Annotated in this window: 91 protein-coding genes (1 of these 91 running past the window's edge); 55 read left to right on the forward strand and 36 right to left on the reverse strand. The window is 71.9% G+C overall.

What is annotated here, in order from left to right; all coding sequences use genetic code 11:
- Positions 1-12: 12 nt before the first annotated feature.
- The 6 genes from ABZ808_RS25765 (at position 13) to ABZ808_RS25790 (ending at position 16,033) form a co-directional block, all read left to right on the forward strand.
- Positions 13-8,973 carry an amino acid adenylation domain-containing protein gene (locus ABZ808_RS25765; RefSeq protein ID WP_357011247.1) on the forward strand — a complete coding sequence of 2,987 codons (8,961 nt, stop codon included), beginning with the start codon at positions 13-15 and terminating at the stop codon, positions 8,971-8,973.
- Positions 8,970-9,953, forward strand: a complete 984-nt coding sequence (locus ABZ808_RS25770) for an ornithine carbamoyltransferase (RefSeq protein WP_357011249.1) — start codon at positions 8,970-8,972, stop codon at positions 9,951-9,953. Before ABZ808_RS25765 ends, ABZ808_RS25770 begins: the two co-directional genes overlap by 4 nt.
- Positions 9,950-11,299: an MFS transporter gene (locus ABZ808_RS25775; protein WP_357011251.1), complete on the forward strand. Its 1,350-nt coding sequence runs from the start codon at positions 9,950-9,952 to the stop codon at positions 11,297-11,299. Before ABZ808_RS25770 ends, ABZ808_RS25775 begins: the two co-directional genes overlap by 4 nt.
- Before the next feature lie 83 nt (positions 11,300-11,382).
- Positions 11,383-12,318: a TauD/TfdA family dioxygenase gene (locus ABZ808_RS25780; RefSeq protein WP_357011253.1), complete on the forward strand. Its 936-nt coding sequence runs from the start codon at positions 11,383-11,385 to the stop codon at positions 12,316-12,318.
- Between the two features lie 35 nt (positions 12,319-12,353).
- Positions 12,354-13,103 (forward strand): alpha/beta fold hydrolase, encoded by a 750-nt coding sequence (locus tag ABZ808_RS25785; RefSeq protein ID WP_357011605.1) that lies wholly within the window; start codon positions 12,354-12,356, stop codon positions 13,101-13,103.
- Between the two features lie 425 nt (positions 13,104-13,528).
- The gene (locus ABZ808_RS25790) at positions 13,529-16,033 is read left to right on the forward strand and encodes a M14 family metallopeptidase (RefSeq protein ID WP_357011255.1); all 2,505 of its coding nucleotides are present in this window, start codon (positions 13,529-13,531) and stop codon (positions 16,031-16,033) included.
- 95 nt (positions 16,034-16,128) lie between these two features.
- Here the strand turns inward: ABZ808_RS25790 and ABZ808_RS25795 are convergent, their stop codons facing one another.
- Both ABZ808_RS25795 and ABZ808_RS25800 read right to left on the reverse strand, forming a co-directional pair.
- Positions 16,129-16,629, reverse strand: a complete 501-nt coding sequence (locus tag ABZ808_RS25795; RefSeq protein ID WP_357011257.1) for a polyketide cyclase — start codon at positions 16,627-16,629, stop codon at positions 16,129-16,131.
- A gap of 118 nt (positions 16,630-16,747) precedes the next feature.
- Positions 16,748-18,409, reverse strand: a complete 1,662-nt coding sequence (locus ABZ808_RS25800) for a Na+/H+ antiporter (RefSeq protein WP_357011607.1) — start codon at positions 18,407-18,409, stop codon at positions 16,748-16,750.
- 344 nt (positions 18,410-18,753) lie between these two features.
- On the opposite strand from ABZ808_RS25800, the gene ABZ808_RS25805 reads away from it, so the two are divergent.
- The 3 genes from ABZ808_RS25805 to ABZ808_RS25815 all read left to right on the forward strand — a co-directional run bounded on the left by ABZ808_RS25805 (position 18,754) and on the right by ABZ808_RS25815 (position 24,068).
- On the forward strand, positions 18,754-20,181 hold the full coding sequence (locus ABZ808_RS25805; RefSeq protein WP_357011259.1) for a non-reducing end alpha-L-arabinofuranosidase family hydrolase: 1,428 nt from the start codon (positions 18,754-18,756) through the stop codon (positions 20,179-20,181).
- Positions 20,182-20,512: 331 nt separating this feature from the next.
- Positions 20,513-22,735: a choice-of-anchor J domain-containing protein gene (locus ABZ808_RS25810; protein WP_357011261.1), complete on the forward strand. Its 2,223-nt coding sequence runs from the start codon at positions 20,513-20,515 to the stop codon at positions 22,733-22,735.
- Between the two features lie 118 nt (positions 22,736-22,853).
- Positions 22,854-24,068, forward strand: a complete 1,215-nt coding sequence (locus ABZ808_RS25815) for an FUSC family protein (RefSeq protein ID WP_357011263.1) — start codon at positions 22,854-22,856, stop codon at positions 24,066-24,068.
- Positions 24,069-24,087: 19 nt separating this feature from the next.
- Here ABZ808_RS25815 and ABZ808_RS25820 read toward each other — a convergent pair whose 3' ends face one another.
- Entirely contained in the window at positions 24,088-24,513 is a 426-nt protein-coding gene (locus ABZ808_RS25820) for a VOC family protein (protein ID WP_357011265.1), read from the reverse strand.
- A gap of 135 nt (positions 24,514-24,648) precedes the next feature.
- On the opposite strand from ABZ808_RS25820, the gene ABZ808_RS25825 reads away from it, so the two are divergent.
- Positions 24,649-26,481, forward strand: a complete 1,833-nt coding sequence (locus ABZ808_RS25825) for a glycoside hydrolase family 15 protein (protein ID WP_357011267.1) — start codon at positions 24,649-24,651, stop codon at positions 26,479-26,481.
- 9 nt (positions 26,482-26,490) lie between these two features.
- Here the strand turns inward: ABZ808_RS25825 and ABZ808_RS25830 are convergent, their stop codons facing one another.
- Together ABZ808_RS25830 and ABZ808_RS25835 are read right to left on the reverse strand one after the other, a co-directional pair.
- On the reverse strand, positions 26,491-27,306 hold the full coding sequence (locus ABZ808_RS25830; RefSeq protein WP_357011609.1) for a DUF72 domain-containing protein: 816 nt from the start codon (positions 27,304-27,306) through the stop codon (positions 26,491-26,493).
- Positions 27,307-27,517: 211 nt separating this feature from the next.
- The gene (locus ABZ808_RS25835) at positions 27,518-28,381 is read right to left on the reverse strand and encodes a sigma-70 family RNA polymerase sigma factor (RefSeq protein ID WP_357011269.1); all 864 of its coding nucleotides are present in this window, start codon (positions 28,379-28,381) and stop codon (positions 27,518-27,520) included.
- 152 nt (positions 28,382-28,533) lie between these two features.
- Here ABZ808_RS25835 and ABZ808_RS25840 point away from each other — a divergent pair, with 152 nt between their 5' ends.
- Positions 28,534-28,998, forward strand: a complete 465-nt coding sequence (locus tag ABZ808_RS25840) for a carboxymuconolactone decarboxylase family protein (protein ID WP_357011271.1) — start codon at positions 28,534-28,536, stop codon at positions 28,996-28,998.
- 88 nt (positions 28,999-29,086) lie between these two features.
- Positions 29,087-29,830, forward strand: coding sequence for a Clp protease N-terminal domain-containing protein (locus ABZ808_RS25845; protein ID WP_357011273.1), 744 nt, complete (start codon positions 29,087-29,089; stop codon positions 29,828-29,830).
- Positions 29,831-29,938: 108 nt separating this feature from the next.
- Here ABZ808_RS25845 and ABZ808_RS25850 read toward each other — a convergent pair whose 3' ends face one another.
- Both ABZ808_RS25850 and ABZ808_RS25855 read right to left on the reverse strand, forming a co-directional pair.
- Positions 29,939-30,457: a hypothetical protein gene (locus tag ABZ808_RS25850; RefSeq protein ID WP_357011276.1), complete on the reverse strand. Its 519-nt coding sequence runs from the start codon at positions 30,455-30,457 to the stop codon at positions 29,939-29,941.
- A 114-nt stretch (positions 30,458-30,571) separates the two neighbouring features.
- A complete protein-coding gene (locus ABZ808_RS25855; RefSeq protein WP_357011278.1) occupies positions 30,572-30,760 on the reverse strand; it encodes a DNA repair protein in 189 nt (62 codons plus the stop codon).
- Positions 30,761-30,934: 174 nt separating this feature from the next.
- On the opposite strand from ABZ808_RS25855, the gene ABZ808_RS25860 reads away from it, so the two are divergent.
- Positions 30,935-31,597 (forward strand): GNAT family N-acetyltransferase, encoded by a 663-nt coding sequence (locus ABZ808_RS25860; protein ID WP_357011280.1) that lies wholly within the window; start codon positions 30,935-30,937, stop codon positions 31,595-31,597.
- A gap of 266 nt (positions 31,598-31,863) precedes the next feature.
- Here ABZ808_RS25860 and ABZ808_RS25865 read toward each other — a convergent pair whose 3' ends face one another.
- A complete protein-coding gene (locus ABZ808_RS25865; RefSeq protein WP_357011282.1) occupies positions 31,864-33,318 on the reverse strand; it encodes a glycoside hydrolase family 3 N-terminal domain-containing protein in 1,455 nt (484 codons plus the stop codon).
- Positions 33,319-33,486: 168 nt separating this feature from the next.
- Between ABZ808_RS25865 and ABZ808_RS25870 the strand changes: the two genes are divergently transcribed.
- Complete coding sequence (locus ABZ808_RS25870) at positions 33,487-34,662, forward strand: ROK family transcriptional regulator (protein WP_357011284.1); 1,176 nt, start codon at positions 33,487-33,489, stop codon at positions 34,660-34,662.
- A 114-nt stretch (positions 34,663-34,776) separates the two neighbouring features.
- Here the strand turns inward: ABZ808_RS25870 and ABZ808_RS25875 are convergent, their stop codons facing one another.
- Together ABZ808_RS25875 and ABZ808_RS25880 are read right to left on the reverse strand one after the other, a co-directional pair.
- Positions 34,777-35,793: an ABC transporter permease subunit gene (locus ABZ808_RS25875; RefSeq protein WP_357011286.1), complete on the reverse strand. Its 1,017-nt coding sequence runs from the start codon at positions 35,791-35,793 to the stop codon at positions 34,777-34,779.
- Positions 35,790-36,797, reverse strand: coding sequence for an ABC transporter ATP-binding protein (locus tag ABZ808_RS25880; protein ID WP_357011288.1), 1,008 nt, complete (start codon positions 36,795-36,797; stop codon positions 35,790-35,792). The genes ABZ808_RS25875 and ABZ808_RS25880 overlap by 4 nt, the downstream gene beginning before the upstream one ends.
- 130 nt (positions 36,798-36,927) lie before the next feature.
- Here ABZ808_RS25880 and ABZ808_RS25885 point away from each other — a divergent pair, with 130 nt between their 5' ends.
- Both ABZ808_RS25885 and ABZ808_RS25890 read left to right on the forward strand, forming a co-directional pair.
- The gene (locus tag ABZ808_RS25885; RefSeq protein WP_357011290.1) at positions 36,928-37,770 is read left to right on the forward strand and encodes an ABC transporter ATP-binding protein; all 843 of its coding nucleotides are present in this window, start codon (positions 36,928-36,930) and stop codon (positions 37,768-37,770) included.
- A gap of 23 nt (positions 37,771-37,793) precedes the next feature.
- Positions 37,794-38,690 carry a ribokinase gene (locus tag ABZ808_RS25890; RefSeq protein WP_357011292.1) on the forward strand — a complete coding sequence of 299 codons (897 nt, stop codon included), beginning with the start codon at positions 37,794-37,796 and terminating at the stop codon, positions 38,688-38,690.
- Between the two features lie 8 nt (positions 38,691-38,698).
- On the opposite strand, the gene ABZ808_RS25895 is transcribed toward ABZ808_RS25890, so the two are convergent.
- Positions 38,699-39,427: a hypothetical protein gene (locus ABZ808_RS25895; protein ID WP_357011294.1), complete on the reverse strand. Its 729-nt coding sequence runs from the start codon at positions 39,425-39,427 to the stop codon at positions 38,699-38,701.
- Positions 39,428-39,508: 81 nt separating this feature from the next.
- Between ABZ808_RS25895 and ABZ808_RS25900 the strand changes: the two genes are divergently transcribed.
- Positions 39,509-40,873, forward strand: coding sequence for an alpha/beta fold hydrolase (locus ABZ808_RS25900; RefSeq protein WP_357011296.1), 1,365 nt, complete (start codon positions 39,509-39,511; stop codon positions 40,871-40,873).
- 16 nt (positions 40,874-40,889) lie between these two features.
- On the opposite strand, the gene ABZ808_RS25905 is transcribed toward ABZ808_RS25900, so the two are convergent.
- Both ABZ808_RS25905 and ABZ808_RS25910 read right to left on the reverse strand, forming a co-directional pair.
- The gene (locus ABZ808_RS25905; protein ID WP_355593503.1) at positions 40,890-41,372 is read right to left on the reverse strand and encodes a DUF6232 family protein; all 483 of its coding nucleotides are present in this window, start codon (positions 41,370-41,372) and stop codon (positions 40,890-40,892) included.
- Between the two features lie 329 nt (positions 41,373-41,701).
- On the reverse strand, positions 41,702-42,184 hold the full coding sequence (locus ABZ808_RS25910) for a DUF6232 family protein (protein ID WP_357011298.1): 483 nt from the start codon (positions 42,182-42,184) through the stop codon (positions 41,702-41,704).
- Between the two features lie 98 nt (positions 42,185-42,282).
- Between ABZ808_RS25910 and ABZ808_RS25915 the strand changes: the two genes are divergently transcribed.
- Together ABZ808_RS25915 and ABZ808_RS25920 are read left to right on the forward strand one after the other, a co-directional pair.
- On the forward strand, positions 42,283-43,056 hold the full coding sequence (locus ABZ808_RS25915) for an enoyl-CoA hydratase-related protein (RefSeq protein WP_357011300.1): 774 nt from the start codon (positions 42,283-42,285) through the stop codon (positions 43,054-43,056).
- A gap of 91 nt (positions 43,057-43,147) precedes the next feature.
- Positions 43,148-44,770: an acetolactate synthase gene (locus ABZ808_RS25920; RefSeq protein WP_357011302.1), complete on the forward strand. Its 1,623-nt coding sequence runs from the start codon at positions 43,148-43,150 to the stop codon at positions 44,768-44,770.
- Between the two features lie 49 nt (positions 44,771-44,819).
- On the opposite strand, the gene ABZ808_RS25925 is transcribed toward ABZ808_RS25920, so the two are convergent.
- The 3 genes from ABZ808_RS25925 to ABZ808_RS25935 are packed head-to-tail and all read right to left on the reverse strand — an operon-like array spanning position 44,820 to position 45,961.
- The gene (locus ABZ808_RS25925; RefSeq protein ID WP_357011304.1) at positions 44,820-45,239 is read right to left on the reverse strand and encodes a PLD nuclease N-terminal domain-containing protein; all 420 of its coding nucleotides are present in this window, start codon (positions 45,237-45,239) and stop codon (positions 44,820-44,822) included.
- Between the two features lie 27 nt (positions 45,240-45,266).
- On the reverse strand, positions 45,267-45,572 hold the full coding sequence (locus ABZ808_RS25930) for a DUF202 domain-containing protein (protein ID WP_357011306.1): 306 nt from the start codon (positions 45,570-45,572) through the stop codon (positions 45,267-45,269).
- The gene (locus tag ABZ808_RS25935; protein ID WP_357011308.1) at positions 45,569-45,961 is read right to left on the reverse strand and encodes a DUF202 domain-containing protein; all 393 of its coding nucleotides are present in this window, start codon (positions 45,959-45,961) and stop codon (positions 45,569-45,571) included. The genes ABZ808_RS25930 and ABZ808_RS25935 overlap by 4 nt, the downstream gene beginning before the upstream one ends.
- A 41-nt stretch (positions 45,962-46,002) precedes the next feature.
- On the opposite strand from ABZ808_RS25935, the gene ABZ808_RS25940 reads away from it, so the two are divergent.
- The 4 genes from ABZ808_RS25940 to ABZ808_RS25955 all read left to right on the forward strand — a co-directional run bounded on the left by ABZ808_RS25940 (position 46,003) and on the right by ABZ808_RS25955 (position 49,151).
- The gene (locus tag ABZ808_RS25940; protein WP_357011310.1) at positions 46,003-46,800 is read left to right on the forward strand and encodes a GNAT family N-acetyltransferase; all 798 of its coding nucleotides are present in this window, start codon (positions 46,003-46,005) and stop codon (positions 46,798-46,800) included.
- Positions 46,797-47,210 carry a hypothetical protein gene (locus ABZ808_RS25945; RefSeq protein WP_357011313.1) on the forward strand — a complete coding sequence of 138 codons (414 nt, stop codon included), beginning with the start codon at positions 46,797-46,799 and terminating at the stop codon, positions 47,208-47,210. Before ABZ808_RS25940 ends, ABZ808_RS25945 begins: the two co-directional genes overlap by 4 nt.
- Positions 47,211-47,397: 187 nt before the next feature.
- Positions 47,398-48,177 carry an electron transfer flavoprotein subunit beta/FixA family protein gene (locus ABZ808_RS25950; protein ID WP_357011315.1) on the forward strand — a complete coding sequence of 260 codons (780 nt, stop codon included), beginning with the start codon at positions 47,398-47,400 and terminating at the stop codon, positions 48,175-48,177.
- Between the two features lie 14 nt (positions 48,178-48,191).
- Positions 48,192-49,151, forward strand: coding sequence for an electron transfer flavoprotein subunit alpha/FixB family protein (locus tag ABZ808_RS25955; RefSeq protein ID WP_357011317.1), 960 nt, complete (start codon positions 48,192-48,194; stop codon positions 49,149-49,151).
- A 96-nt stretch (positions 49,152-49,247) separates the two neighbouring features.
- On the opposite strand, the gene ABZ808_RS25960 is transcribed toward ABZ808_RS25955, so the two are convergent.
- Both ABZ808_RS25960 and ABZ808_RS25965 read right to left on the reverse strand, forming a co-directional pair.
- Positions 49,248-50,075 (reverse strand): anti-sigma factor, encoded by an 828-nt coding sequence (locus tag ABZ808_RS25960; protein ID WP_357011319.1) that lies wholly within the window; start codon positions 50,073-50,075, stop codon positions 49,248-49,250.
- Complete coding sequence (locus ABZ808_RS25965) at positions 50,029-50,631, reverse strand: sigma-70 family RNA polymerase sigma factor (protein ID WP_357011321.1); 603 nt, start codon at positions 50,629-50,631, stop codon at positions 50,029-50,031. Before ABZ808_RS25965 ends, ABZ808_RS25960 begins: the two co-directional genes overlap by 47 nt.
- 232 nt (positions 50,632-50,863) lie before the next feature.
- Here ABZ808_RS25965 and ABZ808_RS25970 point away from each other — a divergent pair, with 232 nt between their 5' ends.
- The 7 genes from ABZ808_RS25970 to ABZ808_RS26000 all read left to right on the forward strand — a co-directional run bounded on the left by ABZ808_RS25970 (position 50,864) and on the right by ABZ808_RS26000 (position 57,958).
- Entirely contained in the window at positions 50,864-51,694 is an 831-nt protein-coding gene (locus ABZ808_RS25970; protein ID WP_357011323.1) for a DUF4397 domain-containing protein, read from the forward strand.
- On the forward strand, positions 51,691-52,344 hold the full coding sequence (locus ABZ808_RS25975; protein ID WP_357011325.1) for a class F sortase: 654 nt from the start codon (positions 51,691-51,693) through the stop codon (positions 52,342-52,344). Before ABZ808_RS25970 ends, ABZ808_RS25975 begins: the two co-directional genes overlap by 4 nt.
- A 113-nt stretch (positions 52,345-52,457) precedes the next feature.
- On the forward strand, positions 52,458-53,633 hold the full coding sequence (locus tag ABZ808_RS25980; protein WP_357011326.1) for a cysteine desulfurase family protein: 1,176 nt from the start codon (positions 52,458-52,460) through the stop codon (positions 53,631-53,633).
- Positions 53,634-54,379: 746 nt separating this feature from the next.
- A complete protein-coding gene (mnmA, locus tag ABZ808_RS25985; RefSeq protein ID WP_357011328.1) occupies positions 54,380-55,453 on the forward strand; it encodes a tRNA 2-thiouridine(34) synthase MnmA in 1,074 nt (357 codons plus the stop codon).
- 53 nt (positions 55,454-55,506) lie between these two features.
- A complete protein-coding gene (locus ABZ808_RS25990; RefSeq protein WP_357011330.1) occupies positions 55,507-56,511 on the forward strand; it encodes a methionine synthase in 1,005 nt (334 codons plus the stop codon).
- 36 nt (positions 56,512-56,547) lie between these two features.
- Positions 56,548-56,916 carry a VOC family protein gene (locus tag ABZ808_RS25995; RefSeq protein ID WP_357011332.1) on the forward strand — a complete coding sequence of 123 codons (369 nt, stop codon included), beginning with the start codon at positions 56,548-56,550 and terminating at the stop codon, positions 56,914-56,916.
- A gap of 31 nt (positions 56,917-56,947) precedes the next feature.
- On the forward strand, positions 56,948-57,958 hold the full coding sequence (locus ABZ808_RS26000; protein ID WP_357011334.1) for an ADP-ribosylglycohydrolase family protein: 1,011 nt from the start codon (positions 56,948-56,950) through the stop codon (positions 57,956-57,958).
- A gap of 139 nt (positions 57,959-58,097) precedes the next feature.
- On the opposite strand, the gene ABZ808_RS26005 is transcribed toward ABZ808_RS26000, so the two are convergent.
- On the reverse strand, positions 58,098-58,640 hold the full coding sequence (locus tag ABZ808_RS26005) for a type II toxin-antitoxin system PemK/MazF family toxin (RefSeq protein ID WP_357011336.1): 543 nt from the start codon (positions 58,638-58,640) through the stop codon (positions 58,098-58,100).
- A 187-nt stretch (positions 58,641-58,827) separates the two neighbouring features.
- Here ABZ808_RS26005 and ligA point away from each other — a divergent pair, with 187 nt between their 5' ends.
- The 6 genes from ligA to ABZ808_RS26035 all read left to right on the forward strand — a co-directional run bounded on the left by ligA (position 58,828) and on the right by ABZ808_RS26035 (position 69,870).
- Positions 58,828-60,963, forward strand: coding sequence for an NAD-dependent DNA ligase LigA (gene ligA / locus ABZ808_RS26010; RefSeq protein WP_357011339.1), 2,136 nt, complete (start codon positions 58,828-58,830; stop codon positions 60,961-60,963).
- A 146-nt stretch (positions 60,964-61,109) separates the two neighbouring features.
- Positions 61,110-63,842: a bifunctional diguanylate cyclase/phosphodiesterase gene (locus tag ABZ808_RS26015; protein WP_357011341.1), complete on the forward strand. Its 2,733-nt coding sequence runs from the start codon at positions 61,110-61,112 to the stop codon at positions 63,840-63,842.
- Positions 63,843-63,999: 157 nt separating this feature from the next.
- Positions 64,000-64,305 (forward strand): Asp-tRNA(Asn)/Glu-tRNA(Gln) amidotransferase subunit GatC, encoded by a 306-nt coding sequence (gene gatC / locus ABZ808_RS26020; RefSeq protein ID WP_088991147.1) that lies wholly within the window; start codon positions 64,000-64,002, stop codon positions 64,303-64,305.
- 76 nt (positions 64,306-64,381) lie between these two features.
- The gene (gatA, locus tag ABZ808_RS26025; RefSeq protein WP_357011344.1) at positions 64,382-65,857 is read left to right on the forward strand and encodes an Asp-tRNA(Asn)/Glu-tRNA(Gln) amidotransferase subunit GatA; all 1,476 of its coding nucleotides are present in this window, start codon (positions 64,382-64,384) and stop codon (positions 65,855-65,857) included.
- Positions 65,858-65,870: 13 nt separating this feature from the next.
- On the forward strand, positions 65,871-67,370 hold the full coding sequence (gatB, locus tag ABZ808_RS26030) for an Asp-tRNA(Asn)/Glu-tRNA(Gln) amidotransferase subunit GatB (RefSeq protein WP_357011346.1): 1,500 nt from the start codon (positions 65,871-65,873) through the stop codon (positions 67,368-67,370).
- Between the two features lie 142 nt (positions 67,371-67,512).
- Positions 67,513-69,870, forward strand: coding sequence for a pyruvate dehydrogenase (locus ABZ808_RS26035; RefSeq protein ID WP_357011348.1), 2,358 nt, complete (start codon positions 67,513-67,515; stop codon positions 69,868-69,870).
- A gap of 25 nt (positions 69,871-69,895) precedes the next feature.
- On the opposite strand, the gene ABZ808_RS26040 is transcribed toward ABZ808_RS26035, so the two are convergent.
- The 3 genes from ABZ808_RS26040 to ABZ808_RS26050 all read right to left on the reverse strand — a co-directional run bounded on the left by ABZ808_RS26040 (position 69,896) and on the right by ABZ808_RS26050 (position 74,602).
- Positions 69,896-71,470, reverse strand: a complete 1,575-nt coding sequence (locus ABZ808_RS26040) for a metallophosphoesterase (protein ID WP_357011350.1) — start codon at positions 71,468-71,470, stop codon at positions 69,896-69,898.
- Between the two features lie 61 nt (positions 71,471-71,531).
- On the reverse strand, positions 71,532-72,704 hold the full coding sequence (locus tag ABZ808_RS26045; RefSeq protein ID WP_357011352.1) for a PQQ-dependent sugar dehydrogenase: 1,173 nt from the start codon (positions 72,702-72,704) through the stop codon (positions 71,532-71,534).
- A gap of 80 nt (positions 72,705-72,784) precedes the next feature.
- On the reverse strand, positions 72,785-74,602 hold the full coding sequence (locus ABZ808_RS26050) for a SpoIIE family protein phosphatase (protein ID WP_357011354.1): 1,818 nt from the start codon (positions 74,600-74,602) through the stop codon (positions 72,785-72,787).
- 185 nt (positions 74,603-74,787) lie between these two features.
- On the opposite strand from ABZ808_RS26050, the gene ABZ808_RS26055 reads away from it, so the two are divergent.
- Positions 74,788-75,714 carry a 2-hydroxyacid dehydrogenase gene (locus ABZ808_RS26055; protein ID WP_357011356.1) on the forward strand — a complete coding sequence of 309 codons (927 nt, stop codon included), beginning with the start codon at positions 74,788-74,790 and terminating at the stop codon, positions 75,712-75,714.
- Between the two features lie 12 nt (positions 75,715-75,726).
- Here the strand turns inward: ABZ808_RS26055 and ABZ808_RS26060 are convergent, their stop codons facing one another.
- A complete protein-coding gene (locus tag ABZ808_RS26060) occupies positions 75,727-76,119 on the reverse strand; it encodes a PH domain-containing protein (RefSeq protein ID WP_357011358.1) in 393 nt (130 codons plus the stop codon).
- Between the two features lie 217 nt (positions 76,120-76,336).
- Between ABZ808_RS26060 and ABZ808_RS26065 the strand changes: the two genes are divergently transcribed.
- Complete coding sequence (locus tag ABZ808_RS26065) at positions 76,337-78,820, forward strand: GGDEF domain-containing phosphodiesterase (protein ID WP_357011360.1); 2,484 nt, start codon at positions 76,337-76,339, stop codon at positions 78,818-78,820.
- Between the two features lie 19 nt (positions 78,821-78,839).
- Here ABZ808_RS26065 and ABZ808_RS26070 read toward each other — a convergent pair whose 3' ends face one another.
- Entirely contained in the window at positions 78,840-79,859 is a 1,020-nt protein-coding gene (locus ABZ808_RS26070) for a LacI family DNA-binding transcriptional regulator (RefSeq protein WP_357011362.1), read from the reverse strand.
- Between the two features lie 380 nt (positions 79,860-80,239).
- Between ABZ808_RS26070 and ABZ808_RS26075 the strand changes: the two genes are divergently transcribed.
- The 6 genes from ABZ808_RS26075 (at position 80,240) to ABZ808_RS26100 (ending at position 88,131) form a co-directional block, all read left to right on the forward strand.
- The gene (locus ABZ808_RS26075; RefSeq protein WP_357011364.1) at positions 80,240-81,520 is read left to right on the forward strand and encodes an extracellular solute-binding protein; all 1,281 of its coding nucleotides are present in this window, start codon (positions 80,240-80,242) and stop codon (positions 81,518-81,520) included.
- Positions 81,521-81,607: 87 nt separating this feature from the next.
- Positions 81,608-82,627, forward strand: a complete 1,020-nt coding sequence (locus ABZ808_RS26080) for a sugar ABC transporter permease (protein WP_357011366.1) — start codon at positions 81,608-81,610, stop codon at positions 82,625-82,627.
- A gap of 53 nt (positions 82,628-82,680) precedes the next feature.
- Positions 82,681-83,523, forward strand: a complete 843-nt coding sequence (locus ABZ808_RS26085) for a carbohydrate ABC transporter permease (protein WP_357011611.1) — start codon at positions 82,681-82,683, stop codon at positions 83,521-83,523.
- Positions 83,520-85,961 carry a glycoside hydrolase family 2 protein gene (locus ABZ808_RS26090; protein WP_357011369.1) on the forward strand — a complete coding sequence of 814 codons (2,442 nt, stop codon included), beginning with the start codon at positions 83,520-83,522 and terminating at the stop codon, positions 85,959-85,961. Before ABZ808_RS26085 ends, ABZ808_RS26090 begins: the two co-directional genes overlap by 4 nt.
- A gap of 149 nt (positions 85,962-86,110) precedes the next feature.
- Entirely contained in the window at positions 86,111-86,449 is a 339-nt protein-coding gene (locus tag ABZ808_RS26095; RefSeq protein WP_357011371.1) for a metalloregulator ArsR/SmtB family transcription factor, read from the forward strand.
- On the forward strand, positions 86,446-88,131 hold the full coding sequence (locus ABZ808_RS26100) for a SulP family inorganic anion transporter (RefSeq protein ID WP_357011373.1): 1,686 nt from the start codon (positions 86,446-86,448) through the stop codon (positions 88,129-88,131). The genes ABZ808_RS26095 and ABZ808_RS26100 overlap by 4 nt, the downstream gene beginning before the upstream one ends.
- Positions 88,132-88,212: 81 nt before the next feature.
- Here the strand turns inward: ABZ808_RS26100 and ABZ808_RS26105 are convergent, their stop codons facing one another.
- The 6 genes from ABZ808_RS26105 to ABZ808_RS26130 are packed head-to-tail and all read right to left on the reverse strand — an operon-like array spanning position 88,213 to position 93,221.
- Complete coding sequence (locus ABZ808_RS26105) at positions 88,213-88,956, reverse strand: copper homeostasis protein CutC (RefSeq protein WP_357011375.1); 744 nt, start codon at positions 88,954-88,956, stop codon at positions 88,213-88,215.
- Positions 88,957-89,006: 50 nt separating this feature from the next.
- Positions 89,007-89,981, reverse strand: a complete 975-nt coding sequence (locus ABZ808_RS26110; RefSeq protein WP_357011378.1) for an asparaginase — start codon at positions 89,979-89,981, stop codon at positions 89,007-89,009.
- A complete protein-coding gene (locus ABZ808_RS26115; protein WP_357011380.1) occupies positions 89,978-90,847 on the reverse strand; it encodes an amino acid ABC transporter permease in 870 nt (289 codons plus the stop codon). Before ABZ808_RS26115 ends, ABZ808_RS26110 begins: the two co-directional genes overlap by 4 nt.
- Positions 90,844-91,488: an amino acid ABC transporter permease gene (locus ABZ808_RS26120; RefSeq protein WP_357011382.1), complete on the reverse strand. Its 645-nt coding sequence runs from the start codon at positions 91,486-91,488 to the stop codon at positions 90,844-90,846. Before ABZ808_RS26120 ends, ABZ808_RS26115 begins: the two co-directional genes overlap by 4 nt.
- Positions 91,489-91,504: 16 nt before the next feature.
- Positions 91,505-92,473 carry a glutamate ABC transporter substrate-binding protein gene (locus ABZ808_RS26125; protein ID WP_357011384.1) on the reverse strand — a complete coding sequence of 323 codons (969 nt, stop codon included), beginning with the start codon at positions 92,471-92,473 and terminating at the stop codon, positions 91,505-91,507.
- 19 nt (positions 92,474-92,492) lie between these two features.
- Complete coding sequence (locus ABZ808_RS26130) at positions 92,493-93,221, reverse strand: amino acid ABC transporter ATP-binding protein (protein WP_357011386.1); 729 nt, start codon at positions 93,219-93,221, stop codon at positions 92,493-92,495.
- Between the two features lie 163 nt (positions 93,222-93,384).
- Here ABZ808_RS26130 and ABZ808_RS26135 point away from each other — a divergent pair, with 163 nt between their 5' ends.
- Positions 93,385-94,566 carry an ROK family transcriptional regulator gene (locus ABZ808_RS26135; protein WP_357011388.1) on the forward strand — a complete coding sequence of 394 codons (1,182 nt, stop codon included), beginning with the start codon at positions 93,385-93,387 and terminating at the stop codon, positions 94,564-94,566.
- Positions 94,567-94,681: 115 nt separating this feature from the next.
- Here ABZ808_RS26135 and ilvD read toward each other — a convergent pair whose 3' ends face one another.
- Positions 94,682-96,529: a dihydroxy-acid dehydratase gene (gene ilvD, locus ABZ808_RS26140; RefSeq protein WP_357011390.1), complete on the reverse strand. Its 1,848-nt coding sequence runs from the start codon at positions 96,527-96,529 to the stop codon at positions 94,682-94,684.
- A 110-nt stretch (positions 96,530-96,639) separates the two neighbouring features.
- Between ilvD and ABZ808_RS26145 the strand changes: the two genes are divergently transcribed.
- From ABZ808_RS26145 to serA, 5 genes are all read left to right on the forward strand, one after another.
- Positions 96,640-99,012 carry a bifunctional diguanylate cyclase/phosphodiesterase gene (locus ABZ808_RS26145; protein WP_357011392.1) on the forward strand — a complete coding sequence of 791 codons (2,373 nt, stop codon included), beginning with the start codon at positions 96,640-96,642 and terminating at the stop codon, positions 99,010-99,012.
- A 185-nt stretch (positions 99,013-99,197) separates the two neighbouring features.
- Complete coding sequence (locus ABZ808_RS26150; protein ID WP_357011394.1) at positions 99,198-101,075, forward strand: acetolactate synthase large subunit; 1,878 nt, start codon at positions 99,198-99,200, stop codon at positions 101,073-101,075.
- Between the two features lie 58 nt (positions 101,076-101,133).
- Positions 101,134-101,649: an acetolactate synthase small subunit gene (gene ilvN / locus ABZ808_RS26155; RefSeq protein ID WP_089017348.1), complete on the forward strand. Its 516-nt coding sequence runs from the start codon at positions 101,134-101,136 to the stop codon at positions 101,647-101,649.
- A gap of 96 nt (positions 101,650-101,745) precedes the next feature.
- The gene (ilvC, locus tag ABZ808_RS26160) at positions 101,746-102,759 is read left to right on the forward strand and encodes a ketol-acid reductoisomerase (protein WP_357011396.1); all 1,014 of its coding nucleotides are present in this window, start codon (positions 101,746-101,748) and stop codon (positions 102,757-102,759) included.
- A gap of 472 nt (positions 102,760-103,231) precedes the next feature.
- The gene (gene serA, locus ABZ808_RS26165; protein ID WP_357011398.1) at positions 103,232-104,830 is read left to right on the forward strand and encodes a phosphoglycerate dehydrogenase; all 1,599 of its coding nucleotides are present in this window, start codon (positions 103,232-103,234) and stop codon (positions 104,828-104,830) included.
- Positions 104,831-104,915: 85 nt separating this feature from the next.
- On the opposite strand, the gene ABZ808_RS26170 is transcribed toward serA, so the two are convergent.
- Together ABZ808_RS26170 and ABZ808_RS26175 are read right to left on the reverse strand one after the other, a co-directional pair.
- Entirely contained in the window at positions 104,916-105,272 is a 357-nt protein-coding gene (locus tag ABZ808_RS26170) for a hypothetical protein (protein ID WP_357011400.1), read from the reverse strand.
- 378 nt (positions 105,273-105,650) lie between these two features.
- The gene (locus tag ABZ808_RS26175) at positions 105,651-106,493 is read right to left on the reverse strand and encodes an FAD:protein FMN transferase (protein ID WP_357011401.1); all 843 of its coding nucleotides are present in this window, start codon (positions 106,491-106,493) and stop codon (positions 105,651-105,653) included.
- A gap of 212 nt (positions 106,494-106,705) precedes the next feature.
- Here ABZ808_RS26175 and ABZ808_RS26180 point away from each other — a divergent pair, with 212 nt between their 5' ends.
- On the forward strand, positions 106,706-107,740 hold the full coding sequence (locus tag ABZ808_RS26180) for a 3-isopropylmalate dehydrogenase (RefSeq protein WP_357011403.1): 1,035 nt from the start codon (positions 106,706-106,708) through the stop codon (positions 107,738-107,740).
- 162 nt (positions 107,741-107,902) lie between these two features.
- A complete protein-coding gene (locus tag ABZ808_RS26185; protein WP_357011405.1) occupies positions 107,903-109,000 on the forward strand; it encodes a branched-chain amino acid aminotransferase in 1,098 nt (365 codons plus the stop codon).
- Between the two features lie 55 nt (positions 109,001-109,055).
- Here ABZ808_RS26185 and ABZ808_RS26190 read toward each other — a convergent pair whose 3' ends face one another.
- Entirely contained in the window at positions 109,056-109,799 is a 744-nt protein-coding gene (locus tag ABZ808_RS26190) for a tyrosine-protein phosphatase (RefSeq protein ID WP_357011407.1), read from the reverse strand.
- 57 nt (positions 109,800-109,856) lie between these two features.
- The gene (locus tag ABZ808_RS26195) at positions 109,857-110,270 is read right to left on the reverse strand and encodes a PRC-barrel domain containing protein (RefSeq protein ID WP_357011613.1); all 414 of its coding nucleotides are present in this window, start codon (positions 110,268-110,270) and stop codon (positions 109,857-109,859) included.
- Positions 110,271-110,603: 333 nt separating this feature from the next.
- Between ABZ808_RS26195 and cimA the strand changes: the two genes are divergently transcribed.
- Positions 110,604-112,187 (forward strand): citramalate synthase, encoded by a 1,584-nt coding sequence (cimA, locus tag ABZ808_RS26200; protein ID WP_357011409.1) that lies wholly within the window; start codon positions 110,604-110,606, stop codon positions 112,185-112,187.
- Between the two features lie 209 nt (positions 112,188-112,396).
- Here the strand turns inward: cimA and ABZ808_RS26205 are convergent, their stop codons facing one another.
- Positions 112,397-113,392 carry an endonuclease/exonuclease/phosphatase family protein gene (locus ABZ808_RS26205; RefSeq protein WP_357011411.1) on the reverse strand — a complete coding sequence of 332 codons (996 nt, stop codon included), beginning with the start codon at positions 113,390-113,392 and terminating at the stop codon, positions 112,397-112,399.
- 306 nt (positions 113,393-113,698) lie between these two features.
- Here ABZ808_RS26205 and ABZ808_RS26210 point away from each other — a divergent pair, with 306 nt between their 5' ends.
- A complete protein-coding gene (locus tag ABZ808_RS26210) occupies positions 113,699-114,205 on the forward strand; it encodes a hypothetical protein (RefSeq protein WP_357011413.1) in 507 nt (168 codons plus the stop codon).
- A 231-nt stretch (positions 114,206-114,436) separates the two neighbouring features.
- On the forward strand, positions 114,437-115,343 hold the 5' portion of the coding sequence (locus ABZ808_RS26215) for a MoxR family ATPase (RefSeq protein WP_357011415.1). Its footprint extends 143 nt past the window's final position; 907 of the gene's 1,050 nt are visible here — the first part of the coding sequence; its start codon is at positions 114,437-114,439; the stop codon falls past the right edge of the window.

Genomic DNA, 115,343 nt, shown 5'->3' on the forward strand with positions numbered 1-115,343 from the left:
GTGTTGGTGGGTGTGTGTCTGCATCGTTCGGTGGATCAGGTTGTGGCGATGTTGGCGGTGCATAAGGCCGGTGGTGTGTATGTGCCGTTGGATCCCGGTTATCCGTCTGAGCGTCTGGGTTTGATGGTTGCTGATGCGGGGGCGTCGGTGGTGGTGACGTCGTCGGGGTTGGTGGCGGGGTTGCCGGGGTTGTCGGCTGAGGTGGTGTTGGTTGATCGGCCGGGGTTGTGGGCTGGTGAGTCTGCTGAGGATGTGCCGCCGGTGGTGGGTCCGGACAACGCCTGCTATGTGATCTTCACGTCGGGCTCGACGGGCCGTCCCAAGGGCGCGGTCGTCACACACGCCGGCCTCGTCAACCGCACCCAGTACGTCCTGCCGGAGGTCTACCGCCTCGGCCCGGACGGCGTCGTCCTTCAGAAGACCGAGATCGGCTTCGACGTCTCACCGGCAGAGGTCTACGCCGCCCTGTCGGCCGGCGCGCGGATCGTCGTGGCCCGACCTGGTGGTCACCGCGACCCCGCGTACCTCCGTGATCTGATCATCGCGGAGCAGGTGACGACCGCCCACTTCGTCCCGGCGATGCTGTCGGCGCTCCTCGCCGAGGGCCTTGAGCAGTGCACCTCGCTGCGTTCCGTCGGCGTCGGCGGCGAGGAGTTGCCGGTCGACGTGGCGCGGGCGTTCCTGGCGGCGCTGCCCGACTGCGAACTGCACAACACCTACGGTCCCGCCGAGGCGGCGGTCGACGTCACCAGTTGGCAGTGCGACCCCGAGGCCCTGGCCGAGCTGACCCGGGTGCCCCTCGGCGGACCGCACCCCAATCTGCGGCTCTACGTCCTCGACGAAAACCTCGCGATGGTCCCCATCGGCGTGCCGGGGGAGCTGTACCTCGGTGGTGTGGGTGTGGGTCGGGGTTATTTGGGGGCTGCGGGGTTGACGGCGGATCGGTTTGTGCCGGATCCGTTTGGGTTGGTGGGGTCGCGGTTGTATCGGACTGGGGATGCGGTGGCGTGGCGGTCGGACGGGACGGTGGAGTTCCTGGGTCGGTTGGATGCGCAGGTGAAGTTGCGTGGTGTGCGGGTGGAGTTGGGTGAGGTGGAGTCGGCGTTGCGGTCCTGCGCGGGGGTGCGGGATGCGGTGGCGTCGGTGGCGGAGGTTGATGGTCGGCGGGTGTTGGCCGGTTACGTGGTGCCGGTGGGTGATGCACGCCCAGATTCGAGCGGGCTGCGGGAGTCGTTGCGGCGGATGTTGCCGGAGGCGATGGTGCCGTCGGCGTTCGTGGTGATCGGCGGGGTGCCGGTGGATCCGAATGGGAAGGTGGATCGGCGGCAGTTGCCGGTGCCGTCGGTGGCGGATGAGCCGGTGGGTGTGGTGGTCGAGCCTGCGTCGGTGGTGGAGCGGGCGGTGGCCGGGGTGTGGGCGCGGGTGTTGGGTCGGGATGAGGTCAGTGTCGAGGCGAGTTTCTTCGACCTGGGTGGTGACTCGATGTTGGCGGTGACGTTGGTCGGGTCGTTACGGGCGGCGGGTTATTCCACGAGTGTGCGGGATGTTTTCGCGTATCGGACGGTGCGAGGGCTGGCTGCGAGTCTGGGCGATGGCGGGGACGAGTGGGTTCCGGTGGAGCCGTTCGCGCTGCTGAGCGACGCCGACCGGGCTGCTCTGCCGACCGGCCTGACCGACGCCTACCCCGCCGCGCAGACCCAACTCGGCATGCTCGTCGAGCTGGCCACCAGCGGGGACCGGGCGGCCTACCACAGCGTGATCGCCCACCACGTCCGCGACGGGCGGCCGTTCTCGGCCGACGCGCTGCGGGCCGCCGTCGCGATGGTCGTCGCACGGCACGAGATCCTGCGCACCTCGTTCGACCTGACCGGCTACTCGGTGCCGATGCAACTCGTGCACGCCGAGGTGACCCCGCAGGTGACCGTGGTGGACGGCCGGGACGTGCCGGCGGATCAGCAGGTGCGACTCTTCGAGGAGTTCGTCGCGGCCGAGCGGGCCACCCCCTTCGACCTGGCCGTCGCGCCACTGCTGCGCGTCGCCGCGCACCAGGACGGCGACGCGAGTTGGTGGCTGAGCTTCACCATCTGCCACGCGGTCACCGAGGGCTGGAGCACCGCACAGCTGCTCGCCGAACTGTTGGCCGTCTACGTCGACCTGGCCGACGGGCAGAGCCCGACCGAGGCCGAACAGCCGGCGGTGCGGTACGCCGACTTCATCGCCGCCGAGCTGTCCGCGCTGACATCCGACGAGGACCGGGACTACTGGCGTGCGGTGGTCGACGGCTGCAGTCCGTTCGTGCTGCCCGCCGGCTGGGGTGAGCCCGGCGATCCGACTGCCATCTCGACCACCGTCGACGTCGCGGACCTGGACGAGGCCGTCGCGCGATTTGCCTCCGAGGCCGGCGTCTCGGTCAAGGCGGTGCTGCACGCGGCGCACCTGAAGGTGCTCAGTCAACTCAGCACCGAGCAGAGCTTCCACGCCGGGCTGGTCTGCGACGCCCGGCCCGAGGTCCTCGGGGCCGACCGGGTGCAGGGCATGTATCTCAACACCCTGCCGTTCGGCTACGAGCGCACCGCCCGCACGTGGCGCGATCTGGTGACCGCGGTCTTCGACCGGGAGGTCGACCTCTGGCCCCACCGGCGGTTCCCGCTGGCGGAGATCCAGCGCGGCGCTGGTCAGCGGCTGCTGCGGGTGCTCTTCAACTACCAGGACTTCTCCCGCGCCGGTCAGCAGGCGACCGCGACCGGCACCCAGCCGGTCGTCATCGGCAGCGCTGGCGACGGTGCCACCGAGTTCGAGCTGTCGGTCTTCGCGCACCGGGGCAACTACCAGCTCTCCAGCCGTAGCAACGTGCTCTCCCGAGCCAACCTGGAACGGCTGGCCGGCATGTACCGGGCCGTGCTGGCGGCGATGGTCGCCGACCCGGACGGCGACGCGCAGGCGGTCCACCTGCCCGGTGGTGAGCGGGAGCGGCTGCTCGGCGTGGTCGACACCGGCGTCGAGGAGCCGGTAACCGGCACCGTGGCCGCACTGTTCGAGGCCCGTGCGGCAGCCGCACCCGACGCGGTGGCGGTGGTCGCCGGCCCGACCCGACTGACGTACGCGCAGGTCAACGCAGAGGCCAACCGGCTCGCCGGGCACCTGCGGGCCGCCGGTGTGGGCAGGGGCGCGGTGGTCGGTGTCTGCCTGGACCGGGGCGTGGACCTGGTGCCCGCCCTGCTCGGCGTGCTCAAGGCCGGTGCCGCCTACCTGCCGCTCGACCCGACGCAGCCGGCCGAGCGCATCGCGTACCTGCTCGCCGACGCGGGCGCCGGGACGGTGGTCGCCACGAGTGCCCACGTCGACGCGCTGGCCGGTTACGACGGGCACCTGGTGCTGCTCGACCGCACCGACCTGACCGGCCAGCCGGAGACCGACCCGGCCCCGGTGAACGACGCCGACGACCCGCTCTACGTCATCTACACCTCCGGCTCGACAGGCCGCCCGAAGGGTGTCTGCGTCAGCCACGCCAACGTGCTGCGGCTGCTCGACAGCGCGCAGGAGCACTACGCCACCGACGAAACCGATGTCGTCGCGCTGTTCCACTCGTACGCCTTCGACGTCTCGGTCTGGGAGTTGTGGGGCGCGCTGCTGCACGGCAGCCGGCTCGTGGTGGTGCCCCCGGCCGTGGCCCGGGTGCCGGAGGACCTGCTCGACCTGCTGGTGGAGCAGGAGGTGACCCTGTTGGCCCAGACCCCCACGGCCTTCCGCGGTCTGGTCCGGCTGGCCGCCGACGGTGACAAGCGGCTGCGGCGGCTGGTGCTGCGGGCGGTCGTGCTGGCCGGCGAGCGGCTGGACTTCGCCGACCTCACCCCGTGGGTCGACCGGCTCGGGCTGGCCCGGATCGCCCTGGTCAACATGTACGGGATCACCGAGACCACGGTCTACTCCACCTATCACCGGATCACCCGCGCCGACCTCGCGGCCGGGGTGGGCAGCCGGATCGGGCGTCCGCTGGCCGGTGTTCGCATGTACGTGCTCGACCAGCAGGGGCACCCGACGCCGCTCGGTGTGCCCGGCGAGATCCACCTGGCCGGGCACGGTGTGGCCCGGGGTTACCTGAACCAACCGGCGCTGACCGCCCAGCGGTTCCTGCCCGACCCCTACGGCCCCGCCGGCAGTCGGATGTATCGCACCGGCGACCAGGGGATCCGGCTGCCCGACGGCAGCGTGGAGTTCCTCGGCCGGCTCGACGACCAGGTCAAGCTGCGTGGTTACCGGATCGAGCTGGGCGAGGTGGAGTCGGCGCTGGCCGCGCTGCCGGAGGTCGCCGAGGCGGCGGTCGTCCTGCGCGAGGACACCGCTGGTGACCCGCGACTGGTCGGGTACCTGGCCGGCGCGCCCGGGCAGCGGCCGAGCATTGGCGAGCTGCGCGTGGCGCTGGCCCGCACGCTGCCGGACTACATGATCCCGTCGGCCTTCGTGACGCTGGACCAGTTGCCCCGCAACAACAGCGGCAAGCTCGACCGGCGGGCACTGCCCGCGCCGCGCGACGGCGATCCCGGCGATGGGCGGGCCAGGGTCGGTCCGCGTACCGAGCTGGAGGAACGGGTCGCCGGGATCTGGGCGCAGGTGCTGGGCCTGCCGGCGGTGGGCGTCGAGGACGGCTTCTTCGAGCTGGGCGGCCACTCGATCAAGGCGCTGGTGCTGGCCAGCACGCTGCGGACGGCCGGTTTCGAGGTCTCGGTCGCGGACGTGATGGACCTGCAGACCGTTTCCCGGCTCTGCGCCGCGCTTGTCGACCGCACCGGCCCGGTGCACGTCGACCGCCCGGTGGAGCCGTTCGAGCTGGTGTCCGCGCCGGACCGGGCCCTGCTGCCGGACGGCCTCACCGACGCGTACCCGCTGTCCCAGGTGCAGCTCGGCATGCTGCTGGAGATGCTGGCCGACAACGGCTGGAACCACTACCACAACGTGGCGTCCTTCCTCGTCCGCGAGGACGACCCGCTGGACCTGCCGACGCTGCGCGAGGCGGTGAACCTCGTGGTGAACCGGCACGAGGTGCTGCGCTCCTCGGTGGACCCGACCGGCTATTCGGTGCCGATGCAACTGGTGCACCCCGCCGTGCGGGTCCCGGTCGTGCCGCACGACCTGCGCGGGCTGTCCGAGGACGACCGGCAGGCCGAGCTGCGCCGCCTGGTCGCCGTGGAGTACGGGTCGCCGTTCGACGTCGAGCGGGCGCCGCTGCTGCGGATCGCCGTCTGCCGGGAGACCGACCGGAGTTGGCGTCTGGTGCTGACGATCTGCCACGTGGTCGTCGAGGGCTGGAGCCTGCACGCGCTGGTCGCGGAGATCCTCGACCGCTACCGCACGATGCGCGTCGGCGCCCGAACCGAGCCGGAGCCGCTGCCGGAGGTGCGGTTCGCCGACTTCATCGCCGAGGAACGTCGTGCCCTGGAATCCCCGGCGGACCGGCGGTACTGGCAGGACCTGATGGACCGCTGCGCGAAGTTCACCTTCCCGTCCGGCTGGCGGCCCACGTCGCCGCCGCGGGCGCGTACCGCCCACACCGTCCGGGTGCCGTTCCGCGACCTGGAGCCGGGCCTTCGCGCGCTGGCCTCCGCCGCGCGGGTCTCGCTCAAGGCGGTGCTGCACGCCGCGCACCTGACGGTGCTCGGCCAGCTCACCGACGAGCCCCGGTTCTACAGCGGTCTGGTCTGTCACACCCGTCCGGACATGCTGGGCAGCGAGCGGGTGTACGCCATGTCGTTGAACACGCTGCCGTTCCCGTACGAACGCGACTCCGCCACCTGGACCGAACTGGTCCGCCGGGTGCATGCGACGGAGGTCGAGATGTGGCCGCACCGGCGCTACCCCGCGCCGGCGATCCGGCCGGCGGTCGCCGGTACCCGCCTGCTCGACGTCTACTTCAGCTACCTCGACTTCGACGAGGTGGTCGGTGAGCACGTCGAGGCAGGCCCCCGGTACGCCGCCGCCAGCTCGGAGTTCGCCCTGGCCGTCTCCGCGGTCGCCGGGCACCTGGAGCTGAGCAGCGACAGCGATCACCTGGAGCGGGCCGAGGTCGAACGGATGGCCGCGATGTACCGGCTCGTGCTCGCCGCGATGGTGGCGGACCCGGACGGCGACGCCCGCGCGGTCCGGCTGCCCGAGGCGGAGCGGCACAACGTGCTGGTGGCCTGGGCCGAGTCGGCCGACGAGATCGTGCCGGAGCCCGGCCTGGTGCCGGACCTGGTGCGGGAGAGGGCTGCCATCGCGGGCGACGCGGCGGCGGTCGGCGAGTTGAGCTACGCCGACCTCGACGCGGCGGCGAACCGGCTCGGCTGGCATCTGCGGGAGCGGGGCGTCGGACCGGAGCGGGTGGTGGGGGTGCTGCTCGACCGGGGCACCGACCTCGTCACGACCCTGCTGGGCATCTGGCGGGCGGGCGGGGCGTACCTGCCGATCGACCCGTCGTACCCGGCGGCCCGGATCGCGTCCATGCTCACCCAGGCCGGGGCCACCGTCGTGGTCACCAGCACCGCCTACGCCGACCGGTTCACCGACGTCGACCGGGTGCTGCTGGACGTCGACGCGGGGCTGATCGCGGCCCACCTCGACGAGCATCCGCCGGGCCGCACCGACCCGGACCAGCTCGCGTACGTGATCTTCACGTCGGGGTCGACGGGCCAGCCCAACGGCGTGCAGGTCAGCCATCGCAGCCTGGCCGGCTACCTGAACTGGGCGGTGCACGAACTGGTCGCCGACCGGGCGGGTGGCGCGGCCCTGTTCTCCTCGGTCGCCTTCGACATGGTGGTGACCACCATCTGGGCGCCGCTGGTCGCCGGGCAGCGGCTGTGGCTGTTGCCGGCCGACGCCGGGCTGGACGAGCTCGGCCCGCGGCTGGCCGCGGCGGGGCCGTTCAGCTTCGTCAAGCTGACCCCGAGTCATCTGGACCTGCTCGCCGGGCAGTTGTCGGCCGAGCAGGCAGCCGCGCTGACCCCGATGCTGGTGCTCGGCGGCGAGGCGCTCACCGCGCGGACCTGCGCGCGGTGGCAGGAACTCGCACCACGGACCGTGCTGCTCAACGAGTACGGCCCGACCGAGGCGACAGTCGCCGTCAGCCGTTACCCGGTGACCGGCGCGCTCACCGGCCAGGTCGCCCCGATCGGCCGTCCGCTCGGCGGGATGCGTGCCTATGTGCTGGACGCCCGGCTGAATCCGGTGCCGGTCGGCGCGGTCGGCGAGGTCTACCTCGGTGGGCCGCAACTGGCCCGGGGGTACGCCGGACGGCCCGACCACACCGCCGACCGGTTCGTGCCCGACCCGTACGGGCCGGCGGGCTCCCGGTTGTACCGCACCGGTGACCGTGGCCGCTGGTTGCCGGAGGGGCAGCTCGACCTGCTCGGCCGGGTCGACGACCAGGTGAAGATCCGTGGGCACCGGGTGGAGCCGGGCGAGATCCGCGCGGTGCTCCTCGACCATCCCGCCGTACGCGACGCGGCGGTGGTGGCCCGCCCGGCGGCCGGCGGCGGCAACCAGTTGATCGCGTACCACGTGGGTGGTTCTGACGACCTGGCCGGGCACTGTGCCCGGCGGCTGCCCGCCGCTCTGGTCCCGGCCGCCTTCGTGCCGGTCGACGCCATTGCGCTCAACCCCAACGGCAAGGTGGACCTGCGGGCGTTGCCGGCGGCACCGCTGCGGACGGAGGCGGAGGTCGCCCCGCCGCAGGGTCCGGCCGAGACCACTCTCGCCGGGATCTGGGCCGAGCTGCTGGACGTGCCGAGGATCGGTCGTGAGGACCGGTTCTTCGCCCTGGGCGGGCACTCCCTGCTGGTGGTGCCCATGGTCACCGCGGCCCGGCAGGCCGGCCTCCCGCTCACGCTGCAACAGGCGATGCTGGACCGTCCGCTGGCCGACCTCGCCGCCGCGTTCACCCCGGCCGGTCCGGCTCCGCGAGCCGTGGCGGTGCCCCGGAACGCGCCGTTGCCCCAGATCGCTCCGCTCCTCGCCGAGGCGCGGGTGCCCGGTGCGTCGCTGGCCGTGCTCGCGGACGGCGAGTTGGTGCAGGTCCTCGCGGTGGGGCACGGCACGTCGGGCGGTGACGCCCCGGTGACTCCGGCCACCATCTTCCCGGTGGGCTCGGTCAGCAAGCTGGTCGCGGCGGTGGGTGCGCTGGCCCTGGTCGACAGGGGAGCGCTCCAGCTCGACGCGGACGTCAACGCGTACCTCAAGGAATGGCAGTTGCCCGCCGACCGGCCGGTGAGCCTGCGGCAACTGCTCGGCCACGTCGCCGGGCTGACGTCGACGGGCAGCACCGGCCACCCGCGCGGCGGCCCGGTGCCGCCGCTGTCGGACCTGCTGCTCGGCCGTGGCGTGCCCACCGGCCCGGTGCGGGCGCTCGACGCGCCCGACCCGGTCGCGGTGGAGCGCAACAGCCACTTCGTGGTGTTCCAGCAGCTCATGGAGGACGTCACCGCGACACCCTTCGCCGACCTGATGGCCGAGCTGGTCTTCGCGCCGCTGGGGATGACCGGCAGCAGCTTCGACCAGAGCTTCCCGGAGACGTCCGGCCGGCCGGTGGCCGCCGGGCACGACGAACGGGGCGAGCCACACCCACACGGGTGGGAGGTGCGTGCGGACCTGGCGGCGGCCGGTCTCTGGAGCACCGCCACCGACCTGGCCACGCTGACCAGGGAGATCCAGGTCGCCTACCGGGGCGGGTCGGCCCTGCTCAGCCAGGAACTGGTGCTGGCGCAACTGACCGCCGGTCCGGGCGGCGTCTTTGGGCTCGGCTGCATGGTGGACCGCATCGAGGGGGGCGCCGAAACGCACGTGGAGTTCACCCACCGGGGCCACCTAGCCGGCTACCGGGCGCTCGTCACCGGCCGGGTTCCAGACGGGTCCGGGCTGGTGCTGCTGACCAACGGCGAGGCCGGCGACGAGGTCATGTCGCAGCTGATGTCGAACACCGCACGGACGGAGGACATGCGATGACGACCATGCCGAGCGTCTCCCCGCCGGTCACCGACCCCACCGTCCGGCAGGTACGGCACCTGGTGTCGATCCGCGACCTGACCGACGGGGACCTCTACTCGATCGTCGCGCGGGGCGCCGCGTTCGCCGCCGGGGAGTGCGGCAGCCCGCTCGCCGGGCAGGTGGCCGGGGTCTACTTCCTCAAGACCTCGACGCGTACGCGGACCGCTTTCACCAGTGCCGCACTGCGGCTCGGTGCCGGCGTGATCCAGTACGGCCCGCAGGATTTGCAGACCAACACCGGAGAGACCAGCGCGGACACCGGCCGGGTGCTGTCCGGCATGCTCGACGTGCTGGTCGCCCGCACCGCCGGTGACCCAACCGAGCTGCGGGCGTGGGCTGCCCAGAGTCGGATGTCGGTGCTCAACGCGATGAGCGCCGAGGAGCACCCCACCCAGGCGCTGACGGACCTGACCACGTTGCTGCGGCAGTTCGGCCGGATCGAGGGGCTGCGCCTGCTCTACCTGGGGGAGGCCAACAACACGGCCACCGCGCTCGCCCTGGCGCTCACCCGGTTTCCGGGCGTGGAACTGGAACTGCGCACCCCGCCCGGCTACGGCCTGCCCGCCCAGATCCTGGCCGACGCCACCCGGCAGGCCGAGATCAGTGGGGCGAGCATCGTCGAGCGGTGCCACATGGCCGACCTGCCGGGCGATCTCGACGCCATCTACACGACCCGCTGGCAGACCACCGGCACCATGAAGCCGGACCCGGACTGGCGTCAGGTCTTCGCCCCGTTCCGGGTCGAGCAGGACCTCTGGCGGCACAGCCCGAACGCGGTCTTCCTGCACGACCTGCCGGCACATCGCGGCGAGGAGGTGACCTCGGAGGTGCTCGACGGGCCGGCGAGCATCGCGTTCGGTCAGGCGGAGAACAAGCTCTACAGCGCGATGGCGGTGCTCGAGTGGTGCCGGTCGCCTGCGGTTGGGGCGACGTGGTGACGGACACCGAGCAGGCGGACAGACCGGCCCGCAGCGGGGCGAGGCTCACCCGCAACAGGGACTTCCTGTTGCTCTGGACCGGCTCGGGGCTCTCCGCGCTCGGCGCCCGGGCCACCTCCATCGGCTACACCCTGCTGGTCTTCTGGTCGACCGGCTCGGCCACCGCGGCCAGCCTCGTCACCTTCGCCGCGCTGCTGCCGAACCTGGTCGCCCAGCTGCCGGCCGGCGCGCTGGTCGACAGGTGGAACCGGCGTACGACGATGCTGGTCTGCACCGCCGGCCGGGTCCTCGGAGCCGGCAGCGTGGCGGCGGTGGTGCTGCTCGACGCGGTGTGGTTGCCGCACCTGATGGTGGTCGCGTTCCTGGAGGCCACGCTGGGCATCTGCTACGCCTTGGCGGAACGGGCCGCGGTGTGTGCCGTGGTGCCCAGGGCCCAACTGGGCGCGGCGATGGCGGCCAACGAGTCGCGGGGCAACGCCGCCAGCATCCTCGGCCAGCCGACCGGCACGGTGCTCTATGCCGTGGCCCGGTTCGCACCGTTCCTGTTCGCCACCGTGGTGCACCTGATCTCGTTGGTGACCCTGCTGTTCGTCCGACGGGACCTGCGGGCGCCCCGGTCGTCGCACGGCGGGGCGGGCGGGCTGATCGCCCAGATCAGGGAAGGTGTCGTCTTCATCTGGGGCAAGCTCTACCTGCGTCGGGCGCTGTGTCTCTTCGCGGCCAGCAACATCCTCTTCCAGATCCTCAGCCTCGGTCTGGTGGTGCTGGTCAAGGACCGTGAGGGGACGCCCGCGACGGTCGGTCTGCTGTTGGCGGTCAACAGCATCTTCGGCATGGCGGGCGCGATGACCAGCAACGCCTTCCTGCGCCGGTGGGGCATCCGCCGAATGATGGTCGGCATCCACGTGGCGTGGGCGGTGCTGATGCCGCTGCTGGTTGTGGCACCCGGGCTGGTGGCGGTCAGTGTGATCCTGGCGTTGATCAACTACGGCGCCGGGATCGGCAACGTGGCCGGGATGCTGTACCTGCTCAGGACGACTCCCGACGAGCTGCGCGGCCGGGCCGGCTCGATCTTCACGCTGCTCTCCTCGGGGGCCAACTCGATCGGCGCGCTGTTCGCGGGCTTCCTGCTGGATGCCGCACGCATCGAGGTGGCGTTGGCCGTCGTGGGCGCGACGATGGTGGTGATCGCGGTGTTCGCGGTACTGGCCTTCGGCACCCGTACCGCCGCCGAGGCGGAACGGGCCGAGGCGGACGCCGAGCGGGCGGACGCCGAGCGGGCGGACGCCGAGCGGGCGGACGCCGAGCTGGCCGCGACGGCAGCCGGCCGCGACCCGCACGGTTGAGCCCGGCGACGATATCGAGGAAATATGGCTGCCCACGTCAGGCTGCCCCAGTGGACCGACCCTGGCGTGGAGGAGACCGACCGATGAGCGAGCACGGCACGTGGCAGCCACACGAGATCACACCGGGCAGCGCCGGATGCGCAGCCACCGTCGACGGGCTGATCGGCCATCTGGGGGAGCTGGACCTGACGGCGTTACTCACCGCCGAGAAGGCGCTGGTGTTCCGGGGCTTCGGCGTCGAGCCGGGCGCGCTGGACCCGGTGATGGACCAGTTGCTGCCCAACCGGCTCGCCTACGTGCACGGCAACTCGCCCCGCACCAAGGTCGGCCGCAACGTCTACACGTCGACGGAGTACCCGGCGCCGTACACCATCTCCATGCACAACGAGCTGTCGTACGCCGCGCACTGGCCGGCCCGCCTGCTGTTCTACTGCCAGGTCGCCGCGCCGACCGGTGGCGCCACCCCGGTGGTCGACGCCCACCTCTGGCTGGAGTCCCTCGACCCGGAGATCCGCGCCGCCTTCGCGGGTGGCGTGTGCTACCAGCAGAACCTGCACGACGGCCTGGGGCTGGGCAAGAGCTGGCAGCAGACCTTCGAGACCGAGGACCGGGCGGAGGTCGAGGCGTTCCTCAAGGGCGCCGGGGCGACCTGGACGTGGACCGCCGACGGGCTGCGGGTGAGCCAGGTCCGCCCGTCCACCACCCGGCACCCGGTGACCGGCGTGGAGGTGTGGTTCAACCAGAGCGACCAGTGGCACCCGGCCGCTCTGGACGACGAGGTCGCTCGGGTGATGACCCAGGTGATGACGCAGGACGAGCTGCCCCAGTCGGTCACCTTCGCCGACGGCAGCCCGATCCCCGACGAGTACGTGTTCCAGATCCGCGACCGGGGGCTGGACGCGGCGATCGACGTGGACTGGAGGGTGGGTGACCTGCTGCTGATCGACAACGTGCTGGTGGCGCACGGTCGGCGGCCCTACACCGGCAACCGCCGCATCCTGGTGGCGATGTCGGACTGACCGGGGCATCAGCCGGCGGGAGGAGAGACGTGGAGATGAACGAGGCCGAGGTACGCGGCCGGTGGCTTCGGACCTACCGCCGTGCTGAGCGGTCCGACCTGCGGCTGGTCTGCTTCCCGCACGCCGGTGGGAACGCCAACGTGTTCCAACCCTGGGCGGGCCTGCTGAACGGCGGCACCGACCTGCTGGCGGTCTGCTATCCGGGTCGGCAGGACCGGCTGCTGGAGCCGTGCGTGGACCAGATGGGCGTGCTCGCCGAGCGGATCAGTGACGTGCTCGTGCCGTACCTGGACCGGCCGATCGCGTTCTTCGGCCACAGCATGGGCGCGTCGGTGGCGTACGAGGTCACCCTGGTCCTGGAGTCCCGGTACGGGTTCACGCCGAGCGTGCTCTTCGTCTCGGGACACGGCGCGCCGCACATCTCCCGGGTCGAACTCGACCCGGATCTCGCCGACGACGAATATCTGCTCGGTCGGATCGGCGCCCTGGGCGAGGTCGATCCGGTGCTGCTGCGGTCACCGAAGCTCCGCGAGCTGATCATGCCCTCGCTCCGGGGGGACCTGCGGATGCTCTACCGCCACCTGCCGCGCGAACCGGCGAAGGTCAAGGCCCCGATCGCCGCCTACCTGGGGACCGAGGACCCGACGTGCACCACGTCGACGGTGCGGGCCTGGGAGGAGCTGACCACCGGCGGCTTCGAGTTGGCCACGTTCCCCGGTGACCATTTCTATCTCGTGCCGGAGCAGGAGCAGGTGGTCGCCGCGGTGACCGCCCGCCTGGGCTGACCGACGGACCACGCCTCAAGGGCCGGTTGATCGACCGGCCCTTGAGGCTTTTCAGGTGCCGCCAAGAAGGTGCCAGCCGCCTCCGTGCGGCCGTCCGGCGGTGCGCGGCGCACCCCTCCGTCAGCCCTCACCTGCGCTGATGTGCTTCTATGCGTGCCGGTTGCGGTGTGCGTCCAGGGCGTCACCCGGTGCCTCAAGTAATGCTCAAATTCGGATCATGCCAGCTAGCGAAGCCGTGGATCGCACATACGCTCTCCCGAACTCAGCGCGCGGATGACCCCCACCCCCTTCCGCAACGGCAACACCACCTTCGTCGTACCCAGGCACACGGCACGCGAGTTCGGTACGGCAGTCCTCAGTGGAGGAACGACCGTGCGGGGGTCGGCCAGCAGAGCACATATCGTCGCAAGTAGAAGGAGGGGCAAATGCGACGCAGACAACGACGCATCGCACTTCTCGCCGTTCCCGCCCTGGTGGCGGGCGTCCTCGTCTCGACCGGGCCCGCTGGTGCGGACCCCGCCGGGCCGAGGGCCTCGGCCGGTTCCGGGCATTCCGCGCTCGAGAACATCAAGCAGGCACGTCACGTAGACATCAAGCTGGCCGGCGCCGACATGCTGGACAAGGTCGTCGCCGCCGGGTTCGACCTTGAGCACGGCCTCAAGCGCGTGCCGGACGGCATCGAGGGCGAAGCGGTGGTCACCGCCGACGAGCTCACCAAGCTGCAGTCCATGGGCGTGCAGCTCCTCGAGGAGAACGCGCGCTTCGAGTGGAGCGAGAAGGCCGACGGCGGCCTCAAGGGCCCCAAGGGTCCCGCCGCCCGCCCGACGCAGCCGCCGGCGACCGACCCGGCGCTGGCGACGGTACGCATCGCCCGCGCCGACTGGTTCACCACCAAGGGCCAGGGCTTCCTCTACGTCGAGGCCCGCACCACCGAGGGGCAGCAGACCACCCCGATCGTCGGGATGCAGCTGGAGAACAACTCGGGCAAGGGCACGCCGTTCGAGTTCGCGCGGACGATGAGCCGGTTCGTGGACTCCGGGCAGTACATGTTCCACCGGAACCTGTTCAAGCTCGACGCGCGCCCGAGCGAGATCCGGGTCACGAGCTCCACCGGCGGTGTCACCACCGGCGTCGTCTCCGACTGGCTGGAGAACGCCCCCGAGCCGCTGACGGAGAAGCCCGGCTACAAGTCCGACTTCATTGACGGCTACAAGCACCCGCAGCAGCTCTTCGCTCGCGCCAAGGAGATCGCCCAGCAGTACCCGGGCATCGCCGAGATCGTCTACCTCCCGAACCAGACGAACGGCTACCAGCGCAAGGCGCAGGCCACCATCGGTGGCACGGGTCAGTCGGCGGTCGTCGCCACCACGGCGGCGTGGGGCCACGAGGGCGGCAACGACGTCACCGTCGAGTTCGTGAACCGGTCGGGGGCCAACCTCCCGCTCGCGGTGGAGGTCACGGGCAAGGCCGTCCGCGTCCTGCTCGCGAAGGACGCCTCCGGTGCGCTGTCGAGCACGGCCGCGCAGGTGGCGGAGGCACTGCGGACCCAGTCCCAGGGCCTCATCGACCGGTCGCACCCGTACCGCAACAACGCGGGCACCGGCATCGTCGCGCCGACGGAGGGCCCGGTCGCCCTGACCGACTTCCTCGACGAGAAGCGCGTCGGCGCGCCCGAGGGCGAGGTGCCGCGCGGCCCGGTCACCATCCCCGTTCTGCGGATCGGCAAGCACCGTGACGGCAAGAAGCCCGGCGTGCTGATCCAGGCGCAGGACCACGCCCGCGAGTGGGTGCCGGCGACGACGAGCCTGGAGTCGGCCGAGCGGCTGGTGCACAACTACAAGACCGACAAGGAGACGAAGAACATCGTCGACAACACCGACGTCTTCTTCATCCTCTCCAACAACCCCGACGGGGCGAACTACAGCTTCTACAACTTCGCCTCGCAGCGGAAGAACATGACGAACCACTGCGCGGACTCGGCCGCCGACCCGGCGAACCGTAACTCCTGGGGTGTCGACCTGAACCGGAACTACCGGGTCGGGTCCGCCCAGGACGGCTACTCCGGCGGCTCGTCGGTGTGCACCAGCGGCACCTACCAGGGCCCGGAGAAGCTGTCCGAGCCCGAGGCGAAGAACATTGTCTGGCTGGTCGAGAAGTACAACAACATCAAGTTCATGATGTCGGTGCACTCCAACGGCGGTCAGCTGTTCTGGCAGCCCGGCGCCTACATCGCCGACGGGCGCATCACCACCCCGCGTCCGCCGCTCGGTGACGAGGCGTTCTACTGGCAGTCGGCTTCCCGGATCCTGGGGCAGGTCAAGGCGCACCGGGAGACCGTCGTGACGCCGGAGAACGTCGGCGGTTCGTCCGACGTCCTCTACTCCTCGGCGGGCAACGTCCGCGAGGACCTGTACCACACCTACGGGATCTACGCCTTCGGCTGGGAGGTCGGTGGCTCCATCTACAACCCGGCTACCGGCAACTGGCAGGGCGGTTCGTTCCAGCCGGCGTGGGAGGGCAACCCCGCGCTGGTCAGCGGCCACGCCGAGACCATGGAGTACGCCAACGGCATCATGGAGATGTTCCGGGTCGCGGCGGACTGGGGCAAGGACAAGAAGAAGCCGACGTCCGACCTCGTTCCCGGCAACGGGAAGTACCAGGGGCCGGTCAACGTGCACTTCGAGACCAGCGAGCCGGCCACCATCTACTACACGACGGACGGCAGCCGGCCCACGCTCGAGTCGCCCCGCTACGCGGCGACCGAGTTCCGTGAGCCGGGGCAGGTGTTCCACGTGACCGAGACGACGACCTTCAACTGGTTCTCGGTGGACAGCGCCGGCAACATCGAGAAGGGCTACGACCCGACGAAGAACGACAAGCGCAACAACTACCGCACCGCGACGATCAAGATCGAGACGAAGAAGAAGTAGCGCACATCGGCTGATCATTGCCTCGCCAGTGGTTCCATCACACTGGCGAGGCGATGGTCGTCCAAGCCCCGCAGACGCTGACGTCCCCGCTGCTGTCACTCCGGTGTGCGTTCGGCGAGCTGCTTGAGGTTCAACAGTTGCCGGCGGGCCATCACCAGGTCTCCGACGCACAGCCCGAGCGCGACCACCGGGTTGGTCCGCATGACGACCTTGAGTAGCAAGCGCGTGGCCTCGTCCCCGTCGGGGACCAGAACGTAGGACAGGACGGCATTGATGATCGTCCCGGTGAGCTGGTGCCCCGGGTCGACCGAGAGGATCCGGCCCTGCCCGCGCCCGCCGACGCTGGTGAACGGCTCGCCCACCCTCGGTTCGGGGAGGCCCAGCAGCTCCCGAGGTGAGGTGCGGCCGAAGTTGTCGATCCAGTCGTACGCGTAGGGCGCCAACCGCACCTGGGCGACCCACCGCCACACCACCGTGGTGGGAGCGCCGACCCGTACCCCTCGCCATGCGCGCAACGTGGGCGCGGCAACGAAGTCGTCACACGGGTAGGAGCGCGCGACGTCCTCGTCGGTCACACCCCACCGGTCGCCGAACATTCGCCTGCCTCCCCACGCCCTCGTGGTACGCAGATCGAGTACGACGGTACCGCCGACGTCGGCGCGCGGGCGTGCTCACCGCAGGCGAGAGGCCGCCGCGTCCGTCAGACGCTCAGCGTCATGAACCCCGCTTCGGCAGCAGCAGCTCTTCGTGGTCGAGTTCCCGTTCCAGGACGCGGAGTCCCTCGTCGGGCAGTCGGCCGGAGTCACGCCAGCGCACCAGTTCCTCCCGCTGCGCGTCGATGGCCGTCCGGCGGATGCGAAGCGCCGTCTCGTACTCCGGTGAGGTGGGGATCTCGGCGGACCCGCTCTGCTGGAGCAGGTCGAGCCGTCCCCGGTAGCGCTTCAGCCGGGCGAGCAGTTTCGTACGGATGGCGTTGACGGCCTCGGCGCTGTCCGGCTCCTCGGCGACGACCTCGTCGAGGCGGGCCAGGGCGGCTTCGACCGCCGCCGAGCGCGCCTCGTTGCGTACGCGAGCCTGGTCGGTTTCGTTGGCGCGCAGGCCGAGCATCCGCACGAGCGGCGCGAACGTCAGGCCCTGCCCGACGAGGGTCACGAGGACGACCACGAAGGTGCAGAACAGCAGGAGGTTCCGGTCGGGGAAGGCCGCGCCGCTGTTGGTGGTCAGCGGCAGGGTGAAGATCGCGGCCAGGCTGATGACACCGCGCGTGCCGGACCAGCTCAGCGCCGTCACCTCGCTGGGGGTGAGTCGGCGGGCGTTGCGGTCGGCGCGGGCGATCTGCCGGGCGGTGCCGGGCTCGTCGGTGTCGTCCTGCTCGGAGATGCCACCCAGGCGGGTGTGCAGCGACCGGGGCAGGGACTGCGTCAACACGAGCCACGCGGGGCGCAGCAGCAGCACCACGCCCACCGACACCGCGACGGCGATGACGATCGTCGACGTGTCGTACTCGCGCAGGCCCTTGATGACCTCGGGGAGCTGCTGGCCGATGAGCAGGAAGACGAAGCCTTCGAGGAGGAAGTCGACCAGCCGCCAGACCGCGTTGGTCTGCAACCGGGCCGCGCCGGAGCCGAACTGGGGCGTCTGGTGGCCGACGATGAGCCCGGCGACCACCACGGCGAGCACCCCGGAGACGTGCAGTGCCTCGCCCAGCAGGTAGGCCACGAACGGTGTCGCGAGCGAGATGGCGTTGGACAGCAGCGGGTCCGCGGTGATCGGTCGGGCCAGCCGGACCAGCCTGGCGACGACCGCTCCGACGGCCACCCCACCGGCCGCCGCCAGCACGAACTTCCCGACGGCCGACGGGAACGAGAACTCACCGCCCACGGCGGCGGCCACCGCGACGCTGAGCATCGTCAGGGCGGTGGCGTCGTTCAGCAGCCCCTCGCCCTGAATGATCGTGACCATCTTCGGCGGCAGGTTGACCCGGCGGCCCACCGCCAGGGCGGCCACCGGGTCGGGTGGCGCGATGGCGGCGCCGACCGCGATTCCGGCAGCCAGCGTCGCCCCGGCGACGAACAGGTGGAACCCGATGCCTACGAGAAGCCCGGTGAGCAGCACTAGCAGCACGGACAGGCTGACCACGATGCGCAGGTTCCGGCGGATGTCCAGCAGCGAGGAATCCAGTGCGGCGCTGTAGAGCAGCGGTGGCAGCACGATCATGAGCACAAGGTCGGGATCCAGGCCGACGTTGGGGCCGGGGAGCAGCGCGTACGCGATGCCGATGAGCGGCAGGAGCGCCGCTGCGGGTAGGCCGGTGTGAGTCGCTATCCACCGCACGGCGACGATGACCGCGACGGCTGCGAGCACGAACAACAGCATCGAGTGGGTGCTCACCTGGTGGCTTCCCCCTGGAACGGCGCGAGGCGCGGGTCTGGTCGGTCAGCTGCCGGCTCGCGGCCTGGGCGGCTGGTCGTATCCGGTCGGTGACGCCCGTCGACGCCTGGCAGCGCACTCTGCAGCAGTGCCGAGCGTACCGGTTGATCAAGGCAACAGTCTGTCGGAGGCCAGCGAGAGCGCGGGCGGTCGGGACCGAAAAACTTTCGATCGATGGCGTTGAGTGTATGGGAGCGCTCCCGTAACATACCTGACGCGGCTGTTAACGTTCACAAAACAATCACCCCCACGAATGCCCCCGGCCGCCCCACCCGTTAGGAGGGTGCTTTATGAAAAGGTCTAGAGCGGCAAATGTCGGCCTGGTGTCGGCCGGTGTCGCGTTGCTGGCATCGGCGACGGTCGTCGCGGCGATGCCGGCTGGCGCCGCGGCTGCCGGCTGTTCGGTGAACTACGCCGTGTCGTCTCAGTGGCAGGGCGGGTTCGGTGCCAACGTGTCGATAACGAACCTGGGTGACCCGTTGAGCAGTTGGACGTTGACGTGGTCGTTCGGTGCCGGGCAGACGGTGACGCAGTCGTGGAACACGTCGCTGACGCAGAGCGGCTCGGCGGTGACCGCGAGCAACGTGAGCTACAACGGGTCGATCCCGACCAACGGTGCGGTGTCGTTCGGTTTCAACGGGTCGTGGACGAGCAGCAACCCGACGCCGACGAGTTTCGCCCTGAACGGCGTGACGTGCACCGGCGGCACGACGCCGACGACCCCGGCCCCGACGACTCCGCCGCCGACCACTGCGCCCCCGACGACTCCGCCGCCCACTACGCCGCCGCCGACGACTCCGCCGCCAGGTACGTGCAACCTTCCGTCGACGTACCGGTGGTCGTCGACGGGTGTGTTGGCGAACCCGCGGTCGGGGTGGGCGTCGTTGAAGGACTTCACGGTCGCTCCATACAACGGGCGGCAGTTGGTCTACGCCACCACGCACGATTTCGGGTCGAGTTGGGGTTCGATGAACTTCAGCCTCTTCACGAACTATTCGGAGATGGCGTCGGCGTCGCAGAACGCGATGTCGTCGGCGACGGTGGCGCCGTCGTTGTTCTACTTCGCGCCGCGCAACATCTGGGTGCTCGCCTACCAGTGGGGTCCGACCGCGTTCTCCTACCGGACCTCCAGTGACCCGACGAACCCGAATGGTTGGTCATCGGCGCAGCCGCTGTTCACCGGGAGCATCTCCGGCTCGGGCACCGGGCCGATCGATCAGGCGGTCATCGGTGACGGCACGAACATGTACCTGTTCTTCGCCGGGGACAACGGCAAGATCTACCGGGCGAGCATGCCGATCGGGAACTTCCCGGGCAGCTTCGGCAGCAACTACACGACGATCATGAGTGACTCGACGAACAATCTGTTCGAGGCGGTGCAGGTCTACAAGCTTCAGGGTCAGAGTCGGTATCTGATGATCGTCGAGGCGATCGGGTCGCAGGGCCGCTACTTCCGGTCGTTCACGGCCACCAGCCTGGGTGGGTCCTGGACCCCGCAGGCCGCGACCGAGAGCAACCCGTTCGCGGGTAAGGCCAACAGTGGCGCGACGTGGACCAACGACATTAGCCACGGCGAGTTGCTGCGTACCAACGCCGATCAGACGATGACGGTGGACCCCTGCAACCTGCAACTGCTCTACCAGGGGCGTTCGCCCAACTCCGGCGGCGACTACGGCCTGCTGCCCTACCGCCCCGGCCTGCTCACCCTGCAACGCTAGACAGCAGCACCACACCCCGGCGCGGGGCACACCGCACCGGATGAGCGACTCGACCCGCAGCGGGCGGGCTCGGTACGACACCGAGCCCGCCCGCCGCACGCAGAGCCGAGGCGCTGTCGCCGCATTGATCCATCCACTGTGGATGAATGGGTCGCTATGCATTTATATCTCCCGCAGGGAAGACCTCGGAGTAGTGGCATGTATCACTTTCTGACCCGTCAGTAGGTTCGTTGCCCGGGGCTACCGTGTCGTCGGTCCCAATGATCAACGTGAGCGGCTGGCACCCCGGCCGATCTCGCGGAAACCGGGTCAGACACCCGAAGGAGGCTCCATGGCACGCACCCGCATCGCTGGGGTGATCGCCGCTACCCTCGTCCTACCGGCCCTGTCCGTCGTGGCCACGACGTCCCCGGCGGCGGCGGAAACCAGCACGGCGAAGGTCAGCCAGCCGAGCGACATGCGTGAACTCACCCGTAAGGACTTCACGCTGGACGGACAGCCGATCCAGACGCCGTCCCGCTACCAGCCGCGCGCCGACGCGCGCAGGCAGGCCCAGAAGGCCGCCGAGACGCCGGCGGTCGGCACGGTTCGCCAGTGGCTCGGCCTCGACGACGTCCAGGGCAGCGTCTACCGCAAGGACTACACGCTGCGGGCCGTCGGTGAGCACATCGAGGTCTGGGTCGCCAACGACCTGGCGTTCCCGGCCGGCGACTGCCGCGCCCAGGTGCCGTCCTCGACGCAGGTCACCGACGCGCAGGTGCAGCACCTCGTCGACGAGTTCGACACCAACATGTACCCGAAGGAGACCAACGCCTTCAGCACCCCGCCGGACCGCGACGGAACGAACGCCCAGATCGGGCCGGACGCCGACGGTAAGGGCGGGGTCTACACCGGTGCGGGCAACAAGACCGTCACCCTGGTGGACAACGTGCGCGACGACAACTACTACACGTTCCCGGAGGCGCCGACCTACATCGCCGGCTTCTTCTCGGCGCAGTTCAACGAGCTGCTCGACCGGAACGTGATGACCGTCGACGCGTTCGACTGGCTGCACCGGATGACGCCGAACCCGCCGGACGAGCCGACCAACGACCTGTGCACCAGTCGGGGCGCGCGGCCGAACAGCTACGAGGGCACCTTCGCTCACGAGTGGCAGCACCTCGCGCACTACTACGCCGACCCGTTCGAGGGTAACTGGATCAACGAGGGTCTCTCCGACTTCGCCATGTCGCTGACCGGTTACAGCGACTCGAAGGCGACGGTCTTCGACCGGGGCGCGGAGAGCCACCTCTACTGCTACCAGGGCTTCGGCACCGTTCAGACGCCGTACAACACGAACCCGCGCGACTGCGGCGGGCCGGAGAACTCCCTGACCCTGTGGGACGAGAGCCCCAACCCGAACGCGGTGCTCGCCGACTACGGCAACGCGTACTCGATGATGATGTTCCTGTACGACCGCTACGGCGCCGCCTTCATGTCCCGGCTGCACCGCGACGGCGAGCGGCAGGGCATCGCGAGCCTCGACGCCGAGCTGGAGACGGTCGGCGTCCACGACGTCTACCAGGTCATCCACGAGTTCCAGTCGATGACGCTGCTCGACAAGATCGTCGGTGACTCGCGGCTCGGGATCACTCTCGGCGTCGCCAAGAGCCGGGTCACCACGCCGAGCCTGCGCTCCACCGTCAACCTGGCCAGCACGACGGCCAACGGCACGCCGGGCGTCGCGCCGAACGGGGCCGACTACGTGCAACTGGGCGCGGCGAAGGGCAAGCTGTTCAGCGGCCGTGACCTGCGGTCGGTGAAGTTCAAGGGCGCGAAGACCCTGCCGGCGCTCCCGCTCGCGTGGACGAGCACCACCCAGGACCCGGACCGTCCGGGCAACGCCGTCCTGTTCTCCGGCAACGCCAACAGCCTCGACTCGGCGGCTGTCACCTCCGTCCAGGTGCCGACCGCCGACCCGACGCTGCGGTTCCTCGCCAAGTACGGCGCCGAGTTCGGCTTCGACTACGGCTACGTGACCGTGTCGACCGACGGCGGCGCCACGTACACGGCGATCCCCGGTGACCACACGGTCGCTGGGCCGCTGGGGCCGGCGCTCAACGGCACGACGAACGGCTTCGAGGCGCGCTCGTACGATCTGTCGGCGTACGCCGGCAAGACCGTGCTGCTCGGCTTCCGTTACGTCAGCGACGGCGGTGTCAACGAGGGTGGGCTGCTGCTCGACGACATCACCGTCGGCGGAAAGACGCTCAGCGACGGCTCCAGCCTGGCGCCGTTCGACTCGCCCACCGAGATCCGGCCGACCCAGGTCAAGAACTGGAACCTGCGGCTCATCGGCATCGACGAGAAGCACTCGATCGCCTGGCAGTTCGAGCGCAACGGCAAGGCCGAGGTCACGATCGGCCCGCTGGAGCTGGCCGTGCTTGACGCGTTCCCCAAGGTCGTCGCCGTGATCGCGTACGACGACCCGACCGAGCAGGTCACGCAGTACGCGCCGTACCAGCTCACCGTGAACGGTGTCGTGCAGCCCGGGGGGAACAGCTCCCTGAACTGATCTCCGCCCCGGTTGTGGGGGCACCTGCCGTCGAATCCGGCGGCGGGTGCCCCCCACGTCCTTTTCCACCCGCTGCGGCCCTACCGGATAGTTTTGCGCGCGGTGGTAAGCGCCCCGCGTGCCCGCCAACGAGGAGCCGGCAGCCGAACACCACCCGGCACCGCACCTACCGGACCGGGCGCACCGAACGCTTGCCGACCTGCGAGAGCGGGGAAAGAGTTCGGCGAACGCCCGGTTCTATCGGCTGCGCCTGTACGGGCTGCTCGCCCTCCAGGCGGGCTTCGCGGCGTCGATCGCCTGGTTCGTGTCGTACCACTTCCTGGGTGACTCATCTCCTATCGTCGCGCCCACCACCGCGGTCGGCATCGTGGCCGCCTCCATGGGGTCACGCCTGCGCCGCACCGTCGAGCTGCTGGCCGGGGTGACCCTGGGACTCGCCGTCGGCGACGCGCTCATGCCGTTCTTCGGCATCGGGCCCTGGCAGACCGGTGTGGTCGTCGTGCTGGCGATCGTCGTGGCCGTACTGCTCAAGGGTGGTGGTTCCCTGATCACCCAGGCCGGCGGCACCGCGGTGCTCATCGCCACCCTGGAGCCCCCCGTGCAGGAGCTGTCCGTTCCCCGTTTCGTCGACGCCGCGGTCGGCGGGTTGGTCGGGCTCGGGGTGGGGCTGCTGCTGGTGCCCATCCACCCGCAGCGGACGCTGCTGCGATTGACCGAGCCCGTGGTCGAACCGGCGGCCGCCGCCTTGCACACGGTGTCCGCCGCGCTGCGCACCCGCGATCTCGGCGAGGCCGAGCGCGGGCTGCGCGAGTTACGCAAACTCGGGCCCGCGGTCGTCGCGCTCAACGAAGGCATCGCCGCTGCCGACGAGGTGGTGCGGTTGGCGCCCCTGCGGTGGAGCCAACGCCGGGACCAGGCCTTCTACGCGGAGTCGATCCGGCATCTGGAACGCTCCATTTACAGCACCCGGTCCCTGGCGCGGCGAATCGCCACAGCCCTCAAGGACGACGAGCCGATACCCGAGGAGTTCGCCGCTGCCGTCGACCTGCTGGCCGCCGCTCTGCTGACCCTGCGCTGGTCGATCCGTGCCGGTTGCGAACCGCGTGAGGCACGTGCGCAGATCCTGAAGGGCGTCGAGTTGGTCGGGCGGGCGCAGGGCGGAAGCAAACGGATCACCAGCGGCCCGCACGTGCACCGGTTGGGCTATTCGGGGTTGATCGCGGTGGGGGAGTACCGGACCGCCGCGCACGATCTGCTCATCTCCAGCGGGTTGGATACCGAACGCGCGGCCAGCATGGTGCGGCAGGCGGTGGGTTGGGAGGAGCACGAATGAGCCCGCCGGGCCGCCCCCGTCAGGCCGTCGGGCGGGACGCGAGCACCTCGAGGTAGTGCGGGTTCGTCATCACGCCGAGCACGTTGCCGAACGGGTCGACCACCGCGGCGGTGACGAAGCCCTGGTCCCCGTGCGCCGTGATCGGCTGGTACTCCGTCGCGCCCATCGCCAGGAGCCGCGACACGGTGGCCTCAAGGTCGTCGACGTGCCAGTGCATGACGGCGCCGCCGGGCCCGGTCGCCGCACCGGGCGGCGCCCACCTGCGGTCGATGATCCCCAACTCGCCCTGGTAGTCGCCGATGCGGAACTCGGTGTAGGCGGGGCGTCCGTCGGGGCCCGGCCGCAGGAAGTACGCCTCCTGGCCCAGGAACTCCGCGTACCACTCGGTGGCCGCTGCCACGTCGTCGGCCCAGACGTTGAGTGTGGCGAATCCTCGCAGGCTCATCGGTGCCCCTCCGTCGATGTCGTCATGGAGCACGCTATCGGCGATTGCGGAACAAATCCTTCCTCAATGGCCGTCGTGTAGCGGGCGGCTTCCCGGGTAGTCGCGGCCATCAGCCGACGAGGGGCGGGAGCCGGCGTGGAGACGACGTACCCGGGAGTGGAGGATCATGGCCTGATCGGTGACCTCCAGACCGCGGCGCTGATCAGCAAGGACGGCACCATCGACTGGTTCTGCGCGCCCCGCTTCGACTCGCCGAGCGTCTTCGCGGCACTGCTGGACCGCCGCAAGGGTGGCCACTTCCAGCTCTCGCCCGACGGAATCGACTACGCGAGCAAACAGCTCTACCTCCCCGGTACGCCGGTCCTGATCACCCGCTTCCACAGCGCCGACGGCGTGGGAGAGGTGCTCGACTTCATGCCGGTCACCGGTGAACGCGCCACCGACCGGCACCGGCTGATCCGGTTGGTCCGCATGGTGCGCGGGAGCATGCGGTTCCGCTTCGACTGCCAGCCCCGCTTCAACTACGGGCGTGACCCGTACGAGCTGGAGGTCCACCCGGAGGGTGACGTCTTCCGCAGCGCGACCCTGAGCCTCACCCTCACCCCCTTCAAGAACGCGAAGCGGCTCGTCGACGCCCGCGACATCCGCCGCGGTCCGGACGGCGTCTCCGTGGTGTACGAGCTGCACGCGGGTGAGATCGGCGGGGTGGTCCTGGAGACGGACTGCCCGCACGCGCCCCGGGCGATCAGCACCGAGGAGGCCTGCGAGCTGCTGGCCGAGACCCGCGACTACTGGCGGCGGTGGGTGGGTCGGTCCCACTACACCGGCCGCTGGCGGGAGATGGTCGAGCGCTCGGCGATGACGCTCAAGCTGATGACGTACGCGCCGACCGGAGCCCTGGTCGCCGCGCCCACGGCGGGGCTGCCGGAGCAGATCGGCGGTCAGCGGAACTGGGACTACCGCTACACCTGGATCCGGGACGCGTCGTTCTCCGTGCACGCGCTGCTGCGCCTGGGCTTCACCGACGAGGCCGAGAAGTACCTGTACTGGCTCGACGCGCGCATCCGGGACTCCCGCGACGGCGACCTGCCGCTACAGATCATGTATCGGATCGACGGCGCACCGGACCTTCCCGAGGAGGTGCTGGACCACCTGGAGGGGTATCGCGGTTCAGCGCCGGTGCGTATCGGGAACGGCGCGGCGGGCCAGCTGCAACTCGACATCTACGGCGAGGCGCTCAACTCGTTGGAGCTGGCCGACCGGCACGGGTTGATCGCGCCGTACCAGGGCTGGCGGAAGACGGCGGGGCTGATGGACTGGCTCTGCGAGCACTGGGACCAACCCGAGGACGGCATCTGGGAGACCCGGTCCGGTCGGCAGGACTTCACCTACGGGCGAGTGATGTCCTGGGTGGCGCTCGACCGTGCCATCCGCCTCGCGCGCCGCCGTGGTCGCCCCGGCGACATCGCGCGCTGGACCACCGCACGCGACGCCATCTACGAGCAGGTCATGACGCGGGGGTTCCACCCTGGCCGTGGCGCGTTCGTGCAGCACTACCGCACGGACATCCTGGACGCCTCGCTCCTCGCCATGCCCGGGGTCGGCTTCATCTCGGCGACCGACCCGATGTGGGAGTCGACGCTGCGGGCGATGGACGCCGAGCTGGTCTCCGACAGCCTGGTCTACCGCTACGACCCGAACGCCTCGCCGGACGGCCTCGCCGGCACCGAGGGCACCTTCAACATGTGCACCTTCTGGTACGTCCAGGCCCTCGCACAGGCCGGTCGGCTCGACGACGCTCGGCTGACGTTCGAGAAGATGCTCACCTACAGCAGCCCACTCGGCCTCTACTCCGAGGAGATCGCCCCGACCGGTCAGCAGATCGGCAACTTCCCACAGGCGTTCAGCCACCTCTCGCTGATCAGCACGGCGGCCCACCTCGACGAGCTCCTCGACCAGCAGCGTTGACCCGCCGCGTCAGAACAGCGTCAAGGGCTCGACCGGTATCGGCTCGGGCAGCGCGTCCAGCTCGGGTACGCGCGCCCGTACCTCGTCGTGGAATCGGCGGGCGAGCACCGGCGCGTCGGCGTTGTCCGGGGTGTGGACGAACACCGTGGGGGAGCGGCCCTCGCGTAGCCAGTCGGCGGTGACGTCGATCCAGCGCTGCCACCCCTCGACGGTGCGGGCCGAATCGTCGCGGCCGAGGTAGCGGACGATCGGCCGGTCGGTCAGCGCCACCGACCGGAGCGGAAGGCGGGGCTTCTTGGTCCAGGCGTCCCGCTCCGCGTCGCTGGTCGGCGGGCTCGTGAAGAACGCGGTGGTGTCGAACGGGATCCACTCGGCGTTCGCGCTGGCGAGGGTCTGTTCGAGAAGCCGGGCCGCCCGGGACTCGGTGAAGAACGCGGGGTGGCGGACCTCCACCGCGTACCGGTGCGACTGCGGGAGTCGACCCAGGAAACGGTTCAGGGTCGGCACGTCGGCGGGAGCGAACGAGCCGGGCAGTTGAACCCAGAGGGCGTGTGCGCGCGGGCCGAGCGGCTCGATGGCGTCCAGGAAGGCACACAGTGGGTCGCCGACGTCGGTGAGCCGGCGTTCGTGCGTGATGACCTTGGGGAGTTTCAGGACGAACCGGAAGTCGGGGTCGGTCTGCGCGGCCCACGACGCTACCGTGTCCCGGGCGGGCGTCGCGTAGAACGTCGTGTTCCCCTCCACGGCGTCGCACCAACTCGCGTAGTGCCGCAGGCGCTCGGTGGGCGGCAGCAGCCGGCCCTGCCACGACCGGTGGGTCCACATCGCGCATCCCACGGAAAGCCGCACGACAGCCTCCCTCCAGTGAACCGCGCCTCGCCCGAGCCCACGGTATACGCGCGCCGGCCGCGACCGGACCGCCGGTGCGGCAGGCAGGTTCCGACACCATGCGCCGACCCGCGCGCTCGCTGAGGAGATCGACCACCTGCCCGCACCAGGCCGCCGACTACCGGAGTGCGCCGGGACCGCTCGAACCTCAGTCCGCGAACAGCAGTGTCGCGAGCTGCGCCGGATCGGCCACCACCTCGATGCCGATGATCCGGTCGGTCACGATGAAGCTGATCGCGATCCGGACGCTGCCGCCGAGTGCCACGATCGCTCCGGGCAGCCCATCGACGTACGCCGGCACAGCCGCCTCGGCCCGGCCGCTGAAGAAGTCGGCGATGGCGGCCGAGCCGCGCGTCTCACCGGCCGGCCCCAGAGCCGAGGCGACCGAGTCGGCGCGCATGACGACGTGCGGGTCCAGCAGGCTGACCAGGTCGTCGAACCGGCCCTCGCGGGAGGCGGCGAGAAACGCCTCGACCACCCGCCGCTGGCGGGCCGGGTCGGCCTCCCGGACCGTCCCGTCCTGGTGCACCCTGCGTCGAGCCCGGCTGGCGATCTGGCGGACGGCGCTCGGGGTGCGGTCGACCACGGTGGCGATCTCCTCGAACGAGACCGCGAACATGTCGTGCAGCACGAACACGAACCGCTCGGTCGGCGCGAGGGTGTCGAGGACGACCAGGAGCGCTCGTCCGACCGACTCGGCCAGCAGGGCCTCCCGTTCCGGGTCGACCGGACCGCCGTCCGTCGGGTCGGGCTCCGGGCCGGCGGTGTCCCACTGCTGCTCCGGCCGTGCGGTTCGCGTGCGTAGCCGGTCCAGGCAGACCCGGCCGACTGTGGTCGTCAGCCAGCCGGGCAGGTTGTCGATGGCGGTGGCGTCCGCTCGGCTGAGCCGTAGCCAGGTGTCCTGGACGGCGTCCTCGGCCTCGGCGACGGAGCCCAGCATCCGCTGGGCCACCGCCCGCAGCCGTGGCCGGTTCTCCTCGAAGCGTCGGGCCATCTGGTCGGCCTCGCTCATGACCTCTCCACCCCCGGACGCAGGCTGATCGTTCTGTGACCGCCGGCACATCTGTCACACCGTCGGCTCGCCCTGCGACATCCCAGTGAACAGCAACCGGACGTCGCGCCGCGACGATCGCCGGGCAGCCTAACAGGACGGACCGACAGGAAATGGTCATCGAACCACGCATCCAGAACCCCGCCAGCCTGCTGCCGGACGCCGTGAAGGCGATCAACCTGCTCTACCGGGCCGCGCACTCGGCCGGGGTGCCGAACACCACCCTCGACCTGGTGCACCTGCGGGCCAGCCAGATCAACGGATGCAGCGCCTGCGTCGACGCGGGTGCCCGGGGTGCCCGCAAGGCCGGTGAGACCGAGGAGCGGTTGTTCGCGGTAGCCGCCTGGCGGGAGACCCCGTACTTCACCGAGGCCGAGCGGGCGGCGCTCGCGCTCGCGGAGGCCGCCACCCGGCTCGCCGACCGGGCCGACGCTGTGCCCGACGACATCTGGGCGGAGGCGGCCCGGCACTTCGGTGAGGAGGAGCTTGCCGCGATCGTGCTCTGGGTGGCCACCACCAACTTCTTCAACCGGATCAACGCCACCACCCGCCAGCCGGCCCCGCAGACGTGGGGCTGACCGGGCCGTGACACCCCGACGGCGAGCACTCTTGGCCGATCGTCAACTTGAGGTTGACGGAGAGGGGTCGTCAACCTATGGTTGACGCATGACGGAACCTTTCCAGATGAGCAACCCGGTCAAGCTCGACGACCTGATCCAGGCGATCAAGAAAGCGCACCCCGACGCGCTCGACCAACTGACCGACGCCGTGATCGCCGCCGACCACCTCGGTGAGATCGCCGACCACCTGATCGGGCACTTCGTCGACCAGGCCCGACGCTCGGGCGCCTCCTGGACCGACATCGGCCGCAGCATGGGGGTCACGAAGCAGGCTGCCCAGAAGCGCTTCGTGCCGAAGGCGACCGAGGCGGCGCTCGATCCGAACGCCGGCTTCGGCCGGTTCACCCCTCGTGCCCGCAACGTGGTGATGGCCTCGCAGGAGGAGGCCCGTGCCAGCGGAAGCGCCGAGATCGGCCCCGAGCACCTGGTGCTGGGCCTGCTGGCCGAGCCGGAGGCGCTGGCCGCGAGGGTGATGGCTGGTCGGGGGGCCACTCCCGAGGCGGTCCGCGAGGCGGTCGCTGCCGTCCTCCCGCCGCCGGCCGAGCAGGTCCCGGACCTCATCCCGTACGACGCACGCGGAAAGAAGGCACTGGAGCTGACCTTTCGGGAGGCGCTGCGTCTCGGGCACAACTACGTCGGCACCGAGCACATCCTGCTGGCGCTGCTGGAGCAGGAGGACGGCACGGGCGTCCTCACCGACCTCGGTCTGGAGAAGGCGGCCGTTGAGGCCGACCTGGTCGCCGCCCTCGCCGCCGTGGTGAAGGCGGCGGGTGGCGACGTCACCCAGTAGTGCCACCCAGGAACGCCGTCCCGCATCGCCCGCGTGGACGGCGTTCCTGCTCGGTGGTCGTGCTGTTCGCCCTCGGCGAAGCGTTGGTTCTCGCGCGAGACGTACTGCTCAGGAGACGTCGGGGAAGCCGTACCGCAGGGCGTGCTCCGGGTCCGCCGGGTCGATCTGGCGTACGCCCGCGTCGGCGAGCCGCTTGTTGACCTCGTCGAGCTGCTCGCGTACCAGCCGGGCCTCGTCCTCGGTGACCCGGCCCCGGTGTGGCTTGCCGGCGTGCTCCAGCGTGCCGTAGTCGATCTTCTCGGCGCTCTTGCGGGCCTTGGGCGGGCGGACCCGTTCGGCGGTCTTCAGCAACTGCGCCATCGGCACGTCGGTGGCCATCGCGTCGAATTCGCTGGCGGTGAGCACCACCCGACGGGGCTCGCCGCCGCCGTGCCGGTCGTGGATCTCGACCACGGCCACGTCGAGGGCAGCGTCGTCGATGTTCTCCACCTCGCCCGGGGTGGCGTCCAACTGCACGGGCCCGGCGACCAGGTCCGGGTGCTCCAGGACGACGATGCGAACCACCTCGTCATCCTGCTGCAGAACGGTGCCGGTGAAGTCGGAGACGTGAATCGTCTTCTTGCCCATGCGCGGAGCTTCTCCTGTCGTAGCCGGGATGACGGACCACAAGAAATTACCCGACAGGTGTGCGAAAGCCGCCGCTGGAGGGCCCGGGTGTGTCGTGCCCGGGTGTGGAACCGGTCAGTGGGCGTTGAGGTGGCGCAGGCTGGAGGTGCCGGCCGGCAGCGCGTCCAACTCCGCCCAGGACAGGGCGCCCGACGTGCGGCGCGCCCGGTGCCGCGGCTGGGCCGGGAAGCGCCCGGCGGCCCCCGTTGCCCGCCACTGTCGCGCGGGGTCCTGCTGGTGGCGGTCGTTCGGCTGAATCGGCATGACCCTACCGTCCCAAACAAAGGTGTCCAGATATGGAAATACCTATGACGTTCGATTGATGTGATCGGTTCCCGGGGTTCGTCCACCACGCCGCAGGCTGCTTCGCGGATCATCCGCCCGGTCGCGCCGCCCGGCGTACGGTGATCACGACGGCCGGGTGACGGGGAGGTACGCATGCTCGACCGGCGACTCCACCTGCACCTGGCGTCCTGGCTCGGCCAGTGGCCTGCCGCTCCGGGGCTGCACGTGGTCGCCTCGCACCGCCGGACCCGACCGGCCTGGGACGGTCGGCTGCGTCCGGCACTGGCCGTGGACACCGGGCGCAGCGGGGTGCTGTCCGTCGCGCCGGACCGGGTGGCGACGATCCGAGCGCTGCTCGGGCGCACGCCGGACCGGCTGCTCGCGGCCCTGCCGGAAGCCGTCGGCCTGCCCGCCTGGTGCCTCCACGACGGCCCGTTCCGCTGGAGCCTCAACCCCGCGCCGCTGCCCGACGTGGGGGAGTGGACCGAATCGACCGCCCCCGGGCTGCCGCCCTGGCTGCGACTGTTCGACAGGCCGGTGCTGGTGGTTCGGGACGCGGACGGCGCCTACCTGGCCGGGGCCGGGATCAAACGGCACGACGCGTACGGGCAGGAGTTGGCCGTCGGCACCGTGCCGGCCGCCCAGGGCCGTGGCCTCGCGCGTCGACTGGTGGCGCAGGCGGCGCGGCGGGTGCTCGACGAGGGAGCGGTGCCCACGTACCTGCACGAGAAGGACAACCCCGCCTCGGCGCGGGTCGCGGAGGCGGCGGGTTTCCCGGACCGGGGTTGGCGGGCGTACGGGGTCTATCCGCGCTGATCAGGATCGTGGGCGGTGCCGGGCGCGGACCGTGGATCCCGGGCCGGATCCACGGTCCGCAACCTCCCCCCAGGTCCCCGTATCGGGCGACCGGCCGTTTGCGGGCCGGTCCGTGTCGATCACGCTACGTATAGGAATGGCGTCGTGCAAGGCGTAAGCGGTCGGGTCGGAGTGTCGAATTGTGGACTTGACCTGCGGCGGAGCCGAGAAGGGCTGTCGGCCCGCTCAGTGACGTAGCGTGCAGGACTTCATCAGCCCGTACCGGCTCAGCCGGCCAGGCCGAGCACCTCCGCCGCCGCCCGGCCGTTGGCGTGGCTCGCGCCGTACGTGGTGACGAAGGCGCGTACGCCGGACGGACGCCACTGCGCCGGCCAGCCCATCTCCACCACCGTCACCGGGTGCTCGGCGGCCAGGGCGGCGATCAGCTCCGCGCCGCCGGTCAGCCGGTGCAGATGCCGCCCGACCAGCACGATCGCCCGACCATCGGCCAGCCCGCGCAACGTCGCCGGCTCGGTCTCGGCGGCGATCACCTTGATCTCCCGCACGCCGTCCAGGTGCGGGCCGAGGCCCCACGGCACCCGTCCCTCGGCGATCGTCGACTCGGTGTGCAACTGCACCACCAGCGGCCGGTCCAGCCCGGTGAGCACCCCGTCCACCCGGACGGCCCGGCGCGCCGCCGCGTACCCCAGATCGGGGTCGATCGTCGCAGGTGCGACGCCGGCGGCCCGGGTCCAGGCGGCGAGCGCGGCGGCGCGGCCGGCCGCCTCCTCGACCCGTGCCGTCGTCAGCCTGCCGTCGGTGAGCGCCTCGACGATCTCGGCGGCCACCCGCTCGACAAGTGCGGCGTCGACCTTCGCGCCGATGCAGAGCAGGTCGGCGCCGGCCGCCAGGGCCCGGACCGCGGCCGGACCGACGCCACCGGCGGCCACCGCCGCGCCCTTCATCTCCAGCGCGTCGGTGATCACGGCGCCAGTGAAGCCGTATTCGCCGCGGAGCAGGTCGACAAGGACGGCCCGGCTGAAGGTGGCCGGGCCGTCGCCGGTCAGCGCCGGCACCCGGATGTGCGCGGTCATCACGGCGTGCGCCCCGGCGGCGACGACCGCGGCGAACGGCGGCAGGTCCCGCTGGCGCAGCAGCTCCACCGGAACGTCCACGGTGGGCAGCTCGTGGTGCGAGTCGGTCACTGTGGCGCCGTGGCCGGGGAAGTGTTTGGCGCAGGCGGCGACACCGGCGGACTGGAGCCCGGAGACGGCAGCGGCCGAGTGGGCGGCCACCCGCACCGGGTCCGCCCCGAACGACCTCGTGCCGATCACCGGGTTGTCGTCGGCGCTGTTGACGTCCACGGTCGGTGCGAGGTTGACGGTGATGCCGAGCGCGGCCAGCTCGGCGCCGATTGCCTGGTAGACCCGCCGGGTGAGCGCCACGTCGCCGATCGCGCCGAGGGCGGCGTTTCCGGGGTACGGGCTGCCGGTGGCGTGCGCCAGCCGGGTCACGTCGCCGCCCTCCTCGTCGATGGCGATCAGCGCGTCCGGTCGGCCGGTGCGCAGTGCGGCGGTGCTGGCCGCCACCTGAGCCGGATCGTGCACGTTGGTGCCGAACAGGGTGTGCCCGGCCAGCCCGTCGGCCAGCAACTCGACCGCCCAGTCCGGCGGGACCGGCCCCGGGTACGCGGCGAGCAGGGTGCCCAACGCGAGCCTGCGCAGTCCTGGATCCAGCCCCACGTGATCTTCCCCCTTCGGTCCCCACGAGTACGAAAAGTCGTACCGGCGGTGGTCATCTCCCTGCCGAGTCGGCCGAGCGCTCCACCTGCGGGTGGCCGATACGCTACGACTACCCGCTCGCAGGTCGGTTTACAGTTAGCAAAGTTTACTAAAACTAGAGGACGTGGCATGAGTGCGACCCGGCTGCCCGGCACCCCCCGCCTGTTGCGGGCGCTCAACGACCGCGCGGCGCTCGAACTGCTCCTCGAACGCGGGCCACTCACCCGGGCCCGACTCGGCGAACTGACCGGGCTGTCCAAGGTCACCGCCTCCCAGTTGGTCGAGCGGCTGGAGGAGCGCGGCCTGGTCGCCCGGGTCGGCGAGCAGGCCGGCGGTCGGGGGCCGAACGCCCAGCTCTACGCGGTCCGTCCGGGCAGCGCACACGTGGTCGGGGTGGACGTCGGGCCGGACCGGGTGGTGGCCGCCTGCGCCGACATCACCGGCGCGGTCATCGGCCGGGTCGAGCAGTCGACACGGGACACCGACGACCCGGTGGGCGTGGTGCACAACGCCGTGGTGCAGGCCGCGAGCAGCGCGCAGGCGCAGCTCAGCAGCGTCCGGCGGGTCGTGCTCGGCACCCCGGGCCTGGTCGACCCGCACACCGGCGACATCACCTTCGCCTTCAACCTGCCGCGCTGGCACAGCGGTCTGCTCGCCGCGCTGCGCGACGACCTGCACACCCCGGTCGTCTTCGAGAACGACGTCAACCTGGCCGCGGTGGCCGAGGCGCAGTCCGGTGCCGCGCAGGGGATGACCGACTTCGTGCTGGTCTGGGTGGGCGCGGGTGTCGGGCTCGCGATCATGCTGGGTGGCCGGCTGCACCACGGCAGCAGCGGCGCCGCAGGCGAGATCGGCTACCTGCCGGTGCCCGGGGCGCCGATCCCGCGTGACGTGTCCCGCCGTGCCAAGCCGGCCTTCCAGCAGGTGATCGGCGCGGACTCGGTGCGCGCGGTGGCCCGCGAGCACGGCTACCCGAGCGCGGACGCGGCCGAGGCGGTGCGCGCGGCAGTCGCCGACGGCGCTGCCGGCGGCCCGATGCTTGACGAGTTGGCTCGGCGGCTCGCGCTCGGTGTGGCCAGCACCTGCGTGGTGCTCGACCCCCCGCTGGTGGTGCTCGCCGGCGAGGTGGGCCAGGCCGGCGGAGATGCGCTCGCCGACCGGGTGCAGCGTGAGGTCGCGGCGATCACCCTGGTCCGGCCGCGAGTGGTGCCCACCGGGCTCACCGAGGAGCCGATCCTGCGCGGCGCGCTGCGCACCGCGCTGGACGCCGTCCGCGACGAGGTGTTCGGCTCCACCGTCGGCTGAGCCCGCTGGCACGGTCATGTGAAGGAATATTTCACCGCTGGGCGACAGGCTGCAAGCTCTTGCCGATAACCCGCCGGGCCGCCCGCGTCAGCGCGAGCGGCCCGGGGCAGGCCCTCAGATCAGGTCGCGGCGACGGAACACGGCGAACGCCGCCGCGGTCAACCCACCGGTGATCACGAGCAGCACCACCAGCGCCGGCCGCCAGGTCAGGGTGTAGAGGCCGTCGCAGAAGGCGCCGGTCGAGTCGCTGGCACAGAGCTGCGGATCCCAGAACCGCGCCTCGCCGGTGAGCCACGCCCCGATGTGGCTGGAGACCATCAGCTGATCCGGCCGCCGGGCGTCCACGATCTCCAGCACCACCCGGGCGCCCAACTCCCACACCACCGCGTACGCGGCGACCGCGCCGAGCGCCGCCGACGTGTGCCGACCCAGCGTCGCGATGGCGAAGCCCAGGGCGCTGGCCAGCAACACCAGCACCAGGCCGCGACCGTGGATGGCGCCCAGCGAACCCCAGAATTCCCCGTCCAACTGGCCAGCAAGCCCAGCGGTCTGCCCGATCACCCAGAACGTGGCGAGATAGAACAGCGAGGCCACCACCGACAACGCCAGCACCATGCCGAGCAGGGTGCCGAGTTTCGCGCCGAGCACCGTCAGCCGGCGCGGTCGCCACAGCAGCAGGTTCACCACTCCACCCGAGTTCAGGTCCGCGCCGATGTACGAGGCGCCGACCAGGAACCCGAACAGCACCAGGAACGCGATGAGGAAGTACAGCAGCGGGCGGGCCTGCTGGGCGAAGCTGAACACCCCCGGCAGGTAGTCCGCCACGATCGGCAACCGTTCCTGCCGAGTCGGGTCGATCTCCGAGCAGTCGGCGGGAAAATAGCCGCCCGTGTCGCGCGGTGGTGCCGTGCCGTTCTTCCGGGCCAGGCACTCCTGGAACGTTGTCTCCAGGCCCTGCCGCGCTTCGCTGGCCTGCTGTCGCGCCGAGGCGAGCTCACTGGCGCTCGGCTTGTGTGAGCCGGCCAGGGTGGTCGCCGCGGTGACGGCGAACGCCAGCGCCAGCAGCACGACCATGAGTTGCACGAAGCGACGCGCGGACAGCCGCTCCAATTCGGCCCGGACCAGGTTCACGAGTCCACTCCCCGTACGTCGAGATCCATCACCACGTCGTCCTCGGCGCCGGCCGGCAGCTCCGAGCCGTCGACCTGCCGGGGCAACCACGGATGCCCGGCGCCGGTCAGCTCCAGGAAGACGCTCTCCAGATCCGGCCGCAGCGGCGTCAGCTCGCCCACCCACAGCCCCTGCTCGCCGAGCACCCGGCTGACCATCGTCGGGTCGGTCACCCCGCTCACCACCAGCGCCTCGCCGTCCACGACCGCCGCCAGCTCCGCCGCCCGCAACACCTCGACGGCGCGTTCCGGCTCGGCCACCCGCACCAGGAACTCGTGCCGGTCGAAGCCCGCAAGCACCTCGTCCACGCGGCCGGTCGCCACCTGCCGCCCCCGCGAGATGATCGTGACGTGGTCACAGATCAGCTGGATCTCGCCCAGGATGTGACTGGACACCAGCACGGTCACCCCGGCCGCCGCCAGCGACCGCATCAGGTCGCGCATCTCCCGGATGCCCGCCGGGTCCAGCCCGTTCGCCGGCTCGTCCAGGATGAGCAACCGCGGGTCCTTCAGCAGTGCCGACGCCACCGCGAGACGCTGCTTCATGCCCAGCGAGTAGCCCTTGACCCGCTCGTCACCCCGGTCGCGCAGGCCCACCAGGTCCAGAGCCTCGTCCACCCGCGAGACCGGCACCCCACCCGCACGGGCCAGCAGCCGCAGCGTGCGGTACCCGGTGAAGTTGCCGAAGAACTGCGGGCTCTCCACGATGGCGCCGACCCGGCCCGCCACCCGGGGCAGCAGCTCCGGCGACGGCTCGCCGAACACCCTCATCCGCCCGCCGTCGGCGCGAATCAGCCCGAGCAGCGCACGCAGGGTCGTCGTCTTGCCGGAGCCGTTCGGGCCCAGGAAACCGTGGATCTGACCCGCCTCGACCAGCAGATCGAAACCGTCCACCGCCACCCGTCGGCCGTTGCGCACGCTGTGGAAGGTCTTGCGCAGACCCTCGATCTCGATGACCGCGCTCATCCGCGCGGCTCCGAACCTCGACCTGGCATGAGCCGCCCTCCGGGGGTGGTGATCAAAGACACGGCGTTCACCCTATGACCGGCACGCCGCCCATGGGGGGTACGTCGACGCTGCGTGGTTGGATGGGCGGGTGACTGGTGACCTGATCCCCGGCGCCGCGGGCGCCGCGCCCGCCGCCACCCCCGTGGACCCGGATCTGGTGGTCAGCCTCGACAGTGTCGGCGTACGCCGCTCCGGCACCGCACTGCTGCAGGACCTGACCTGGCGGGTCGAGCTGGACGAGCGCTGGGTGGTGCTCGGCCCCAACGGCGCGGGCAAGACCACCCTTCTCAACCTCGCCGCCGGCCGACTGCACCCCACCACCGGCGTCGCGCACGTCCTGGGTGAGCGGATCGGCCGCACCGACGTCAACGAGCTACGTACCCGGATCGGGCTCTCCACCGCCGCGCTCGCCGAGCGGGTGCCCGCCGAGGAACTGGTCACTGACGTGGTGGTGACCGCCGCCTGGTCGGTGGTCGGCCGCTGGCGGGAGAGCTACGACCGCGGCGACGAGGCGCGGGCGCGGGCGCTGCTCAGCCAGCTCGGCGTCGGCGGCCTCGCCGAGCGCCGCTACGGCACGCTCTCCGAGGGCGAACGCAAGCGGGTGCAGATCGCCCGGGCACTGATGACCGACCCGGAGTTGCTGCTGCTCGACGAGCCCACCGCCGGACTCGACCTGGGTGGACGTGAGGACCTGGTCGGCCGGCTGGCCGAGCTGGCGTACGACCCGGACGCCCCGGCCCTGGTGCTCGTCACCCACCACGTGGAGGAGATCCCGCCCGGGTTCACCCACGCGCTGCTGCTGCGCGAGGGGGCGGCGGTCGCCCAGGGCCTGCTCGCCGAGACGCTGACCGGCGACAACCTCTCCAAGACCTTCGGCCTGCCGCTGGTGGTCGAGCGGTCCGGCGACCGCTACACCGCCCGCGCCGCCTGATCAGCCGACCGGGGGAGGTGACCGTGTCGCAGACCCGCGTGGTCGTGGTGGGCAGCGCCAACATGGACCTGGTCGCGATGGCGCCCTCGCTGCCCCGGCCGGGTGAGACCATGCTCGGCACCGACTTCGTGATGGTGCCCGGCGGCAAGGGCGCCAACCAGGCCATCGCCGCCGTCCGGGCCGGGGCCTCCTGCGCCTTCCTCGGCGCCATCGGCTCCGACGCGTTCGGTGTCACCCTCCGGGCCCGGATCACCGCGGCCGGTGTGGACACCGACCAACTGCGGGTGGTCTACGGCGCCTCCGGCGTGGCGGTGGTGATGGTCAACGCGCAGGGGGAGAACGCCATCGTGGTCACCCCCGGCGCGAACGACGCGCTGGTCGGCCTCACCGAAGAGGAACTGGCCACCGTACGCGCGGCGGACGTCCTCGTCGCCCAACTGGAGATCCCGGTGCAGACGGTGGCCACCGCCGCCCTGGTGGCCCGCGCGGCCGGCACCCGGGTCATCCTGAACGCCGCACCGGCCCGGGACCTGCCGCCGGAACTGCTCGCGGCCGTGGACCTGCTGGTCGTCAACGAGGGCGAGGCGCAGGCGTTCACCGGTCGGGGCCGGGAGGACCCACGGGCGCTGCTCGACCTGGTGCCCCGCGCCGTGCTCACCCTCGGCGGCGACGGCGCCTGGTACGTCGACCGGGACGGCACCGAGGTGCACGTACCCGCGGTCGCTGTCGACGTGGTCGACTCCACGGCGGCCGGCGACGCGTTCACGGCCGCGCTGGCCGTCGGCTGGGGCGAGGGTCGCGACGTGGTCGACGCGGTGCGCTGGGCGGCGGCGGCCGGGGCGGCCTGCGTCCGCAAGCTCGGCGCCTCGGTGGCGCTGCCGCGACGCGCCGAGATCGACGAGCTGTACGTCCCGGCCTGACCGGGCGCTCAGCCGGCGGGTTCGTCGCTGAGCTTCTCGCCGCGCCGACGCAGCATGCCCAGGCCGGGGATGCCGGCCACGGCGAGCTTGAGATCGCGGGTGACGTCCAGCAGATCGTGCAGGTCGGGTCCGACCCGGTCCAGGGTGGACAGGATCGGCAGGATGTCGGCGGTCAGGTGCTCCTTGAGCTTGGGCAGCTCGTCGATCAGGTGGATCGCCGCGGTGATCTCCTCGTGGCTCAGCTCCTCCACGAACCTCCCGGCCATCGGGGCGGCCCGCCGCAGCGCTGGCTCGTACGCCGCCAGCAGTTCGGCTGCCGTGGTCGCGGCCTGCGCCGCGCTGCCCACCGTGACCGCTGCGGTGCCGGCGACCGTCCCGGCCTCGGCGACGACCGTGCCGGCGGCCCTGGAGACCTGCTCGGCCTCCCCGACGACCACGGCGGCGGCCGCCGCGACCTCGGTGGCCGTGTCGATGGCGGTGGTCGCGGCGGCGCTGATGACGGCCACCTCGCGGACGGCCCCCTCGGCGTCGGTGAGCACCTGGTCGGTCCGGTCCAGGGTCGCCTCGATCCGGTCCACCACGCCGTTGATCCGGGCGAGCAGCGTCTCCACCCCGTCCAGGACCGCGAACGCGCGGGCAGGCACGGCGGCGAACGAGGCGGCCGACCCGATCGCCTGGTCGAGGGCGGAACGGGTCAGGCCGACCATCGCGGCCGGTGTGGGGAGGGGAATCGCCATGGGATCAAGTGTGCGCCGGTCGTGCCACAACCGCTCGTCCGGTGGAGTCCCCGATGGTCCGGCCCCCGGTAGGGTGCCGGCATGTCGGCCTCCTCGCCGCACCGCCCGCCGAGCACCCGGACCGCCGTTCTGCTCGCCGTGCTCGCGGCGGTCACCGCCGCGCTCGGCACGCTGGTGCTGGTCCGGGCCGACCACGGTCTCACCGTCCGGCAGGTCACCGTCGGCGGGGTGCCGATGACCGAGGTACGCGCGGGCGCGCCGACACCCGACGTGCGGCGGCCCGGCGTGGTGATCGCACACGGATTCGCCGGCTCGGGCCGGTTGATGCGCCCGATCGCCGACACCGTGGCCCGTCGAGGTGCGGTCGCGCTGCTGATCGACTTCGCCGGTCACGGCGCCAACCCGGCCCGGCTCGGCGCTGACGTGCCCTCCGCGCGGCTCGCCGCCGACATGGACGCCGCAGTCGGTCACCTGCGCTCCCTGCCCGATGTGGACGAGCACCAGATCATGCTGGTCGGGCACTCCATGGGCGCGGGTGCGGTCACCCGGTACGCCGCCGACCACCCGGAGATCGCCCGGACCGTGGCGATCTCGCTGCCCAGCGCCGGCGAGCTGCCCCCGGGCCGCCCGGCGGAGCTGCTGCTCATCGTCGGCGGTGCGGAGTTCCCGGCGTTTCGGCGCGCGGCCGACGACGCCGTCGGGCGGGGCGCGTCGATGGGGCGTCGGCCAGCGGTGGTGGTGCCCGGTGTGGAGCACATCTCGGTGCTCTTCGCCCCGCGTACCCACCGGGAGATCGCGCATTGGCTGCCCAGCGCGGACGGGAACGCCGCGCCACGGCCGCTCGCCCGGCTCGCCGGGGCGGCGCTGCTGGTGCTCGCGTTCGGCGTCGGGGTGGTCCCGCTGGCGGCGCTGCTCCTGCCGACACGGGCGACACCGAGCCGTCGGCCCGCGCCACAGCCGACCCCCGCGCACGATGGCCCGGTGCCACCACCCGGCCCGGCCGTCGAGGCGCCGGCGCGTCGCGCGACGGCACGGACCGGCGTCGCGGCGCTGACCCTGACCGCGTACGCCGTCCTCGCCGTCGCGCTGCCGATCCACCTGGGCCTGACGTCGGCGCTGCCGGTCGGTGCCCGCTGGTGGCTGCTCCCGCTGGTGCTCGCCGGTTGCCTGCTGTTCCTGCTCGGTGTCGAGCTGGCCGCCGCCGACCGCACCTGGCGACACCTGCTCGCCGTCGCCGTCGCCGTGCTCGTGCTGGCCACGTCGGCGGTGGTCGGGCTGGCACCCGGGTTCGTGCTGCTGGTGGTGCCGCTGTTCGCGCTGCTGCTCGGCTGGCACGCCGTCTGGGCGGCCGTGCTGCGCCGCTACGCCGCCCCGCGCTGGCTGTCGGCCCTGCTGGGTGCCGCCCTGGTGAGCTGGCCGATCGCCACCACCCTGCCGCTGAGCTGACCCACGTGGCGAGCGGTCATCGGTGGTCACCCTGCTGTTCGACGGCGCGCTGCACCGCCCGGTAGATCTGCCCGAACCGTAGGGCGTCCGGAGTGCGCAGCAGCAACTGCTCCTGACCGTGGTGCTGCACCCACAGCTCGTGTACGTGGCTGCCGCGCTCGTAGGAGCGGTCCAGCCAGCCGAGGGGGATCTCCAGGAACGGGGTCAGCGCCAGCGCCCCCACCGCGCAGGCGGCGAGGATGATCAGCGCCAACTGCCAGTTGCCCCTGTCCTGTGCGGACCAGGCCAGCGAGAGCACGCACACCACCGCGACCAACGGCGGCAGCGACAGCAGCAGGACCAGCACACCGCGACCCAGCACCCGGCCGCGCACCGCGAGGGTCTTGGCCCCCCGCGCGTGCCAGACGAACGTCACGTCGGACAGGGCGATCACATGGCCACCGGCCCGGATCGACTCGGAGGTCACCTGCACCGCGTCGTCCCGGTAATAGAGGGTCATCACTAAGCCTAACCGCCGGTGGTCAAACCCGCACCGTCCGTTGTGCGTCAGGATGGCGCCGACGGGGGGCGGCCTCCCGCCTGACACGTGGCGGGCCTCCGGCGTGATTCGTCTACGACATCAGCTCCAAAGGTGCTGAGGGGCACCACCTCCGCCCCGCGCTGACACACCCGGGCTCAGGGGTGCGCGGCCAACGGCACACGGTCGGGCCCGTAAGGCCGTAGCCGAGGCAATGTGTGGATCTACGGCTCGGATGCGAGCGCGCCTGGCCGCGGCCTGCTGCCGGTCGAGCCGGGCTCCGACCGGGTTCCGACCGGGTTCCCTCCGGGCTAGCGGCGGGCGGCGGGTCGGGCGGCGGGTTGGCTCTGCTCGACGGCGCGCTGCAACGCACGGTAGATCTGACCGAAGCGCAGCGCGTCGCCGGTGCGCAGCAACCGCACCGGGTGGCCCCGCCAGCGGGCCCAGATCTCCAGCTGCCGGCTGCCCCTGGCGTACGAGCGGTCCAGGTGTTCGAAGAGGAAGTCGGCGACCGGGCCCACGGCGAGGCCGACCAGCACCGAGGCGCCGACGATCGCGATCGTCACGGTGGGTGAGCGGTGCAGCCAGACGGCCACGCCGATGCCGAGCACGGCCGCGACCAGTGGGCCGGCCAGCGCCGCGCCGATCGCCCCCCGACCGACGAGCACCCGCCAGGAACGGCTGCCCCGGCGATGCCAGACCATGGTGATTTCGGCCAGGGGGTAGCTGCGGCCGTCGACCCGGACGGCGGTGGACGTTACCTCTACCGACTTGTCGTCGTAATACGTGACCATGGCTGGCCTCCCGCCTGCGGGGCTGACACCACACTACTTGCCCAAACGAGCCGGGTCGTAAGGTTGGCACGCGACTTCGACGAGGAAGTGAGGGCAGCGTGGGCGAGTTCGTTCGGCTGGAGACCAGGGACGGCATCGGCACCATCCGGCTGGAGCGGCCGCCGATGAACGCGCTCAACACCCAGGTGCAGGAGGAGTTGCGGGCCGCCGCGACGGCGGCCACCGCCGACCCCGAGGTCCGCGCCGTCATCGTGTACGGCGGTGAGAAGGTCTTCGCCGCGGGTGCGGACATCAAGCAGATGGCCGAGATGTCCTACGTGGACATGGCCGACCGGGCGGCAGCCCTGTCCAGCGCGCTCGGCGCGATCGCCCGGATCCCCAAGCCGGTGGTCGCGGCGATCACCGGGTACGCCCTCGGCGGCGGCTGCGAGCTGGCGCTGGCCTGCGACTGGCGGGTGGTGGCCGAGGACGCGAAGCTCGGCCAGCCGGAGATCAAGCTCGGCATCATCCCCGGTGCCGGCGGCACCCAGCGACTGGCCCGCCTGGTCGGCCCGGCCCGTGCCAAGGATCTGATCATGTCCGGGCGGATGGTGGACGCGCAGGAGGCGCTGCGGATCGGCCTGGCCGACCGGGTCGTCCCGGCCGCCGAGGTGTACGACGCGGCGGTAACGCTTGTCACGCCGTACCTCACCGGGCCTGTGCAGGCGCTGCGCGCGGCGAAGCTGGCGGTCGACGGCGGCCTGGACATGGACCTGAACTCGGGCCTGGCGTGGGAGAGCCAGCTCTTCGCGGCGCTGTTCGCGACCGACGACCGACGTGAGGGCATGGCGGCCTTCGTGGAGAAGCGCAAGCCCGACTTCACGGGCCGCTGACCGGGGTCGCTTCCACCCGCCGGGGCCACGGTCGGCGAGCCAGGTGACTGGTCGGTAACCTGTGATCCCGGCCACGGACGATGGGAGCGACATGACGGAGCGGATCGAGGGTCACGGCGGGGAGTTGGCGCTGGCGGCACTACGCGCGCACGGCGTACGGGAGATGTTCACGCTGTCCGGCGGGCACGTCTTCCCGCTCTACGATGCCGCGCACAAGAGCGACTTCCCGATCTACGACGTCCGGCACGAGCAGTCCGCGGTCTTCGCCGCCGAGGCGGTGGCCAAGCTCCAGCGCCGACCGGGCCTCGCCGTGCTCACCGCCGGTCCGGGCGTCACCAACGGCATCTCTGGCATGACCAGCGCCTTCTTCAACGCCTCCCCGGTGCTGGTGCTCGGAGGCCGGGCACCCGCGTTCCGCTGGGGCTCGGGCAGCCTCCAGGAGATGGACCATCTCCCGCTGGTCGCCCCGGTCACCAAGCACGCCGAGACGGTGTTCAGCACCGACGACATTCCGCGTGCGATCGGCGCGGCGCTCACGGCCGCGCTCACCCCGCACCGCGGCCCGGCGTTCCTCGACTTTCCGCTGGAGACGGTCTTCTCGGTCTCCGAGGCGGACGTGCCCGCGCCGGTCGGCGTCGACCCGGTCGAGCCGGACCCCGAGGAGGTCGGCCGGGCCGCGACGCTGATCGCCAGCGCGCAGCGACCGGTCATCATCGCCGGCTCGGACGTGTACGCCGGCGACGCGGTGGCGGCGCTGCGTGAGGCCGCCGAGGCGTTGCAGGTGCCGGTCTTCACCAACGGCATGGGCCGCGGCTCGCTGCCGCCGGAGCACCCGCTAGCCTTCGCCAAGGCCCGGCGGGCCGCGCTCTCCGGCGCCGACGTCGTCGTGGTGGTCGGCACCCCGCTGGACTTCCGGCTCAGCTTCGGTGACTTCGGCGACGCCAAGGTGGTGCACATCGTCGACGCGCCCACCCAGCGGGCGACGCACGTGCAGCCGGCCGTCGCCCCCGTCGGTGACCTGCGCCTGATCCTCTCCGCGCTGGCCGACCACGCCGGCGACCGGGCCGACCACACCGGTTGGATCGCCGACCTGCGTGCCGCCGAGGACGCGGCCAGGGCGCGGGACGCCGCCGAGATGGCCGCCGAGACCGACCCGATCCGCCCGGCCCGGATCTACGGCGAGCTGCGTCGGGTGCTGGCCCGGGACGCGATCACCATCGGCGACGGCGGTGACTTCGTCTCGTACGCCGGTCGGTACCTGGAGCCGGCGCAGCCCGGCACCTGGCTGGACCCGGGTCCGTACGGCTGCCTGGGCACCGGCATGGGCTACGCGATGGGCGCCCGGGTCAGCCACCCGGACCGGCAGATCTGCGTGCTGATGGGCGACGGCGCAGCCGGCTTCTCGCTGATGGACGTCGAGTCGCTGGTCCGCCAGAAGCTGCCGGTGGTGATCGTGGTCGGCAACAACGGCATCTGGGGTCTGGAGAAGCACCCGATGCGGGCCATGTACGGCTACGACGTGGCGGCCGACCTGCAGCCGGAGTTGCGCTACGACACGGTGGTCAGCGCGCTCGGCGGGGCGGGGGAGACCGTCGCCAAGGCCGCCGACCTGGGGCCGGCCCTCCAGCGGGCGTTCGACGCCGGCGTCCCGTACCTGGTCAACGTGCTCACCGACCCGACCGACGCGTACCCCCGGTCGTCGAACCTGGCCTGAGTCGCACCCGCCGCCGTCGCCCCTCAGCAGGGGCGACGGCGGCCCGCTCTTAGACCTCGGGTCGGTCGCCCTCGCGCGGCGGGTCACCGTCGCGGCGGCGCAGGTCGCCCTCTCTTCGGCGCAGATCTTCCTCCCAGCGGCGGAAGAGCTCCTCGTCCTGCTTCTTGGCGCGCTCCTGCACGGAGCGCAGGAACTCCGGGTCGTCGTCGGGGGCCAGCGGTCGGCGCTGGGCCGTGCCGCTGCCGCCCGGCCAGATCTTGCCGATGCCGTCGGCAGCACCGGGGCGGCGCGCCCGCCCGGCGACGAACCAGGCGATCGACCCGACCAGCGGGAAGAACAAGATGATCAGCACCCAGGCGATCCGGGGGAGGGTGCGGATCTGGTCCTCCTCGGCGGAGAGACAACTGATCAGCGCGCAGGCGGCGAGGACAACCTGTACCAGGAAAAGGAGTATGAACAGCCGGGCCATGCACCTATCATGGCGCACCGCGTCGCATCACCCCACTCCGTGCGTCGTCAGCACCACCCCCAGCAGTGCGAGCCCGACCGTGCCCAGCGCGACCAGGGGCAGGGTGCGACCGCCGGTGCGCGCCGCCCCGGTGCCGATGCTCCGGGGCCAACAGAGCGTGAGCACGGCTCCCCAGAGCAGGACGGCCACACCGGCGAGCAGCGCCCCGACCGGGCCGTCCTCGGACGCCAGCCGGACGGCGAGCGCGGTCACCACGGTCAGGGTCAGCAGGGTGCGCCGCCAGGCCAGGCGGGTCCGTTCCGGTTGCAGCCCCGGGTCGCGGATGACGCTCACCGCCCGCCGATCGCCCGGAGCAGCACCGCGATCACCAGCAGCACCGCGCCAGCGCCGACGGCGAGGGCGAGGACGGCGGGAAAGCGGGAGGCGGGCAACTCCTCGCCGAGCCGGATGGCCCGTTCGGTACGTGCCCAGTGGTCGACCGCGCGGACCGCGACGGCGGCGCCGAGCAGCAGCAGCGTGACCGCGATGGCCTCTCGCAGGTGGTTCACCGCCAGCGGTGGCAGGAACTGCGCTGCGGCCAACCCGCCACCGACCAGCGCCAGGCTGGTGCGCAACCAGGCCAGGAACGTCCGCTCGTTGGCCAGCGAGAACCGGTAGTCCGGTGTCTCGCCGACGGCGCGCAACTCCGCCGGGTCGAACCAACGCCTGATCGCCTGCCACACGCCGTCGATTATCCGCTTCCCATCCGCCTTAGCCTGGGCCGGTGACCGATATCGACGTGCTGACGCTGCGTGCCGCCTACGACAACCAACTCCGTCCGGAGATCCCCGACCCGGTTCCGGCCGGCGTGACGGTCGAGCGGGACGGCCCGCTGGTCCAGATCATCGGGCTCGACGCGGGCGGGTTCCTCACCTACCGCGACCTCGGCGGCCTGACCGGCGAGACGCTGGACGAGTTGATCGCCCGGCAGGTCGAGTTGTTCCGGCAGCGGGGCCAGTCGGTGGAGTGGAAGCTCAACGAGCACGACGAGCCGGCGGACCTGGCGGACCGCCTGCGCGCCGCCGGGTTCGTCGCGCAGGAGCGGGAGACCGTCGTGATCGGGCCGGTCGCGCCGCTGGCCGCCGCGCTGCCGGTCATCCCCGAGGGGGTACGCCTGCGTGAGGTGACGTCCCGGGAGGACCTGGAGCGGATCGCCGCCATGGAGGAGGAGGTGTGGCAGGAGGACCGCTCGCACCTGGTGACAGGGCTGGCCAAGGAGATCGACGCCGACCCGCACTCGATCACCGTGCTGGTGGCCGAGGCGGGCGGGACGGTCGTGAGCGCCGGCTGGGTGCGCTTTCCACCGAACACCGGGTTCGGCACGCTCTGGGGCGGCTCCACCCTGCCGCAGTGGCGCCGTAAGGGCATCTACCGGGCGCTTGTCACGTACCGGGCGCGGCTGGCCGACCAGCGGGGCCGGGCCCTGCTGCAGGTGGACGCGTCCGAGGACAGCCGGCCGATTCTGCAGCGGCTCGGCCTCGTCCCGGTCACGACCACCACGCCGTACGTCTACACTCCGTGATCATGGAGCAGCGGTTGACGGACGAGGAACGGCTGACCCTCAAGACAGGTGCCTTCGGTGCCGTCGCCCTGGTCGCCAACGCCGACCCCGGGATGCTGGCGGTGTTCCGGGAGAGCTTCGCCGCGTCCGGCGCGCTGGCCGGCGCCAGCGGGGTGGTGAAGGAGGCGCTGACCACCGGTCCGCTGCCCCGGCTGCCCCGTACGTCCCAGTTGGAGATCGAGTCGGTGGTGCTGCCGGCGCTCGGCCGGGCGATGCGGATCCTGCGGGAGAAGTCACCGGCGGATGTCGGGGCGTACCGGACGGTGGTGTTGACCGCAGCGGACCGGGTGGCCCGGGCGCACGACGGGGTCGCCCCGGCGGAGGCCGCCGTCATCGACCAGATCCGCGGCGCGCTGGCCGAGCCGGCCTGACCGCGCGGCTGTCGGTGAGCTGTGTCACTCTGAGTGCCCGAGAGCCGCAACTTACTGGCAGGTAACATTGCGCCGTGGGCAACTGCACAACAGTCCGCGGTTGACCGGGCGTCAGTAGACGCGCGAGGCTGCGGCCCAGACCGGGCGAGCCAATGGCAACACCACACAGGAGGGTCGTCGAAGCGCGATGAATATCGTCGTACTCGTCAAGCAGGTGCCTGATTCGGGCGCGGACCGCAACCTGCGCAGTGACGACAACACCGTCGACCGCGGTTCGGCGAACAACGTGATCAATGAGATGGACGAGTACGCCATCGAGGAGGCGCTGAAGATCAAGGAGGCGCACGGTGGCGAGGTCACGATCCTGACCATGGGTCCGGACCGGGCGACCGAGTCGATCCGCAAGGCGCTCTCCATGGGCCCGGACAAGGCCGTGCACGTGGTGGACGACGCCCTGCACGGTTCCTGCGCCGTGGCCACCTCGAAGGTGCTCGCCGCCGCGCTGGGTCAGCTCAACGCCGACCTCGTGATCTGCGGTGCGGAGTCCACCGACGGCCGGGTCCAGGTCATGCCGCACATGATCGCCGAGCGACTCGGCGTCGCGGCCCTCACCGGCGCCCGCAAGCTCACCGTCGACGGCGCCACGCTGACCGTCGAGCGGCAGACCGAGGAGGGCTACGAGGTGGTCACCGCCTCCACCCCGGCCGTGGTCTCCGTCTGGGACACCATCAACGAGCCGCGCTACCCGTCGTTCAAGGGCATCATGGCCGCCAAGAAGAAGCCGGTGCAGACGCTCTCGCTGGCCGACCTCGGCGTCGCGCCCAACGAGGTGGGCTTCGACGGCGCGACAAGCGCCGTCGTCGAGCACAGCAAGCGTCCGCCGCGCTCCGGCGGCGCCAAGATCACCGATGAGGGCGAGGGCGGCGTCAAGCTGGTCGAGTTCCTCGCCACCGAAAAGTTCGTGTGAGAGCGGGTCTGGACATGTCTGAGGTTCTCGTCGTCGTCGAAGCCACCAAGGAATTCGGCGTCAAGAAGGTCACCCTGGAGATGCTCACCATCGCCCGCGAGCTGGGCACGCCCAGCGCGGTCGTGCTCGGCGGCGCTGGCGCGGCCGAGGCGCTGAGCGCCAAGCTGGGCGAGTACGGCGCGGAGAAGATCTACGCCGCCGAGGGTGACGAGATCGACGGCTACCTGGTGGCCCCCAAGGCCACCGTGCTGGCCGAACTCGTCCAGCGGGTACAGCCGGCCGCCGTGCTGCTGGCATCGGCGCAGGAGGGCAAGGAGATCGCCGCCCGCCTCGCCGTCAAGCTGGACAACGGCATCCTGACCGACGTGGTCGGCCTGGCCGCCGACGGCACCGCCACCCAGGTCGCCTTCGCCGGTTCCGCCATCGTGAAGTCCAAGGTCACCAAGGGCCTGCCGCTGGTCACCGTCCGGCCCAACTCGGTCACCCCGAGCCCGGCCGCGGCCACCCCGGCGATCGAGCAGCTCACCGTGTCGGTCACCGACACCGACAAGCTGGCCAAGGTCGTCGAGCGGGTCGCCGAGCAGAAGGGCTCCCGCCCCGAGCTGACCGAGGCCGGCGTCGTCGTCTCCGGCGGCCGTGGTGTCGGCAACGCCGACAACTTCAAGCTGGTCGAGGAGTTGGCCGACCTGCTGGGCGGCGCCGTCGGCGCGTCCCGCGCGGCCGTCGACTCCGGGTTCTACCCGCACCAGTTCCAGGTGGGGCAGACCGGCAAGACGGTCTCCCCGCAGCTGTATGTCGCGCTCGGCATCTCCGGTGCCATCCAGCACCGGGCCGGCATGCAGACCTCGAAGACCATCGTCGCGGTCAACAAGGACGGCGAGGCGCCGATCTTCGAGCTGGCCGACTTCGGCGTGGTGGGCGACCTGTTCAAGATCGTCCCGCAGGCCGCTGAGGAGATCCGCAAGCGCAAGTGACGTTTCTGTCAACGACAAAGTGGCCGCCCGTCTCCGGGCGGCCACCTTGTCGTGGGGAGCTGATCGGCGGGCCGGGGAGCTGAGCCGGCCCGCCGATCAGCCCGTCAGGGTGCCCCTCAGCAGACTGTCGCCGGAGTGGGCGGGCTTGTTGTCGTACTGCTCGGCGGAGACGTCCACCACCGAGTAGGCACTCAGGTCGACGTTGGGTGGCAGCGGGAGCAGCGCGTCCGAACTCCCACCCAGGGTGCCGACCGAGAACATCTGCATCGTCGTCGGGTTGATGAGCCAGACCTCGTAGTACCCCGGCACGCTCGGGAGATTCGCCACGTGCAGATGTAGTTGGCCGCCATCGAGAACCCGGGCATCACCGGTGGCGGCCGGCGGCGTCGACCCGTACGCCGCCAGCGGCGCACTGGCCACCACAGCCGGTGTCGGCGCGGGCGCCGGATCGTCCGGCCGCAGCACGGACACCGTGCCCACCACCCCGACCGCCGCGGCGGCGGCCGCGGTCACCGCGGTGGCCGCCCAGCGCGACCAGCCGCGCCGACCGGCCCGTGACCTGCCGTTCGACCGGAGGCTGCCGGGGCCTTGCGCCGTACGCTCGGGCACTGGGTCGCTGATCGGCTGCTCCGGGGTCGGGCCGCTGATCGGCTGGTCAACGCTTTGCTGGCGGGGGGCCGTCGTCAGCGACGGCAGAGCCTGCGCCGCGCTGATCTCGGCCGCGATGCCCTGCCAGATGTGCTCCGGCGGGTCGGGCAGAGCAGACAGGCCCTGCGTCTCCGCACCGAGCCCGGCCACCTGCTGAAGGGCGGCCATCTCCACCCGGCAGTCCTCGCAGGTGTCGAGGTGGGTGCTGTCCCCGTTGTCCGCCTCGATCTCACCGAGCGCCAGAAAGACCAGCCGGTCGTGGTCCAGGTGCTGCACCGTCCACCTCCCATCTGCGTTTCAAGCTCGCCATGCCGCGTCGAATGTGACTCTTCACGGTGCCCAACGGCACGCCGGTCACCGTCGCTATCTGCTGGTGTGTCAGGTCGTCGTAGAAGGCCAGCTCCAGCATGCGTCGCTGGTCATCCGGGAGACGGGCCAGCTCGTCGGCGATCACCAGCCGGTCCACCACCCGATCCGGGTCGGGGCCGGTCTGTGTCGGCTCGGGCAGCTGCCGGACCGTCTCCACCACCCGGGTCTCCCGGGCCGACGCTCGCATCCGGTCGATCACCTTGCGTCGACCGATGCCGAGCAACCAGCCGACCAACGAACCCTTGGCCGGGTCGAAGGTGTCCCGCCCCAGCCAGGCGGCGACGAACGTCGCCTGGGTCACGTCCTCGGCGTCGGCACGGTTGGCCAGCATGGAGGTGGCCAGGTGGAGCACGGCGCGGCCATAGCGGTCGTACGTCTCGCGGAGCGCCACCTCGTCACCAGCGCGGAACCGGAGGGCCACGTCATCCACGTGGGGATCTGGATTCTCAGGTGGCGCCGTCATCGGGCAGCTCGCCTTCGATGGGGCATACCCGACTGTAGCTGCCACAGCCTGCGCCCCACTCTCCCGGTCGATGTCATCTCACCAGCTCTTCGTTCCGCGGGCCCGATTCGGATGCGGGCGAGGGCCACGAAAAAAAGTGCGTCCGGCGCGCATCCACCCGTCGCGTACCCGGCGTAACCCGTTCTGCAAGCCAAGCCTGACGAATCAGCAGTAATCACCAGGAGGCAGACAGATGCAGCTCTCGTACTTCCGTCGGTTCGCCGCGGGCGGCGCGGTCGCCGCGCTGGCCTTCGCCGGTGTCGGCGCGTTCACCGCCACCCCGGCGTACGCCGCCACGTCGAAGGTCTCCGTCGTGCACGGCATCCCGGACACCCCCGTCGACGTCTACGTCAACGGCGAGAAGACGCTGGACAACTTCAAGCCCGGTGACGTGGCCGGACCGTTGAACCTGGAGGAGGGCGAGTACGACATCGCCCTCACCAAGCCGGGTGAGCCGGTCGGCAGCGCGATTCTCAAGGTCGACAACGCGGCGGTGCCGGGCGGGGCGAACATCAGCATCGCCGCGCACCTCGACGCCGCCGGCCAGCCGAAGATCACCCCCTTCGTGAACGACGTCTCGAAGGTCGGCGCCGGCAAGGCCCGGCTGATCGTCCGGCACACCGCCGCCGCCCCGGCGGTGGACGTCCGGGCCGGCGGGACCCCGGTCTTCGAGGACCTGACCAACCCGAACGAGGCCAAGGGCGACGTCGACGCGGGCAGCGTGAAGGCGGACGTGGTGCTGGCCGGCACCGACACCGTGGCCATCGGCCCGGCGGACCTCAACCTCAAGGAGGGCACCGCGACCATCGTCTACGCGATCGGCTCCGCCGAGGGCAAGACCCTCGACGTGGTGGCCCAGACCATCACCGGCCTGCACTCCGCCCCGGGCGGCGTACCGAGCGGTGACGGTGGTCAGGCCAGCACGGGCGTGGACACCTGGTGGTACGTGCTCACCGGTGCCGGCGTACTCCTGCTGCTCGGTGGTGGGGTGCGGATGGCGACCGCGCGGACCGGTCGCCAGTGACGGTGCGCAACCGCGGCGCGTTGGCGGCCATGGCCGCCGGCGTTGCCGCGCTCACCGTCGCCACGCTGGTGGCCTGCGACTCCCAGCCGGCCGAGGACGTCGGCGCGCAGGAGGCGAGCGCGTTGGCCACCGCCACCGCAACCCCGCCGGCCACCGGGGGCATCCCGGTAGCCGCCGGTGACCTACCGGCCGGCGCGGAGGTCGTCCCGCCGGTCCGGCTGGTGATCCCGGACATCAACGTCACCGCCACTGTCAACGCGGTCGGCATCAACGAGCGGACCAACGAGTTCGAGGTGCCGCCCAGCGTCGACCAGATCGGCTGGTACCGCTACGGCCCTGGCCTGGAGGCGGACGCCGGCTCGGTGGTCATCGCCGGTCACGTGGACAGCGCCAAGCAGGGCAAGGGGGCGTTCTTCCGGCTCCGCGAGCTGGACCAGGGCGACACCCTCACCGCGACCGGCAGCGACGGCACGGCACGGCAGTACCGGGTCGTCGCCCGGGAGGAGTACGCCAAGACCAAGATCCCGTTGGACCGGTACTTCGCCCGCGACGGCGAAGCACGACTGACCCTGATCACCTGCGGTGGGCCGTTCGACGCAAAGGCCCGCAAGTACCGCGACAACATCGTCGTCACGGCGGTACCGGCCTGACCTGGCCCGACCGGCGTCGTGCCGGGGCGGGAGCATCTTCCCGCCCCGGCCGTGATGCTTCGCCGGCCGACCGGCATCCGGTCGCCGCCATGTCGGCCGTAGGCTGGGCGGTGATGGCTTACCTGGATCACGCGGCGACCACTCCGATGCTCGATGAGGCACTGGAGGCGTACGTCGCTACCGCCCGCGAGGTCGGCAACGCGTCCTCACTGCACGCGGAGGGTCGTCGTGCCCGTCGCCGGGTCGAGGAGTCGCGCGAGCGGGTCGCCGCGGTGCTGGGCGCCAGGCCGTCTGAGGTGATCTTCACCGGTGGCGGCACGGAGAGCGACAACCTCGCCGTCAAGGGCATCTTCTGGGCCCGCCGGGGCACCGGCTCCGACCGTCGGCGAGTGGTCTCCAGCGCTGTCGAACACCACGCGGTCCTCGACTCGGTCGACTGGCTGGCCGAGCACGAGGGCGCCGAGGTCGGATGGCTGCCACCGGACTCCGCCGGCCGGCTCGATCCGGAGGATCTGCGCGCCGAGCTGACCGCCCACGCCGACCGGGTGGCCGTGGTCACCGCCATGTGGGCCAACAACGAGGTCGGCACCGTGCAGCCGGTCGCCGAGCTGGCCGCCGTCGCCGCCGAGCACGGCGTACCGTTCCACACCGACGCCATCCAGGCGGTCGGCCAGGTGCCGGTCGACTTCGCCGCCAGTGGCGCCGCCGCGCTGACCGTCACCGGCCACAAGCTGGGCGGGCCGACCGGGGTGGGCGCGCTGCTGCTCGGCCGGGACGTCGCGGCCACTCCGCTGCTGCACGGCGGTGGTCAGGAACGCGACGTCCGGTCCGGCACGCTGGACACCGCCGGCATCGTCGCCTTCGCGGTCGCCGTCGAGACGGCGGTGAAGGGCCAGCAGGAGTACGCGGCCCGAGTGGCCGCGCTCCGCGACGACCTGATCGAGCGGGTCCGCCGGGCGGTGCCCGAGGTGATCTACAACGGTGACCCGACCGACCGGCTGCCCGGCAACGCGCACTTCTCCTTCCCGGGCTGCGAGGGCGACGCACTGCTGCTCCTGCTCGACGCGCAGGGCATCGCCTGCTCAACGGGTTCGGCCTGCTCGGCGGGGGTGGCGCAGCCCTCGCACGTACTGCTGGCCATGGGCGCAGACGACGACCGTGCCCGCTCCTCGTTGCGCTTCACGCTCGGCCACACCAGCACCCAGGCCGACGTGGACGCCCTCATCGCAGCCCTCCCGGCAGCGGTAGACCGAGCCCGCCGAGCAGCCTCCCCCCGAACCCCCCGCTAGCCCCGCCCCGCGCTGCGCTGCCTCGCGCTGCGCTGTCCCGCCTCGCGCTGCCCCGCCCCGCGCTGCCCCGCCCCGCTTCGCGTTGCCCCGCGCTGCTTCGCGTTGTCCCGCCCCGCGCTGTCCTGCGCTGTCCACCCTGGGCTGCGCTGCCCTGCCCCGCGCTGTCCACCCTGCCCTGCCCTGCCCCGCGCCGCGCTGCCCCGCTTGGCGCTGCCTGCGCTGCCCGCCCCGCCTCGCGCTCGCGCTGCCCGCCCCGCGCCGCCCTTCCGCGTGATCTTGCGCTTTCGGTCGCCCGTTCGTGACCTTCGCGGCTTATGTCCGGGCAGAAACTGCAAGATCGCGCGGGTCAGGGGCGTGGGGACGCGGTGGGGCGCGTCGATCATGGAGTTGTGGTGGGGGGCAGAAGGTGCCCATCGTCGCTTTTCAGGCACCACAACTCCATGATCGACGCGAGCACTGGGTGGGGCGAGGCGCGAGCCCGGGGTGGGGTGCGAGCCCGGGGTGGGGTGCGAGCCCGGGGTGAGGCGCGAGCTCGGGGTGGGGTGCGAGCCCGGGGCGGGGCGCGAGCCTCGGGTCGGGGTCGGGGTCGAGCCCTGGGTGAGGGCGGGCGCGCGCCTCGGGTGGGGCGGGCGCGCGCCTCGGGTGGGGCGGGGTGCGGCGCCCTGGGTGGCGGGACGGGGGCGGGGGTGGGGGTTGGAATGGGTTGGTGGATAGGGTTGTCGTGGGGGTTTGGGAGGGGGTTGCTGGTGAGGGTGTTGGCGGCTATGTCGGGCGGGGTTGACTCTGCCGTGGCGGCGGCGCGGGCGGCGGCGGCCGGGCACGACGTGACCGGCGTGCATCTGGCGCTGGCTCGCAATCCACAGACCTACCGGACCGGGGCGCGCGGTTGCTGCACCCTGGAGGATTCCCGGGACGCCCGGCGGGCCGCCGACGTGATCGGCATCCCGTTCTACGTCTGGGACATGGCCGACCGGTTCCACGAGGACGTGGTGGACGACTTCGTGGCCGAGTACGCCGCTGGTCGTACGCCGAACCCTTGTCTGCGCTGCAACGAGAAGATCAAGTTTGCCGCGGTGCTGGACCGGGCGGTGGCCCTGGGCTTCGACGCGGTGGTCACCGGCCATCACGCCCGGCTCGGCCCGGACGGGCTGCTGCGACGCAGCGTCGACGTGGCGAAGGACCAGTCGTACGTGCTGGCGGTTCTGACCCGCGAGCAGCTGGACCGGTCGATGTTCCCGCTCGGCGACTCGACGAAGGCGCAGGTCCGGGCGGAGGCCGCCGAGCGTGGTCTGGCGGTCGCCGACAAGCCGGACTCGCACGACATCTGCTTCATCGCGGACGGCGACACCCGCGGTTTCCTGGCCGGCAGGCTCGGCGAGGCACCCGGCGACGTGGTGGACGCGAGCACCGGCGCGGTCGTGGGCAGCCACACCGGCGCGTACGCGTACACGGTGGGTCAGCGGCGCGGGCTGCACCTGGACCGGCCGGCGCCGGACGGCCGGCCGCGTTACGTGCTCTCCATCACGCCGAAGACCAACACGGTGACGGTCGGCCCCGCCGAGGCGCTGGAGGTGTCCCGGGTGCGGGCCACCCGCCCGGTCTGGACCGGCGGCCCCCGTCCGGACTCGCCGGTCGAGTGCGAGGTGCAGCTGCGCGCGCACGGGGACGTGGTGCCCGCGACCGTCGACCTCGACGGTGACACGTTCCACGCCGAGCTGCGCCGGCCGGTGCGCGGTGTCGCCGCCGGTCAGGCCGTGGTGGCGTACCGGCCGGATCCGGCTGGCGACGTGGTCCTGGGCTCCGCCACCATCAGCGGCTGACCTGTCGCACGGTCGCCGCGTGGTCGGCGCGTACACCGGGATAGCCTTCGGCCGTGACAGATCAGGCGTGGCCCTGGCCGGCTGGCGCGGCGACCGGCATCGGTTCGCTGCCCGGCACCGACATCGCCGAGGCCCAACGGGTGGTCCTCGGTGAGCTTCCCGCACTGCCCCACCTTCCCGAGCTGCCAGCGCGCGGGCCCGGCGCCGACCTGATCGGCCGCACCGCCGGGCTGCTGGTGGAGTTGCCCGTCGAGCTGTACGCCGGGCGTTGGCGCGTCGCCCCGCGCTCCGGCCGCGACCTGCGCCGGGCCCGGGACCTGATGGAACGTGACCTGGACCAGCTCGGCGAGCAGGCCGAGGCGTACGCCGGCCCGGTCAAGGTGCAGGCCGGCGGCCCGCTCACCCTGGCCGCCGCGCTGGAACTGCCGATCGGCGGTCGGTTGCTGCGTGACCCCGGCGCTGTGCGTGACCTCGCCGGCTCCCTCGCCGAGGGGCTGCGCGCCCACGTCGCGGCGGTCGCCCGACGGCTGCCCCGCGCGTCGGTCCTCCTGCAACTCGACGAGCCGTCGCTGCCGACTGTGCTGGCCGGGCGGGTGCCGACCGAGAGCGGGCTGGGCGCGTACCGGGCGGTGGATTCGGCGGACGCGGCCGCGCTGCTGCGCACGATCATCGAGACGGTCGGCGTGCCGACCGTGGTGCACTGCTGCGCACCGGAGGTGCCGCTGGAGCTGATCCGCTCCACCGGCGCCGTCGCGGTCGCCCTGGACCTGGGCCTGATCACCGAGCTGGACCCGCTGGGCGAGGCGATCGACGCTGGCCTCGGGCTGCTGGCCGGGGCCGTGCCGACGCTGCCGCCGTCGGCCGGCCCGGCGCCGACCTCCGCACAGGTCGCCGATCGGGTACGCCAGCTCTGGGACCGTCTCGGCTTTCCCCGTCGGCAGCTCGCTGAGCAGGTGGTCATCACGCCGGCCTGCGGCCTCGCCGGTGCCAGTGACAGGTACGCCCGGACGGTGCTCGCCGCCTGCCGGGACGCGGGCCGGCGACTCGCCGAGAGCTGACGTTTCCTGTCGTACCCAGTGGGCAGGATGATTGTCATGATTGGACAGCTACGTTCAGTGGTGATCGACTGCCCCGATCCGCGGGCGCTGGCCGCGTTCTACGCGGAGCTGCTCGGCCTGCCCCTGGTCGAGGGCGACACCGATGACGACGAATGGGTGGTGCTGGGCGGCCCGCCTGGGCACCAGCCCCGACTGGCGTTCCAGCGGGCGCTCAACCTGCGCCCGCCGGCCTGGCCGGATCCGGAGCGTCCACAGCAGTTCCACCTGGATGTGACGGTCGACGACGTCGAGGCCGCCGAGAAGGCGGCGCTCGCGCTCGGTGCCCGCCGGCTGCCGGGCGAGGGTGAGGGCTTCCGGGTCTACGCCGACCCGGCCGGCCACCCGTTCTGCCTCTGCTGGGACTGACCCGCGCGGGGGTTGCGGCAGTCGGGCATCATTGGCCGCCGTGACCCCTACCCCCGCGCTGCGCGCCTCTGGTTCGCTCTTCGGCCTCGCCTACGGTGACGCGTTGGGCAAGCCGACCGAGTTCCTCACCGTCGCGGAGATCGAGCACCGCTACGGCCCCGCCGGCCCGCGTGAGCTGACCGGCGAGCCGGCGCTGGTCACCGACGACACCCAGATGGCACTGGCGGTGGGCTGGGCGCTGCACGAGTCACCGTCGCTTCACCCCGAGGCGGTGGAGCCGCTGCTGCGAGAGCGTTTCGTGGCCTGGTCGGTCAGCCCCGACAACAACCGTGCCCCGGGGATGACCTGCCTACGGGCGTGCGCCGAGCTGGGTCGCGGGCTGCGCTGGCAGGAGGCGACCGTCGCCGGGTCGAAGGGGTGCGGGGCCAACATGCGGGTCACCCCGGTCGGGCTGCTCGACGTCGACCTGGACACGCTTGCCGGGTTGGCCCAGTTGCAGGCCGGGCTGACCCACGGCCACCCGACCGGGTTGGCGGCCAGTGAGCTGACCGCGTACGCGGTCTACGTGCTGCGCGACGGCGCCGCGCTGGCCGAGCTTCCGGTGCTGCTCACCGAGCGGGCGCGGTCGCAGCGCCGGGTGTACCGGGAGGAGTGGCTGGGTGACCTCTGGCAGCGCGCGGGGGTGGGCACGCCGCAGGAGTTCATCGCCCAGGGTTGGGACGAGTGCCTGGCGGTGCTGGGCCGGCTGACGACCGCCCTGGGCGAGCCGGATGACGGCGGCGACCCGTGCCGGGCCACGGGGGAGGGCTGGGTGGCCGAGGAGGCGCTGGCCACCGCGCTGCTCTGCGCCGTCCGCCACGCCGACGACCCGGTGGCGGCCCTGGCCCGGGGTGCCACCACCGCCGGTGACTCCGATTCGATCGCCGCCCTGGCCGGCGCCTTCGTGGGTGCGGTCGCCGGGATGAGCGCCTGGCCGTCGGGGTGGGCCGACCGGATCGAGTACGCCGACCAGCTCGCCACGCTTGGCGCGGCCTGGGACTGACCCTTTGCGGCCGACCCCGCAGCGGCGCCCGGCGTGATCCACTCGCTTTCCTGGAAGTCGGGGTGTTCCTGGATCGCGGACACCCCGACTTCCGGGAACCGGAGTCGATCACGGCCAGGGGGTCGTCCCACGAGCGTGGTCAGCCGGTGGGCAGGTGGCGAAGGCCGCGAACCTTGCGCCACAGGCCGGCGTCGCAGGTGCCGGCGCGGTCGGCGAAGGCGGCAGCGCTGATCCGGGTCGGCTCGGTGAGGCTCAGGTAGCTGTCGTGCTCGGCACCGGGATCCCAGTCCCGGGTGGGGATCCGCACATGGTCGTCGCGGTCACTCTTGTCCTGGCTGGTGATCTTCAGGACGTCGGCGCCCCGGGAGTCGGCCCGCAGCACCAGGCACGGCCGGACCTTCGACCCGGTGCCATCGGCGTACGGCACGTCGGCCCACCAGATCTCACCCGGCGCCGGCGTGCCCACCGCACGGTCGGCGTCGCGGGACCGGGGCCTGGTAGCCGGACGGTCGCCGCGCGGCCGGGGCGGCGCGGGCCGACGGCCACCGGTACGCGATGTGGCGCCCTTGCCCGGCCGGGTCCCCGGGCGCCGGTTGGCCACGCGGTGTCGCCAGCTGTTCCACGCCCAGCCGGCCGCCACGGCCAGCAGGATTGCCGCCGCCCAGAGCAGTGCCTCGGGCATCGCCACCTCCGCCTCAGGGCGGCACGCCGGCCGCTTCGTCCGGCGATCCTCGCACGCCGACCAGCACGTCGCCCGTCAACCACCCGGCCGGTGGGCGGTGGCGGTGGGCGACGGACTGTCTCACCCGCCGGATACCGTGCCTTAGTAGCGTGACCAGGGAGGTGGCGGCGTGTCCGAAGGTGGTGGAGTGTCCGAGGAGCAGATCGGCCAGCAGGTCAGCGCGGCGCAGGAGGCGGCGGCCGGCGCCGAGCCCACGCCGCAGGCGCGGGAGCGGCACGCCACCCTCAGCCGCGAGCTGACCGAGCACCAGTACCGCTACTACGTGCTGGACGCGCCGATCGTTGCCGACGCCGAGTTCGACAAGCAGTTGCGCGAGCTGGAGGCGTTGGAGGGGGAGTTCCCGGCGCTGCGCACGCCCGACTCGCCGACCCAGCGGGTGGGCGGCACGTTCTCCACCGACTTCACCCCGGTCTCGCACGCCGAGCGGATGCTCTCGCTGGACAATGCCTTCGCCGACGAGGAGTTGGCGGCCTGGGCCGAGCGGGTCGAGCGGGACGCGGGCGGGCCGGTGCCCTACCTCTGCGAGTTGAAGGTCGACGGGCTGGCGATCAACCTGACCTACGAGGCCGGCCGGCTGGTCCGGGCGGCCACCCGGGGTGACGGTCGCACCGGCGAGGACGTCACCGCCAACGTGCGGAGCATCCGGGACGTGCCCAGCCAGCTCACGCCGTCCGCCGAGTTCCCGGCCATTCCCGAGCTGCTGGAGGTCCGGGGCGAGATCTACTTCCCGATCGCCGCGTTCGCCGATCTCAACGCCGGCCTGGTCGAGCAGGGCCGGGCCCCGTTCGCCAACCCGCGCAACGCCGCCGCAGGCAGCCTGCGGCAGAAGGACCCTCGGGTCACCGCCTCCCGTCCGCTGCGCCTGGTGGTGCACGGCATCGGCGCCCGCCGGGGCTTCCAGCCCACGGCCCAGTCCGAGTCGTACGCGGCGCTCAAGGCGTGGGGGCTGCCCACCAGCGACCGGTGGCGGGTCGTGCCGGATCTGGCTGGCGTGGCGGAATACATCGCCTACTACGCGGCGCACCGGCACGACGTCGAGCACGAGATCGACGGCGTGGTGGTCAAGGTCGACCCGGTCTCCATCCAGGGCCGGCTCGGCTCGACCAGCCGCGCCCCCCGCTGGGCGATCGCCTTCAAGTACCCGCCGGAGGAGGTCACCACCAAGCTGCTCGACATCGACGTCAACGTGGGCCGCACCGGCCGGGTCACACCGTTCGCCGTTCTAGAGCCGGTGCGGGTGGCCGGCTCCACCGTGGCGCTCGCCACCCTGCACAACGCCCGCGAGGTCGAGCGCAAGGGTGTGCTGATCGGCGACACGGTGGTGCTGCGCAAGGCCGGCGACGTGATTCCCGAGGTGCTCGGCCCGGTGGTCGACCTGCGGCCGTCCGACGCCCGGCCGTTCGTCATGCCGACCACCTGCCCGGCCTGCGGCACCCCGCTGGCGCCGGCCAAGGAGGGCGACATCGACATCCGGTGCCCCAACACCCGCAGCTGCCCGGCCCAGCTCCGGGAGCGGGTCTTCCACCTCGCCGGGCGCGGCGGGTTCGACATCGAGGTGCTCGGCTACAAGGGCGCGGCGGCGCTACTGGACGCGGAGATCATCGCCGACGAGGGCGACCTCTTCCAGCTCGACGCCGACCAGCTGTCCCGGTCCCCGTTCTTCGTCAACAAGGACGGCAGCCTCGGCTCCAACGCGGTCAAGCTGCTCGACAATCTGGCCGTCGCCCGGGAACGCGACCTGTGGCGGGTGCTGGTGGCGCTGTCCATCCGGCACGTCGGCCCCACCGCGGCCCAGGCGCTGGCCCGGCACTTCCGCTCGATGGACGCCATCGACGCCGCCACCGAGGAGGAGCTGTCCTCGGTCGACGGGGTCGGGCCGACCATCGCGGCCAGCATCCGCGAGTGGTTCGCGGTGGACTGGCACCGCGAGGTGGTCCGCAAGTGGGCCGACGCGGGCGTACGGATGGCCGAGGAGGCCGTCGACGAGGGGCCGCGCCCGCTGGAGGGCTTGACGGTCGTGGTGACCGGCACGCTCGCCGGCTTCTCCCGCGACCAGGCAGCCGAGGCCGTGCAGAGCCGGGGCGGCAAGGTCAGCGGGTCGGTCTCCAAGAAGACGGGCTTCGTCGTCGTGGGGGACAACCCCGGGTCCAAGGCCGACAAGGCGGCCAGTCTCAAGGTGCCGGTGCTCGACGAGGACGGGTTCCGGGTGCTGCTGGACGCGGGGCCGGATGCCGCGCGAGAGGTCGCCCAGGTGCAGGGCTGACCTCGACGCGACGGGTGGCCGCGCATACCAACTTAATTACGACTACGACCGATTCGTGACTGTCATACCGGGAAACCCGGGGCTGAGGGCGTTTCATTGGGTCACGGCGTGCTCACCGGCGCGTCGACCGTCGGTCGGGAGGTGTGATGGAGGTCGCCGACCCCCGTAACTCCCTCCCGCCTGGGCGGGTGGCGCCGTTCGCCGCCTTCGTCGTCGGCATCCTGACGGTCGCGGCGCTGACCGCCGCCGGTCCACTCACGACGCTCTCCGACGAGCTGTCCCGACTGCCGGTGGCGTTCTGGACGATGGCCGCGCTCGCCGTGGTGTGCGACGCGCGCCCGTTCGTCCCTCCGGGGCGCCGGCAGTCCTCCGCGGTCTTCCCGTCCACCTGCTTCACCTTCGCGATCCTGCTCGGCTGGGGGCTCGGCCCGGCGGTGGCGGTGCAGGCGCTGGGCGTGGTCGTCTCGGGCTGGCGGATGCGCCACGCACCGTGGCGGACGGCGTTCAACGTCGGCCAGTACGCCTGCGCCCTCGCCGCCGCGTACGGGATCATCCAGCTCGGTCCGGGCCCGATCTTCGCGGGCGGGCACCTGCACTGGCCCGACATGGCCGCTGTCGGCGGCGCCACGGTGGCCTGGTTCCTGGTCAACTACGGGCTGGTCAGCTGGGCGGTGCGGCTGCGCTTCGGCGACCGGTGGTGGCCCACCGTCCGGCAGGGCCTCGGTTTCGAACTGCTCTCCACCGGCTCGCTGCTGCTGCTTGCCCCGGTGCTGGTCGCGGCGGCCCGCCTCAGCGCGGCGCTGATCCCGCTGGTGCTGGTGCCGCTCTTCGCCGTGTACCGGATGGCCCGGTTGACCGTCGAGCAGCAGCACCTCGCCGCCTCCGACCCGCTCACCGGGCTGCCCAATCGCAAGGCGCTGCTGGCCGAGGTGGCCGAGCAGGTGCACCTGCACGCCGAGCGGACCGCCCGGGGCGAACCCGGCGGGCATCTGGCGCTGCTGCTCATCGACCTGGACCGTTTCAAGAACGTCAACGACGCGCTCGGGCACGCGGTGGGTGACCGGCTGTTGGTAGAGGTCAGCGCCCGGCTCACCGACGTCGACCCCCGCCCGCAGATGATCGCCCGACTGGGTGGGGACGAGTTCGCCATCGTGATGACCGGGCTGACCGACGTCAGTCAGGCGCGTGACCTGGCCGACCGGGTGGTCCGGGCCCTGGCCGAGCCGGTGCCGCTGGACGGGCTGCCGTTGGACGTGGGCGGCTCGATCGGGATCGCCCTCTTCCCCGAGCACGGCGAGGACTTCGCCACCCTGATGCGGCACGCCGACGTGGCGATGTACGACGCCAAGCACCGCAACGACACGGTGGCCGTCTACGCACCGGAGTCCGACCACAACTCGGCCGAGCGTCTCGGCCTCCTCGCCGACCTGCGTCGGGTGCTGGAATCCGGCCCGCCGGCCGACGAGACTCTCGACGCCGCCGCACCGGAGCAGCGCGACCCCATCGATGCCGCGTCCGCGGGCCATACCGCGTCGGCGGGGCAGGTCGCGTCGTCGGGCCATACCGCGTCGTCGGGGCACGCCGCGTCGGAGGGACAGGTCGCGTCGGCGGGACAGGTCGACCGGGAGGCCGGGCCGGGCGGGTCGACCGAGTCGGTCGGCTCCGAGCGGGCGACTGACGTACCCATCGTCGCCCCGGCCGAGGTGCGCGGCGGTGACGGCGCGGCGCTGCCCACCGGTGCGGAGGCCGCGCCGCACCCGGCGCCGGCGATTGCCGCGACGCCGACGACCGGCGGGCGCTGGTGGGGTCGCCGCCGGCGCTCGGGCGCTGAGTTGGCGCACGCTGACGAGCTGATCAAGCAGATCGCCACCGGCGCCGACCCGATCCGCGGCCGGAACGCCCGCGCCACGGTCCCCGGCACGCGCCCCGGTTTATCTCGGGACCGACGTGTCAGCGGGCAGGGGCGACGGTCACCGAGCGGCGGCGCGGGGCCGACGCCGCGTGGCGGCCGTGCGGGGCACGGCGGCGGGTCCGGCCCCGCCGACCAGCCGCTCGGGTCGACCGGGTGGGCGCACGACGGCGAGCCGGCCGACGACGCCGGTGAGATCACGATGTACTACCAGCCCCAGATCGCCATCGCGACCGGCGAGGTGGTCGGTGTCGAGGCGCTGCTGCGCTGGCGGCACCCGCGCCGGGGGATGGTCGACCCGGAGGAGCTGATCCGGGTCGCCGAGCAGAGCGCGGTGATGCGGCTGCTCACCCGGCGGGTGGTGGACGACGTGGTGGAGCAGCTCGCCAAGTGGTCGGCGGCCGGCATCGGGCTGCGCGCGGCGCTGAACGTGAGCGTGCGGGACCTGCACACCGGGGAGATCGCCGACCAGATCGCCGACCGGCTGACCCGCTACGGGGTGCCGGCCGAGCGGCTGCAACTGGAGATCACCGAGGGTGCCCTGATGGCCGACCCGCGCCGGGTGCTGGCCACCATCTCCAGGCTGCACAAGATCGGGGTGGCCATCGCGCTGGACGACTTCGGCACCGGGTATTCGTCTCTGCAACACCTGCGCCGGTTGCCGCTGTCGGAGGTGAAGGTGGACCGGTCGTTCGTGCTCGGCATGGCCGATGACGCCGACGACGCGGCGATCGTCCGGTCGATGATCGAGCTGGCCGGCGCGCTGGGGCTGCGGGTCGTCGCCGAGGGCGTGGAGGACGAGCGGACCTGGCGGATGCTGCACGCCGCCGGCTGCGACGCCGCGCAGGGCTGGTTCTACGCCCGCCCGATGCCCGCCGAGGAGTTGGTCACCTGGCTGGCCCGGTACCGGCCGGTCCGTCCGAGCAGCGGTCCCACCGAACCGGACGCCGGTCGCCGCCCGACCCGCTGACTCGCCCGCCGGCACGGCACGCCGGCTGACGGAGGGGGAGTGGGGGACGCGCCGCCGGAGCGGAACAATAGACTCGCTCCGGTCACCGCGCGTCACGCTGCACCCGCCGCGCGGCCGGCACACCGCCCGACCAGCAGGACATCAGAAGGGGGCACGGATGGCCGCCATCTCCCGCGAGGAGGTCGCGCACCTGGCGCGCCTGTCGCGGCTCGCCGTCACCGAGGAGGAGCTGGACACGTTCGCCGGCCAGCTCGACGTGATCCTCCAGGCGGTCGCCCAGGTTGGCGAGGTCGCCGCCGCGGACATCCCGCCGACCTCGCACTCGGTGCCGTTGACCAACGTCTTCCGCGAGGACGTGGTCACGCCGTGCCTGACCCCGCAGGAGGCGCTGTCGGGCGCGCCCGACGCCGAGGACCAGCGGTTCCGCGTCCCGCGGATCCTGAGCGAGGATGTGGCCTCATGAGCGAGCGTCAGCGAGCGAATCAGCAGTGCAGCGCGGTGGTGCCTCGTGGCGTCACGGAGCGAAGCGGAGTGACGGCATGAGTGATCTCACCAGGATGACCGCGACGGAGATCGCCACTCTCGTCGCCGGTGGCGAGACCTCCGCCGTCGAGGTGACCCAGGCGCACCTGGACCGGATCGCCGCGGTCGACGACCGGGTGCACGCCTTCCTGCACGTGGACACCGACGGCGCGCTCGCCGCCGCCCGCGCGGTGGACGAGCGCCGGGCGGCCGGCGAGGAGTTGGGCCCCCTCGCGGGTGTGCCGGTCGCGGTCAAGGACGTGCTCGCCACCCGGGGCGTACCCACCACCGTCGGCTCGAAGATCCTTGAGGGCTGGCGCCCGCCGTACGACGCGACGATCGTGCAGCGGCTGCGCGAGGCCGGCACGGTGATGCTCGGCAAGACGAACATGGACGAGTTCGCGATGGGCTCCTCCACCGAATACTCGGCGTACGGCCCGACGCACAACCCGTGGGACCTCGGCCGGATCCCGGGTGGCTCGGGCGGTGGCAGCGCCGCCGCGCTGGCCGCGTACGAGGCGCCACTGGCGATCGGCTCGGACACCGGCGGCTCGATCCGCCAGCCCGGCGCGGTCACCGGCACCGTCGGCGCGAAGCCCACCTACGGCGGCACCTCCCGCTACGGGCTGGTGGCTTTCTCCTCGTCGCTGGACACTCCCGGCCCGTGCGCCCGGAACGTGCTCGACGCGGCCCTGCTGCACCAGGTGATCGGCGGGCACGACCCGCGTGACTCCACGTCGATCCCGCAGCCGGTGCCGGACGTGGTGGCGGCGGCGAAGCTCGGCGCGACCGGCGACCTGGCCGGTGTGCGGCTCGGCATCGTCAGCGAGTTCGTCGGCGAGGGCGCCGAGCCCGGTGTGATGGCCGCGTTCCGCGAGTCGGTGGACGCCCTGGCGAAGCTGGGTGCGGAGATCGTCGAGGTGTCCTGCCCGACGTTCGCGTACGCGCTGCCGGCGTACTACCTGATCGCCCCGAGCGAGTGCTCCTCCAACCTGGCCCGGTTCGACGGCGTCCGGTTCGGCCTGCGGGTCGGCGACGACGGCAACCGGTCGCTGGAGGAGGTCATGTCGCTGACCCGGGAGGCCGGCTTCGGCCCGGAGGTCAAGCGCCGCATCATGATCGGCACGTACGCGCTGTCGTCGGGTTACTACGACGCGTACTACGGGCAGGCGCAGAAGGTCCGTACGCTGATCACCCGGGACTTCACCGCCGCGTTCGAGCGGGTCGACGCGCTGATCTCGCCGACCACCCCGTCGGTGGCGTTCCCGATGGGCGCGCGGACCGCCGACCCGTACCAGATGTACCTGGCCGACCTGTACACGATTCCGACCAACCTGTACGGCGGGCCGGGCATCTCGGTGCCGTGCGGCCTGTCCGACGGGCTCCCGGTCGGCTTCCAGATCATGGCGCCGACCATGGCGGACGACCGGATGTACCGGGTCGCCGCCGCGTTGGAGTCCGCGGTCGGCACGTTCACCCCACCGGCACTGTGAGGCAGGAGCCCAGATGACGACGACGCTGCCCGCGTACGACGAGGTCGTCGCGCGCTACGAACCGGTGATCGGCCTGGAGACCCACGTCGAGCTGGGCACGAACACCAAGATGTGGTGCGGCTGCCCGACCGACTTCGGTGGCGAGCCGAACACCCGGGTCTGCCCGGTCTGCCTGGGGCTGCCCGGCTCGCTGCCGGTGGCCAACAAGGCGGCCATCGAGGCGATCATCCGGATCGGCCTTGCGTTGAACTGCTCGATCGCCGAATGGTGCCGGTTCGCCCGGAAGAACTACTTCTACCCGGACATGCCGAAGAACTTCCAGATCAGCCAGTACGACGAGCCGATCTGCGTCGACGGTTACCTGGACGTCGAGGTGGGCGGCGAGACGGTACGCATCGAGATCGAGCGGGTGCACCTCGAGGAGGACACCGGCAAGACCCTGCACGTCGGTGGCGCGACCGGCCGCATCCACGGCGCGACCGAGTCGCTTGTCGACTACAACCGGGCCGGCATTCCGCTCGTCGAGATCGTCACCAAGCCGATCACCGGCACCGGCGCGCTCGCCCCCGACGTGGCGAAGGCGTACGTCGCCGAGCTGCGGGACGTGATCCGCACCCTCGGTGTCTCCGACGTGCGGATGGAGGAGGGCTCGCTGCGCTGCGACGTCAACACGTCGCTCAACCTTCCGGGTCAGGAGTGGGGCACCCGCACCGAGACCAAGAACGTCAACTCGCTGCGGTCGGTCGAGCGGGCGGTGCGCTCGGAGATGCTGCGCCAGGCGTCGGTGCTGGACGCGGGCGGCCGGATCACCCAGGAGACCCGGCACTTCCACGAGGACACCGGCGACACCACCTCGGGTCGCTCGAAGGAGACGGCCACCGACTACCGGTACTTCCCGGAGCCGGACCTGGTGCCGATCGCCCCGGACCCGGCGTGGGTCGCCGAGCTGAAGGCCGCCCTGCCGGAGCTGCCCCGGGTGCACCGGCGTCGGTTGCAGGAGCAGTGGGGGCTCTCCGACCTGGACATGCAGTCGGTGTTGAACGCCGGTGCGGTCGAGCTGATCGAGGCGACCGTGGCCGCCGGCACCACGCCGGCCGCGGCCCGCAAGTGGTGGCTGGGCGAGCTGTCCCGCCGGGCCAACGAGAGCGGCGTGGAGCTGGCCGACATCGGTGCCACCCCGAGGCAGGTCGCCGAGTTGCAGGGTCTGGTCGACGCCGGCAAGCTCAACGACAAGATGGCCCGGACGGTCCTGGAGGGCGTGGTCGACGGCGAGGGCTCGCCCACCGAGATCATGACCAACCGAGGGCTTGAGGTCGTCTCGGACACCGGCGCCCTCACCGCCGCCGTGGACGAGGCCATCGCGGCCAACCCCGGCATCGCCGACAAGATCCGTAGCGGCAAGGTCGCCGCGGCCGGCGCCCTGGTCGGCGCGGTCATGAAGACCACCCGTGGTCAGGCCGACGCGAAGACCGTCCGTGAGCTGATCCTGGAGCGCCTCGGCGTCCAGGGCTGATCGGTCGGTAAGGGCCCCTTCTGATGCGTCAGGCATCGCGAAGGGGCCCTTACTGACGTCTCGACGCGCGCCGGGCACCCCGGGCGGCGTGAACGCACACCCCTCGCGAGGGCGTCAACGGCGACGCCCGGATGGAGCCACCGTGAACCAACACGACCTCGATGTCCTCGACGAGATCCAGCGGCGGGTGCTCTGGCTCGCCACCCGGATCGTGGACGCCGCCAACCACGACCGGGCCACCGGCGACGGGGTGAAGGTCGGCGGCCACCAGGCCTCCAGCGCGTCCCTCGTCACGGCGATGACCGCGCTGTGGTTCCAGCACCTGGACGCCGAGGACCGGGTCGCGGTCAAGCCGCACGCCTCCCCGGTGTTCCACGCCATCCAGTACCTGCTGGGCAACCTGGACCGCTCGTACCTGCCCCGGCTGCGGGCCCGGGGTGGCCTCCAGTCGTACCCGTCGCGCACCAAGGACCCGGACGAGGTGGACTTCTCCACCGGCTCGGTCGGGCTCGGCGCGGCGGCGCCGCTCTTCGCCGCCGCCACCCGGCGCTACGTCGACGCGCACTTCGGGGCACGCCCGCACTCCCGGTTCGTGGCGCTGATCGGCGACGCCGAGCTCGACGAGGGCAACATCTGGGAGGCGGTCGCCGACCCGGCGACCACCGGGCTGGGCAACGTCATGTGGCTTGTCGACTTCAACCGGCAGTCGCTGGACCGCGTGGTGCCGGGCATCCGGATCAACCAGTGGCGGGGTCAGTTCGAGGCGGCCGGCTGGCACGTCGTGGAGGTCAAGTACGGCCGTCGGCTCGCCGAGGCGTACGCCCGGCCGGGTGGCGAGGCGCTGCGCGACTGGATCGACGCGATGCCCAACGAGCAGTACCAGTCGCTGTTCGGGCTGACCGGCCCGGCGCTGCGCACGCAGTTCCTGGACGGCGCACCGGCCGAGGTGGGTGCCTTCGTGGCGGGTATCGACGACGAGGAGCTGCGCCCGCTCGTCACCGACCTGGGCGGGCACGACCTGTCGGCGATGCTCGACGCCTACGCACAGTGCGACGCGGTCACCGACCGGCCCAGCGTCGTCTTCGCGTACACCGTCAAGGGTTGGGGGTTGCCCATCGCCGGCAATCCGCGCAACCACTCGGCGCTGCTCAGCACCGAGCAGGTGGACACGCTGCGGGCCGCGCAGGGTCTGACCGCGGAGACCGAGTGGGACCGTCTCGACCCGGCGTCACCGGCCGGCATCCGGGCCGGCGCCCGCCGGGAGTCGCTGTCCCGCGCGCCGCGCGAGCGCGCGTTGGGGGTCACCGTTCCGGAGAGCACGGGAGTACGCGCCAACAAGCCGATCTCCACGCAGGAGGTCTTCGGTCGGGTGCTGGTGGACCTGGCGCGGGACCGGGAGGTGGGCCGCTACCTGGTGACCACCGCGCCGGACGTGGCCACCTCCACCAACCTCGCCGGGTTCATCAACAAGACCGGGGTGTTCGCCCCCACCGAGCAGCGTTCCTGGACCGAGGACCGGATGCTGCGCTGGACCGAGAGCCCCGCTGGGCAGCACATCGAGCTGGGCATCTCGGAGATGAACCTGTTCCTGCTGCTCGGGCAGCTCGGCCTCTCCTGGGACCTGTCCGGGCAGCCGCTGCTGCCGGTGGGCACGGTCTACGACCCGTTCGTGCTGCGCGGCCTGGACGCGTTCCTGTACGGCACGTACTCCGGTTCCCGGTTCGTGGTGGCCGGCACCCCGTCGGGCATCACCCTGGCCCCGGAGGGCGGCGCACACCAGTCCACGATCACCGCCTCGGTCGGCCTGGAGCTGCCCGGGGTGACGTTCCTCGAACCGGCGTACGCGGGCAGCCTGGACTGGCTGCTCTGCGACGCGCTCGGGCAGATCGCCGGCGGGTCGTCGCCGGCCGCGACCGCCGCGCCGACCGAGGACGGGGCGTACTACTTCCGGTTGAGCACCCGACCGCTGGACCAGGCGCCGTTCGAGGCGGCCCGCGCCCGGCTCGGCGACGCGGTGCTGCGCCGGCAGGTGGTCGCCGGGGCGTACCGGCTGGTCGACGCGCACCAGGCGTACCCGCACCTGGCCGACGCCCCGGTGGTGCAACTGGCCGCCTCCGGCGCGGTGCTGCCCGAGGTGCTGGCCGCCGCGGCGGAGCTGGCCGAGGAGGGTGTCGCCGCGCACGTGGTGGACGTGACCTCGCTGGACCGGCTCTACCGGGCGTGGCAGCGCACCCTGCGTCAGGGCGTCCGCACCGCCACCGTGCCCAGCGTCCCGGGTGCCCTGCGGTCCGCGTTCGTCGACCGGGTGCCGGTGGTGACCGTGCACGACGCCGCGTCGCACGCGATGGCCTGGCTCGGTTCGGCGCTCGGCGCTCCGGCGGTGCCGCTCGGCGTGGACGAGTTCGGCCAGTCCGGCAGTGTGGCCGACCTGTACGAGTTGCACGACCTGCTGCCCGGCAGCATCGTCAACGCCGCCCTGGCCGCCCTCGCCCTCCGCTGACCCGCTGCCCGCCCCCGCCCCGCGCTCAGCGCGTCGGGGTGGGGGTGGGGGTTGCGGACGGCCCGGCGGACGGGGTCTCCACCAGGTGGCGTTCCAGGTTGACCTGGGCCTGCCCGGTGCCGCCGACGGTGATGTCGTCGTACGCCTGGAGCATCTTCTGCTGGTCGAAGTAGAGCACGCTCATCGACAGCGGGGTCGGCTTCTCGCCCTCCAGGCCGCGCAGCCCGGCCCCGCCGGTGGAGCCCTCCACCATCAGCGTGGTGGGCTGCTGACCGGGCGCCTCGGGCAGCTTGGAGACCTGTCGGGCGTGGGTGTGCCCGGCCAGCACCAGCGGGCAGGTGCCGGCCAGCGGCCCGGCCGACGCCGGGTCGTGGACCAGCGCGATGTTGACCGGGCGCGGCGAGCTGCGCACCGTGGCGGCGAGCTGCTCACCGGCGCCGATCACCTGGTCGGCCACCTGCTGGGTCAGCCCGCTGCCCGCCGGGGAGGTGTTCTTGTCGGGTGTGAAGCGCGGGTCACCGATGCCGGCGATGGTCAGCCCGCCGACCGTGGTGGTCGAGTTGTTCAGCACGATCGCGTTCGGTTGGCGGGCCACCGCCGCTCCCGTACGGCCCGAGTCGTGGTTGCCCCGGATGAACACGTACGGCTTCTTGAGCAGCCCGATCGAGCCGACGAAGGACTCCTCGGGCTCGCTGCCCCAGTCGGTGATGTCGCCGGTGTCGACGACCACGTCGATGCCGAACTGCTCCACCACCGTCCGGATGAGCTGCCAGCCGGTCGGGTTGAGGTGCATGTCGGAGACGTGCAGGACCCGGGTGGTGCCGGGCGCCGGCTCGAACACCGGCAGCGCCGACACGGTGGTGTAGAGCTGGCTGACGTTGCCGACGAGGCGCTGCAACTGCTCGGCGTACTTGGTGTAGTCGTTGGCGATGCGGCGGGCGTCGCCGACGATGGCCGGCGCGTTGACGAGCAGGCCCTCGTAGCGCGGCTCCTCGATCGCCTGCGGGCGCAGGGTCGCCGCGGCCGTTCCGAGGCTGCCGGCGGTGACCAGAAGAGCCAGCCCGCCCGCCCAGGCGGTCCGCCGCACATCCCGGAAGATCAACCCGGCCAGGATCAGGGTGACCAGCACCGCCGTGGCGAGGGTCCGCAGGCCGAGCCGCATCACCCCGCTGCGGACGTCCTCCACCGCGCTCTGGCTGGCCCGGCTGATGCTCGCCGGATCGTCGAGCAGCGCCTCGGTGCGCCCCTGGTCCAGGGCGCCCAGCCGCACGGTGAGGTGGGTGGGCCCGTCATGGCTGTCCAGCAGCAGCGCGCCGAGCGGCGGCACGTCGATGGTCGTCCCGCCCTCGCTGGCAGGGGAGAGGGTGAGGCTGGCCCGGAACGGCCCGATGTCGGTGTCCACCCGGCCGCCGGCCAGCACCCCCAGCACCGCCCCGGCCAGGCCCACGGCGAGCACGGCGAGGATCACGCCGACGCGGCGTACCGGCCCACCCGGCCGGCCGATCCGCCGGCTCTGTGGGCGTGCCGGCTCGCCGCCGGTCACCGGGTCGTCCCGGCCCTCGGCGTCGTCGTCGTGCTGCTCGTCGCGCTGCCCGTCCATGCTGAGATTCTGACCTGCCCGTCGGAGGATCTTGGCAAACCCGCGTGGATGGTGACGCAGGTCAGCTGCGACCGCCGTCGCCGCCGGCGAAGACGACCCGCAGCAGCCGGTCGTCGTCGCCTGCCGGGGTGCCCCGCCCGTCGTGGTTGGAGGTGCTCACCCAGAGCGACCCGTCCGGCGCGGCGGCCACCGCGCGTAGTCGACCGTACCGGTTGGTGAGCAGCTCGCTGGGCTGACCGAGCAGGGTGCCGGTGTCGGTCAGCTCCATCACCCAGAGTCGCTTACCGCGCAGGCAGCCGGTGACCAGCAGCCGGTCCGTGGCGGCCAGCCCCGAGCAGGACGCGTCGGAGGTCGCCCACTGGGTGAGCGGGTCGGTGTACCGCTTGTCGCCGGCCCGCCCCTCGACCTGCGGCCAGCCGTAGTTGCCGCCCTTGGTGATCTGGTTGATCTCGTCCCAGGTGTTCTGGCCGAACTCGACGGCGTACATCCGCTTGGCGTCGTCCCAGGCGAAGCCCTGCACGTTGCGGTGCCCCAGCGACCAGACCGGGGAGCCGGGGTACGGGTTGCCCGCCGAGGGCTTGCCGTCGGCGGTGACCCGCAGGATCTTGCCGCCGAGGCTCTTCACGTCCTGTGCGGCGGGGCGTTCCCCGGCGTCACCCGTGCTGACGTAGAGCTGGCCGTCCGGGCCGAAGCCCAGGCCGCCGCCGTTGTGCACGTTGGCCTTGGGGATGCCGGTGAGGATCGGGGTGGGCTGGCCACCGACCTGTAGGCGGGCGACCCGGTTGTCCTGCTCGGTCGTGTAGTAGACGAAGACCGACCGGTCCCGGGCGTAGTCGGGGGAGACGGCGATGCCGAGCAGGCCGCCCTCGCCCGCCGCCGCCACGTCGGTGATCGTCTGCACGACACGGACCCGCAGCCCGTCCGGCCCGGACTCCGGGCCGACCTGGAGGATCCGGCCGCTGTCCCGTTCGGTGACCAGCGCGCCGCCGTCGGGCAGGAAGGCGATGGCCCACGGCACCCGCAGCCCCTTGGCGAGCACGGTCGCCACCGCCTGTTGGCCGGCGCCGCCGGGGCTGGCCGAGGTCGACGGGGTCGGCAGGTTGGGCGGCTCGCCAGCCGGGTCGGGCTCCGGCTCGCCGAAGCTGCAACCCGTGACGAACAGCAGCGCCGCGCAGGACGCCGCGAGGACCGCCCGGAGGCGGCGAGTGCGAGGGTACGGGGGACGGGCTCTCACCCGGCCCAGGGTAGCCCGCCGAACGACCCAGCCGGGCCCGCCAGGGCGGACGGCGCCGAGCGGCCGAGCCGATGGGCCGCTCAACGGGCCCGTACGGCCAGCAGTGCCGTGTCGTCCTCACGGTGCTGGATCGAGGCGAGCAGCAGGTCGCACAGGTCGTCGAGGGGCACCGTGTCGGTGCCGGTCAACCGGCCCACCAGCTCGGCGAGCCCGTCGTCGATGGACCGGTCCCGGCGCTCGATCAGCCCGTCGGTGTAGAGCAGCAGCGTGTCGCCGGTGGCCAGGCTGGTCGACTGGCTGGTCCGTGGCGACGGCCGGGCCAGGCCGAGCAACGGCTCCGGCGTCGCTTCGAGGACCTCGACGGCACCGCCGACGCGGACCACCAGGGCCGGCGGGTGCCCGGCGTTGCACCAGGTCACCTCCCGCACGCCGGAGCACCGGCGGCAGACCCGGACCAGCGTCGCGGTGGCCGCGATCGGCAGCCGCAGCCCGCGGATCGCGCCGTCCAGATGGGTCATCAGCGCCGCAACCGCGTCCGGCCGACCGAAGGCGTTGCCGCGCACCAGGTTGCGCAGCTGGCCCATGGTCGCCGCCGCTTCGATGTCGTGCCCGGCCACGTCCCCGATCGCCGCGATCAGGTCGCCGTCGGGCTGGACGAAGGCGTCGTACCAGTCGCCGCCGACCTCCACCCGGTCGGCCGCCGGCTGGTAGCGGGCCGTCAGCTCCAGCTCCGGCACGACGGGCAGCCGCGGCAGCATGCTGTGTTGCAGGACCTCGGCGACGTGCCGCTGCTCGCCGTACATCGAGCTGTTGCCGATGGCCTGCCCGGCCCGGCGGCCGATGTCCACCGCGGTGAGCACGTCGCGGTCGTCGAACTGCTGACGCCCGGCAGCGTTGACCAGGGTGATCGCGCCCAGCACGGTGCCACTGGCGGCCCGCACCGGCACGCTGAGGTAGGAGGCGATGCCGAGGCGCTCGGCGATCGCCACCATCTCCGGGTCGGTGGTGCCCCGCGCGACGTCGGTCAGCGATGCCACGGCGCCGAGGCGGGGTTGGCCGGTGCGCAGGACCGCGCGGATGGTCGACTCCTGGCTCAGCCCGGTGCCCAGCAGCGCGGCGAAGTCGTCGACGTCCGCCGTCCGGGCCGGGTCGCGGTGCACCGCGACCACCTCGCGGGGCAGACCCGACGGCCCGACCAGGGTGAGCAGGCACCAGTCGGCGAGCAGCGGCACCATGGTGGCGGCGAGACGGCGCAGCGCGGTGCCCACGTCCAGGGTGCCGGCGAGCGTCTCGCTCACCCCGGCCAGCAGCTCCAGCCGCTCGTGCGCCTGCACGACCCGCCGGCGCGCCTCCTGGGCCCCGTCCAGCGCGATCCGTAGCCGCAGCTCCGACGAGCAGGCGGCGGCCAGGTCGGCCAGCGTCCGCAGCTGCCCGGCGGTCCAAGCCCGCGGCTTGTTGTCGATGGCGCAGAGCGCGCCGAGCACCCGGCCGGAGAGGTCGGTCAACGGCATCCCGGCGTACGCGACCACGCCGAGGTCCTCGACGGCCAGGTTGTCCCGTACGCGGGGGTAGAGCCGGGCGTCCGGCAGCACCATCGGCACCTCGATGTCCACCACGTGCTGGCAGAACGAGTGGGTCAGCGGGGTCTGCCGCTGCTCGGACCACGGCTCGGGCAACCCCACCGCGCCCGGAAAGAACTGCCGGTCGGCGGAGACCAGGGAGACCAGCGCGACCGGGACCTCCAGCAGATCACTGACCAGCCGGGCGAACCGGTCGAACGCCTCGTCCGGGGCGGCGTCCAGACCGGTGTCGGCGAGTGCGCGCAGCCGCGCCGCGTCGGCGAGCCCCGGGGGCGGGGGAGTCGCGCGTCGCGGGCTGGCGGGGGAGCCGTCGGTCATCGAACACCTGTCTGCGGGGGTGGAGGCCGACCGGCCCTCCGGCCTTGGTTATACCTCGTTCGGGCCTGGACCGAACCTCGGTGTGCCGAGTCTCGCCCGCACCGCCTCCGCGCGCCATCCCCCGGGACGCCGGTTCGCCGCCGTGCTCGTCCCGGCCGCCGAGCCGGGGACTATCGTCGGCGGACGTGAAGGTATGGATTCCGCATCAGGCTGGTCTGAATCTCGTCGGCGAGCTGCCCGAGACCGTGACGGTGGAGGTCGCCGAGCATCCCGAGCGGCTGCCCTCCGACGTGGCCGACGTCCGCTTCTGGGTGCCGCCGTTCCTGAGCGGGTCGGACGCGACCGCGCTGCTGCGTGAGCTGCCCGACCTGGCCGTGGTGCAGCTGCTCTCGGCGGGGGCGGACGCCTGGGCCGGCCGGATGCCGGAGGGGGTCACCCTCTGCGACGCCCGGGGCGTGCACGACCCGTCCACCGCCGAATGGGTCGTCACCGCGATCCTCACCCAGCTGCGGGCGTTCCCCGCCTTCGTCCGGGCGCAGGCCGACCGGCGGTGGGCGTTCGACGGGAACACCCCGACCGACGAGCTGACCGGCAAGCGGGTGCTCATCGTCGGCGCCGGTTCGATCGGTACGGCGGTGCGGGACCGGCTCGCCCCGTTCGAGGTGAGCTTCACCCTGGTCGCCCGGACAGCCCGGCCCGAGCAGGAGGTGCACGCTGTGGCGGAGCTGCCCCGGCTGCTGCCCGAGGCCGACGTGGTGGTCGTGCTGGTGCCGCTCACCGACCAGACCCGTGGTCTGATCGACAAGGAGTTCCTGGCCGCGATGCCGGACGGGTCGCTGCTGGTCAACGGGTCCCGGGGTCCGGTGGCCCGCACCGAGGCGCTCGTCGCGGAGCTGGGCACCGGCCGCATCTCGGCCGCGCTGGACGTCACCGACCCGGAGCCGCTACCCGCCGACTCCCCGCTCTGGACGATGCCGAACGTCCTGCTCACGCCCCACGTGGCCGGCTCGGTGCGCGGGCTGCTGCCGCGTGCGTACCGGCTCGTCGGTGAGCAGGTGCGTCGGTTCGCCGCCGGTCAGCCGCTGATCAACACGGTGGTCGACGGCTACTGACGGTCGGCGTCGCTACTGGCCGGGGGTCTCGTCCGCCCCGGCCGGCAGCGTCTGACCGGTGGCCGCGACAAGCCGGGGCAGGTCCCTGCCGCGTACCGCCGGCAGGACGACCTGCTGGCCGTCGTCGAGCCGGGCGACCGCCCGCCCGCGCGGATCGGTGGACAGCTCGACGACCTGGTCCCAGTCGATCCGGCGCTGCCCCGCCAGGGCGCGCAGGCGCAGCTCCCGGGGGTTGGCGTCGGTGCCGGCCCGCCAGGCCCACACCCCGACGGCGAGCGGGACGAGCAGCACCGGCAGCAGGTACGCCTGGGCGTTGGCCAGCGGCAGGGCACCGACGAAGGCGATGATCGCGGCGGCCAGGATGGCTTGGTTGTACCGGAAGCGGACCGTGTCGGGCGTACTCACCCTGCGATGATCCCACCCCGGGCCGATCCGGCTCGCGGCGGGCAATGCCGCGCCGGCCCGGCACCCCGTACAGTGACACGGGTCACTGGCCTGCGCCGGTGGCCGACGCGTAACCGATTTGGTCGCCGATCGTTCTCGACTGTTGGGCAGCGGACCCGCAACGTCCGCCGTCCCGCACCGCCGCACCGCCCCGTGCCCCCTCACGAAGGCGACCGCCGTGCCCCTCGCGTACCCGTTCCGTGTCCTCGTCCCCCGCCGGGCGGCACCGGAGGCCGCCGTGCTCACGGCTGTCGCGCTGCTCGTCCTCGCCGGCACCGTCGACCTGGTGCCGACCTCGGTGGTGATCGCGCTGGCCGGCGGCGCGGGTGCCACGCTCGCCGGGGTGCGACTGTCCCGTCTGGCCAGCCGCCGCCCGGTCGACGCGTCCCGCGCTGGCCCGTCGCCCACCGAGCCGTCCCCGCTGGCGCTGGGCGTGCTGCTCGACGCGGCGGTGGTGGCGTCCGGCCTCACCGCCGCCACGCTGCCGCTGATCGACACCGGGCACCGCTTCGCCGCGCTGGTCGGGTCACTGATCGTGGCTGTCCTGTCGGTGGCCGGGCTGCTCCGGTTGCCGGGCGGGACACCACCGTGGTCCCCCGTCCGGCTGCGGGGGCTCGTGGCGGCGGCCGGTCCGGCGGTGGGGTTGGCCCTCGCCGGCTGGCTGCTGTTTCCCAGCGACACCCTGTCGGGGCCGGCCCGGCTGGTCGCCGCTCTGGCGCTCGGTGGGCTGGGCATGGCCGCGCTCAGCGTGTTCACCGGCCCGGGCCGGCGCTCGGGTGCCGCCATCTGTCGAGGTGGCGTCCTGCTCACCCTGCTCGGGCTGGCGCTGCTGACCACCCTGCCGCCCGCGCCCGCAGGTCGGGCGGCGCTGCTGGCGGTGCCGCCGCTGGTGCTCGGGATGCTGCTGACCGCGCTCGGAGCGGACGCCGCGGTGGCGACGGGCGGCGCGGCGCCGACGGCCGGGCGCGCCGCGCCGACCTGGCCCCGGGTGGTACTTCCGGCGGCGGTGTTGCTGCTGGCGGCGGGCCTGCACGCGGCTGCCGGCCGGACACCGGATCGGACGAGCGTGCTGCTGGCCCTGGCGGCCGTGCCGCCGCTCGTGCTGCGGGAGCTGCTGCGGGGCGGCGACGCGGCCACCGGCGAACGGCGTGCCGCGCACCGCCGCCGTACGCGCCGCGCCGTCCGGCACCGCCGCGCGGTGCGACCCTTCTGGCCGGGAGCACCGGACGAGCCGTCCGAGCGCGTCCCGGCCACCTCTACCGGCAGCGGCGGGGCCTGGCTGTCCGACAACGACGCCGGCACGTCGACCGGTGGCGGCGGGGCCTGGCTGTCCGACGGTGGCGCCGGCACCTCGACCGGCGGCACGGCCTGGCCCGACGATGGCGTCGCCTGGTCGCCGCTCGGCTCCGGGTCCGTTGCGGGCGTCGGCGGTCCGGGAGACCGGGCGGCTCTGCTGGACGCGCTGGTCGCGATCGGCGACGTGCCGGCGCCGGCCGGCGCGCTGCTGCTGGTGGATTTGCACGGCGCCGACGGGCTCGGTCCGGTGGCCCGGGAGGACGTCCTGGCCGAGGCGGCCCTGCGCGCCCGCGCGGTCGTCGCGCCCGGCGACCTGGTCACCGGCTGCACGGGCACCGGCTTCGCCGTGGTCACCGCTGCCGGCCCGGTGCTGGCGTACGCGCTGGGCACCCGGCTGCTGACCGCGCTCGCCCCGCCCTACCGGTTGGCCGGGTCGGTGCTGCGGGTCCAGACGAGCATCGGGCTGGCCGAGGTGGCTGGTGCGGGGCCGGCGGACGTGCTCCGGCAGGCCGAGCTGGCCCGGCGGCGTGCGGTGCAGCTGGGCCGGGACCGGGTCGAGTGGTATGACGCGTTCCTGGAGGAGCAGTTGGTGCGCCGGCTCGACCTGGAACGCGAGTTGCCGGGTGCGGTCGCGCGTGGCGAGCTGGATCTGGTCTACCAGCCGGTGCTCGACCTGGCCGACCGGCAGCCGGTGGGCGCCGAAGCGTTGCTGCGCTGGCGAAGCCCGGTGCTCGGCACGGTGCTTCCGGGCGAGCTGCTGCCGGTCGCCGAGGATCTGGACCTGGTGGGGGAGCTGGAGTGGTGGGTGTTGGACCGGGCCTGCCGGCAGTTGGCCGACTGGTCGGCGGGCACCCGGGAGCTGTGGATGGCCGTCAACGTCACCACCCGGGAGCTGACCACTCCCGACTTCGTGCAGCGGGTCGCGGCGGTGCTTGCCGCGTACGGGGTGGCGCCGGAGCGGCTGGTGGTGGAGGTGGCGGAGCCGAGGATCGGCGGGGACCTGTCGACAGTGGTGGCCCGGCTGGCCGGGTTGCGGTCCCTGGGCGTCCGCACCGCGTTGGACGACTTCCGGGCGGAGCACGCCTCGCTGGCCCACCTGCGCCGGCTGCCGATCGACCTGCTGAAGATCGGCCCGGAGCTGGTGGGTTCCCGGCCGACCGGGCAGCCGCCGCTGATCGACGTGGTGGTCAGCGTGGGCGAGCGGCTGGGCGTGGAGATCGTCGCCGAGGAGTTGGAGCTACCGGCCCAGGTGGAGGGGGCACATCGCGCCGGCTGCCACTACGGGCAGGGTTTCGCGTTGGCCCGTCCGGCCACCGCCGAGCGGGTCGAGGCGTACTTCGAGGAGTTCCCCTCGGCGTCCCGTTGAGCCCGAGCGCTGAACCGGTTCACCTCACCCGCGGCGGAGCGGTGCTGCCGCGCGGGGTGAGGTGCGGCGTCTCGTCCTGAACACGGGTCGCGGGCTGCCCGGCGATGACGGCGAGCAGTTGGCGGGCGGCGTGCGCGCCGTACGCCGGGATGTCGCGGCCGAGGGCCGTCAGGGGCGGGTGCACGAGCCGGCACAGCGGTGAGTCGTCCCAGGCCACGATGGACAGGTCGGCCGGCACGGTGAGCCCCATCTCCTGGGCGACGGAGAGCCCGGCGATCGCCATCACGTCGTTGTCGTAGATGACGGCGGTGGGTCGCTGCCCGGAGCTGAGCAGCCGACGGGTGGCCCGGCCACCCTCCTCGCCGGTGTAGTCGGACCAGACGGTGACCGCGTCGACCAGGCCTAGCCGCTGGCACACCGCCGTGAAGGCGTCGGTGCGGATCTCGGTGTGGCGCAGGTCGGGCAGACCGCCGACCCGGGCGATCCGCCGGTGCCCGAGGGCGACCAGGTATTCCACCGTCTCGGTCAGCGCCGCCGCGTCGTCGGACCAGAGGCTGGCCAGCTCGCCCGTGCCGCCCGGCCCGCCGATCACCACCGCCGGCAGCTGGAGTTGTTCCAGTGCGGGGATGCGTCGGTCGTCGGTGCGCAGGTCGCAGACGAGCACACCGTCGACCCGGCGCTCACCCCACCAGCGCCGATAGACCGCGATCTCGGCGTCGTGGTCGGCCACCACCTGGAGGGTCAGGGCGTACGAGCGGGCGGACAGCTCCGCCTCGACGCCGCTGATCAGCTCCATGAAGAACGGCTCGATGCCCAGGATCCGGGCCGGCCGGCAGAGGGCCAGGCCGACGGCCTCGGCGGTGGCGGCGGAGAGCGCCCGGGCGGCGCTGCTCGGGCTGAACCCGATCTCGGTGGCGATGGCGAGGATGCGCTGCCGGGTGGCCTCGGAGACGCCGGGCTGCCCGTTCAGCGCGTACGACACGGCGCCCTTGGACACCCCGGCGCGTCGGGCGACGTCGGCGATGGTCGGCCGCTTCACCGGCGTGCTCCTCCACTCTCGCCCCGGGGGTCGCCGGGGTTGCTGACCTTGCCATGACCGGGCCAGCCCGTGGGTGGCGTGTCGGCGGCCCCAACGTAGCGCAACCGGTCGCGGCCGGACGTGCACGGTCGGCGAAGCGCTGAACTTGCCCGGTTCAGCACATCGGGAAGTCTCGGAGGTGGGGTGGGCGCTGCTGCGTGAAGCTGCCACGAAAGGGCCCTCACCACGCATTTCCACGCTGGGTGATGTCATTTCATGGATCGATCGGGCCGGGCGTTAACCGGCCGTTGACACTCCTGGAACCGGACCGTACGGTGGCGTAACTTATCCGGTTCAGTCAACGTCTCTCGATGTTCGGGAGCGCGCGTACGGAGGATGACATGGAACGGTCCGGGACCCGGTGGGCCCGCGCGGTCGCCGCAGGCGTCGTCGGCCTCGCCCTGATCGCCGCGTGCAGCGGCAAGAGCGGGCAGGACTCCGATGCGGCGGGCGGGCAGGTCACCTTGAAGATCAACTTTTGGGGCGACTTCGGCCTCCAGGATCTCAAGACGAAGTACGAGGCGGCCAACCCCAACGTCAAGATCCAGCTGAACTCCGGGGAGTACAACGCCCAGCACGAGGACCTGCAGAAGAAGCTGGTCGCCGGCTCCGGCGCGGCGGACATCGCCGCCGTCGACGAGGGCTTCATGGTGCAGTTCCGCAGCCAGTCGGACAAGTTCGTCAACCTGCTCGACAAGGGCGCCGGGGGGTACGAGAGCAAGTACCTGCCGTGGAAGTGGAAGCAGTCGCTCTCCGCCGACGGCAAGACCCAGATCGGTCTCGGCACCGACACCGGTGGCCTGGCGATGTGCTACCGCACCGACCTATTCAAGGCCGCCGGGCTGCCCACCGAGCGCGACCAGGTCTCCGCCCTCTGGCCCACCTGGGACAGGTTCATCGAGGTCGGCCAGGACTACACCGCCAAGAGCAACAAGAAGTTCATCGACGCCGGCAGCAACCTGTTCAACCCGATCCTCGGCCAGCAGCCGGTCGGCTTCTACAACGAACAGGACCAGCTCCAGATGGAGCAAGGTCCGAAGATCGCCTTCGACTACACCATCAGGGCGATCCAGGCCGGGCTCTCCGCCAACCTGGCCAGCTTCCAGGCCGACTGGGACAAGGGCTTCACCAGCGGCTCCTTCGCGGTGCTCGCCTGCCCTGCCTGGATGCTCGGGCACATCAAGGACACCGCCCCCGGCACCGAGGGCAAGTGGGACATCGCCGCGGTCCCCGGTGGCGGCGGCAACTGGGGTGGCTCGTTCCTGACGATCCCCAAGCAGGGCAAGAACGTCGACGAGGCGTACAAGCTGGTCGAGTGGCTGGTCCAGCCGGAGCAGCAGATCGAGATCTTCAAGAAGGTCGGCAACCTGCCCTCGCAGCCGGCCCTCTACAGCGACCCGGCCATCGCCGACTTCAAGAACCCGTTCTTCACCAACGCACCCGTCGGGCAGATCTTCCCCAAGATGGCGCAGGGCCTGACCCCGCAGTACCTGGGCAAGAAGAACGGCCCGACCCGGGTGGCCGTGGAGAACGTGCTGATCCGGGTGCAGAACAAGACCCTCAAGCCCGAGGCCGCCTGGGCCGAGGCGGTCAAGGAGGCCGAGAAGGCCAGCACCTCCTGAGCCCGTCGGCGCGGGGGTGGTCCGGGCACCGGGCCGCCCCCGCGCCACCCGCGCGTACCCCCGTCTCTTCGGCCCTGGAGTGTCCCGATGTCCACCACCCGCGCCGCGCCCGCGTCGCCGGGCCGCCGAGCCGCCGACGGGCGGCACGGCCACGGCACCGACCCGGACCACCGCCGGCCCAGTTGGCGCGACCGGCTGTACCGGTTCGACATGCGCTACATGCCGTACGTGCTGATCGCGCCCTTCTTCCTGATCTTCCTGGTGTTCGGCCTGTTCCCGCTGGTCTTCAACGGCATCGTCGCGCTGCGCAACTACCGGCTGGACGACCCGACGCTGACCGGCTGGGCCGGGCTGGCCAACTTCCGCCAACTCTTCGGCGACGAGGACTTCTGGAACGCGCTCTACAACACCTTCGGCATCTTCCTGCTCTCCTCGGTGCCACAGCTCCTGCTCGCGCTGATCGTGGCGTCGTTGCTCAACCGCCGGCTGCGGGCGCAGACCTGGTGGCGGGTCGGCGTGCTGCTGCCGTACGTCACCCCGATCGTCGCGTCGACGATGGTGTTCAGCGTCTTCTTCTCCCGCGACTTCGGGATGGCCAACTGGGTGCTCGGCCTGTTCGGCATCGGCGGTGCCGAGCCGATCAACTGGCGGGCCGACAAGCTGCATTCCTGGATTGCCATCGCCACGATGGTCAACTGGAAGTGGATCGGCTACAACGCGCTGCTCTACCTGGCCGCCATGCAGTCCATCCCGCGCGACGTCTACGAGGCCGCCGCGGTCGACGGCGCCGGCCCGTGGCGTCAGCTCTGGCGGATCACTGTGCCGATGATCCAGCCGGTGATCGTGTTCACCGTCATCCTCTCCACCATCGGCGGGTTCCAGCTCTTCATCGAGCCGATGCTCTTCGACCTCAACGCCCAGGCCGCCACTGGCGGACCCAACGGCGAGTGGCAGACCATCGCGCAGCTGATCTACAAGGTCGGCTGGAAGGACCTCAACCTCGGGTACGCCGCCGCGATGAGCTGGGCACTCTTCCTGATCATCCTGGTCGTGGCCGGGATCAACACCCTGCTGACCAACCGACTCTCCGGAGGGCGATCCAGGTGAGCGCCGTCGACACCGCACCGCCGGCCACCAGGACCCGCCGACGGGCCGCCCTGATGGGCCGCGCGCCGCAGGACACCCCGGCCGGCATCGGGACGTACCTGCTGCTGGCCACCACCATGCTCTTCGCGGCGTTCCCGCTGTACTGGATGTTCGTCATCGCCACCAGCAACGACGAGGCCCTGGCCCGGATCCCGCCGGCCGTGATCCCCGGCGACCGGTTCCTGGTCAACCTGGACGAGGTCTTCTCCCTCCAGGACGTCTACTTCGCCGCCTCGCTGGTCAACAGCGTCATCGTCTCGACCGTGGTGACAGCCTCGATGCTGTTCTTCTGCTCGCTGGCCGGGTTCGCCTTCGCCAAGCTGCGCTTCGCCGGCAGCCGCTGGCTGATGCTGTTCGTGGTGCTCACCCTCACCGTGCCCAACCAGCTCGGCGTGGTGGCGCTCTACATCGTGATGGGCAAGCTCGGCTGGAACGGCACCCTGCTGGCGGTCATCGTGCCCGGCCTGGTCACCGCGTTCGGGGTCTTCTACATGCGGCAGTTCATCCTCAACACCGTGCCCGACGAGCTGGTCGAGTCGGCCCGGATGGACGGCGCGACCACCATGCGCGTCTACCGGTCCATCGTCCTGCCGGCGATCCGGCCGGCCCTCGCGGTGCTCGGCCTGCTCACCTTCGTGGCGACCTGGAACGACTTCCAGTGGCCGCTGATCACCCTGGGCGGCACCGACTATCCGACCTCGATGGTGGCCATCTCCGACCTGGCCAGCGGCAACTACGTCATCTACCGCCGGGTCCTCGCGGGTGCGTTCGTGGCTACCATCCCCTTGCTGATCATGCTGTTCATCGGTGGACGTCAGATCGTCCGCGGAATCATGGAAGGTGCGGTGAAGTCTTGAGCCGACAGGCACTCCACGACGGCTGGACCCTGCGAGCGGCACCCGGAGCGCAGGTGCCGACCGAGATCGCCGGCCGGGTGGTGTCGGCGACCGTGCCCGGTTGCGTCCACACCGACCTGCTCGACGCCGGCCTGATCCCCGACCCGTACCTCGACGACAACGAACTGGCGCTGGCCTGGATCGGCCGCACCGACTGGGTCTACCAGGCCACGTTCGTCCACCAGCCGGGCGACGACGAGCGCGTCGACCTGGTCTGCGCCGGCCTGGACACCGTCGCCACCCTCACCCTCAACGGCGTCGAGGTCGGCCGCACCGAGAACATGCACCGCGGCTACCGCTTCGACGTCGGCTCGCTGCTGCGCGACGGTGACAACGACCTGGTTGTGGCGTTCGACTCCGCGTACCGCTACGCCGAGGGGCAGCAGGAGCGACTCGGTGACCGGCCCAACGCCTATCCGGAGCCGTTCCACTTCATCCGCAAGATGGCCTGCAACTTCGGCTGGGACTGGGGGCCGACCCTGGTCACCGCCGGCATCTGGCAGGACATCGGCCTGCACGCCTGGTCCACCGCCCGGCTGGCCACCGTCCGCCCGCTTGTCACACTGGACGGTCGGGACGGGCGGGTCGAGCTGCACGTCGAGGTCGAGCGGGCCGCGGACGTCCCGCTGACCGTCCGCGCCACCGTCGCCGACGCCCACGCCGAGGTCGTCGTCCCGGTCGGGCAACGTACGGCCGTGCTGACCCTCGCCGTCCGCGAGCCCGCACTGTGGTGGCCCCGGGGGTACGGCGAGCAGACGCGCCACCCGCTGGAGGTGACCCTGCACGCGCCGGACGGCGACACCCTGGACACCTGGTCCCACCGGATCGGCTTCCGCTCGGTGCGACTGGACACCACACCCGACGAGCACGGCACCCCGTTCGCGTTGTCGGTCAACGACGTCCCGGTCTTCGTACGCGGGGTCAACTGGATCCCCGACGACGTGTTCCCCACCCGGATCACCCGGGACCGGCTGGCGCAGCGGTTCGACCAGGCCACCGCGGCCAACATCAACCTGCTGCGGGTCTGGGGCGGCGGCCGGTACGAGTCGGCCGACTTCTACGACCTCGCCGACGAGCGCGGCCTGCTCGTCCAGCAGGACTTCCTCTTCGCCTGCGCCGCGTACCCGGAGGAGGAGCCGTTGCGCAGCGAGGTGGCCGCCGAGGCCGCCGAGCAGGTGACCCGGCTGGCGCCGTACCCGTCGTTGGTGCTCTGGACCGGCAACAACGAGAACATCTGGGGCTGGCACGACTGGGACTGGCAGCAGGCCCTCGACGGGCGCACCTGGGGGCGCGGCTACTACCTGGACGTGCTGCCCCGCATCGTCGGCGCGCTCGACCCGACCCGTCCGTACTGGCCGGGCAGCCCCTGGTCGGGCAGCGAGGAGATCCACCCCAACGACCCGGCGCACGGCACCACCCACATCTGGGACGTGTGGAACACCGACGACTACACCAAGTACCGGGAGTACGTGCCGCGCTTCGTCGCCGAGTTCGGCTACCAGGCCCCACCGGCGTACGCCACGCTGCGCCGGTCCATCTCCGACGAGCCCCTCGCTCACGACTCGCCGGGCATGGCCCACCACCAGAAGGCGGCCGGCGGGGACGGCAAGCTCCAGCGCGGGTTGGACGCCCATCTGCCCGCGCCGGCCGACTTCGACGACTGGCACTACCTCACCCAGCTCAACCAGGCCCGCGCCATCCAACTCGGCGTCGAGCACTTCCGCTCGTACCGGCCGGTGTGCATGGGCACCATCGTCTGGCAGCTCAACGACTGCTGGCCGGTCACCTCCTGGTCGGCCGTCGACGGCGACGGCCGGCGCAAACCCCTGTGGTACGCGCTCCGCCGCGCCTACGCCGACCGGCTGCTCACCGTGCAGCCGCGCGACGGCGGGCTGGCGCTGGTCGCGGTGAACGAGACCGCGCAGGCATGGGCCGGGCCGGCCACCATCACCCGACTCACCCTCACCGGGGAGCCGAGGGCGAAGACGTCGGTCAACCTCGACGTCCCGGCGTACTCCTCGGTGGTGCTGGCGCTGCCGGCGGAACTGGCACGGCCGAACGAAGGCCGGCGTGAGCTGTTGGTCGCGGAAGCCGGCGACACCGCGGAGCGGGCGCTGTGGTTCTTCGCCGAGGACCGCGACGTCGAGTGGCCGGCGGCGCAGTGGGACGCGACGGTCGAGCCGGCCGATGGCGGCCAGCGGGTCCTGGTCACCGCGCGGACGGTGCTGCGCGATCTGAGCATCTTCGCGGACCGGTTGGACGCCTCGGCCGAGGTGGACAACGCCCTGGTCACCCTGCTGCCGGGTGAGTCGGTCGCCTTCACCGTGCGCGCCGACACCGCGTTGGACCCGGCGGCGCTGACCAGCCGTCCGGTGCTTCGCTGCGTCAACGACATCTGACCGGACGGGCCCTTCCTCGACCTCTCCGGTCCAGGAGGGGCCCGTCCTGGGCAACCCGGGCAACCTGGGCGGACCGCCGCGCCATCGCGATCCACCGATTGAAGACTTCTTCAAGTGCTAAAGTCTTCGTATCGATCGGGAGGATGGTCATGTCGGTCCCGCTGTACCAGGCGAAGGCGGAACTCTTCCGCACCCTCGGGCACCCGGTGCGTATCCGGGTCCTCGAACTGCTCCAGGACGGCCCCAAGCCGGTTCGCGACCTGCTCGCCGTGATCGAGGTCGAGGCCTCCAACCTCTCCCAGCAGCTCGCCGTGCTGCGCCGCGCGGGAATGGTCACCTCATACCGCGACGGTCCCCTCGTCATGTACGCCCTCAGCACCCCGGACGTGGCCGACCTGTTGGCCGCCGGTCGGCGAATCCTCGGCGCGGTCCTCACCGACCGGGACGGCCTCCTCGACGAGCTGCGGGCCACCGGCGGGAACAGGTGAGCGGCGCCCTCCCTGTGGTCCGTGAGCGGCTCCTCGGGCTGCTGCCGGGCCGAGCCGACTGGGTGGCTGTCCGCCGCTCGCCGCGTCGGGACGTGCTGGCCGGGCTCACCGTGGCGGTGGTGGCACTGCCGCTGGCCCTGGCGTTCGGGGTCACCTCCGGGCTGGGGGCCCAGGCCGGGCTGATCACCGCCGTGGTCGCGGGCGCGGTGGCCGCCGTCTTCGGCGGCTCCAACCTCCAGGTCTCCGGGCCGACCGGGGCGATGACCGTGGTGTTGGTGCCGGTGGTGCAGCAGTTCGGAGCCACCGGCGTGCTCATGGTCGGGGCGATGGCCGGCCTAGTGCTGATCGCGCTCGCCGTGGCCCGCCTGGGCAGGTACGTCCGCTACCTACCCACCCCGGTGCTGGAGGGCTTCACCGCCGGCATCGCCGTGGTCATCGCCCTGCAACAGGTGCCCGCCGCGCTCGGCGTCACCGATGTGCACGGGGAGAAGGTCTGGGCCGTCGCCGCCAGCGCGGTCGCCCGGTTTGTTGCACACCCGCAGCCGGCGGCGCTCGCGGTGGCACTCGCCGTCGCGGCGCTGATGCTGCTGGGCGCCCGGTGGCGCCCCGGCCTGCCGTTCTCGCTGCTCGGCGTGGGGGCTGCCACCCTCCTCGCCGAGGCCCTGCCGGTCGACCTGATCCGGATCGGCGCGCTGCCGCAGAACCTGCCCGTGCCTTCGCTCGGCTTCCTCGACCTCGGCGCGCTCGGCGTGCTGCTGCCCAGCGCGCTCGCGGTCGCCGCGCTCGCCGCCCTGGAGAGCCTGCTCTCCGCCACCGTCGCCGACGGCATGACCGTCGGTGAACGGCACGACCCGGACCGGGAGTTGTTCGGTCAGGGGCTGGCCAACATCGCCGCCCCGCTCTTCGGCGGCATCCCGGCGACCGCCGCCATCGCCCGTACTGCGGTCAACGTCCGCGCCGGGGCGGCCTCGAAGCTCGCCGCCCTCACCCACGCGGTCGCCCTCGCGGCGATCGTGCTGGCCGCCGCGCCGTTGGTCGGCCGGATCCCGCTCGCCGCCCTGGCCGGGGTGCTGCTGGCCACCACGGTCCGCATGGTGGAGGCCGGCTCGTTGTGGGCGTTGGCCCGGGCGACCCGGGGCGACGCCGTCGTGCTGGTGCTCACCTTCGCCGTCACCGTGATCTGGGACCTCGTCACCGCCGTCGCGGTCGGTGTCGGCGTCGCCGTGGTGCTCGCCCTGCGCGCGGTGGCCCGCAGCGCCCGGCTGGAACAGGTGACCCTCGACCCCGGGGAACACAGCGCCGAGGAGTACGCGCTGCTCACCGAGCACATCGTCGCGTACCGGCTGGACGGGCCGCTCTTCTTCGCTGGGGCGCACACGTTCCTGCTCCAGCTCTCCGAGATCGCCGACGTCCGTGTCGTCATCCTGCGGATGTCCCGGGTGACCACGATGGACGCCACCGGTGCACACGTCCTCGGTGACGCGATCGGACGACTACGCGGACGCGGGATCGTCGTCCTGCTCTCCGGCATCACGCCCGCCCATGACCAGGTCCTCGCGACTCTCGGAGTGGCTGACGACCTACGTCGCGAGGGGCTGGTCTTCCCCGACACCCCGGCCGCGATCCGCTACGCCCGGGGTGCCGCGCTCACTGCGACAGCCGACCCGGCCGACGGGATGTGACGGGCTGGGGCCGGCCCTGTCCGCTGACCCGACGAGCGGCGGGTCCGAAGGAGACCCGCCGCTCGTCGAACGTGTTGCTACTCAGGCGCGGGCGGCGGCGAGCACCTGGCCGACCAGCGACCCGGACGTGCCGGACCGCTCGTACTCGGGCCGGTGCAGGCTGCCGCCCATCAGCGGTGCGGGGTTGCGGTGCACGGCAGGGCTGTCCGAGCTGACCAGGGCGGCGAAGTGGAACTCGTCGGCACCGGTCGCCTCGATGATCCGGGTGATGTTGCGCGGCGTGATGCCACCACCCGGCATCACGATGATCCGCCCGGCGGCCCGGCGGACCAGGTCGGCGATGAGCGGAGCACCCTCCAGCACGCTGACCTCCTGGCCCGAGGTGAGCACCCGGTGCACGCCCAGCTCGATCAGCTGCTCCAGCGCGGCGTGCGGGTCGCGGGTCATGTCGAACGCACGGTGGAAGGTGATGGGGACGTCACCGGCGGCGGCGATCAGCCGACGGGTGGTCGGCACGTCGATGTCACCCTCGGCGGTCAGCGCGCCGATCACGATGCCGTGCGCGCCGGCCTCGACCGCCGCCCGTACGTCCCGCTCCATCGCCTCGATCTCCAACGGCGAGTAGATGAAGTCGCCGGCCCGTGGCCGGACGATCACGTGCACCCGGATCCGGGTGACGGCGCGCAGAGTCGTCTCGATGGTGCCCAGGCTGGGGGTCAGCCCGCCATCGAAGAGCGCGGAGCACAGCTCCACCCGGGCGGCGCCGGCCTCCTCGGCGGCGACCGCCCCCTCGACGCTGTCGATGCAGATCTCGAATGTGCTCATGACTGTTCCTTTTCGGTGCGGGACGGGGCCGATTCGGGTGCGAGACGCGCTTATTCGATGACGGCGGTGACCGCGCCGACGGGTTCGCCGCCACCGAGCACCGGCACCCGGCGCAGCGCGTCGGCTCCGCCCACCGGTACGCCCACGGTGTCGAGCGCGGCGAGCGCGATGGCGGTGGTGGCTCGGGGTGAGCCGTCGATGACCTTCACCGCCACGGCGTGACCGTCCGGGGCCGCCACCGCGAGCACGCCCTCGGCCCCGCCCTTGGCGAGCACACCGGGCAGTGCCCGCATCAGGTCGGTGTTCGGGTGCCCGTGCCAACCGCCCACGTACTCCGGGTGTTGGCGCATGGCCTGCGCCACCAGCGCCTCGTCGCTCCCGGCCGGCGCGGCGACCAACGCCTGGAACGTGCGGGCCAGGCCGGTCAGCGGCAGACCGAACAGCGGCGCGCCGCAGCCGTCGACCGCGTGGTGCGCGATCGGCGTGCCGGCCAGCCGGGCGACCGTCGCGGCGGTCTCCCGCTGCAACGGGTGATTCGGGTCGAGATAGTCGTGCGTGCTCCAGGACCGGGCGACGCAGGCGACGAGCATCGCGGCGTGCTTGCCGGAGCAGTTCATCCGGATCCGTTCGCGCTGCCCACCGGCGCGGATCAGCCGGTCCCGGGTCTGCTCGTCCTCCGGCCAGTCCGCCGGGCAGCCGAGCGCGTCCTCGGTCAGGCCGGCGCCGGCGAGCATCACCCGGACCACCTCGACGTGCCGGTCGTCGCCGGTGTGGCTGCCGGCGGCCAGGGCCAGCGCCGGGCCGGTCAGCGGGTCGACGCCGTCCGGCCCGGTGGCCGCGACCCGACAGGCCAACGCCTGCACCGGCTTCAGGGTGGAGCGGGGGAGCACCGGCTCGTCGGGCACGCCGGCGGCGAGGACGATCTCGCCGTTCGGGGCGAGCACCACGGCGCTGCCGTAGTGCCTGCTCTCGACGAAGCCGTTCCGGACGACCCGGGCCAGTTCGGCGTAGCGGAAGGTGGTCACCGGGGGCTGTTCCCTTCGATGAGCGGCGGGGGCAGGTCCGCGCTCCGTCGTCCACGCCGGCCGCCGAAGCGGCCGTTGCGGGCCTGGAGCACGCGGGCGAACTTCGACAGCGAGGCGTTGACCACCAGGTAGATCAGCGCCACCACCATGAACGTCTGGATCAGCAGGTGGGTGTAGGAGGAGAGCACCTGACCGCTGTAGAGCAACTCGGTGTAGCTGACCACGAAGCCGAGCGAGGTGTCCTTGAGCAGCCCGACCAGCTGGCTGACCAGGGACGGGGCGAGCTGGACCAGCGCCTGGGGCAGCACCACCAGCGCCATCACCTGCCCACGACGCAGCCCGACGGCGAGGCCGGCCTCGGTCTGCCCACGGTCCAGGGCCAGGATGCCGGCGCGGAAGATCTCGGCGAACGCCGCCGAGTTGGAGACCACCAGCGGCACCACGAGCTTCCAGAACAGCGGGAAGTTCATGCCGTACTGCGGCAGGGCGAACAGCGTCACGTAGATCAGCAGCAGGGTGGGGACGGTTCGGAAGATCTCCACGTACGCGCCGGACAGCCACCGCAGCGGTCGATGCACCGACAGCCGGCCGAGCGCCAGCAGCAACCCGAGCGCGGCGCTGAGCACGGCCGTCGCGGCGGCCGCGCGCACGGTGGCCCACAGCCCGTTGAGCAGGTACCGCCAGATCGGCCAGGTGGTGAACGGCTCCCACCGCTCGGCGGCCAGCTCGCCGTGGCTGGCGAACTGGTACACGGCCGCGACGATCGCCCCGGCCAGGACGACGGCGCCCAGCACCGTGGCGATCCGGATCCGTCGCCGGGCACGGGGGCCGGGCTCGTCGAAGAGAATCTGTTGGGCCTGGTTCATCGGACGATCGCCAGCCTTCGTTCGAGCAAGCCGGTGACCTGACCGATGATCAACGCCAGCAGCATGTAGGCGAGACCCGCGCCGGTGAAGACGGCGATCGGCTGAGCCTCGACGAGGTTTACAGTGTTGGCCGCCTGGGTCAGCTCGACGATTCCGACGACGGCGGCCAGTGAGGTGTTCATCAGCAGCGCGATGCAGATGTTGCCGATCGGCTGGATCACCGCCCGCAGTCCCTGCGGCAGGATCACGTGCCGCAGGGACTGGCCGAAGGTGAGCCCGATGGCCCGGGCGGCCTCAGCCTGGCCGACGCCGACCGTGTTGATCCCGGCCCGGATCGCCTCCGCCAGGTACGCCCCCTCGTACACGGCGATGACGATCGCGGCCGAGGTGAACAGCGGGAACGTGATTCCGATGGCCGGCAGCGCGAAGACGAAGAGCACCAGGAGAGCCAGCAGCGGCAGGTTCTGGAACACCTCGACGTACGCCGTGCCGATGGCGCGCAGCAGTGGGACGGGAGCGATCCGCAGGGTCGCTACGACGATGCCCAGCAGCATCGCGCCGATGGTGGTCACGACGGTCAGTTCGACCGTCGTGACCAGGCCGTGGCCGAGCTCGCTCAGGTGGGCGGTGAGGGCGTCCATCGGTACGAGAGGATGCTCAGGAGCCGTCGGCGGAACCGAGGGCCGGCGGGGTGGGCGCCCCACCCTCGACGACTGAACCGAGGGTGCCCTCCCAGACCTTCGCCCACGTGCCGTCGGCCTGGATCTTCTTCAGCCAGTTGTTGACGAACTCCTTGAACTGCGTGTCCTCCCGGTTGAGGCCGATGCCGTACGCCTCCGTGGTGAACGGCTCGCCGACCACCTTCATCCCCGGGTTCGCCTGGGCGCCCGAGGCGAGCAGCGTGAAGTCCTGCACGTACGCGTCGCCGCGCTTCTGGAGCAGGGCCTGCAACGCCTGCGGGTCGGTGCCGAAGGCGATCTGCTTCGAGCCGGGGGCGGCCGACGGCAGCGCGGTGACCGCAGGGGTGTTCGCCCCGACGATGACGGTCTTGCCGGCGAGGTCCTTGACGCTCTTGATCGAGGTGTCGTCCTTGCGGACCCCGACCGCCAGGCCGGAGGTGAGGTACGGCCCGGCGAAGGCGACCTGGGTGGCCCGCTGCGGGGTGATGGTGTACGTCTGGAAGACCGCGTCGACCGACTTGGCCTGGAGCATGGCCTCCCGGGTCTGGGTGCCGATGGTCGTCGTCTTCACCTCGGGCTTGCCGATGATGTACTTCGCCAGCAGCTTGGCCATGTCGGCGTCGAAGCCTTCGATGGTGCCGCTCACCGGGTTCTGCTGGGCGAGTAGCGGCGCGTCGAGAGATCCGCCGATGTTCAGGTAGCCGCGCTTGCGGATCGCATCCATGGTGGAACCGGCCGGGATCTCGGCGTCGGTGGCCACGGGGGCTGCGTCGTACACCGACTGGGCGACCACACCGTCGCCGCCCAGGCCGGAGTCGCCGGGCAGCTTCGGCGCGCTGCTGTCGCCGTCACCGCCGCAGCCGGTGGCGACGAGGGCCACCGCCACCGCCGTTGCGGTGAGGGCGAGCGAGCGCCGCCGGGTGAGGCTCTTCTGGAAAATTGACATGACACCCTCCCGTTGGGGGCTAGTGCTGGAGGATCTTGGAAAGGAAATCGCGGGCCCGCTCGGAGCGCGGAGCTGCGAAGAATTCGTCGGGGGCGCCGGATTCGACGATGCGACCGTCGTCCATGAAGACGACCCGGTCGGCGGCGCGGCGGGCGAAGCCCATCTCGTGGGTGACCACGATCATGGTCATCCCCTCGGCGGCGAGGGAGACCATCACGTCGAGCACCTCGTTGACCATCTCGGGGTCGAGGGCCGAGGTCGGCTCGTCGAAGAGCAGCACCTTCGGCTGCATCGCCAGTGCGCGGGCGATCGCGGCCCGCTGCTGCTGCCCGCCGGAGAGTTGGGCGGGGTGGTGGTTCGCCTTGTCGGCGATGCCGACGCGTTCCAGCAGGTTCATGGCCTGCTGACGCGCCTCGGGCCGGGCGATCCTGCGGACCCGGGTAGGGCCGAGGGTGACGTTGTCCAGCACCGTCTTGTGCCCGAAGAGGTTGAAGGACTGGAAGACCATGCCGACGTCGGCGCGCAGTCGGGCCAGCGCGCGACCTTCGGCCGGCAGAGGCTCACCGTCGATCTCGATGGTGCCCTGCCCGATCGTCTCCAGCCGGTTGAGGCAGCGGCACAGGGTCGACTTGCCGGAGCCGGACGGCCCCACCACGACGACCACCTCGCCGGCCGCCACCGTGAGGTCGATGTCCTTGAGCACGTGCAGCGGACCGAACCACTTGTGCAGGCCGCGTACCGACACCATCGGTCGGTCCGCACCCGTCGTCCCCGGTGCCACCACCCGACCCCACTTTCTTCGGCCACCGAACTAAGTCGGCTTCATATCGAACCAACAGCGACAGTTAAAGGTAGCGCGCAAACTAAGTCAACTGGTTGCCTGAATTAACTGGGGGTGCTAAGAAGCTGACGTGACGATTGACGAGGCGCCACGCGAAGCCCTCCGCAGCAGCCCCCGGGATTTGCTGCGTTGGGTCGCTACCGGGGCGGCCGTCAGTCGTGCCGACCTGTCCCGGCTCTCCGGGCTGTCCCCCTCGACGGTTTCCCAACGGGTCGAGGCGTTGATCAGCCAGGGGCTGCTGGAGGAGACCGGCGCTGGGCGGTCCCGTGGCGGCCGGCGACCGCGCCAGCTCGCTGTACCCACCGGCGGTGCTGTGGTCGGCGCGATCGACCTCGGCGCGCACCACGCCCGTGTCGGCACACTGGATCTCTCCGGGCGGGTGGTGCGGGCCCGCACCCTGCCGGTACGCATCGAGGACGGCCCGGAGGAGGTGCTCGGCGCGCTGCTGGCCGAGGTCTCCGCGCTGGTGGCCGGTGGCACGTCAGCGGCTACCGGTGACGCGCCGTCGGCGGGCGTGCTGCGCGGCGTCGGCGTCGGCATCCCCGGCCCGGTGCAGCACGCCACCGGACGGATCGTCAGCCCGTCGCGGATGCCCGGCTGGAACGGCTTCGACGTCGCCGCGTTCTGCGCCGACCGGATCGAGGCGCCGATCATTGTGGACAACGACGCCAACCTGATGGCGCTGGGCGCGCATCGCACGGCGCATTCCGAACTGGACCACGCTGTCTACATCAAGGCCGGCACCGGGATCGGCTCCGGAGTGATCTCCAGTGGACAGCTGCACCGGGGCGCTCAGGGCTCGGCCGGGGACATCAGCCACTGCCGGGTGGTCGCCGACCCGGCGCCCGCGTGCAGTTGCGGCAATTCCGGCTGCCTGGAGGCGGTGGCCAGCGGCGCGGCCCTGGTCACCGCGCTCCGTGAGCAGGGCGTGCCGGTCGACGACCTGACCGGCGTGATCCGCCTGATCGACGACGGCGACCTGCACGCCACCGCGCTCGCCCGGCAGGCCGGCCGGGCCATCGGCGAGATCCTGGCCGTGGTGGTCAACTTCTTCAACCCGCAGGTGGTGGCCATCGGCGGCCGACTGGCCGACTGCGAACCGCTGATGGCCAGCATGCGGGCCACCCTCTACGAGCGGTGCCTACCGCTGGCCACCCAGACCCTGCTCATCGAGCGGGTCACCACCGGCCAGGACGTCGGCATCACCGGTGCCGCCCACCTGGTGATCGACCACGTCGTAACGGTCAACTGACCGCTCCTCAGGCAGCGCTGATCACCACGAGATCGCCGATATCGCGGTATCCCGTCGACCGGATACCCCAACATCGGCGATCTCGTGGTGATCTAGCGGCCTCGGGCCGCGGTGGCTACTCCGGGACGCGGCGGTACGCGCCGTCGCTGGCCGAGGTGGCCATCGAGGCGTACGCGCGCAGTGCCGCCGACACCGGCCGCTGCCGGTTGGTCGGGGTGTACGGCTTGTCGCGCTTCTCCTCGGCCACCCGTCGCGCCTCCAACTCCTCGGAGGGCACGTTGAGCTCGATGGAACGGCCGGGGATGTCGATGACGATCTCGTCGCCCTCGCGGACCAGGGCGATCAGCCCACCGGAGGCCGCCTCGGGGGAAGCGTGCCCGATGGAGAGCCCGGAGGTGCCGCCGGAGAAGCGGCCGTCGGTGAGCAGCGCGCAGGCGCGGCCCAGCCCCCGACCCTTGAGGAACGAGGTGGGGTAGAGCATCTCCTGCATGCCGGGGCCGCCCTTCGGGCCCTCGTACCGGATCACCACCACGTCACCGGCGACGATCTCCTTGGCGAGGATCGCGGTCACCGCGTCGTCCTGGGACTCGTAGACCTTCGCCGGCCCGCGGAAGGTCAGGCAGTCATCCGGCACGCCGGCGGTCTTCACCACGCAGCCGTCCGGGGCCAGGTTGCCGCGCAGGATGGCCAGGCCGCCGTCGGCGGAGTAGGCGTGCTCGCGGTCGCGGATGCAGCCCTCGGCCGCGTCGGTGTCCAGCGACGACCAGCGGTTGGTGGTGGAGAACGGTTCGGTGGTACGCACCCCGCCGGGCGCGGCGTGGAACAGCTCGACCGCCGTCGGCGTGGGCGAGCCGCTGCGGACGTCCCAGTCGGTGAGCCACTGCGCCAGCGAGGGGGAGTGCACGGCGTGCACGTCCCGGTTGAGCTGCCCGGCCCGGTCCAGCTCGCCGAGGATCGCCGGAATGCCGCCGGCCCGGTGCACGTCCTCCATGTGGTACTTGGGCGAGTTCGGCGCGACCTTTGCCAGGCAGGGCACCCGCCGGGAGATGGCGTCGATGTCGGCGACGCCGAAGTCCATCTCCGCCTCGCGGGCGGCGGCGAGCAGGTGCAGCACCGTGTTGGTGGAGCCGCCCATCGCCACATCCAGGGCGACCGCGTTCTCGAAGGCGGCCTTGGAGGCGACGATGCGGGGCAGGACGGAGTCGTCGTCACCGTCGTACCACCGCTTGGAGATCTCCACGATGGTGCGGCCGGCCTCGACGAAGAGCGACCGGCGCGCGGCGTGGGTGGCAAGCGTCGAGCCGTTGCCGGGCAGCGCCAGGCCGATCGCCTCGGTGAGGCAGTTCATCGAGTTTGCGGTGAACATGCCGGAACAGGAGCCGCAGGTGGGGCAGGCGGAGCGCTCGATCTCGCCGAGCTGCTCATCGGTGACCGCCTCGTTGGAGGAGGCGATCATCGCGTCGATCAGGTCGATCTTGCTGTGCACGACGCCCTCGATCGCCGTCGTCTTGCCGGCCTCCATCGGACCGCCGGAGACGAAGACGGTCGGGATGTTGAGGCGCAACGCGGCCAGCAGCATGCCTGGGGTGATCTTGTCGCAGTTCGAGATGCAGACCAGGGCGTCGGCGCAGTGCGCGTTGACCATGTACTCCACCGCGTCGGCGATCAACTCCCGGCTGGGCAGCGAGTAGAGCATGCCGCCGTGGCCCATCGCGATGCCGTCGTCGACCGCGATGGTGTTGAACTCACGCCCCACCCCGCCGGCCTCGGCGACCGCGTCCGCGACCAGGCCACCCATGTCCTTCAGGTGTACGTGACCAGGCACGAACTGGGTGAAACTGTTGGCGATGGCGACGATCGGCTTGCCGAAATCGTCGTCGGTCATCCCGGTGGCCCGCCAGAGGGCCCGGGCGCCGGCCATCGTCCGACCGTGTGTGGAGGTCCTCGACCGCAGCTCAGGCATGCGTACCAGCATGACACCGTTGGCGCACTGGCCGTCCGGCGAATGTGCCGTGTCCCAACAGATGCACATCCAGTCCCCCACGACGCGCGGCCATCCGGCACTCTTGAGACGTGCATCTCCCCCCGGGCATGGTCGCGGTCGCGGCGCTGAGCGGGCTGGTCGCCGTCACTGCCACCGTGCTGCTGACCGTGGTCGCCCGGCAGCGCACGGGGCCGCGTCGGCCAGCGCACGTGCTGCTCGCGGTGGCCGCCGGGACGTCCCTGCTCAGCATGTTGGCCGGTGTGGTGGCCGTGCTCTCCGCGAGCGACCACTGGGCACACGAGCAGGGTCTGCGCACCGCCTGGGCCACCGCGGCGGCGATCGGCACCGCACTGAGCGGGCTGGCCTTCGCGGCCGGTCTGCTCCGGCTGCCGGGGGTGGCCGCCACCGCGGCGGGCACCGCCCGGCTCGCCCTGGACGGCGTGACCATGGCGGCGGCGCTGTGGTTCGTCGGCTGGGTGCTCTTCTCCGAGCCGACCCGGCTGCTGGGCGCCGCCACCCCGATGGCCTGCCCGGCGATCCTGGTGGCCACGGTGAGCGCCGCACTCGGTGCCGGGCTCGCCGTGATCGTGGTCTTCCGGGCCGCCGCCCCGCGCTGGCGGCTGGCCGTGCTCGCCGCCGGGATCGGCGCGGTGAGCTGCGGTGGGCTGGGCCTCAGCGCCGGGCTCTGCCAGTCCGGGCCGACCATGGCGTTGACCGGTGCGGTGGTGCTCGCCGCCGGTCTGCTGGCCGTCGCGCTCGCGGTGTACCGGGACGACCGGCTCGGGCAAATCGAGTTGGACCTGATCGGGCGTGACGGCGAGTACGCGGTGGCCCCGATGGTGGCGATGGCGGCGTCGGCGATGTACCACCTCCTGCAGGACGGCCGGTTCACCGCGCCGGGCATCGTGGCCGGCACCGTGGAGGGCTTCGCGCTGGTGGCCCGGCAGTACCTCACCCTCAAGGACGTCCGGGACTACGCCGGCCGGCTGGCCGAGCGGGAGGCGCACTTTCGTGAGCTGGCGCACACCGACCCGTTGACGTCGCTGGCCAACCGGCGGGGTCTGCTGCGCGCGTTGCACGACAGCGCGGCGGCCGGCACCCCGTGCGTCCTGCTCAGCCTCGACCTGGACGGCTTCAAGCACGTCAACGACATGCGCGGCCACGACGTGGGCGACACCGTCCTGGCCGAGGTGGGCAGCCGACTGCGCGGCAACCTGCGCCCCGACGACGTCGCGGCCCGGCTCGGCGGCGACGAGTTCGCCGTGCTCATGCCGGCCCGGCCGGCCGAGGCGGACCGGGTCGCCGAGCGGCTGCTGGGGGTGCTCAACCGGCCGTACGACCAGGAGGAGGGGCCGGTCTTCCTGTCGGTGAGCATCGGGGTGGCCGGGTGGGCGGGCGAGCCGGACGTGGACCTGCTGCTGCGCCACGCCGACCTGGCGCTGCGCTACGCCAAGCAGCGCGGAAAGAACCGGATCGAGCGCTACGACGCCGCGTACGACCAGTTGCTGCGCCGGCGCACGACGCTGGAGCACGAGCTGCGTGGCGCCATCGAGCGCGACGAGCTGCGGCTGGCCTTCCAGCCGGTGGCGTCGCTGCCGTCGGTGCGGCCGGTCGGCGCCGAGGCGCTGCTCCGCTGGCGCCACCCCGAGCTGGGCAACGTCCGTCCGGACGAGTTCATCCCGCTCGCCGAGGAGTGCGGCATGATCGGCACACTCGGCGCCTGGGTGCTGCACCAGGCCTGCTACCAGCTCTCCCGGTGGCTGGCCGACGGGCACGACGTCTGGGTCTCGGTGAATGTCTCCCCCCGCGAGCTGCACGCCCCGGAGTACGTGGTCCAGGTCGCCGAGGCGCTGCGCGCCCACCACGTGCCGCCGCAGCGGCTTGTGCTGGAGGTCACCGAACACGCGGTCGCCACCGACCTGGACGAGCTGATCCGGCGGCTGACCGCCCTGCGGCTGACCGGTGTGCGGATCGCACTGGACGACTTCGGCGCCGGCTACTCCTCGCTGGGGCAGCTGCGCCGGCTGCCGATCGACATTCTCAAGATCGACCACAGTCTGGTGGCCGAGCACGAGCCGGTCCGCCCGGTGGGCAGGGAGGGCCCGGCGTTCGCGCCCATGGTCGACATCGTGATGCGGCTGGGCCACCAGTTGGGGCTGGAGGTCATCGCCGAGGGTGTGACCACGCCCACCGAGTTGGCCGCGGTGGTGGCCGCCGGCTGCCGGTTCGGCCAGGGCGCGCTCTTCGGCTGGGGAGTGCCGGCCGAGCACCTGGAGGCGATGCTGGAGGCGGCCACCTCGCCGGGTGCCCGGCCCGGCCCGCTGCCCGCTCCGCGCCGGGTTCCGGGCGGTTCCGAGCAGGTCATCCCCTCTGGTGGTGGCGCGTCGTCGGCCGACGCGCCGTCGTCCGTTGACCAACATGTGAGATCAGTTGACTCATCGCGTGAGATGCGTCAGGCTTAGCCGCATGTCGTCGTACCGGTCGCGAGTACTTACCTGAGCGCACTCTCCCTCACTGAGAGTGCGCTGGCCCCGTGCATCTGCACGAGGGCCGTTTTTATTGCCGTCGGAACCTGTCGCGACGGGCCCCGCCCGTCGCCGCATCGCTGAACAAGCCCCAGCCATTCCAGCCGAAGGCCAGAACCGCCATGACGAGACCCACGCCCGAGACACTCGCCCACACCGCCCGGCGGGCCCGCGCGGCCGAGCCGGCCGGCACCGTCGACCCCGCCGCACGCGCCGCCGCCGTCCCGGCCACCCCGGCGGTACGGCCATCCGCCCCGACCGAGGTCTCCGGCGCCGGTTCGCTGGTGCGGTCCCTGGAAGCGCTCGGCGTCGACGTCGTCTTCGGTATCCCGGGCGGCGCGATCCTGCCGGCGTACGACCCGCTCTACGACTCCAGCGTCCGGCACATCCTGGTCCGCCACGAGCAGGGCGCCGGTCACGCGGCGACCGGGTACGCGCAGGCCACCGGCAAGGTCGGCGTCTGCATCGCGACCTCCGGCCCGGGTGCGACAAACCTGGTCACGCCGATCGCCGACGCGTACATGGACTCGGTGCCGATGGTGGCGATCACCGGCCAGGTGGCCCGCCCGTCGATCGGCACCGACGCCTTCCAGGAGGCGGACATCCAGGGCATCACCCTGCCGATCACCAAGCACAACTTCCTCGTGCAGAGCCCCGAGGAGATCCCGCAGGTGCTGGCGGAGGCGTTCCACCTGGCCAGCACCGGCCGCCCCGGCCCGGTGCTGGTCGACATCCCCAAGGACGTGCTCCAGGCGCCGACGACCTTCGTCTGGCCGCCCACGCTGGACCTGCCCGGCTACCGGCCCACCCTGAACCCGCACGGCAAGCAGATCCGGGAGGCGGCCCGCCTGATCGCCGCCGCCCGCCGGCCGGTGCTCTACGTCGGTGGCGGTGTGCTCAAGGCCGGCGCCACCGACGGGCTGCGCCGGCTCGCCGAGCTGACCGGCGTCCCGGTGGTCACCACCCTGATGGCGCTCGGCGCCTTCCCCGACTCGCATCCGCAGCATCTGGGGATGCCCGGCATGCACGGCACCGTCGCCGCCGTGTACGGCCTGCAGAAGGCCGATCTGATCGTCGCGCTCGGCGCCCGCTTCGACGACCGCGTCACCGGCAAGCTGGACTCGTTCGCTCCGGACGCGACGGTGGTGCACGCCGACATCGACCCGGCCGAGATCGGCAAGAACCGGCACGCGGACGTCCCGATCGTCGGCGACGCCCGGCACGTCATCGACGAGCTGATCGCCGCGGTGACCGTCGAGCGGTCGGCGGGGCACACCACCGACCTGGGCGACTGGTGGACCCAGCTGGACGACCTGCGCAACCGCTACCCGCTGGGCTACGACGAGCCGTCCGACGGCACGCTCTCCCCGCAGTACGTGATCAAGCGGCTGGGCGAGATCGTCGGTCCGGACGCGATCTTCGTGGCCGGCGTGGGGCAGCACCAGATGTGGGCGTCCCAGTTCATCTCGTACGAGAAGCCGTACACCTGGTTGAACTCCGGCGGGCTCGGCACGATGGGCTACGCGGTGCCGGCCGCGATGGGCGCGAAGGTCGGCAAGCCGGACACGGTGGTGTGGGCGGTGGACGGCGACGGCTGCTTCCAGATGACCAACCAGGAGTTGGCCACCTGCGCGCTGGAGGGCATCCCGGTCAAGATCGCCGTGATCAACAACGGCAACCTCGGCATGGTCCGGCAGTGGCAGACGCTGTTCTACAACGAGCGCTACTCCAACACCGAGCTCGGCACCCACAAGCACCGCATTCCCGACTTCGTCAAGCTCGCCGAGGCCCTGGGCTGCGTCGGGCTGCGCTGTGAGAACGCCGACGACGTGGACAAGACCATCGCCGCGGCCATGGCGATCAACGACGCTCCGGTGGTGATCGACTTCGTGGTCGGCAAGGACGCCATGGTCTGGCCGATGGTCGCCGCCGGCACCAGCAACGACGAGATCATGTTCGCCCGCGGCGTTCGCCCGGCCTTCGACGAGGACGACATCTAGTCATGACCGAATGCACCGAGCGAAGCGAGGGCCATGAGGGCATGACAAAGGAGACGCAGTGACCATGCACACCCTGTCCGTGCTCGTGGAGAACAAGCCTGGCGTGCTCGCCCGCGTCTCCGGCCTGTTCTCGCGGCGCGGGTTCAACATCGACAGCCTCGCCGTCGGCGAGACCGAGAACCCGGACGTCTCCCGGATCACGATCGTGGTCAACGCCGAGTCGTCCCCACTGGAGCAGGTCACCAAGCAGCTCAACAAGCTGGTCAACGTGCTCAAGATCGTTGAGCTGGACCCGCAGGTCTCGGTCGCCCGGGAGTTGCTGCTGGTGAAGGTCCGCGCCGACCGGTCCGCACGGACCCAGGTGCTGGAGACGGTCAACCTGTTCCGCGCCCGGGTGGTCGACGTGGCACCGGACACGCTGACCATCGAGGCCACCGGCACCCCCGACAAGCTCGACGCGCTGCTGCGCGACCTCGAGCCCTTCGGCATCAAGGAAATGGTCCAGTCCGGGCTGGTGGCGATCGGGCGCGGCTCGCGTTCGATCACCGCCGGTCCCGCCCTGCGGGCCGCCTGACCCGCCGCCGGTCGGCCCTGGCGAAGGGCCGTCCTCCGAACCCATCCGCACACACCACGACGGGCCGCCCGGGCCGTCGTACGAAAGGGAAGTCTCATGAGCGTTGAGGTTTACTACGACGACGATGCCGACCTCGGCCTGATCCAGGCCAAGAAGGTCGCGGTGATCGGCTACGGCAGCCAGGGCCACGCCCACGCGCTGTCGCTGCGCGACTCCGGCGTCGACGTGGTGATCGGTCTGCCGGAGGGCTCGAAGAGCCGTCCCAAGGCCGAGGAGCAGGGCCTGCGGGTGCTCACGCCGGCGCAGGCCGCGGCCGAGGCTGACGTGATCATGGTGCTCGCGCCGGACACCGCCCAGCGCTCGCTCTACACCGAGTCGATCGCCCCGCACCTCGCCCCGGGCAAGGCCCTCTTCTTCGGCCACGGCTTCAACATCCGGTACGGCCTGATCAAGCCGCCGGCCGAGGTGGACGTCGCCATGGTCGCGCCGAAGGGCCCCGGCCACCTGGTTCGTCGCCAGTACTCCGACGGCAAGGGCGTGCCCTGTCTGGTCGCCGTCGAGCAGGACGCCAGCGGCAACGCGCTCGCGCTCGCGTTGGCGTACGCCAAGGGGATCGGCGGCACCCGCGCCGGTGCGATCAAGACCACCTTCACCGAGGAGACCGAGACCGACCTCTTCGGTGAGCAGGCGGTGCTCTGCGGCGGTGCGGCGGCGCTGGTGCAGACCGGTTTCGAGGTGCTCACCGAGGCCGGCTACGCGCCGGAGGTGGCCTACTTCGAGTGCCTGCACGAGCTGAAGCTGATCGTCGACCTCATGTACGAGGGCGGCATCGCGAAGATGCGGTACAGCATCTCCGACACCGCCGAGTACGGCGACCTCTCCCGTGGCCCGCGCATCATCGACGCCCGGGTCAAGGAGGAGATGCGCAAGATCCTCGGTGAGATCCAGTCCGGCGAGTTCGCCCGCGAGTGGGTCGCCGAGGACGAGGCGGGCCGGCCCAACTTCACCAAGTGGCAGGCCGAGGGCGCGGCGCACCCGATCGAGGAGACCGGCGCGAAGCTGCGCGGCATGATGAGCTGGGTCGACCGCCCGATCACCGAAACCGCCTGACGGGTTCCGCAGCACCGTCCAGCCGTCCCGAGCGGCGGATGGTCCACCGACGGCCGGTGACCGGGCGCTCTCCCCAGCGCGGGTCACCGGCCGTCGGCCGTGCACGTGGCCGCTGCCGATGCTCACTTGCTGAGACCGGGTGATCAACGCCTCTGCCGGACCGCGGCGAACGCGCCCGATCGGCGCGGGCCGACCCGCCGCGGGACCGCTCCCTCCGGAACCGGTGCTGGCCCCGGCAGCGGTCGACCGTGCGACAACCTGATGTCGGTCCCGTTAACGGGCCCCGTCCGTCGCCCGAGCGGGCGTGTGAGGGCCCTCACCTCACAGACCGGAACATGCCGGCCAACGGGGCCCTACGATCGCGGGTAGGTGCTCGTAGCCGGCACCTGACAGCCACGGCACGGTCAGCGCAGGACGCATTGCGGCGCCCTGCCGCCCGGGCCGATCGCATACAAGACCTCTACGAGGACCGATGACTCCTGTCGTACTGATCGCCGAAGAACTCGCCCCCGCCGCCATCGAGGTGCTCGCCCACGACTTCGACGTCCGTCACGTCGACGGCACCGACCGTCCGGCCCTGCTCTCGGCGCTCTCCGAGGCCGACGCCGTCATCGTGCGCAGCGCGACCCAGATCGACGCCGAGGCGATCGCCGCCGCGCCGCGACTCAAGGTGGTCGCCCGCGCGGGCATCGGACTGGACAACGTCGAGGTGCCGGCGGCCACCGCGCGTGGCGTGATGGTCGTCAACGCGCCCACCTCGAACATCGTCTCCGCCGCCGAGCAGGCAGTCGCCCTGCTGCTCGCCGTGGCCCGCAACACCGCGAGCGCCAGCGCGGCGCTCAAGGCGGGGGAGTGGAAGCGGTCGAAGTACACCGGCGTCGAGGTGCAGGGCAAGACCGTCGGCGTGGTCGGGCTCGGCCGCATCGGAGTGCTCTTCGCGTCTCGCATCGCCGCGTTCGGCACCCGGCTGATCGCGTACGACCCGTACATCCAGCCGGCTCGCGCGGCGCAGCTCGGCGTACGCCTGGTCGGGCTCGACGAGCTGCTGCGCGAGAGTGACTTCATCTCCATCCACCTGCCGAAGACCCCGGAGACGATGGGGCTGATCGGTGAGAAGGAACTGGCGATCGTCAAGCCGGGCGTGCGAATCGTGAACGCCGCCCGTGGTGGTCTGGTCGACGAGCAGGCGCTCGCGAACGCCATCGCCGAGGGCCGGGTCGCCGGGGCCGGCGTGGACGTGTACTCCAAGGAGCCCTGCACCTCGTCGCCGCTGTTCGCCTTCGACAACGTGGTGGCCACCCCGCACCTGGGCGCCTCCACGCACGAGGCGCAGGACAAGGCCGGCCTGGCCGTGGCCAAGAGCGTGAAGCTGGCGTTGCAGGGCGAGTTCGTTCCGGACGCCGTCAACGTGCAGGCCGGCGGTCTGGTCGCGGAGGACGTCCGGCCGCTGCTGCCGCTGGCCGAGAAGCTGGGCCGGGCGTTCACCGCGGTCGCCGGCGGGGTGGCCGCCAGCGTCACGGTGGAGGTTCGCGGCGAGATCGTCGGCCACGACGTGTCGGTGCTCAAGCTGGCCGCCACGAAGGGGCTGTTCAGCTCCGTGGTCGAGGATCAGGTCACCTACGTCAACGCCCCGCACCTGGCCGCCGAGCGGGGCGTCGAGGTCACCCTCGCGAGCCTGGCCGAGACGGCCGAGCAGCCCACCCTGGTCACGGTACGCGGCGCGCTGCCGGACGGCCGGACGGTCAGCGTCTCCGGGACGGTGACCCACTCGGGTGCCCGGGACATCATCAAGCTCACCGAGGTGGACGGCTTCGACGTGGAGATCAGCGCGGAGGGCATCCTGCTCTTCCTGCGCTACGCCGACCGGCCGGGCGTCGTCGGCGTTGTCGGCACCCTGCTCGGCGAGGCGGGCATCAACATCGCCGCGATGCAGGTTGCCCGGCGTGAGGCGGGCGGCGAGACGCTGATGACGCTCACCGTCGACCAGGCGCTCGGCGCCGACCTGCTCACCTCCGCGGCAGACTCGATCGGCGCGACGGCTGCCAGCGCGGCGGACCTGCGCGACGAGTAGTCGACGGCAACACCACGGGGGGCCTGGCGTCACGCCGGGCCCCTCTGTCGTACCCGGGGTGGGTTACGGCCCGACCCCGGTCGGGTCAGTTGGTCAGCCGGGCCGGAGGCGGGTAGACCGAGCCGTCCTGTGGGTCGAAGAGCATCAGCCCGTGCGCGCCGGCCAGCCGCTCGATGTCCAGCAGCACCTGGTCCGCGCAGGTCGGGTGCAGCTTCAACTCGACATGGTCGTGGGCGGCGTGCAGGGGCGCGACGGCCCACGGGCTGTCCGGGCCGGGGTGCCGGTCCGGATAGGAGGCGGTGATCGCCCGGTAGAAGCCGACAACTCGCGGGTCCGGGTAACGGTCCACGTGCTGCCCCTGCCGGCAACCATCGACCGCTGCCCGCACGTCCTCGGGCGTCGCCCCGTCCTCCAGGGCCCACACACTCAGATCGAAACTCACGGCGGACAGCGTGCCATCCGCCGTTCACCATGTCGAAACTGCCTCGCCGCAGGCTGATCGCCGACCCGGTGACGTGCCGTTCGTGACAGTCCGCTGTGGAGACTCTTGCGTCGAGTTGCGTCGATTCGCTAGCGTACGACTGCGTTCACTGGCCGAGGTCGTGGCGCCGGCCCGTCTTCGGGTGGCGCGGCCGACGTCCGGTCCGACCGGTCCGCACCCCTCGATTGCGCAAGCCACGCGCACTCGTCGCTGACCGGCCCCCACAGCCGTTGCCGAGGCGGTGGGGGCCGATCGCAGCCCGACCGGCCGACCGCGTGGGCGGCCGAGGTGCGAATCGGGCCGGAGCACCCGCGGGGAGACGGGGCTCGTGCGGCGAGTTCAGTGCCGGTGGGCGAAGAGCGCGCGATAGTCGGAGCCACCACGAAACCAGGCCAGGCCGGTGGGGCCGGCGGCGTAGAGCGCGGTGGCGTAGGCGTCAGCGACCGTCAGGTCCGGGCCGACGACGGTGGCGGCGGCGAGCTGAGTGGCCGGCTCGCCGGTGTGCGGGTCCACCACATGCCCCTGTCGACCGGTCACCCCGGAGGTGCCGACGGCGCCGGCGGTCATCTCCAGCACCAGCGGCGCGCGGTCGGGCGCCGTCGGGTGGTGCACCGCCACCCGCCACGGCCCGCCGTGCGGCGCCCGGCCCCGGACCACCAGGTCGGCGCCGGTCAGCACCGCGTAGTCGTGAATGCCGGCGGCACGCAGCCGGGCGGCGGCGCGTTCCACGGCCCAGCCGCCGAGCAGGCCGCCCGGGTCGAAGCCGCCGGGCACCGCCCAGGCGTCGAACCAACCGTCGGTGGCGGCGCGCATGGCGGTGCAGCGGTCTACCAGGTCGGCCAGCGGGGGGTACGACTCGGGGCTGATCTCGCCCCGGCGCAGTTTGGAGACCAGGCTCTCCGGTCGGTTCGGGCCATAGGTCAGGTCGATGGCGCGCAACTCCGCGACGCTGTCCCGCAGCGCCTCGCCGACGCCCCGGCGGCCGAGCCACTCGGGGGCGTTGAGCAGCAGGGTGTATTCGGCGGTCGCGGTCTGCACGGTGTGTTGAACGGCGATCCGGCCCTGCGCGGCGCCGGCCGCGTCGATCCGGTGTCGGCGACTGCCGAGCCGGAGGTCGGGCCGGCGGTTGCGGAATGCGGACGGGTCCGGCCAGCGGGTCCGTGGCTGCTCGTCGATCCGCATGGCATCTGCCCCCTCGCAGTTGGCGAGTCGCCGTTCGCGGGTCTCCTGACCCGCTGACGTCGACCGTAGGCAGCGGAGATGACTCCCACATGGGTCCTGGCTGAGAGGATGCTGTGGATCAGCATTCCCATATTGTGGAAGCTGCGTACCGGGAATCGGGACGGGGACGTACCGTTGCCCGGACAAGGGCAGTCGACGTAGGGAGTGCGGTCGTGGCGCGGATCGCGGTGGTGGCCGGGGACGGCATCGGACCCGAGGTGGTCACCCAGGCCCGCAAGGTCCTCGACGCGGTGCTGCCCGGCGGTGTCCAGGCCACCGAGTACGACCTCGGTGCCGCCCGCTGGCACCGTACCGGAGAGGTGTTGCCCGACTCGGTGCTGACCGAGCTGGCCGGGCACGACGCCATCCTGCTCGGCGCGGTGGGCGACCCGACGGTCCCGCCGGGGGTCCTGGAGCGCGGGCTGCTGCTCAAGCTCCGGTTCGCCTTCGACCAGTACGTCAACCTGCGCCCCTCCCGGCTCTGGCCTGGTGTCGCCGGCCCGCTGGGCAACGTGAAGCCCGGCGAGGTGGACCTGGTGGTGGTGCGCGAGGGCACCGAGGGTCTCTACGCCGGCGCCGGTGGGTCGCTGCACCGCGACACCCCGGCCGAGGTCGCCACGGAGGAGAGCCTCAACACCCGGCACGGCGTGGAGCGGGTCATCCGTGACGCGTTCGCGCGGGCCGGCCGCCGGGAACGGCGCAAGGTCACCCTGGTGCACAAGACCAACGTGCTGACCCACGCCGGGTCGCTGTGGGCGCGCACCTTCGACGCGGTCGCCGCCGAGCACCCGGACATCGACACCGAATACCAGCACGTCGACGCGGCCGCGATGTTCCTGGTCACCCAGCCGCAGCGCTACGACGTGGTGGTCACCGACAACCTGTTCGGCGACATCCTCACCGACATCGCCGCCGCGGTCACCGGTGGTATCGGCCTGGCCGCCAGCGGCTGCATCAACCCCGAGGGGGCGTACCCCTCGATGTTCGAGCCGGTGCACGGCTCCGCTCCGGACATCGCCGGGCAGGGCGTCGCCGACCCGGTCGCCGCGGTGCTCTCCGCCGCGCTGCTGCTGGAGCAGCTCGGGCACGCCGAGGCGGCCTCCCGGGTCAACGCGGCGGTCGCCGCCGAGCTGGCCGGTCGCACCCCGGGCGTCGCCCTGCGTACCGCCGAGGTCGGCGACCGCCTCGCCGCACACGCCGTAGCCTGACCGCCCCGGCCTCCCAACGCCGGGGCGGTATCCCCGCCTGTCCGGGCACTCCGCCCGCCCCGAGCGGCGCTTTCCGCTGAACGACCGTTCGGGGTAAGTTTCTGGCACAGCCATGTCGGCGTGCGATCCCGCACGCCGTTGTCCCGCAGGGAGGTCAGCGCGATGAGCGGTGGTGACATGCTCGACTTCGAGATCCGTCCGAATCCCGCGCCGGTATCCGCCGCCGATCGGGCCGCTCTGCTGGCCAACCCCGGGTTCGGCCGGGTCTTCACCGACCACATGGTCACCGTCCGCTACGCCGACGGCAAGGGTTGGTACGACGCCCGGGTGGAGGCGCGTGCGCCGATCCCGATGGACCCGGCCAGTGCCGTGCTGCACTACGCGCAGGAGATCTTCGAAGGGCTCAAGGCCTACCGGACGGCCGACGGTGGCGTGACCATGTTCCGGCCGGACGCCAACGCCGCCCGCTTCGCCACCTCGGCGCAGCGGATGGCGATGCCGGTGCTGCCGCCCGAGGTCTTCGTCGACTCGCTGCACAAGCTCATCGAGATCGACCGGGAGTGGATCCCGACCGGCGAGGACGGCAGCCTCTACCTGCGGCCGTTCATGTTCGCCAGTGAGGTCTTCCTCGGCGTCCGCCCGGCCAACGAATATCTCTACATGGTGATCGCGTCGCCGGTCGGGGCCTACTTCACCGGCGGGGTCAAGCCGGTCACCGTCTGGGTCTCACCGGACTACACCCGCGCCGCGCCCGGCGGCACCGGCGCGGCCAAGTGTGGCGGCAACTACGCCGCGTCGCTGGCGGCCCAGGCCGAGGCCATCGAGGCGGGTTGCGACCAGGTCGTCTTCCTGGACGCGGTGGAGCGCCGGTTCGTCGACGAGTTGGGCGGCATGAACGTCTTCTTCGTCTACGACGACGACACGGTGGTCACCCCGCCGCTGACCGGCACGATCCTGCCCGGCATCACCCGCGACGCGGTCTTGACGCTGGCAGGGGCTGCCGGTCACCGGGTCGAGGAGCGGCCTGTCGCGTTCGCCGACTGGCAGGCCGACGCGGCCAGCGGCCGGCTCCGCGAGGTGTTCGCCTGCGGCACCGCCGCGGTCATCACCCCGATCGGCGGGGTCCGCTTCCCGGACGGCGAGTTCCTGATCGGCGGCGGCGAGCCCGGCCAGGTCACCATGGCACTGCGTCAGCAGTTGGTCGACATCCAGCGGGGCAAGGCCCCCGACGAGCAGGGCTGGGTGCAGCGGGTCCTCTGACCTCCGTCACGCGCCGGCCCGTCCGAACGGTCGGGCCGGCACAGACCTCGACGGCCTATGCGTCGAGCAGGTGGTCGCGGAGCGCGGCGAGTTGTTCGTCGGTCACCCCGGCGTGACGCAGGTACGCCTCGACCGAGCCGTACCCTTCGCGCAGCTCGTCCAGGAAGATCTGCATCGCCTCGGCGGGTGACGCCAGGAACGGCGCTGGCACGTCCACCACGTGCGGCAGGGTGGCCGTGAGCCAGGCGCTGAACCGGGCCGACGCCTCCGTGCTGAGCGCGTAGTCGGCGACGATGTCGGCGTCGTCGACGCCCAGCACGGCGAGGGTCAGCGCGCAGACGATGCCGGTGCGGTCCTTGCCGGCGACGCAGTGCACCACCGCCGGGGCGTTCGAGGAGTCGGCGATGAGCCCGATCGCCTCGGCCAGGCCGGCGGTGCCGGTCTGGGCCAGGTCGGCGTAACGGTCCGCGAGGTAGCGGGCGAGGTCGGCGCCCTCCTCGTGCGGCGTGGCGGCCCAGTCCTCGTGCTCCGGGTGGATGTTCCGGTAGGTCAGCCCCTGGTAGGCCGGCACCCGGCCGTCACGTTCCACCTCGGTCGGCCGGCGCAGGTCGATGACGGTGCGGATGCCGATCGCGGCGAACGCGTCCCGGTCCTGCTCGTCGAGGCGGTGCAGGGAGTCGGAGCGGAAGAGCCGGCCCCGGCGTACGGCGCGGCCGTCGTGGCCGAGGTAGCCGCCGACGTCGCGGAAGTTGAAGGTCGCGGGCAGTGGGATGCGTCGGTTGTCGTCGATGGCGTCCACGCTCACACCGTAGCGGCCGGTGGGGCCGCGTCCCACCGGCCGTCGGGGTTCGATCGGCTACCGAGCGGTGCCGGGCGGGAGTGCGCCGTACGTCTCGTCGTAGTAGCCACCTAGCTGGTCCCGGTACGCCGGGTCGCTGTGGCTGGTCTCGTCGTACTCGGGGGCGGCCTTGATCTGGTCGCGGGTGCGGTCGACCGAGACGGTGCGCTGGTCGTGGTCGACCTGGTTGACCGTTCCGGCCGGCAGCATCACCTTCTTCCCGAAGATCCACGGGCCGGTGTCCACCACCAGGTAGCTGCCGTCCACCTCGTGGCTGGCACTGTCGATCTTGCCGATGCCACCGTCGGTGGCCTCGACCTTGTATCCGACCAGGTCGGCGTCGGCCACCTCGGCCTGGTCCCGGTAGCGCCAGGGGCCGAAGGTGCCGGCCGGTGCACCGCCGGGAATGGTGCCCTGGTCGCCGCCGCGCAGCGGGTCCGGCCGGCGTGGGTGGCGTGCGGATCGATCCTGTCCATGCCGTTCACTCCTGACTGTCGCCGATCGTCTCGGCGTCGGTGGTGTGTCCCCCCACGAGCTACCCGGCGGCCGGGGGCCGGAAACGGCGACGCGTGCCGCCGCGCCGCTCGGCGCGTCCCGCGATGTGGATTGCTCCTCCCAGAAACGGGGAAGCGGTGGCAGAGTAGTGGACGTGACCAGCACCGCCCTGATTATTGCGACCTAGCGCGCCGGCATCCCCCTCCGCCGAGCGCGCAGACCTCCCGCATCCGCGGGAGGTCTTTTTGTTTGCTCCGAGAAAGGACCCTGATGACGTTCCAGGTCTACGACACGACGTTGCGTGATGGTGCCCAGCGCGAAGGGCTCACCTACTCGGTGGTCGACAAGCTGGCGGTGGCCCGGCTGCTCGACGAGTTCGGCGTCGGCTTCATCGAGGGCGGCTGGCCGGGCGCGGTGCCCAAGGACACCGAGTTCTTCCGCCGAGCGCGCACCGAACTCGACCTGCGGCACGCCGTGCTGGTCGCGTTCGGCGCCACCCGCAAGGCCGGTGTCGCGGTCGCCGACGACCCCCAGGTGCGCGGCCTGCTGGACGCGCAGACCCCGGCGGTCGCGCTGGTCGCCAAGGCCGACATCCGCCACGTCGAGCGAGCGCTGCGCACCACCGGCGCCGAGAACCTGGCGATGATCCACGACACCGTCACCCACCTCGTGCGCGAGGGCCGCCGGGTCTTCGTCGACGGCGAGCACTTCTTCGACGGCTACCGGCACGACCCGACGTACGGCGCGGCCGTGGTGCAGACCGCGCTCGCCGCCGGCGCCGAGCGCATGGTGCTCTGCGACACCAACGGCGGCATGCTGCCGTCCCAGGTGACCGCCGCGATCGTCGACCTCACCAGCCGGCTCGGGGTCGACGCCGGGCTGCTCGGCATGCACGCGCAGAACGACACCTCCTGCGCGGTCGCCAACACGATCGCCGCCGTGGAGGCCGGCGTCCGCCACGTCCAGGGCACCGCCAACGGGTACGGCGAGCGCCCCGGCAACGCCGACATCTTCGCGGTCGTCGCCAACCTTCAACTCAAGCTGGGCATGCCCGTCCTACCGGACGGCTGCCTGGCGCAGATGGTGCGGGTCTCGCACGCCATCGCCGAGATCGCCAACATCGCCCCCGACACCCACCAGGCGTACGCCGGGGCCGCCGCCTTCGCCCACAAGGCGGGGCTGCACGCGAGCGCGATCAAGGTCGACCCGTTGCTCTACAACCACGTGGACCCGTCGGTGGTGGGCAACGACATGCGGATCCTGGTGACCGAGATGGCCGGCCGGGCCAGCATCGAGCTCAAGAGCCGTGAGCTCGGCCTGGACCTGGCCGGCCGTCCGGAGACGCTGACCCGGGTCACCAAGCGGGTCAAGGAGTTGGAGGCCGACGGCTGGTCCTTCGAGGCCGCGGACGCCTCCTTCGAGCTGCTGGTCCGCTCCGAACTGCCGGAGGGCAGTCCGGCCCGTCCGTTCACCCTGGAGTCGTACCGGGTGCTGGTCGAGCACCGGGAGGACGGCGCCGTCGTCTCCGAGGCGACGGTGAAGATCCGGGTACGCGGCGAGCGGGTGATCGCCACCGCCGAGGGCAACGGCCCGGTCAACGCGCTGGACGAGGCGCTCCGGGTGGGGCTGACCCGGCACTATCCGCAGCTGCGCGACTTCGAACTGGCCGACTACAAGGTGCGGATCCTGGAGGGCAGCCACGGCACCGGCGCGGTCACCCGGGTGCTGCTGAAGACCTCCGACGGTGATGGCCGGGACTGGACCACCGTGGGCGTGCACCACAACGTGGTCGAGGCGAGCTGGCACGCCCTGGTCGACGCCCTCACCTACGGCCTGGCCCCCGCCTCCGTCTAACCCGCCCCCTCGCCCGCCCCGCCCCGCCCCTCCGCGCCCTCGCCCGCCCCTCGCCCCCGCGATCTTGCACTTTGTGTCGCCGTTATGCGGCTTTTGTGCACCATTGTCGCGACATCAAGTGCAAGATCGCGGGAGCGGGGAGCGGGGAGCGGGGAGCGGGGAGCGGGGAGCGGGGAGCGGGGAGCGGGGAGCGGGGAGCGGGGAGCGGGTTAGGGGGTGGGGAGGCGGAGGGTGGTCAGGACGGGGCGGTGGTCGCTGCCGGGTAGGGCCAGCACTGTCAGCGAGCGGACCGCGATGCGCCGGTCGACAAACACATGGTCGATGGTGACCGGCGGGATCAGGTCGCCGTCGTACGGACCCCAGGTGCCGGTCAACCCCTCCCCGACGGCGTCGGCCGCGTCCACGTAACCGGTGCCCAGCAGCGCCCGCAGCGGGCTGTGGTCGAGGGTGGCGTTGAAGTCCCCGGCAAGGATCCGCAGCTCACCGTCCGGCGTGGCCGGTGGCTGGGCGGCGAGGTCGGCACGCCAGGCGCCGACCTGGTCCAGCGCGGACGGCGCCGAGGGGTGGGCCGACTCGACACGGACCGGGGGAGCGCCGGGGACGGCCACCGTGCCGTACGCCTGGCTGAACCCCCAGCCGCCGCGATTGTGCCGAATGCCGACGTCGCTGAGCGGCCACCGCGAGTAGAGCCCGGAGCCGGGCGTGCCGATGTGCGGGTTGAGCTGCCGGTGGGGCAGCAGTTGGTCGAGGCCGAGCCGGTCCAGGGCGGCCTGCGCGTCCGGGGTGAACTCCTGCACGGTGAGCACGTCGACCCGGTGCCGCCGGACCAACTCGACGAGCGTGGCCGCGTCGGCGGAGCCGGCGAGCAGGTTGGCGGTGAGCACCCGGATGGTGGGGCCGGTCGTCGCCGGCTGCGAGGCGGCCAGCGCACGGGGCGCGACCGCGCCGAGCAGCGCCACCGCGGCCAGGGCCGCGACCGCCGCCGGCCACCAGCGCCGCAGGGCGATGGCGAGTGCGAGGGCGAGCACGCTCCATCCCGCGACGTACGGGGTGAAGGCGAGCGCCTGCACCAGTGGCCCCCGGTCCAGCCCGCCCAGCCGTAGGGCGGCCCAGACAGCCGTCGGCCCGATCGCCAGCCAGCAGAGCGCCGTGCCGACCGGTGCCGCGCGGCGGCGGGTAGGCGTGGGCAGGGCATCGACGATCATGGCGAACAGCCTAACGGTCTTCTGTTCCGTCCCATTCGTGAATGGCGGGCCGCTCACATTTCGCAATTATATGAAGGTCGGTCGCCAACCCGATAAAGCGAGATCAACTATTGACGCTCAGCTTTTTGCGGTGCTACGTTTCACCTGGTCAAAGCGACGCAACTCTGAGTAGTAATGCCAGCTCGGACCAGGTGTAGGTCAGAGCTTCAATCGGTTACGCGTCGTCCTCAACCCTATTTTCTGGCAGTTATCCGTCCCGCCCCGCGGGTCGGCCGAATTCGCACGGTCACACAAGGGGGACCTGTCATGAGCACATCCTTCCGACGTAAGGCGGCGGCGGTCACGTTCGCCGTCCTGGGGCTCACCCTCGCCGGAGGTGGGATCGCCGTCGCCCAACCGACGGCGAAGGCCCCGGTCGAGGCAGCCCAGCCGGCTGCACGCAGCACGAACACCCAACCGCCGGTGACGGCGGAGTCCGCCCGCAAGGCAAAGGCCGCGCTGAACGCCAAGGCGAGCACGCTCGTCGCCTCGACCACCATCGTCGTCGTCAACTCCAACGGCACCAAGGCGCGTGGCACCGGCACCGTCATCAAGTACGGCGCCGGGCAGTACGAGGTGCAGTTCAGCCACGTCGTCACGGCCGGCGTCTTCGTGGCCTCGGTCGGCCGGGCCGACTCCTGCTGCATCCCGCCGGGCGGCGAGGTCTCGGTCGCGCCCCGGCTCAGCACGCCGAACGCGGTCTTCGTGCAGACCCGCAACTCGGCCGGCACCCCGACCGACCTGGGCTTCCACCTGGTTGTCCACCTTTCCTGACCGACCGACGTCCGGCCCCCGCACCGGTGTGCGGGGGCCGCGCCGTGTCCGCCCGGCGCACCTCGTCACCGTCGACCCTCGCCCTGCCGGCTCGGGGTCGACGCACTCTTGCGGCCGGCTCATCCCGGTCGTCCCCCGTTCGGGCGGCTCGTCCTCATCCGGGGCACAACGGGCCGGTCCGGTGCTCACAATCCGACGTTTGCCGCCCCCTCCGCCCGGGAAGCAAGCACCGTGACGGACATCTCGGACACCCTGGCCAGCATGCCCAGCCCGGTCGATCCCGAGCCGACCGGCGTCGAGCTGGAACAGACGCTCTTCGAGGTCAAACGCGTGATCGTCGGGCAGGATCGACTCGTCGAACGCCTGCTCACCGCTTTGATCGCCAACGGGCACTGCCTCCTGGAGGGGGTCCCCGGCGTGGCCAAGACGCTTGCCGCGCAGACCCTCGCCACCGTGGTCGGTGGCACCTTCTCCCGGATCCAGTTCACCCCGGACCTGGTTCCCTCCGACATCGTCGGCACGCGGATCTACCGGGCCTCCAAGGAGACCTTCGACATCGAACTGGGCCCGATCATGGCCAACCTGGTGCTGGCCGACGAAATCAACCGCGCCCCGGCCAAGGTCCAGTCGGCGCTGTTGGAGGCGATGGCGGAACGGCAGGTCTCCATCGGCGGCCGCAGTTGGCCGGTGCCGTCGCCGTTCCTGGTGCTGGCCACCCAGAACCCGATCGAGTCGGAGGGCGTCTATCAGCTTCCCGAGGCGCAGCGCGACCGGTTCCTGATGAAGGTGGTGGTCGACTACCCCAGCGACGCCGACGAACTGGCCATCCTCTACCGGATGAGCACCGACCGGCCCAGCCCACGTCAGGTGCTCGACGCGCAACGGTTGCAGGACCTGCAGAGCCGCGCCGAGCAGGTCTTCGTCCACCACGCGCTGGCCGAGTACGTCGTCCGGCTCATCCTCGCCACCCGTGACCCGGGCCGGTTCGGGCTGCCGGAGATCGCGCCACTGCTGGCGTACGGTGCCAGCCCCCGCGCCACCCTCGGGCTGGTCGCGGCCGCCCGGGCGCAGGCGCTCCTGCGTGGACGGGAGTACGTGCTGCCCGAGGACGTCCGGGAGTTGGCGGTCGACGTCCTCG

Origin of the sequence: Micromonospora sp. NPDC047527, assembly GCF_040643015.1 — a bacterium.
Taxonomy (GTDB): domain Bacteria; phylum Actinomycetota; class Actinomycetes; order Mycobacteriales; family Micromonosporaceae; genus Micromonospora.

What these genes read in the sequence shown, in the direction of transcription:
- ABZ808_RS25800 (WP_357011607.1), bottom strand. Translation starts at nt 18,409, where the DNA reads ATGCTGTTGTTCGTGCTCGCAGCCGTCGCGGTCATCGTCGCCGTGCGG.
- ABZ808_RS25855 (WP_357011278.1), bottom strand. Translation starts at nt 30,760, where the DNA reads ATGCCGATTCAGCCGAACGACCGCCACCAGCAGGACCCCGCGCGACAG.
- ilvD (WP_357011390.1), bottom strand. Translation starts at nt 96,529, where the DNA reads ATGCCTGAGCTGCGGTCGAGGACCTCCACACACGGTCGGACGATGGCC.
- ABZ808_RS26050 (WP_357011354.1), bottom strand. Translation starts at nt 74,602, where the DNA reads ATGACCGACGGCTCCCCCGCCAGCCCGCGACGCGCGACTCCCCCGCCC.
- ABZ808_RS25845 (WP_357011273.1), top strand. Translation starts at nt 29,087, where the DNA reads ATGACGGAACCTTTCCAGATGAGCAACCCGGTCAAGCTCGACGACCTG.
- ABZ808_RS26075 (WP_357011364.1), top strand. Translation starts at nt 80,240, where the DNA reads ATGGAACGGTCCGGGACCCGGTGGGCCCGCGCGGTCGCCGCAGGCGTC.
- ABZ808_RS25925 (WP_357011304.1), bottom strand. Translation starts at nt 45,239, where the DNA reads ATGGCCCGGCTGTTCATACTCCTTTTCCTGGTACAGGTTGTCCTCGCC.
- ABZ808_RS26125 (WP_357011384.1), bottom strand. Translation starts at nt 92,473, where the DNA reads ATGTCAATTTTCCAGAAGAGCCTCACCCGGCGGCGCTCGCTCGCCCTC.
- ABZ808_RS25995 (WP_357011332.1), top strand. Translation starts at nt 56,548, where the DNA reads ATGATTGGACAGCTACGTTCAGTGGTGATCGACTGCCCCGATCCGCGG.
- ABZ808_RS25770 (WP_357011249.1), top strand. Translation starts at nt 8,970, where the DNA reads ATGACGACCATGCCGAGCGTCTCCCCGCCGGTCACCGACCCCACCGTC.
- ABZ808_RS26105 (WP_357011375.1), bottom strand. Translation starts at nt 88,956, where the DNA reads ATGAGCACATTCGAGATCTGCATCGACAGCGTCGAGGGGGCGGTCGCC.
- ABZ808_RS25965 (WP_357011321.1), bottom strand. Translation starts at nt 50,631, where the DNA reads ATGACGGCGCCACCTGAGAATCCAGATCCCCACGTGGATGACGTGGCC.
- ABZ808_RS26080 (WP_357011366.1), top strand. Translation starts at nt 81,608, where the DNA reads ATGTCCACCACCCGCGCCGCGCCCGCGTCGCCGGGCCGCCGAGCCGCC.
- ABZ808_RS26015 (WP_357011341.1), top strand. Translation starts at nt 61,110, where the DNA reads ATGGAGGTCGCCGACCCCCGTAACTCCCTCCCGCCTGGGCGGGTGGCG.
- ABZ808_RS25900 (WP_357011296.1), top strand. Translation starts at nt 39,509, where the DNA reads ATGTCGGCCTCCTCGCCGCACCGCCCGCCGAGCACCCGGACCGCCGTT.
- ABZ808_RS25905 (WP_355593503.1), bottom strand. Translation starts at nt 41,372, where the DNA reads ATGACCCTCTATTACCGGGACGACGCGGTGCAGGTGACCTCCGAGTCG.
- ABZ808_RS25895 (WP_357011294.1), bottom strand. Translation starts at nt 39,427, where the DNA reads ATGGCGATTCCCCTCCCCACACCGGCCGCGATGGTCGGCCTGACCCGT.
- ABZ808_RS26115 (WP_357011380.1), bottom strand. Translation starts at nt 90,847, where the DNA reads ATGAACCAGGCCCAACAGATTCTCTTCGACGAGCCCGGCCCCCGTGCC.
- ABZ808_RS25950 (WP_357011315.1), top strand. Translation starts at nt 47,398, where the DNA reads ATGAATATCGTCGTACTCGTCAAGCAGGTGCCTGATTCGGGCGCGGAC.
- ABZ808_RS25910 (WP_357011298.1), bottom strand. Translation starts at nt 42,184, where the DNA reads ATGGTCACGTATTACGACGACAAGTCGGTAGAGGTAACGTCCACCGCC.
- ABZ808_RS25820 (WP_357011265.1), bottom strand. Translation starts at nt 24,513, where the DNA reads ATGAGCCTGCGAGGATTCGCCACACTCAACGTCTGGGCCGACGACGTG.
- ABZ808_RS25970 (WP_357011323.1), top strand. Translation starts at nt 50,864, where the DNA reads ATGCAGCTCTCGTACTTCCGTCGGTTCGCCGCGGGCGGCGCGGTCGCC.
- ABZ808_RS25830 (WP_357011609.1), bottom strand. Translation starts at nt 27,306, where the DNA reads ATGTGGACCCACCGGTCGTGGCAGGGCCGGCTGCTGCCGCCCACCGAG.
- ABZ808_RS25955 (WP_357011317.1), top strand. Translation starts at nt 48,192, where the DNA reads ATGTCTGAGGTTCTCGTCGTCGTCGAAGCCACCAAGGAATTCGGCGTC.
- ABZ808_RS26210 (WP_357011413.1), top strand. Translation starts at nt 113,699, where the DNA reads ATGAGCACATCCTTCCGACGTAAGGCGGCGGCGGTCACGTTCGCCGTC.
- ABZ808_RS25785 (WP_357011605.1), top strand. Translation starts at nt 12,354, where the DNA reads ATGAACGAGGCCGAGGTACGCGGCCGGTGGCTTCGGACCTACCGCCGT.
- ABZ808_RS26130 (WP_357011386.1), bottom strand. Translation starts at nt 93,221, where the DNA reads ATGGTGTCGGTACGCGGCCTGCACAAGTGGTTCGGTCCGCTGCACGTG.
- ABZ808_RS26150 (WP_357011394.1), top strand. Translation starts at nt 99,198, where the DNA reads ATGACGAGACCCACGCCCGAGACACTCGCCCACACCGCCCGGCGGGCC.
- ABZ808_RS25805 (WP_357011259.1), top strand. Translation starts at nt 18,754, where the DNA reads ATGAAAAGGTCTAGAGCGGCAAATGTCGGCCTGGTGTCGGCCGGTGTC.
- ilvC (WP_357011396.1), top strand. Translation starts at nt 101,746, where the DNA reads ATGAGCGTTGAGGTTTACTACGACGACGATGCCGACCTCGGCCTGATC.
- gatC (WP_088991147.1), top strand. Translation starts at nt 64,000, where the DNA reads ATGGCCGCCATCTCCCGCGAGGAGGTCGCGCACCTGGCGCGCCTGTCG.
- ABZ808_RS25880 (WP_357011288.1), bottom strand. Translation starts at nt 36,797, where the DNA reads ATGAGCGCGGTCATCGAGATCGAGGGTCTGCGCAAGACCTTCCACAGC.
- gatB (WP_357011346.1), top strand. Translation starts at nt 65,871, where the DNA reads ATGACGACGACGCTGCCCGCGTACGACGAGGTCGTCGCGCGCTACGAA.
- ABZ808_RS25810 (WP_357011261.1), top strand. Translation starts at nt 20,513, where the DNA reads ATGGCACGCACCCGCATCGCTGGGGTGATCGCCGCTACCCTCGTCCTA.
- ABZ808_RS25780 (WP_357011253.1), top strand. Translation starts at nt 11,383, where the DNA reads ATGAGCGAGCACGGCACGTGGCAGCCACACGAGATCACACCGGGCAGC.
- ABZ808_RS26085 (WP_357011611.1), top strand. Translation starts at nt 82,681, where the DNA reads ATGGGCCGCGCGCCGCAGGACACCCCGGCCGGCATCGGGACGTACCTG.
- ABZ808_RS25870 (WP_357011284.1), top strand. Translation starts at nt 33,487, where the DNA reads ATGAGTGCGACCCGGCTGCCCGGCACCCCCCGCCTGTTGCGGGCGCTC.
- ABZ808_RS25790 (WP_357011255.1), top strand. Translation starts at nt 13,529, where the DNA reads ATGCGACGCAGACAACGACGCATCGCACTTCTCGCCGTTCCCGCCCTG.
- ABZ808_RS26205 (WP_357011411.1), bottom strand. Translation starts at nt 113,392, where the DNA reads ATGATCGTCGATGCCCTGCCCACGCCTACCCGCCGCCGCGCGGCACCG.
- gatA (WP_357011344.1), top strand. Translation starts at nt 64,382, where the DNA reads ATGAGTGATCTCACCAGGATGACCGCGACGGAGATCGCCACTCTCGTC.
- ABZ808_RS25920 (WP_357011302.1), top strand. Translation starts at nt 43,148, where the DNA reads ATGACGGAGCGGATCGAGGGTCACGGCGGGGAGTTGGCGCTGGCGGCA.
- cimA (WP_357011409.1), top strand. Translation starts at nt 110,604, where the DNA reads ATGACGTTCCAGGTCTACGACACGACGTTGCGTGATGGTGCCCAGCGC.
- ABZ808_RS25795 (WP_357011257.1), bottom strand. Translation starts at nt 16,629, where the DNA reads ATGTTCGGCGACCGGTGGGGTGTGACCGACGAGGACGTCGCGCGCTCC.
- ABZ808_RS25850 (WP_357011276.1), bottom strand. Translation starts at nt 30,457, where the DNA reads ATGGGCAAGAAGACGATTCACGTCTCCGACTTCACCGGCACCGTTCTG.
- ABZ808_RS26095 (WP_357011371.1), top strand. Translation starts at nt 86,111, where the DNA reads ATGTCGGTCCCGCTGTACCAGGCGAAGGCGGAACTCTTCCGCACCCTC.
- serA (WP_357011398.1), top strand. Translation starts at nt 103,232, where the DNA reads ATGACTCCTGTCGTACTGATCGCCGAAGAACTCGCCCCCGCCGCCATC.
- ABZ808_RS25860 (WP_357011280.1), top strand. Translation starts at nt 30,935, where the DNA reads ATGCTCGACCGGCGACTCCACCTGCACCTGGCGTCCTGGCTCGGCCAG.
- ABZ808_RS26040 (WP_357011350.1), bottom strand. Translation starts at nt 71,470, where the DNA reads ATGGACGGGCAGCGCGACGAGCAGCACGACGACGACGCCGAGGGCCGG.
- ABZ808_RS26120 (WP_357011382.1), bottom strand. Translation starts at nt 91,488, where the DNA reads ATGGACGCCCTCACCGCCCACCTGAGCGAGCTCGGCCACGGCCTGGTC.
- ABZ808_RS26175 (WP_357011401.1), bottom strand. Translation starts at nt 106,493, where the DNA reads ATGCGGATCGACGAGCAGCCACGGACCCGCTGGCCGGACCCGTCCGCA.
- ABZ808_RS26185 (WP_357011405.1), top strand. Translation starts at nt 107,903, where the DNA reads ATGAGCGGTGGTGACATGCTCGACTTCGAGATCCGTCCGAATCCCGCG.
- ABZ808_RS25835 (WP_357011269.1), bottom strand. Translation starts at nt 28,381, where the DNA reads ATGAGCGAGGCCGACCAGATGGCCCGACGCTTCGAGGAGAACCGGCCA.
- ABZ808_RS26005 (WP_357011336.1), bottom strand. Translation starts at nt 58,640, where the DNA reads ATGCCCGAGGCACTGCTCTGGGCGGCGGCAATCCTGCTGGCCGTGGCG.
- ABZ808_RS25980 (WP_357011326.1), top strand. Translation starts at nt 52,458, where the DNA reads ATGGCTTACCTGGATCACGCGGCGACCACTCCGATGCTCGATGAGGCA.
- ABZ808_RS25840 (WP_357011271.1), top strand. Translation starts at nt 28,534, where the DNA reads ATGGTCATCGAACCACGCATCCAGAACCCCGCCAGCCTGCTGCCGGAC.